We start from the raw sequence: 112956 nt of genomic DNA, 5'->3' as shown, positions 1-112956 counted from the left end.
ACCCCGCAAAAGTGTCCGGCCTCGGGCCGCCATAACCCGGCCTTAGCCATGGGGATGATGCACCGGGGCGTGATGCGCCACATGGTGGACGTGGTGATGGTGGTGATGGTGGTGGCGGTGATGCACCACGCGGTGATGGACCACCTCGGCCTGGGCGCTGCCGGCCGTCATGAACGGCGCCAACGCCAGGCCGAAGGCCAGGGCCAGGGCGGCGACCCCGCGACGGCGCCAAGACTGGACAACGGAAGCCTGGCTGGCAGACGCTTGGCCGACGGACGGAGAGGCGCCGGTGGTGGGGCGGGTCAGGACGGGCATGGTCTCGATCCTTTCGACATGAACAGGTCCCGGCCTTGCCGGGCACTTTCATGACACCGCCCAAAGGTGGCGAAAAAACGCCGCCCCCCGGGATTTAATGAGACCTTCCCGGGGCGGCTCACTCCCAGCCGACGCAATGGGGCTCCGGCGCCATGTCCTCGGGCGCCGCCGGCCGGGCGGCGGGGTGCGGGTGCTTCTGCTTGAAGGTGAAGGCGTGGGGCGTGGCCCCGTGCCGCTCCAGATGGGCCAGACGCTCCAGCCCCTCCTGCGGGGTGGGGCGATGGCCGGCGGGAACCCACCACAGCACCTGGTACAGATCCACCGGCCGCTCGAACCACTCCCGCCGCCGGGCCATGACGGCGCGATGGGCGGATTTGTAGACGTAATCGAACAGCGCCTCGGCCGAGGCCCACACCGACATGTTCACCAGGAAACGCGGGTTGTCGCTGACCAGGATGTCGGTGGCGTTGCCGCTGTCGGACTGCAGGCGCCAGACGAAGCCGGGGCTGCCTTCGGCCAGGGCGTTGATCTCGTCCAGCTGGTTCACGAAATCGGCGATGCGCGGGTCGTCCATGGCGTAAAGCGCCGTGCCGACGTTCATCTGCGCCAACTGCCATCCGCCCGGCGCGGCACCCGTCTCTCCCCCGGCCTCCATGGCCACCCCCGCAAATTTGGTTCATGAATGCCTGAATTTATGCATCGGCCGTTGCGGCTTCCAGCCCACAGGCGACCGTTTGTTACAAAAGCCCCTCATAATTTTCACTGACGGCGGTCGGCGGCGGGCTGTACTGTCGGGCCCGTCCGTGATCCGAAGGAGTGGCCATGTCCGGCGCCGAGCACCCTGCCCCCGCCATTCATCCCGAACTGAAACGCCTGCGCGACAGCATCGACAACATTGATGCCGCCCTGATCTACATGCTGGCGGAACGGTTCAAGTGCACCCAGCAGGTTGGGGCGCTGAAGGCGCGCATCGACCTGCCCAGCAGCGACCCCGGCCGGGAGGCGGCGCAGATCGAGCGCCTGCGCCGCCTGGCCGAGGGCGCCCACCTGGATCCGGATTTCGCGGCCAAGTTCCTGAACTTCATCATCAAGGAAGTGATCCGCCACCACGACGGCTTCCGCGCGGCCGAACAGGCCTGAACCCCACCGCCGGCATCTGTGATGGGCGCCGTCAGTCGCGGTGGGGCTGACCGGGGTCGTTAGGATGGCCCGACCCCTGCTGATGCTGCTGCGGTTGTGGATGCTGCGGGGGCTGTGAATGCGGCGCTTCCGGCCGCGCCTGGGGCGGCGGCATGCGCTGCGGTTCGGGCCGGGGGGGCAGGTCCATATGGGGCCGGGGCTCTGGCGGTGACTGCGGCCGCATCTGCGGCTCCTGCGGCCTCGGCGGTTGATGGAACTCGTGCTGCGGCTGGGGGTGGTCGGCCTGACGCGGCGGCTGCGGCGCCTGCGGCTGGCGCCGTTCCTCGAAGTTCGGCGCGTCCGGCCGATGGCCCTCCCCATGCGGGACCGTGGCCGCCCCGTGCGGACGGTCAGGACCGGCCTGGGCGGGGCCGGATTGTTGGGCAGGGCCGGGCTGCCCCTGCGGCGGATGGCCCGCCGGATGGGGCGTTCCGCCCGCGCCCCCTTCCTGGTGGCTGGGTTGCTGGGGCGGGCCGCCGGGCTGCGGCATCCCGGATTGGGGCGCCTGAGCGGGGCCGGGGCGTTCCTGCGCCGCCTGGTGCACCGGTGGCGGGCCGGGCGGCTGATTATGATCGCGCAGGGTGGGCAGTCCGCCAGGCCCCCGGTTGGCCCAGGCGGCGCCCTCGGGCCGGTCGGGCCCTGCCTGGCCCGGATGGAACCCGGGCTCGTCCGGCCGGCGGTCCGTCGGACGGAATCCGCCAGGGTGGTCCGCTGCGGGCCCGTTGCCGTTGGGCCTGTTGCCGTTGGGCCTGTTGCCGTTGGGATGCAGGTCCCCGGGCCGGAACGCGCCGGCCTGCGGTCCCCTGGCAGGGGCGCCATCAGGCCCGCGCAGGTCCAGGTGCCGGGGACCGGCACCCTCGGCCCGTGGGTCGAACCGGGGGCCGGGGTTGGCGGGACGCGGGGCGGGAGTTCCACCCGGCGGGTCGGGCAGGTGCAGGCGCTGCGCCACCTGCGGCGTCACGCCGGCGGTGGCGACGGTGGGCTGCACCGGCGGCCGCCCCACGACGGCGCGGGCGTTGGCGAACTGGTGCTCATCCCACGGCCGGGCGCCGCCGTTATAGCGGCCGTAGCGGCCGGCGACCATGGCGTCCGCCGGCATCATCGAGGCGCCGCGCCGGTTGGCGTAGTTGTTGATGGTAATATTGGTGACGTTGTTCACGACCGTCAGGTTGCGGACCACGGGCCGGTTCACATATTCCACATAGCGCGGGCTGGCCCGGTACCAGGGATGGTACGGCTCCTGCCAGCTCAGCGGGCACCAGCCCACAGGCGGATGCCCCCTGTCGTCATAATGGGGGCCGCCGACGCTGACGCCAATGGCGACGCCGGCCCCGAAAAAGGCGACCAGTGCAGGGGCGTAGACCGGCGGCGGCGGCGGCCCGCCGACCACGACGGCGCCACCCGGCGCCCAGGCCCAGCGGCCATGGATATCCACCCACCGCCCGTAGTGGAAGGGGGCGAACCCCCAGGGCGCGTCATCGATCCAGGTCCATCCCCATGGGGCCACATAGGCCCAGTGGCCGTCGCGATAGGGCGCCCAGTCGGACTCGACCTGCGGATACCAGACCTGGCCATAGTCGGGCGTGGCCTGCCAGCTGCCATATTCGCCCAGATCGTCGGCGCCGGGCATGGCCATGACGTCCGGCGGGGGCGTGGAGGACCCGACGCGGTCGGTGCGCAGCATGGCCGTCAGGAAGGGGTCGTGCTCGGCCGGCCGCACATTGACGTTGGGCGGATTGTCGCCCGTGATCTCCCCCGTCTGCCCGCCATTGATCCGCAGGGACAGGCCCTGGCCGCTGAGTTGCGCCGACCCTTCCAGCACGGTGACGCGGGTGGGGGTGTCGGTATCGCCGGCCGAAACCTCGTACCTGCCGGGCCCCTCCAGCGTGACCAGGCCACGCGGCGTGCGCAGGCTGTAGCGTTCGCCGGGCAACAGGCCCCGTATGCGCACATAGACCTGGCCCTGCGCCAGGTCGGCGGTGAGATCGCGGTCGTCCAGGCTGTCGATATCCAGCTCGGTGGTGCCGTCCATGACCAGCCGGGTGGTGGAGACATCCACCGTGGCGCTGGCCCCCGGCTCGGTCCACAGCGCGTTGCCGCTGGTCAGGGGGTAATTGGGGGTGGCGGGGTCCCACTGGGTGCCGTCGGCGGTATGGAAGGAAACCGTGCCCTGCACCCGCGCCAGCCGCCCCACCCGCGCCGGCGGATCGCCGGCGTACTGGTCGCCGCCGTCGTCGTAGGCCGGCGCGCCCTCCTGGGCACGGGCCAGGTCACCCATGAACGGGGATATGGTCATCAGCAGCGCCAGGGCCGTCATGGCGCCGTGGCGTAGGCCGAGGCGCCGGGCCACAGGGCGTTCAGGTACCGCATAACTGGGCATGATGGCAGGTTCCACCCTGGTTCTCATCGATCGATGCCAGGCTGCGCGCGCAAGGTGGCATAACTGCGACGAATGATGGCCCCTATTTGGACGGGGGGCGAATCCTATTGCCCGGCGCCAAACGCCGCGCGCAGAGTGCGCCGGCCCGGGCAAGGAAACCGGGTTGCGGAAGGGTTTTGAGATCATGCAGAAGTCCCTGGATACCGTACGCGGCGCCTTCGAGGCCGACAACGCCCCCTTGGTCCCCCGGGTCCGGAGCTTCTTGGCCGACGTGTTGCGCACGCCCGCGTCCCACGCCCGCTTCATGAACGAGCTGTCGTTGATGGAACATATGGGCAGCAACAAGATCATGGCGACCCAGCATGGCGCCGGCATGGATCTGCCCACCCTGAAGCACCTGGCGGAAGAGGCGCGCCACGCCTTCTTTTTCAAGCGCCATGCCGAGGGCGCGGCCCGCCGCGCCATGGATTATGTGCAGGCCGACCTTTTGTCGCCGGCCGCCGGCCGCCTGTATTTCCAAAAGCTGGACATCGCCGTGGAACAAGCCCTGGCGGGCGAACCGCCCCGTTCCAAGGTGCTGTACCTGCACATGTCGCTGATCGTGGAATTCCGCGCCGTGTGGTTCTATCACCTGTATGAGACGGCGCTGCGCCAGGCGGGGTCCAAGATCTCGTTGAAAAGCCTGCTGGCGGAAGAGCAGGGCCACCTGTCCGACATGGCGGAGCGGCTGGGACTTCTGAACGCCTGGGACCCCGCCCGCCTAGCCCTGATGTGCCAGGCGGAGACCGTCCTGTTCGGCACCCTGCTGGGCCGGCTGGAACGGGCGGTCGCAGCACCCGTTGCCGTGGCGGCCTAGGAAATACCGTCCAGCAACAGCGGCCACGCCCGGGCATTGCGCTCGGCGAACAGGCGCAGATGGCCAATGGCCTTGCCCCCCGCCTCCGCCGGGGTGATGACCCGGTGACGGATGGTGGCCGCCGGGTAGAAATCCGCCAGGCGCCGCACCCGTTCTGGCGGCATCATCTCATCATCCGCGATGCCCACCAGGGTAACGGCGCCGGTCATGCGATCGGGCACCGGGTGGGGCATGGACCGCCCCCAATCCACCCGGTAGAAGCCGCGTGAGGTGCACCAGCGCCGCCATTGCCAGAACACGCCCTTGGGCAAGTCCGCCCCCAGGCCCAGCAGCCGCCCCGGCAGATAACCGCACAACAAGGTGGCCAGCGGCCCCAGCAGGAACCAGAAGGCGAGAACCGAGGGCATGTAGCTCAGCGGGTGCTTGCTCCAATGGGCGGGACCGGAGGCCACGGCGATCAGCCGCGCCACCCGCCCGGCATTGGCGTGGAAGGGCAGGCACATGCCGCCCAGGGAATGGCCGACCACCCAAATCTCGGTCCCCGGATAGCGGTCGCACAGCCAGTCCAGGGCCGCCGCCTGGTCGACCACACCCCAGGCCGCCATGGTGGCGCCGGATCGGGTGACCGGCCCGGCGGCCGACGCGCCGAAGTCGCGGTAGTCATAGGTCAGCACCGCCGCGCCACGCGCAGCCGCCAGCCAGGCGGCGAAACGCGCGTAGTAGTCTCGCGGCACGCCGGTGGCGCCATGCAGCACCACGGCCAGCCCGGGCTCGCGCCCATCCGGCGGCAGGGCCAGCCGGCCGGCCAACTGGGCCCCGTCCGCGGTGGTGATGCGCACCGCCTGGTCGCCCGTATCTTCGGTCATCCACCCCTCCCCCCGTCGGCCACGATCCGTTTTATGGTGATCGCCATAGAACGGGATATCACTAGACCGACCGACATACAATTGGCATTAAGGGGCATGCCGCGCCCGTCCGATGCCAAGAAGCATTTCGTCGATACCGCCGTGACCCTGTTCCGGCGCAAGGGCTACAATGGCGTGGGCCTGAACGAGATCATCGCCGTCAGCGGCGCGCCCAAGGGGTCGTTCTACCATCACTTTCCCGGCGGCAAGGAAGAGCTGGCGGAAGAGGCGGCCCGCCTGGCCGGGCACCGCATCGCCCGCCTGATCGACCAGGCCTTCACCGACGCGCCCACCTTCGCCGACGGCGTGCACGCCCTGGCCGACACCATCGCCGACTGGTTCGAGGCGTCGGACTGGCGCGACGGCTGCCCCGTCACCGCCCTGGTCATCGGCGCCATTCCCGACAGTACCCGCCTGTCCGCCGTGGTGGCGGAGGTGCTGGAGGACTGGGCCGTGCGCACGGCGGGCCACGCCGAGCGCCTGGGCGTCAGCGACCCACGTGAGCGGGCGGCGCGTTTTTTCATCGCGCTGGAGGGTGCCTGGCTGCTGGCCCGGGTGCAACGCACCCGTGCGCCGTTCAAGCTGGCGGCCGCCATGGTGCTGTGAGAGCGTTTCTCCCGCGCTGAGCAAAGGGGGCATCCACCATGCGTATGCTAGGCCTGATCGGGGGGATGAGCTGGGAAAGCACCACGCTCTATTACCGCCATCTCAACACCATCGCCCGTGACCGGCTGGGCGGGCTGCATTCCGCCCGTGTGCTGCTGTGGTCGGTGGATTTCGCCGAGGTGGCGGCCAAACAGCAGGCGGGCGACTGGACCGGCGCCGGGGCCCTGATGGCCGATGCCGCCCGCCGCCTGCAGGACGCGGGCGCCGAGGCGCTGATGATCGGCGCCAACACCATGCACAAGACGGCGGACGCCGTGCGCGCCGCGACCAGCATCCCCCTGCTGCACATCGCCGACGCCACCGGCGGCGCCCTGAAGGCGGCCGGCAGCACCCGCCCGGCCCTGCTGGCCACGCGCTATACCATGGAGCAGGACTTCTACCGCGGCCACCTGGCCCAGCACTACGGCGTGGATGCGCTGGTGCCGGATGCCGCCGGGCGGGACACCGTCCACCGCATCATCTACGAGGAACTGTGCCGGGGCATCGTGCTGCCCGGCTCCAAGGCCGCCATCCTGGCGGAGGTGGAACGCCTGCGCGCGGCGGGTGCCGATGGCGTCATTCTGGGCTGCACCGAAATCGGCATGATCATGGGTCAGGGCGACAGTGATCTGCCGGTATTCGACACGACGCGGCTGCATGCCGAGATGGCTATGGACTTCGCGTTAACAGATTAATATTTAAATGTTTTACGCCTATGGATTGCAATCCTCCATAGGAACGCTAGCATGGCGCCAGCGCGTCGGTTGGCGGGGTATGGGTGTTGACCAAATGGGTGAAGGGGGCCTTGGGCCTGGCCGTCGTGGCCATTGTCGTTGCCGGATGGAATCTGGTCAGCGTCACCCTGCCCGTGGCCCGTGCGCTGGACCAGGACCCGCGCAACACCCCCGTCCATGTCGTGGCCTATCACCGGGGCCTGGTGCTGCCGGGCACCCTGGTGGTGGACGTCTGGGGCGCGGCGCCCACGGCCACGCCGCTGGATGTGCTGCGCGTCCTGCTGCAAGCCGCCGCCACCCTGGATGAGCGCAGCTATGACACCGTGGTCCTGGCCTATCGCGGCCGGCCCCGCTTCACACTGCCCGGCTTTTACTTCCAGCAGTTGGGCCATGATTATGGCCGGGGCGAGAACGCCACGGCCCTGATTCGCACCTTGCCGCAGAACGTGCGCACCTTGGACGGCAACGCAGCGTTCGAAACGTGGACCGGCGGCATGCTGGGCGTCCTGGACCGGCAGATGGACGACGTGCTGACCTTCAGCCGGCGCTGGTGGATGGAACCCCACGCCTCTTGAGGCGTGCTATCGCTCGCGCACGAGGTGCGCGCCGCCAACGGTACGTTCCAGATTGGCCAGCACGTCCGCCGGCGGGGGCCCCGCCGGTGCCTCCAGTCCCGTCACGCCATAGCGGCCGGCCAACAGCCCCGGCGCCAGGCACCACCACACCTGATCGCGCGCCACGCCGGGATGATCGGCCAGATAGGCGTCGGCGGCCTGGTCGATGTCATCCAGCAGGGCCGGGGCGACGCCCCATTCCCGGTAGAGCGCCGCGATGGCCTGGCGCAGCCCGGCGGCGTTCTGGCGGCGAGCGGCCAGGATGGCCTCCACCGTGGCGCCCCCCAGGTCGGGCGGCGTCACGGTCACGCCGTCCTGGGCCAAGTTGGGGATCTGGCCGCGGATAGCCTCCATTTGCGCCGTCAGGCGGGCGCGGGCATCGGCCGTGTCGCGCGGGTCCAGGCTGTTGGTCGAATGGAATTCCACCACCCCGCCGGGCGCCACCGTCTTACGCCGGCCCGCCAGGAAGGGCAGCAGGGCGCAGGCCGAGGCGCAGCGCCCCTCGACCACCACGTCCAACTGCCGCCCATGGATCAGGCGGGCCATTTCCAGCGCCACCGCCACGTCGCCGCCCCCGGACTCCAGCACCAGGGTCCGCGTCTCCGGCGTCAGGTTGCGGGCCAGCAGGTCAGCGTCCCCGACCGGATGTTCGCCCGGCAGGAAGCGGCGGGGCAGGATTTCACCATGGAAGGCCAGGGTGGCGGCGTCCACCCGCTGCCACGCCTTGTCCTGGTAAGCCTGGGCGCAGACCGTCATCGGGTGCAGCAGGACCGCCGTCAGCAGGCCGGCCCACAGGAGCCGGCGGCTCACGGGGCGGCCGGCGGGGGAAAATATAGGCGGCGCGAAAGGTGATGCATGGACGGCCTGGAATGGTTGCGATCAGCGCATCACGGGGGTCGCCGCATGGAACTGACACGATAGCTTGCTACTCTACCCCCAGCGCCCAGGCCGTCGATAGAGCGGCCAAGGGTGTATTCCATTGCATCGAGGAGGATCGTCATGGCCCAGTTGAAGCGCACCGCGAACGCCGTCTGGCACGGGACCGGCAAGGATGGCGACGGCACCTTGACGACGCAGAGCGCCACGCTGTCCAGCGTGCCCTATTCTTACATCGCCCGCTTCGGCGATGGCAAAGGCACCAACCCCGAAGAACTGATCGCCGCCGCCCATGCCGGCTGCTTCAGCATGGCGCTGGCCTTCATGCTGTCCGGCGCCGGCTTCACCCCGGAGGAAATCAAGTCCGACGCGGTGCTGACGATGGAGGGTGAAGGGGGCGGCTGGCGCATCTCCGCCGTGAAGCTGACGGTGCGCGCCAAGATCCCGGGCATCGAGCCCGGCAAGTTCCAGGACTTGGCCGCCGAGGCCAAGGCCAACTGCCCGGTGTCGCGCGTGCTGAACGCCGAGATCACCCTGGACGCGGCCTTGGCTTGATGCGCCCTCAAGCGGCGGGCGCCGGCATCCGCCGGCTTGCCTTGTCCTCGATTTCCAGTTCGCTCCGCTCCCCGGAAATCTGCGGCGCCCGCGGTCGCGGGCTATCCCTGGGCGCGGTCGCCCATGCGCAGGGCCATTAGGTGTAGCAAATAAAACGGGCGGGGCCGTGAGGCCCCGCCCGTTTTCATTCCGGTATCGAAACAGCCCTTACTCGGCAGCCTCGGTCCGCCGCGGCTGGCCGGAGCGGGAGGCCTTGAGCCCCTCCGCCACCAGGAAGGCCAGTTCCAGCGCCTGGTTGGCGTTCAGGCGCGGGTCGCAGGCGGTGTGGTAGCGCTGGGCCAGCGCGTGCTCGGTGATGGCCTGGGCGCCACCAGTGCACTCCGTCACGTCCTGGCCGGTCATCTCGAAATGCACGCCGCCGGCATGCACGCCTTCAGCCCGGCAGGCCTCGAAGAAGCCCCGCACCTCGGCCAAAATGCGCTCGAAGGGCCTTGTCTTGTAGCCCGTCGCCGACTTGATGGTGTTGCCGTGCATGGGGTCGCAGCTCCACACCACGGTGCGGCCTTCGTCGCGCACGCGGCGCAGCAGCGGCGCCAGCTTATCGCCCACCTTGTCATGGCCCATGCGGGCGATCAGGGTCAGGCGGCCAGCCTCGTCCGTCGGGTTCAGGATGTCGATCAGGCGGATCAGCTCATCCGGGTCCGTGGTCGGGCCGCACTTCAGGCCGATGGGGTTTTTCACGCCGCGCAGGAATTCCACATGCGCGCCATCGGGCTGGCGGGTGCGGTCGCCGATCCACAGCATGTGGGCGGAAACGTCGTACCAATCGCCCGTGGTGCTGTCGACGCGGGTCAGCGCCTGCTCATAGGGCAGCAGCAGGGCCTCATGGCTGGTGAAGAACTCCGTCTCGCGGATCTGGGCGGTGGTCTCCGCCGTGATGCCGCAGGCGGCCATGAAGGCCAGCGCCTCATCCAGGCGGTTGGCCAGGTCGCGGTAGCGCTCGCCCTGCGGGCTGCGGTCGACGAAGCCCAGGTTCCACTGGTGCACCTTGTGCAGGTCGGCATAGCCGCCCTGGGCGAAGGCGCGCAGCAGGTTCAACGTGCTGGCGGCCTGGTTGTAGGCCTGCACCATGCGCTCCGGATCCGGCACCCGCGCGTCGGCCGTGAAGTCGAAGCCGTTGATGATGTCGCCACGGTAGGAAGGCAGTGAGACGCCGCCGATATCCTCCAGGTCGGCGGAGCGCGGCTTGGCAAACTGGCCGGCCATGCGGCCCACCTTCACCACCGGGGTGGCGCCGCCGAAGGTCAGCACCACCGCCATCTGCAGCATCACGCGGAAGGTGTCGCGGATGTTGTTGGGATGGAACTCGGCGAAGCTTTCGGCGCAGTCGCCACCCTGCAGCAGAAAGCCCTGACCCTTGGCCACCCGCGCCAGGTGATCCTTCAGGCGCCTGGCCTCGCCGGCGAAGACCAGCGGCGGATAGTTGGCGAGGCGAGCCTCCACAGCTTCCAGGCGCCGGGTGTCGGGATAGGCCGGCATCTGCCGCACTTCCCGAGACCGCCAGCTATCGGGCGCCCAGCGCCCCGCCTTTTCCAGTGCCATGACCCACCTCGTGAAACCCGAAAAACCGGCCGGAATTCCAAGACTTTAAGAGTAGCGACGGAGGTATCCGACGGTCGCGGGCGCGAACGCCCCTTCAAGTCTGGCAGCAAGCCGGTCTCGTTATGTACTGCCCCGTTTTATACTTTTCCAGTCTTCTTGAGGGCCTTTCGCGCATTACTGTTACCCGGCAAACGCGGTTGCCCGTCCCCGCACGTCTTGAACAAGTGGCCACCCTATCCAGATGGCCGAGTCACAGCCTAGCCGGAATGGCGTAGGCTGACCGCCATCGCGCGCCCAGAACGGGCCGTTCATCAGGCCCCAAAGGCGGCCGGGAGAGCATAACATGACGGCCCAGAACAGGCGCCCCCGCGCCCCCCTGATCCGCCTGGCCCGGCTGGGGCTGCTGATGGGCGCCGGCCTGATGGGTGCCGGCCTGCCCGGCGTCGCCGCGGCGCAGACCTACGCCACCGGCTACTCCGCCGGCTGGTGGTCGCAACTGGGCCTGACCAACGCCATCGAGGTGGCGGCCACCGGCGGCAGCGGCGTCACCATCGGCTTGGTCGATACCGGCGTGGTGGCGACCCAGGCGGACGTCACTGGCCGCGTGTCCACCGCCTCCGCCTGCGCCGCCCGCTCCTTCACCTGCCCCAAGGGCTACACCGACGATAACGGGCACGGCACCGCCACGGCCGCCATCGCCGCCGGCGCCGTCACCAGCACGGGGGCCGGCATGGCCGGCGTGGCGCCCAAGGCCACCATCCTGTCGGAAAAGGCGCTGAACGTCAGCGGCAGCGGGACGGATGCGGATGTCGCCAACGGCATCACCAAGGCCGCCGACGCCGGCGCCAAGGTCATCAACCTGTCGCTGACCTACCTGCCCACCAGCGGCATCGTCACCGCCATCAACTACGCCGCGGCCAAGGGCGCCGTGCTGGTGTTCGCCGGCGGCAATTCCGCCACCATCCTGAACGGCGGCGCCAATTCCACCGGCCTGTCGGCGGCCGCCCTGAGCCACCTGGCCTTCGCCGGGTCGGTCAGCGGCGCCAACAAGCTGTCCAGCTTTTCCAACACGCCCGGTGCCGGTTATGCCGTCGCGGGGACGACGCGGGTCAGCTACGCCTCCCTCTGGCTGATGGCGCCGGGGGAAAGCATCGTCGCCCCCGGCATCCAATACGGCAGCAACGCCCTGGCCTATTGGAGCGGCACGTCCATGGCCGCCCCCATGGTGTCCGGCGCCGTCGCCTTGCTGGAGGCCACCTGGCCCGTGCTGTACCGCAACGGCACCGCCACCGCCGTGCTGTTCGCCTCGGCCACCGACATGGGCGTGAAGGGTGTGGACAACACCTACGGCAACGGTCTTATGAACCTGACGGCGGCGTTCAAGCCGTTGGGCACCCTGTCGGTGGTGGAGGCCAATGGCAAGTCGTTGCCCGTCACCAGCCTGACGGGCAGCCTGATCACCGGCGGCGCCCTGGGCGCGCTGGGCAGCATCAGCGCCCAACTGGCCAGCTACACCGCCTTCGATGGATATCAGCGCAACTTCACCGTCAATCTCAGCGGCCTGATCGCCAAGCAGCCGGTCTCCGCCTCCTCCATCACCGCGGCGCTGCCCGCCCCCACCGTCACCACCAGCAGCACCAAGTTCGCCGATGGCGGCAGCCTGATGCTGGCCTACACCGGCAGCCCCGGCCTGGACGTCGTCGGTCGTCTGCAACCGCTGGCCCAACCCCTGGCACCACGCGATGGCTACGCCGGGCATGACGGCTGGGCCCTGGCCTACAGCCAGGGCGGCCTGACGCTCGCGGCCGGCCAGGGCTTCCCCGCCGCCGCCTCCTTCGCGCAGGCGTTGTGGGGCGACGGCACGCCGGTGGCGGACGCCGCCGGCACCCTGGGCGTGTCAACCGCGCTGACCGGGCTGGCCCAGGGCGGCGGCTTTGCGGCGCTGGGCGCCGACCTGGACGGCTGGGTGGGACGCGCCCTGGGCGGCGCCCATCTGGCGCTCAGCTGGTCCGGCGCGCCGGGCGCCGACGGCCTGTCCCGGCGCGACTTGGCGGGCGGCGACTGGAACCCCTGGCGCGGGCCCGTGCTGACCGGCGGCGGGCTGGATCGGCAGGCCGATGCCGTGGCCGCCGGCCTGAACTGGACCCTGGGGCCGGGCTGGACCACCAGCCTGTCGGCCAGCCTGCTGGATGAACGCGACGGCCTTCTGGGCAGCCGCTATCGCGGCGGCGGGGTGCTGGGCCTGGGCGACCATAACGACACCGTTTCCCTGGGGCTGGCCACCGCCGTCACCGTGTGGCGGGGGGCAGCCTGATGCTGGACGCCAGTCTGGCCCGCACCGGCGCGGCGGACAGCGCCCACGGCGTCATCAGTGGCATCGGGCCGCTGCTGGCCCGATCCTATGGCCTGGCGCTGGCCCAGCGCGACGCGGTGACGGGGGGCGACAGCCTGACGGCCGTGTGGCGCCGCCCCCTGCGCGTGGTCGCCGGCACCGCCACCCTGCTGATGACCAGCGTGGACGACCAGGGCTATGCCACCACAACGCCCACGCGGGTGTCGCTGCGGCCGGACGGGGCGGAAACCGACATGGCGCTGAGCTACGCCGCCCCCGTGGCCACCGGCAGCTGGGGCCAGACGCTGAGCGTGAACGGCAGCCTGGAGCTGCGCCAGGACGCCGGCAACATCCGGGGCCTGACCGACCGGGTGGCGCGCGTCGGCCTCAACCTCCGCTTTTAAAGGGCGTTCGCCACACCGGTCATGTAAAATTCAAGCGCAAGGGTGATCGGGCGCACATCCGTCCCATCGGGCGCCCGTATCTTGGCCGCCATTCCAACCCTATCGGAGTGCACCCGATGTCGCTTTCCATGTACCAGGCGTCCGTGCCGGTGTTCCTGCGCCTTCTGGGCAACCTGTCCGCCATCCTGGACAAGGCCGTGGCCCATGCCGAGGCCAAGAAGATCGACCCGGCGGTGCTCGTGAACGCCCGCCTGGCCCCCGACATGCACCCGCTGGCCCGCCAGATCCAGATCGCCAGCGACGCCGCCAAGGGCGCCGCCGCCCGCCTGGCCGGCGTCGACGTCCCCAGCTTCCCCGATACCGAGACCACCTTCGCCGACCTGCAGGCCCGCATCGCCAAGACGGTCGATTTCCTGAAGAGCGTGACCCCGGCCCAAATCGACGGCAGTGAGGAACGCACCATCACTCTGAAGATCCGGGGCGAGGACGTGCACTTCCCCGGCCAGGCCTTCCTGCTGTTCTTCGCCATCCCCAACTTCTTTTTCCACGTCACCACCGCCTACGACATCCTGCGTCACAACGGCGTGGAACTGGGCAAGATGGACTTCCTGGGCCGCCCGTAAGCGACACCCGGCTTTACCAGTGACGAAAGGCGGCGTCCTCGGGGGCGCCGCCTTTTTTCGTCCCCGCACCCATGCGGCAGACTATTTGTAAGGGACGCGCCTGCTACTGCCATATCCTGTCAGTAGCAGGCGATAAAGTCACTCCCGACACCAAACCCGGGAGGCACGAATGCTCACCTTCTTCCATTGCCCACATACCCGCTCGTCCAGCATCCACTACCTGCTGGAGGAACTGGGCGTGCCCTATGAAAGCGAGATCATCGACATACGCGCCGAGGGCGGCGCGCCGGAAAGCTATCGCGCCATCCAGCCGCACAAGAAGGTGCCCGCCATCCGGCACACCACATCCCATGGGGAGGTGGTGGTGACGGAGCGCGCGGCCATCACCCTCTACCTGGCGGACGCCTTCCCCCAAGCCGGGCTCGCCCCCGCCTTGGACGACCCGCGCCGCGGCCCCTACCTGACCAGCGTCATCTACGTCGATTCCGTGGTGGACCCCTGCCTGGTGGCGCACATGAACCAGTGGCCCTACGACGGCAAGGGCGCGGCCTACGGCAAGTTCGAGGACATGGTGGCCAATCTGGAGCGCACGCTGGGCGCCCATGACTACGCCGTGGGCGACCGCTTCACCGCCGCCGACACCCAGTGGGGCGTCATGATGTACTGGGCCCTGGACGTCATGGGCCTGTTCAAGGACAAGCCCATCTTCCGCGCCTATCTCAACCGCCTGGCCGAACGCCCGGCCTTCCAACGCTTCGCCAAGGCGATGGCGGTGGCGGCCTGACCCCACGGCGACCCAAAAGCCGACTTGGGGGCGCCGGGCCGTATCGGCGCCCCCTAAACACCCCAACCTTTTACGGTGAGAACCGCATCGGCAAATTTTTGGGGGGCTTCCCAGGGCAGGTTGTGCCCGCACTCGACGATCCGGTGCTCATGCCTGGCCTTGAACATCTTGGAATGGCCGGCGGTACCGCCCGGCTTGAGCGGATCTTGCGTTCCGTCGAGGGTGATGGCGGGCACGTTGATCGGCGGCTTGTCACGAAGCCGCCCCTCAAGACCGGCGAAGGCAGGGTCACCCTCGGCCAACCCGAAGCCGAAGCGGTAGGAGTGGATCACGACATCGACAAAATCCGGATTGTCGAACGAAGCCGCCGTCCGCTCAAATGTGGCATCATCGAACGCCCATCCGGGCGACCACTGCGCCCAAAGGATACGACATAGCTCACGTCGGTGGAGGTCCAGACATTCGCGGCCTCGCTCGTGCTGGAAAAGGTGTTGATACCAGACGGCTTGCTCCTGGGCGGGCGGATAGGCGTGACCGAGCCTTTCCACATCGATGATGTCGTATCCGGCGTACGAAACCAGACCCGTCACCCGTTCCGGCCAGAGCGCGGTCGCGACGCAGGAGGCCAGTCCCCCCAGTCATAACCAGCCAGGATGGCCCGCTCAATTCCAAGAGCGTCCAGCATCTGAACGGCGTCGTGGCCCAACGCCGATTGCTGACCGCTTCGCATCGTCGCGTCCGACAGGAATCGCGTCGGCCCGAAACCTCGGAGATAGGGCACGATGACCCTTGCGCCAGCACCCGCCAAGACGGGAGCGACCTCGTCGTAAGCGTGGACGTCATAGGGAAAGCCATGCGACAGCACGACCGGCCAACCATCGCTCTCGCCATATTCAAGATAAGATATCCGCAAGACATCGGTATCGATGAAATTCATGGGATTCCTTTCAGCATCTGGGCGCACCCCACGGGTCTAGGCGGAGGCGCACCGCAGAGGTGAAGCTTCGCCCACGTCGACCAGTTCCAGACCCGACACACCAGCGAATGGAAATCCCACACGGGAACGAAGCGCGCCTGTCGGCAAACGGTCGCGTCAACAGACGAACGGCAACACCGGATATGCCGGCGATGGATTGCAGCCCGGATGGTCCCGCTTCGCCTGGGCGGCGGCGAAGGCTTGAGACAGGCTGGACCAGAATACCTTAAAGCTCGACCTCTCGGCCCCGGTCGGAATCGCGATCAGGGTCGTGGCGCCCGCCACCGGCAAGCGCCTCAAGACGCGGTACCAACGGGTCGCGTGCCTGCGCGAGACGGCATCGAATGAAAGCGATGCGGTTTCTAATGGAGCGGTCGGAATCCTGTTCCAGCAAGGCCAGCAATGGCCCCCACATTTCCCAGGCAGCCGCATCCTCGCGCCCCAATGCTTGGGCCAGGGTTGCCGCCGCCAGACGGCGAACGACCACGGAGCGGTCGCGGGCTGCCTGTTCCAGGTAGTGGCTCTTGGAGGCTGGGCGGGCGACGGGTCTGGTCGCATACTGCCGAATTGGGCGGTAGATATTGAACGGCTTGTTGATCATCTCCCGATCCCACCCCTCCGGCCACGCGGCCTGCGCTTCGATCAGGGTGTGCAGGGCCACCATGCGCACGATGGGTTGAACCGCGTTCGTGGCGAGGGCGGGCAGATGGCTATCCATGTAGGGCTGACGCAAGGCCTGGCGCAGCACGCTGCCCACAGGCCCATGGGTGGCGCCGCCTATGCGGCGGGCCAGGGCATCGGCCATTTCCGGCCTCATGAGGAACAGGTTTTCCGGATCGCTTTGGGGTTCAAGCCGCCACCGCCCCCAGGTTGGCACGCGGGCCAACAGGAAAAAGGCGGTATCGGCCATACCTTCGGGCCCCACGTGGGCCGCCACTCTCGCGACACAACGGCGGGCGGCGGCCCGTACCGCCGCAACCCAGTCGTTCTGCCGGTAGGCGATCGCGGCGATCCAGAATACCCCTGGCGGCGCCTCGTCTATCTTGTGTAGTGCGGCTTCCCGTAAGTGCCCATCACGATGAAATAGAAACAGGTACTCAAGGCCCGGCGTTGTGCGAAGCAGGTCTCTTTCCCCTTGGACACCGCCCAGCCATCGCTGCAAGAACTTCAACGGCGCCGGTGGCACGGGCACGAGGGCGTCGCGAATAAATTGCCCCGCCGCCGCCAGCTTCTGGGGCGGTAGGTCGGCCAGCAGGGACACGGCCCGCCGCACGCGATCCTCACGCGCTCGGCCTTGCGTCAGGTCGCTCTCCAGACGCCATAGCGCCTCATCGATCGCTTCAGGCAGGCTCCACAGTTGCATGCCCCTTCCCCTCACGGCTTGCGATACACGACACCACCCTTCATGACGAAGACGACGTGGCCCACGGCGTCGATGTCCTGGGTGGGGTCGCCGTTCACCGCCACCAGGTCGGCCAGCAGGCCGGCGTGGATGCGGCCCAGGTGGTCGGCCTGGCCCAGGATGCGGGCATTGGTGGCCGTGGCCGCCGTCAGGGCCTGGGCCGGGGTCATGCCGTAGCGCACCATCCACGCCAGCTCGCGCGCGTTCTCGCCATGGGCGAAGACGCCCACGTCGCTGCCGCAGCCGATGGTGACCCCCGCCTTCAAGGCACGGCGGAAGGCGGCCTCCGCCGCCTGCATGGCCGGCGTCGGAGGGGACTGGCCGGGGATGTAGCCCTTGAAATAGCGGCTGGTGGCCTCCGGCGCCGTCAGGGTGGGCAGGTAGGCGACGCCCCGCCTGGCCATTTCCTTGAAGGTGGCGTCGGTGCCGCCATAGCCATGCTCGATGGTGTCCACGCCGGCCAGCACGGCCCGGCGCATGCCCTCATCCGACGCCGCGTGCGCGGCCACCGGGCGGCCGGTGTCGTGGGCGGCGGCGATCAGGGCCGCCATCTCCGCCTGGCTGAAGGTGGGACGGGTGCCACCGTCCGGCCCGGTGCGGTAGTCGGCGTAGAACTTGATCCAATCCGCGCCGCGCGCCGCCTGGCCGCGGGCGGCGGCGGCCACCGCCGCCTCACCGCTCGCCTCCTCCGCGCCTTGGGGCAGGTCCATGTCCTCACGGAACTTGGCAACGGAGGGGCCGTAGGCGCCGCTGGCGACGATGGCCCGGGTGGCGACAAACAGGCGCGGACCGGGGACGAGCCCATCCTCGATGGCTTTCTTCAGGCCGACGTCGGCATAGCCCGCCCCCTCCGTGCCCAAATCACGCAGGGTGGTGAAGCCCGCCATCAGGGTGGCGGTGGCCTGCCGCCCCGCCCGCAGGGTGCGGTAGGACAGGCTTTCGCGCAGCACCTGGTCGTCCCACGGCGCCTCGTTATAGGGGTGCAGGAAGAGGTGGGAATGCAGGTCGATCAGGCCGGGCAGCAGCGTGGCGCCCGGCAAGTCCAGCACCGTGACGCCGGCCGGCGCGCCCAGCGACGCCTCCGGCCCCACGGCCTGGATATGGTCGCCCTGCACCAGCACGGCCCAGCCGGCGTGGGGTGCCGCCTCCTCCGCCGTCCAGACCTGGGCCGGGCGGATCAGCAGCAGGGCATCGTCCGCCCGCGCGGCCAGCGGCAGCAGGGACAGGACAGCGGCCACACAGGCCGCGAGCAGCCGGCGCATCGGCTCAAGGTTCATCGGCTCAGGGTTCATTCTGGGGGTGGGCCTTGGCGGCGCCCTCGTCCTTGAAGATGCCGAATTCGGCCGTGCCGCCCTGCTTCACCCGGATGCGGTACATGCCGGTGGTGTTGAAGCCCCAAGCCAGCGTGCCGTCGGGGGCGGCGGCGATGACGCCGCCGTCGCCGCCCAGGGCCGTCAACCGGTGCTGGATGACCTCATCCACCGCCGCCTGCAGCTTCATATGCTGGTACTGCACCAGCGCGCAGATCTCGCGCGCAACGGTCAAGCGGATGAAATACTCGCCCGACCCGGTGGCCGACACGGCGCAGGACTGGTTGGAGGCATAGGTTCCGGCGCCGATGATGGGGCTGTCGCCGATGCGGCCCGGCCGCTTGGCCGTCATGCCGCCGGTGGAGGTGGCGGCGGCCACGTTGCCCTTGGCGTCCACGGCGACAGCGCCCACGGTGCCGAAGCGATGGGCGTCCGCCGGTTCGAAGTTCCTGAGGTCCAGCAGGGTGTGCTTGTCCGGTTCCGCCGGGGCGCCCTGCGGACGCGGCGGCACGGGTAGGCCCTTCTCCGTCAGTTCCTTCACCAGCGCCTGCCAGCGCCGCTCGGTGAAGAACCAGGCGGGGTCGGCCTGTTCCAGGCCCGCCTCCTTGGAAAAGGCGTCCGCGCCCTCGCCCGCCAGCATGACATGTGGCGTCTTTTCCATGACGGCCCGGGCCAGGCTGATGGGGTGGCGGGTGTGGGTGACGGTGGCGACGGAGCCCGCTTTCAGGGTGGCGCCGTCCATGATGGCGGCATCCATCTCATTGCGGCCGGCGGCAGTGAAGACCGCACCCCGGCCGGCGTTGAACAGGGGGTCATCCTCCAGCACCTTCAGCGCCGCCTCCACCGCGTCCAGCGCCGTGCCGCCGGACTTCAGCACGGCGGTGCCGGCCTCCAGCGCCGCGGTCATGCCCGCCTGGTAGGCGGCCGCCGCCTCCGGCGTCAGCCTGGCGGGGTCGACCGTGCCAGCGCCGCCGTGCAGCTCCAGCGCCCACGGGTGCGCCTTTTCGGCCGCCGGCGCCGCGCCGGCCAGCAGCGCCCAGCCCAACGTCACGCCCGCCAACAGCCGTAGCCGGTTCGTCCCCATATGCCCCTCCGTCCAACGCGATATCCCAAGCCCCCCGGAAGGGGGCCGCCGATAGTCCCGCAAAACGGACAGGGGATAAAGGCCCCAGTCGGCACGCGCTCAGCCGGCGGCCAGGCGGTCGCGCGCGCTCATGAACGGGCCGGTGGGGGTGCGGGCGGCGGCGAAGGTGCCGAAGCCGATGGGATCGGGCATGTTGACGTACACCGCCTCCATCCCGCCTTGGCGGCGGTAGGTCTCATGCCAGAAGCCCGCGCCGGCGTCCTTGGCCAAGAAATCCCGCCACCAGGTCTTGTGCGGTTCGCTGCGGGTGAAGCGCTCCAAGCTGTCCAGGTCCCGCCAATACTGCCGCATGCCGAGATGGCGCAGGCCGTAGAACAGCTGCTCATGTGCCAGCAAGCCATCGGGAAAATCCCGGGCGACGCGGTTCAGGCCACGCCCCAGCCGGGCCAGGCCCAGCAGCCCGCGCAGGCTGTTCACATGAAAGCCCAGGTAGATCACCACCAGGTCCGGATAGGCGGACAGGTCGACCGAAGCGCGGCGCTGTTGCATGACAGCCTCCCCTTGAAGTTTACTTCGTAAACATGCCAGCATTTAAAGTGAGGATGTTTACAGTGTCAACAGAGAAGGCGGGCTATCATCATGGCAACCTGCGCGACGCCCTGGTGCGCACGGCCCTGGCCCTGCTGGAGGAAAGCGGGGTGGAGGCCCTGACCCTGCGGGCGGCGGCGCGGGGGGCCGGGGTGTCGGCCATGGCGCCCTACCGCCATTTCGCCGACAAGGCCGATTTGCTGGCGGCGGTGGCGGAGCAAGGCTACGCCGACCTGCGCGACCGGCTGGCCCGGGCCGACATGGCGGCGGACCCACGCCAGGCGCTGGTGGAGCAAGGCGTGGCCTATGTATTGTTCGCGCTGGAGCGCCCAGCCCTGTTCCGCATCATGTTCGGGGCGCCGCTCGGCGACCTGCCGCCAAAGCCGCCCCCCGCCGGAAGCGCTTACGCCATCCTGGCCGCCCGGGTGGCCGGCCTGGTGCCGGAGGAGAAGCGCGAGGCCGCGGTAATGGCCGCCTGGGCCCTGGTCCACGGCCTGGCCTGCCTGATGGTCGATGGCCGCCTTAATCGCCAGACCGGCGCGCCTCCACCCGACGCCCTGGCGCGGCAGGTGACGGGGCTGTTCGCGGCCGGGCTGCCGGTGTGATGGCGTGAAGCCTGGACGGGGGCGTGCCGCGCAGGCGATGATGCCCCCTTTCAACATGTCATTATGGGATAGCGCCGCCTCCATGACCGCACCGTCGATTCCGCCATCCGCCGCACCCGCCGCCGGATGGACCCTCTGGCTGGACCGCCGGGTGCTGACGGTGCTGTTCCTGGGCTTCGCCAGCGGGCTGCCTTATTTCCTGCTGTTCTCCACCCTGTCGGCCTGGCTGACCGAGGTGCACGTCAGCCGCACCGCCATCGGCCTGTTCGCCATGGTGCGTAGCCCATTCATATTCAAACCGCTGTGGGCGCCATTGATCGACCGGCTGCCCCTACCGTGGCTAACGCAGTGCTTGGGTCAACGACGCGGCTGGGCCCTGGTGACCCAGGCGGCCCTGATGCTGGCCTTGCTGGCCATGGCGTCCAGCGACCCCGCCACGAATCTTTACTGGCTGGCTGTGGCCACGATCGCTACCGCCTTCGCTTCCGCTAGCCAGGACATCGTGCTGGATGCGATGCGTGTAGAATTGCTGCCCGACACGCTCATGGGGCCCGGAACCAGCGCCTATATGATCGGCTATCGCCTGGGCATGATCGTGGCCGGGGCTGGCGCCCTGTATCTAGCAACAGTGGTGTCCTGGCCCACTGTGTATGCGATCATGGCAGCGCTGGTCGCTGTAGGCATGGTGACGGTGCTGATCGCTGCGGAACCCACCCACCCACCGATTATGCAGCATCATGACTTTAAGGCTTGGGTCCGCGACGCGGTAATAGCGCCTTTCACCCGCTTCGCCACCCGGCGCGGCTGGCTGGCTATCGTGGTATTCGTCGCGGTCTATAAGATCGGTGACGTGTTTGTGAACGTCATGGCCACCAACTTTTATCTATCTGACGGCTATTCCAAGCTGGAGATCGCCACAGTCTCAAAGCTCTTAGGTCTAGCCTGCGCCATCGGTGGCGCCATCTGCGGCGGGCAGCTAGCAAGTCGGCTGGGTCACATGCGGTCGCTGCTGCTGTGCGGCTGTCTTATGGTTGGCACCAATCTGATGTATGTTGTGCTGGCTACCCAGCCGCATAACATCATTTTGCTAGCTGTGGTGGTCGGACTGGAATTCTTCGCCGGCGGCATGAGTTCGGCAGCCTTCACAAGCTTTCTTTCCCGCCTGTGCGACGCAGGCTTCACGGCCACACAATATGCTCTGCTGTCCAGCCTGGCCACCCTGCCCCTGGACATGCTGGCAGGAAGCAGCGGGATATTGGCCGACCGCCTGGACTCCTGGCCACTGTATTTCACCATTTGTGCGGCCATGGGCATACCTGGTCTACTGATGCTGGGGCTCATGTGCCGTCTGGCGGACATTCGCCATCGTCCAGCGGCAGAAGAAGCCGATCAGGAAGGCCCCCGCCCGATGCCGGCGTAAGGGGCGCCGACGTGATCGGCACGCGGCGCCGCCTCCATCGTCACGGCACCCAGGTCGATGCCGGCGTCCGCCCCCTTGCCTGACAGCCTGACGCTGCCGCCCACCAGGCTGACGGTGTTGGCCACGCCGGCGCCACCGAGGGTGCGGTCCACGCCCGCCAGCAGGCCGCGCAGATTGATGGGACGGTCGGCATAGATCACCGGGTCCAGCACGCGGGTGCGCAGGACCAGCCGGCCGCTGGCGAGGGAGGCCAGCGGGTCCACCTCCACCACCGCGCGGGCGGCGGTGATCGAGGGCCGGTCCGGCGTCAGCGGATTGGCCAGGCTGAGGTCATGCAGCACCAGGCGGGCGATGACGCCGCGCTGCACCTCCGGCTCCGCCCGCACCACCACGCCGCTGGCGGGGTCGTCGCTCACGCGCGCCATGACCGTCTGAGCCCAGCCGGGCAGATCCACGGCGTAAGGGAACACCACCACCAGCACGACCGCCATGAGGATGAGGAACCCCACCAGGCGGAACAGCACGCGGAAGGGGGCCGTGATCAGGGACAGCATGCGGGGTCTGGCGGCGTCCAGGCGGATAGGATGCGGCCGTGACTGTACCGGTGGTATTCTTCCCCGCCACCTGTTCCTCACCGCCCCGATCGACCGGCGCGGTGAGGATCGGGGGCCCGACAAGGGCCCGGTTGGGCGGCGCATCGGACCCATGCCGAAAAATGCGCCGTGGCTTGGGCGAGGGCCTTGACAGCGCCCGGTCAGGTGTCCTACATGACGGCCCTCACCAACGCCGGCCCGTCCGGCGGCGGTCTATGGCAGCGTAGCTCAGTGGTAGAGCAGGGGAATCATAATCCCTTGGTCGGGGGTTCAAATCCCTCCGCTGCTACCAATTCGGTGGTGTCTAACCCGCACCGGCCGCTTACACGAACCCCTGGGGTGACCTGCACGGACCCCAGGGGTTTGTTGTTTCGGGGTCAAATGCCCGAGGCGGCTATTGCGCCGGCACGCCGCCCACGGTGTTACCCACCGAGCCGGGCTCCGGCGCCTCCCCACCCAGGACACGCACGAACAGCAGTTCGTCGCCCTCGCTGCTGGCCAGGGTCAGCGTGTCCAGGTCGCGGCCGGGATCACGGTCGCGGGTCAGGGTGGTGGCGTTGGTCAGAACGTTCAGGTAGTCCTGCTCCAACTTGGCGCGTTCCGGCGACAGGCAGGCCATGCGGGTGGTGGCGGCCGGCAGCACCTGCAGGTACCCTCCGCCCAGGGTGTAGCCGCCGCGATAGCGGTTGCAGCCCGCGCTGCCCGACAGGATGTTGGCCGCCCCATCGCGGCTGAAGCGAATGCTGATCGGCCCGCCGTTGCCGCCGGGCATGAGGGGATAGGCGCCGCCGTTGCGCTGCTGCCAGTGCTGCAGTTCCCATCCCGTGCCGGCCAGATCCTCCGCCGAGACGTTGGACACGGGCGTGGGCATGGAACACCCCATCAGGGCCAGGGCCGCCAGGCACGTGATCGCGACGGTACGCAGCATCCTCTATCCTCCCCAGGAATACCGGCAAGCCCTTGTTCCGCATGCCGAATGTGGAACCGCCAGACTACGCGCGGGCAAAACCGCTGGCGATACCCCCCTTATGCGTGCACCGTCCGGCTAGGGGCCCTTGCCCTCCGGCCTAAGCGGGTCCGTCTTCCAGAACCAGGCGAAGGCGCGGGCGTATTCCGCCCCCGTCTCCGCCGTGCTGCCAGGCGTGACCGCCAGGCTGTGGTCGGCGCCAGGGATGCGCCGCAGGGTAATGTCGCGCCCATCGGCCAACAGGGTGGCCGCCGTCAGCTCCAGTGACAGCAGGGGCGTGGCCTGGTCCTCCGTCCCACCGGCCAGGTAGACGCGCGCCTTGGACCGCCGCAATTCCTCCGTGGCCGAGACGCGCAGGAAGGAACTCCACCGCCGGTAGGGATGGCCCCAGACGAAGGTGGTGGCGTTGTCGGGGTCGGCGTTGATGGCCCGCACCTGGTCCGCCAAGCCATCCAGCCCGTCGCGCCCGACATGGGCCCAGCCGCCGCCCAGGTAGGCGAAGGCGATGATGTCGAACAGCGGGGTGGGCCCGCCGGCGCCGAAGGCCGCGACGTCGGTGATGGTGGGGTCGCGCCCCGCCAGCAGGGCCGCCATGACCGCCCCCTCGGAATGGCCGAAGGCCAGGGTGCGGGCCGCGTCCACCCCCGACTGTGCCCGCGCGTCGGCCAGCGCCGCCTGCAGGGCGGTCAGCCAGCGCTCCGCGGTGAAGTCCTGGTTGAACCGGGCGTCGCAGCCTTCCGCCCCCGCGCCCTTCGCCCCCGCACCCTTCGCCCCCTCGGCCAGGCCGGCATGGGGCTTGTCCACCGCCAGCACGGTGAAACGGCCGTCCTTGAGGGCGGCGCCCAGGGCGAAGAAGCGGGTGCTCTTGCGCCCGTCCGTGTCGTGGAACAGCGCGGCGCAGCCGGACCCTTGGACGATGATGGCCAATGGACGGGGCGGCCCCTGGGGTATGGACAGGTAGTAGGTGATGTCGCGGCCCAGGGTATCGGTGACGTGGTGTTCCAACACCGGCCAGCCCGGCACCGCCGTTCCGGCCGAGGGGGCCGCCACCGCCGCCTCACATGCCATGCATGCCCAGCCCATCAGGGCCAGGCGAACCATCCATCCCCGCATCGTCCACCCCCATGCCACCTGCTTACCGGGGAGTGTATGGAATGCCGGCGTTACAATCCATGGGATGTTGGTGACGGCTCGGTAACGGCCGCATGCACCAGGCGGCTGACCCCGCCCAGGACCAGGCCATCGGCGCGGCCCGCGAAGTAGCGGGGGTTCAGCTCCGCCGGGCCCACGTCCTCCACCGCGCCGTAGCCCAGGCGGCGCAGGTCGGCCGCCAGCGCGTCGGGGGTGAAGAAGCTCCGCCACGGCTCGCCCTCCGCCGCCGCGCGGTCGGCCATGGCCTGGAAGGTGGCCCGGTGGACCTCGGTCAGGCGGTCGGGCGGCAGGCTGTAATCGAAAACGATCGCGCTGCCGGCGGGCAGGGTCGCCACACGACGCAGCGTATCCAGGATGGCGTCCCGTGTCAGATACATGGTGACCCCCAGCCAGGCGACGAAAGCCCGCCGGCCCCAGTCGAACCCCGCGCGGGTCAAGCCGTCCGCCAGGGTGTCGCGCTCGAAATCGATGGCGGCATAGGCCACGTCGGCGGGCGGCACGATGCCCGCCGCCTTCAGCGTTGAACGCTTCCACGCCTGGGTCGCCGGGTGATCGACCTCGAACACCCGCAAGTCGGGATAGGGATTGCGATAGGCGAAGGTATCGAGGCCGGCGCCCAGCACCACGTACTGGTCCACGCCAGCGGCCACGGCCACCGCCAGCCCATCCTCGGCGAAACGGCTGCGCGCCACCAGAGACGCACGCAGGAAACGGGCAGGCGGCGCGCGCAGCCGCGCCTCGTCATTCCGGATGCGTGCCTCGGCGTCCGGCCCCAGGATAGGCAGGGCCACGGGGTCGGCGAAGAGGGCGGGCGCATCCACCAGCTGGTGCGCCGCCCGCAACGCGGCGACCGCCAGGGCGGTACGGCTGGGACGGCCGGTTTCCATGGGAACTCCGGTCCAGAAGGAAGGGCGGCCAGACTACCATAAAGGGAAAGGGCTAGGCCGCACCCACGATCCAGCCACCGCCCAGCACGCGGTCGTCCTGGTAGAAAACGGCGGCCTGGCCGGGGGCGACGCCGAACTGGGGCTGGTCCAGTTCCACGATGGCACCGCCCGGGGCGCCATCCTGGGAATCCCCACCTTGGGAATCCAGGAACAAGCGCGCCGTCAAGGCCGGCTGGGCGGAGCGGAGCTTGACCGCCACCGGGATGCCCTCGGCCGGGGCGGCGCCGCCCAGCCAGTTGACCTCGCGCACGGTCACGCGGGTCCGGGCCAGGGCCGCGCGCGGTCCCACCACCACCTGGGCGCTGGCGGCATCCACGTGCACGACGTACAGCGGGTCGGTGTCGCCGCCCGGTTCCGCCGCCAGGGTGGCGTTGCCGCCCAGGCCCAGGCCCTTGCGCTGGCCCACGGTATAGTTGATGACGCCCTCATGCCGGCCCAGCACGCGGCCGTCGACATGGACGATGTCGCCCGGCGTGACGGCGCCGGGGCGCAGGCGGTTCACCACGGCGGCGTAGGAGCCGTTGGGGACGAAACAGATGTCCTGGCTGTCGGGTTTATCCGCCACCGGCAGGTTGTAGCGGTCGGCCAGCGCCCGGGTTTCCGTCTTGGGCATGCCGCCCAGGGGAAAGCGCAGGAAATCCAGCTGCGCCTGGGTGGTGGCGAACAGGAAGTAGCTCTGATCCTTGGACGGGTCGGCCGCACGGTGCAGTTCCGCCCCGTTGGCGCCCTGCACCCGGCGCACGTAGTGCCCGGTGGCCAGCGCCTCCGCCCCCAGATCCCGTGCCTGGTCCAACAAATCGCGGAACTTGACCCGCTGATTGCAGCGCACGCAGGGGATGGGCGTCTCGCCGCGTAGGTAGCTGTCGGCGAAATCCTGCATCACCGCGTCGGAGAAACGGGATTCGTAGTCCAGGACGTAGTGGGGGATGCCGATGGTCTCGGCCACGCGTGACGCGTCGTAGATGTCCTGGCCGGCGCAGCAGGCCCCCTTGCGCCCCACGGCCATGCCGTGGTCGTACAGCTGCAGGGTGACGCCCACCACGTCGTACCCCTCCTCTTTCAGGAGGGCCGCGGTGACCGAGCTGTCCACCCCGCCGGACATGGCGACCACCACGCGGGTGTCGGCCGGCGCCTTATCGAAGCCTAGGGAATTCATGGGCCCGCATATGGGCCAAGACGCGCCAAAGCGCAAGCGCGGCCTGGGGGTCATTCCCGCAAGGCCGGCCTGTGCGTTTGGAAAATCAATGGGACAAGCGGCGCGGGCGCCGGCTTACTTGGCGCCCGGCAGCTGCACGACCAAGCCGTCCAGCTCTTCGGAGATGCGGATTTGGCAGCCCAGGCGCGAGGTCTTGGTCAGGCCGAACGCCAAGTCCAGCATGTCCTCCTCATCTTCCTTGGCGTCGGGAAGCAGGTCATACCATTCCGGGGCCACCACGACGTGGCAGGTGGAGCAAGCCAGCGAGCCCTCGCAGGCGCCTTCCAGATCGATGTTGTGCCGACGGGCGACCTCCAGGATCGACAGGCCCAGCGGGGCGTCCACCTCGCGGCGGGTTCCATCGGTCTCAACGAACGTCATCTTGGGCATGGCACTGCATCGCTCTAACTAGGGGTTGGCCAACAATCGGGATGTAACCCTGGGGCGCTACGGACGCCCTGCGGATCAGCCTGCTTTGGTAGAGGGCGGCGGGGCGCTTGTAAAGATGGCGTCGCGCATGCCGGCCGCTAAAGGAGGGCGCCCTGCGGCGGTGCGCGTCATGGAATCGAAACGGCCGACGGCTGTTCCTGACCCCGTCCCAATCACCGCTTCCGCCAAGATCCGTAATGGCTTAGCTTGACGGCCAAACGGTTCGGGCGCCAGGCGCCGGACCTCCCGCAACGGGACTTGGCTGGACGGGGAATGGCATGACGATGGGCAAGGGCGCGGTGGGCAAGGGCGCGCGGCGCGCCGTGGTGGCGTTGGGCTTGGCGTTGACGCTGACGGGATCGATGGCGGCGCCGGTGGCGCTGGCCCAGGGGGCGGCCCAGGGGGCGCAACAGGGGCAGGACAAGCCCTACAGCGTGCCGGAGCACTACACCAAGTACGAATACCGCGTTCCCATGCGCGACGGCGTGGAGCTGTTCACCGTCGTCTACGTGCCCAAGGACCAGTCCAAGACCTATCCCTTCCTGATGGTGCGCACGCCCTATGGTGTCGGCGCCCGGGTGGGCAAGGAGCTGTGGTACGGCAGCGAGGCCTACCCCAAGCAGCTGGGCCCGTCGCCGGACTTCGACAAGTCCGGCTACATCTTCGTCTTCCAGGATGTGCGCGGCCGTTTCATGTCCGGCGCCAACTGGGTGGAAATGCGCCCGCACATCGACGTGAAGAAGTCCAAGACGGACACCGACGACAGCAGCGACATGCACGACAGCGTGGACTGGCTGCTGAAGAACGTGCCGGGCAACAATGGCAAGGTCGGCATCTGGGGTATCAGCTACCCGGGCTTTTTCACCTCGGCCAGCATCATCGACAGCCACCCGGCCATCAAGGCCGCCTCCCCCCAGGCGCCGGTGACCGACCTGTACATGGGCGACGACGCCTATCATGGCGGCGCCTACATGCTGGCGGCCAACTTCAGCTTCTATGCCGCGTTCAAGCCGCAGAAGAACCCGACGACCGAGCCGCGCGGCTGGTCGGATTATGATTTCGGCACCACCGACGGCTATGACTTCTACCTGAAGAAGGGCAGCCTGGCGCAGATCAGCGACCTGTTCAGCAAGGAGGACGGGATCAACTGGCGCGAAATGGTCGACCACCCCACCTACGACGAGTACTGGAAGCCGCGCGCCATCGCCCCGCACCTGAAGAACATCAAGGCCGCCGTGCTGACCGTGGGCGGCTGGTTCGACGCGGAGGACCTGCACGGCCCCTTCACCACCTACAACGCCATCGAGGCGCAGAACCCCGGCACGCCCAACAACCTGGTGATCGGCCCCTGGGTGCACGGCGGCTGGGCCCGGTCCTACGGCCGCAAGCTGGGGGCGGTGGACTTCGCGTCGGACACCGGCGACTACTACCGCAAGAATATCCTCTTCCCCTTCTTCGAACAGCATCTGAAGGGCGCGCCCGATGCCAAGCTGGCCAAGGCCACGGTGTTCGAGACGGGCACCAACGTTTGGCGTCAGTACGCGTCGTGGCCGCCCAAGCAGGCGCAGACCCGCACGCTGTACCTGCAGCCCGGCGGCGGCCTGGCCTGGACGGCGCCGGCCGCGGCCAAGAATGGCGCCAAGTTCGACGAATACGTCAGCGACCCGGCCCACCCGGTGCCCTACGTCGGTTATGTCACCACCGACGTGCCCAAGGAGTACATGGTGGCCGACCAGCGCTTCGCCACCACCCGGCCCGATGTGCTGGTCTACCAGACCGCGCCGCTGGAGAACGACGTCACCATCGTCGGGCCGGTGTCGCCGAAGCTGTTCGTCTCCACCTCCGGCACCGACAGCGACTGGGTGGTGAAGCTGATCGACGTCTATCCGCAGGACCTGCCGCCCGGCCAGGCCGGCGGGGCGGACGGCTCCAGCGACCCCAAGGCCGACGTGCCGCCGCCGTCGGTGGACCTGGGCGGCTACCAGCAGCTGGTGCGCGGCGACCCGCTGCGGGGCAAGTTCCGCAACAGCTTCGAAAAGCCGGAACCCATGGTGCCGGACCAGGTGACGCCCATCCGCTACGCCCTGGCCGACGTCAACCACACCTTCCGCCGCGGCCACCGCATCATGGTGCAGATCCAAAGCAGCTGGTTCCCCCTGACGGACCGCAACCCGCAAACCTTCGTCGACATCCCCAACGCCAAGCCGGAGGACTTCAAGGCCGCGCGCGAGCGGGTCTATCGCAGCCCCGACTACCCGTCGGCGCTGGAAGTGCGGGTGATGCCGGGGGTTGGCGCGCCCTGAGCCTCAACGCCGGGCGGGGGCGCGCCGCAGGTCGTCGATCAGCGGCACGACGGCCAGCAGCAACAGCAGCAGGGCCAGCGGCACCGTGACGGAAAAGCCGATGACCTTGAAGCCCAGGGCGCCCAGGACCCCGCCGACGAAGAACGACCCGACCAGGCTGGCCAGCAGGCGCAGCTTGGGCAGATCGGCCTGGACGCGGGTGGCGTCCTGCCCGACGGCCCTGACGGCGTCCGGCGCCCGCCGGTTCCAATAGAGCATCTTGCCCAGCTCGATCCCGATATCCGTCACCATCCCCGTCAGGTGGGTGGTGCGGATGCGGGCACGGGATATCTTGGTGATGATGGCGTTCTGCAGCCCCATGATGAAGCACAGCAGGGGCACGGCCACGTCCAGGAAATAAGGAAGGGCCGGGCGTAGGACGCCCAACGCGCCGAACAACAACAGCAGGGCCGCCTCCAGCGACAGGGGCAGGGCGTATTGGCTGGTGTTGGCCCGGCGGCGGCCCCAATTGATCAGGATGGCGGAACAGGCGGCGCCGGCCAGGAAGGCGCCCAGGGCGCGCAGCCCCATCAAAACCGTGTCCGTGGCGCCCAGCACCAGGTTGTCGGCCAGACCCGACACCACCCCCGACATATGCGAGGTGTACTGGCCCACCGCCAGGAAGCCGCCGGCATTGGTCATGCCCGCGACGAAGCACAAGGCCACGGCCAGTTGCACATCCTCCCGGTCGCCCCGTTCCGGCGCGATCAGGCGTCGCAGGTGATCGAGCGGCCCGGCGGGGCCCGGCCGTCGGGCGGCGCCGTCAAAGGAGGGAACGCCGGTGTAAGTCTTGTCCATGCCCCGCACCCGGTGGCTGCCGGGCGGCCCAGGCGCCGCCCATCCCCAACCATAGCGCCGGAGGGCGGGGGATGATCAAGGACGCGGATAAACGGCCTTTGATCAGTCGGCGTCGGGCGGGGTGACGGCGCCCAGCGCCTCCCCCAGCTGCTGGCACAGGGCCAGGCGCTCGGCCAACGCCGGCACGGCGGCCAGGTTGTCATTGTGGAAGGCGGCGGACAGGTCGACGAGGGTGCCGGCGATGGCGCCGATGACGCCCAGGGTCGCCTGCTCCAGCTGATCCTCATCCACCGGGTTGGCGGCGTGCAGCTCCGCCACCTGGGCCGCCAGGTCGGCCATGTCGGCATCCTCCGGCCCCTTGCCCGGCGTGCCCGGCAGGTCCCCGTCCGGCCGCACCAGGTCCAAAAGATAGCGGGCACGGGCCGCGGGGTCGCGCAAGGTGGCGTAGGCCTGTTCCACCGCCTGGCGGTGCCGGTCGGCCAAGGCGCGTTCCTGGGGGCCGCGCGACTTCAGCCGGTCGGGGTCCAGGATGCGGGTGAAGCCGGCGCGCTGGCGGTCCAGCACCGCGCGCTCCACATCGAAGCGGCGCTCCAGGTTCAGGCGCGCGAAGGCGTCCAGGTCGGCCGGCGGCTGGATCGAGCCGCAGTTGTGGCAGAACAGCGCCCGGCCGGAGACCGGCTTGCCGCAGGCCCAGCAATCGCCCATGCCGCCCGGCACCACGCCGGAGACACCCTGCCCGGCCCCATTCTGCGGGGCTTTGTTCCCACCACTACCCTCGGCCATGCGCCCGCCTACCCCTGCTTCACCCCGCCCCCGGGGAGTCATACCTTAGCCCGGCCGTCTCAAACCAGCCGGGGCGCAACCCTACTGCTGCCGCGCCGTCTGGGAAATGACAGACTGCCTATCCTGTGGCGATAGGTGCGGCTGCTGCGCCGCCGGCGGCGGCGCGCGGCGGCCATGCAGGGCCATCCAGGCTTCGGCGAAACGCCGCACCTCATCCTCGGTGGTCGACCAGCCCAGGCTGACACGGATGGCGCAACCGGCCAGATCCGGCCCCATCCCCATCGCCGCCAGCACGTGGGAGGCCGCGACCTTGCCGCTGGAGCAGGCGGAGCCGCTGCTGACGGCGAAGCCCGCCAGGTCCAGCGCCATCACCTGCGTCTCCCCCCGCCAGCCGGGGGTCACCAGGCAACTGGTGTTGGCCACGCGTTCCACCCCCGCGCCGGCGACCACCAGCTCCGGCGCCGCCGCCCGCAGGCGCGCCTCCAACCCATCGCGCAACGGCGCCAGGCGGTTGAAGGCGGCCGTGTCGCAGGCCGCCGCCGCCGCGCCGAAGCCGACGATGCCGGCCACGTTCTCCGTCCCCGCCCGGCGCCGCCGCTCCTGCCCGCCGCCGCGCAGCAGGGGGGCCAAGGGGGCGCCGTCGCGCACGGCCAGGGCGCCCACCCCCTGGGGCCCGCCGATCTTGTGGGCGGAAACGGTCAGGTAATCGGGGGCGAGGACGGCCCAATCCCAGGCCAGGCGGCCCACCGCCTGGCTGGCGTCGCAGTGGAACAGGGCGCCGTGGCGCCGCGCCAAGGCCGCCACCTCGGCCACCGGCTGGATGACGCCGGTCTCGTTGTTCACGGCCATGAGCGACAGGAAGGCCGGGCGCCCGGCGCCAGCCAGCATCGTGTCCAGCGCGCCCAGGTCGACCACGCCATCCGGAGTGACCGGACAGCGGGTGGCGCCGAGGGTGGCCTCCAGCACGCTGGCGTGCTCGAAGGCGCCGGTGATGACGGGGCGGTGTCCGGCGCTGGCCAGCGCCAGGGCGTTGGCTTCCGTCCCGCTGCCGGTGAAGATCAGGGTGGCGGACGGCAGGTTCAGCAATGCTGCCACCTGGCGGCGCGCCACCTCCACCCGCCGCCGCGCCTCACGCCCCTGCGCATGGACGGAGGACGGGTTGCCCGGCAGGGACAGTACCGCCACCATGGCCGCGACAGCCTCGGGCCGGGGCGGGCAGGTGCCGTTATGGTCGAGATAGATCGACGGCATCAGGATGAACCGGTTGGAAGGGCGGGCCGCTCAGCAGGGGGGCGGCCGGGCTGGCCGCAGTCCTCATCCCCGACACCGGCCCGGATCATCTGCGGGGCGAGCATATCGGGGGCGACCAGGGGGACGAGGGGGGCCGCCTGCTCCAGCTCCTCGATGCGGCGGCTGAGGGTGCTGACCTGGTCGGTCAGCGCCTGCAGGGCGCGGGCGACGGGGTCGGGCAGGTTGTTGCAGGGCGTGCCGTAGGCCAGGAACTGGTCCTTTTCCGTCTTGGCCTTGGCCGTGACGGCGCGGGCGGGAATGCCCACCATGGTGGCGCCCGCCGCCACGTCGGCCACCACGACGGCGTTGGCGCCGATGCGCGCCCCCGACCCGATGGTGACGGCGCCCAGGATCTTGGCGCCCGCGCCGATGATGACGTTGTCGCCCACGGTGGGATGGCGCTTGCCCTTGCTGAGCGAGGTGCCGCCCAAGGTGACCGCGTGATAGAGGTGGACGTTGCGGCCGATCTCCGCCGTTTCCCCGATCACCACGCCCATGCCATGGTCGATGAAGAATCCCTCGCCTATGGTGGCGCCGGGGTGGATTTCGATGCCGGTGCCCATGCGGGCCAAGTGAGAAATGAATTGGCCCAGCGTCGGCCAGCCGTTACGCCAGCAATGGTTGGCCAGACGGTACAAAAGCACAGCATGTAGGCCCGGATAGCACAGCAGCACCTCCAAGGTGGAGCGCGCCGCCGGGTCGCGGGCTTTAATACCCTCGATCTCTTCTTGAAGACGCTTGAACACCGATGCGCTCGCTGTGGTATAAATCGCGCCCGGAATGGTCGTCTGCCATCATCGCAGCCTGGCCGTCCCGAGAAACGGGGGGTCAGATTGTCCGATGCGTCCGCACATGGCTCCAGGAGGCCCAGCCTTGCGATATAAGATCGCGTGCAGGCGGGGTCAAGCGATGCCAGCGCCACGGGCCTTGACGCAGCTGTTTTCCCCCCATGCGGGTTCCAACGGTACGGGTACCAAGCCCCATACAGCAGCGGAAACGGAGCACGATGCCTGAAGTCATCATCAATGGACCGGCCGGCCGGATCGAGGGGCGCTACCTCCACGGCAAGTCGACCAACGCCCCCATCGCCCTGCTGCTGCATCCGCACCCGCAGTATGGCGGGACCATGAACAACAAGGTGGTCTACACCCTGTTCCACGCCTTCGCGCAGCGCGGCTTCTCCTGCCTGCGCTTCAACTTCCGGGGGGTCGGCCGCAGCCAGGGCACCTATGACCGGGGTGAGGGGGAACTGTCGGACGCCGCGTCGGCGCTGGACTGGCTGCAGACCTACAACCCCAACGCCACGGCCTGCTGGATCGGCGGCTTCTCCTTCGGCGCCTGGATCGGCATGCAGCTGCTGATGCGGCGGCCGGAGATCGACGGCTTCGTGTCGGTGGCCCCGCCCGCCAACATGTTCGACTTCAGCTTCCTGGCGCCCTGCCCCTCCTCCGGCCTGATCGTCCACGGCGACAAGGACGAGCTGGTGCCGGACGCGGCGGTGACCAAGCTGGTCAACAAGCTGTCCAACCAGCGGGACATCAAGATCGACTTCAAGAAGGTCGAGGGCGCCAACCATTTCTTCAACGATCGCTCCGACGCGTTGAATGAGGTGGTGGGCACCTACCTGGACAGCAACCTGGGCAAGACGCTTGCCGCCGAGTAAGGACGGCCCGGACTTTTCCCGCATACGTACCCGGCCCGGACAACGCGCCCTGACGGCGGTTTTCCGGGCCGTGGTCCTTCTATCATGCGGCGCCGCGCTGGGTTATGCGCCGGCGGCGTGGGCGGTCATCGATGACGCGCCGCCCCCCAACCCGACGCTGGTGATGGTTTTCGCGGAGCAGCCGCCCGTGTTGAACTGGAACCGCGAGACGCAGCAGCCCTATGGCCCCCTGGTCGACACCATGACCCGCGTGGCCGCCCGCGCCGGCCTGACCCTGGTGTGGCAGGAGCCGTGGACGCGGCGGCGCCTGTTGACCGACCTGGACGCCGGCCGCCAGCCGCTGTGCACCCTGAACTGGGCGTTGACGCCCGACCGGGCCCGTCGTTTCAAATTCACCGATCCCTTGGGGCCGGCGCCGGACTGGGTGCTGGTGGTCCGGGCCAGCGACCCGCGCATCGGCGCCAACCCGACGCCGGCGGACTTGCTGGCCCGCCCGGACCTGGTCTTCGGCTTTTCCGACGGGTCCTGGGCGGACGAACGCTACGTCCAGGCAGGGGGCCAGGCAGGTGGCCAGCCGGGGGGACAGGCCGGAACCCCTGACCGGCCAGGGGCGGCACCCGCGCCCGACGCCCCCAACCGCGAGCGGGTGCGCGGCGGCCAGAGCACCCTGGTGGCCATGGTGGCCAAGGGCCGCATCGACTTCGCCCTTATCAACCGCCTGGCGCTGGACCGCATGCTGGCGGAACGGCACATTTCCCCGGCGGACCTCCGGACCATCCCCGCGCCCGACGCCGGCCCCAGCCAGCCCGGCCGCGTCATGTGCACCCAGTCGACCGCCAGCGCCCTGATCGACCGCCTGAACCAGGCCATCGCCGAAGAGGCGCGCGTGCCCCTGGCCGGCGACTGAGGCCTGGGGCCTTGCGCCAACGGCATTTGACCATGACCGTTCAAATGCCATCCCTCAGTCGCCGGGCGGCCACATCCGTGGCCTGGGCTTCCTCGCGTTTCAGTCCGCTCACGCTCCCCAAAACGCTCCGGCGGACGCAGTCGCGTCCTACAGCGGCATGAGTCGAAATCTCATGCCGCTGGCATTACAGCACCATGCCGCCAGACACCTCGATGCGCTGGCCGTTGACCCAGCGGTTGGCCTCGGTCAGCAGGCCGGCGATCATGGGGCCGATGTCCTCGGGCACGCCGGGGCGGCCCAGGGCGGTCATGTCCGACACCCGCTTGTTGACCTCGGGATTGTCGCGGACGATGCCGCCGCTGAAATCGGTCATGACGGCGCCGGGGGCGACCGTGTTGGCGGCGATGCGGCGCTCGCCCAATTCCTTGGCCAGGTAGCGCGTCAACACCTCGACCGCCCCCTTCATGGCGGCGTAGGCGGCGCTGCCGGGAATGCTGACGCGGGTCAGTCCGGTGGACACGTTCACGATGCGGCCGCCGTCGTTCATGAGGGGAAGCAAGGCCTGGGTCAGGAGGAACACGCCCTTGAAATGCACGTTGTAGAGGGCGTCCAGCTCCGCCTCCGTCGTCGTGGCGATGGCGTTGTGGTGCGAGGTGCCGGCGTTGTTCACCAAGAAGTCGAAGCGCTCCACGCCCCAATCCGCCAGCACGGCCCGGACCTGCTCCGCGAAGCCGCCGAAGGTGGCGGCGGCACCGGTGTCCAGCCGCAGGGCCGCCGCCTTAGCGCCCAGCCCTTGGACCGCCGCCGCCACCTTGTCGGCCTCCGCCCCGTTGGCGTGGTAGGTGAAGATCACGTCCATGCCGTCGCGGGCCAGGGCCAGGACGGTGCTGCGACCCAGGCCGCGGCTGCCGCCCGTCACGATCGCCACCTTGCCCTTTGACATCACTGGATTTTCCGAAGTCATCGCTCATCTCCTTGAGACTGGGTGTTGACCTGGAAGATAGGCGCCGGCCCGTTTCGCTTGAATGCCGGAACCCTGCTCGTTCTTGCCTGATCCTGCTCGGCTTCCCACTTCCTTGGGCAACGGCCCTTTAGCGAGAGTATGGGACATGTTGGACGCCCTGGTTGAGGCGGTGACCCGCTACACGGACGCGCAAAGCGGCACCAGCCCCTATCCCACCGCCATCGACGGCTTCATCGTCATGCGCACCAACCAGCAGAAGCCGCCGTCGCACATCATCCACAAGCCGGCCCTGTGCCTGGTGGTCCAGGGCGCCAAATGGACGGCCTTCGGCGACCGGCGTTATCACTACCGCGCCGGACAGGCCCTGATGGTCAACGTGGAGATGCCGGCCTCCGGCCAGGTCAGCGAGGCCAGCCCCGACAAGCCCTATCTGGGCATCATCATCCAGCTGGACTTGGGCATCCTGCGCGAGGTGTGGGAGGGGCTGGACACCCCATTGCCCGTCAGCGACGCCACTAGGCCCGGCGTCTTCGTCACCGACTTCGACGGGCCGCTGGCCGACTGCGCGTTGCGCGCCGTGCGGCTGCTGGACCGCCCCCAGGCCATCCCGGTGCTGTATCCCGCCATCATGCGGGAGATCTGCTATTGGCTGCTGAGCGGCCCGCATGGCGCGGAGGTGGCGCGCATGACCCTGGCCCAGAACCATACCCAGCGGGTCATCAACGCCATCCACATGCTGCGGGCGCGCTTCACCGACGCCATCCGGGTGGACGAGCTGGCGGCCGTCGCCCAGTTGAGCCCCTCGGCCTTCCATCGGCATTTCAAGGCCCTGACCTCGATGACGCCGCTGCAGTACCAGAAGCGGCTGCGCCTGCTGGAGGCGCGGCGCCTGATGGTTTCGGGTGCGGCCAACGTCGAGGACGCGGCCTTCCAAGTTGGGTATGAAAGCCCGTCGCAGTTCAGCCGCGAATACGCCCGCATGTTCGGCGCCCCGCCCCGGCGCGACACGCAGGCGCTGCGCCGGCTGGAAGGCAGCCGCGCGGCTTGATATCGCCCCGCCATTTTCCGACGAAGAAGCCCGCTGGTTTTGCGGGCCGGCGTTTTATAGGAATGGGGGATGTGGTAACAGACGTCTTCCTTTTCGACAGACGTTTCCAGCTGGCAGAGTTCATCCATGAGCAGCGCGTCCACCCACGCCCCCAAGTCCGAGTTCCTGCGCGTCATGACGGAGCGCGGGTTCTTCCACCAGTGCACCGATATGGAGGCGCTGGACGCCGCCTTCCTGGCGGGACCGGTCACGGGCTATATCGGCTTCGACGCGACGGCGGACAGCCTGCATGTGGGCAGCCTGGTGCAGATCATGATCCTGCGCTGGCTGCAGCGGACGGGGAACCGGCCCATCGCCCTGATGGGCGGCGGCACCACCAAGATCGGCGACCCGTCGGGCAAGGACGAATCCCGCCAGCTGCTGACCAACGACGCCATCGCCCAGAACATCCTGGGCATCCGCAAGCCCATGGACCGGCTGCTGGATTTCAACGACGGCCCCAACGGCGCCATCCTGGCCAACAACGCCGACTGGCTGGATGAGCTGGCCTACATCCCCTTCCTGCGCGACGTGGGCCGCCACTTCACCATCAACCGCATGCTGACCTTCGATTCCGTGAAGACGCGGCTGGACCGGGAACAGCCGCTGACCTTCCTGGAATTCAACTACATGATCCTGCAGGCCTACGACTTCGTGGAGCTGAACCGCCGCTATGGCTGCCAGCTGCAGTGCGGCGGGTCGGACCAGTGGGGCAACATCGTCAACGGCGTGGAACTGGGCCGGCGCGTGTCGCAGGCGGCCCTGTTCGGCCTGACCGCCCCGCTGCTGACCACCGCGTCCGGCGCCAAGATGGGCAAGACCGCCAACGGCGCCGTCTGGCTGAATCCCGAGCGCTTGAGCGACTGGGACTTCTGGCAGTACTGGCGCAACACCGAGGACGCGGACGTGGGCCGCTTCCTGCGGCTGTTCACCGAGCTGCCGCTGGATGAGATCGCGCGGTTGGAGGCCCTGCAGGGGGCCGAGATCAACGAGGCCAAGAAGATCCTGGCCAACGCCGTCACCGCCCTGATGCGCGGTGAGGAGGCGGGCGCCGCCGCCGCCGAGACCGCCCGCCAGACGTTCGAGCAGGGGGCGATGTCCGAAGGCCTGCCCAGCATCGATGTCGGCCTGGCGGAACTGGAGGAAGGCATCCCCGCCTACGCCCTGCTGCTGCGGTCCGGCCTGGCGGGCAGCAATGGCGAGGCCCGGCGCCTGATCAAGGGCGGTGGCGCCAAGGTCAACGACATCCGCATCGCCGATGAGCAGGCCAAGATCACCGCCGCCGACATCACCGACGGCGACATCATCAAGCTGTCGTCCGGCAAGAAGAACCACGCCCTGGTGAAGGTCGTCCGCTGATGCCTCTTCACGTGAACGGGGGCCGGGGCATGATCCTGCGCCTGGTGTTGGTGGGCATGGCGGCCCTGGTCGCCCTGTTCGGCACGCTGGGCGTCGTCGTGGGGTTGCGGGTGTCGGCGGTCCTGCTGGGTATCGGCTTCCTGGCCGCCCTGCTGCGGGTGTGGACCAAGGTGAAGCCGGAGCGGCGCCTGCGCGCCACCCTGCGGCTGGTGCTGTTCTCCGCCCTGATCCTGGTGGTGATCGAGCGGCTGGCGGTGCTGGGCGGCTATGGCGTGCAACTGCATGAGGGCCTGCGCCTGGCCTTCGGCCTGGCGTTCTGATCACCGCCTGTCCATAGGACTCACGGGGCGGCGCGCGCGGCGGCGCCGCCCGTCCGAACGGTATAGGTGCGCCACCTTGCGGGCTGCCACGAACGTGCCAGACTGTGCCGGTGGGTGGTCACCGGGGGCGGCGCCATCCCATGGATAGGCAGGGGCGCCATGTCGGGGGACGGCAGCGATCAGGGGACGGCGACCGCGCGGACGGTCGATACGGCCACAACCGGGGCGGCCATAACCGGGGCGCCCGTAACTGGGGCGTCGGTTTCGGCACCGCCGCCGGCCGGCCCCGTGGCCCGTTCCGTTTACCGTGTCCGCGCCAGCCTGGGCCGGCGCGGAACCATCGCCTGGACCCTGGCGCTGATGTGGCTGGGCACCCTCCGGCACCGGGCGGACGCCGCCGTGGTCGGACGCATCCGCGCCTGGGGACATCGCCTGTCCCTGTTCCTGACCCTGACCGGCCCGCAGGCCGCCGCCGGCACCCTGCGCCACTGGCGCGACCGCATGCTGGACAACGCCGCGCGCCACATGAAGCACCCGCATGGCGCCGGGGCGCGGGCCCACCTGCGCCGCGCGTGGATCGCCCTGGCCGTCCGCGCGGGCTATGCCCTGGACCATCAGGCGAACCGCCTGACCTGGCGCCTGGCGCATACCCTGCGGGTGCTGGAGCGGCAAGCCGCCACCCCGGCCCGCTTGGGTCCACCGCCCCGCAGGGGCCAGGGCGCCCCGTCGCGCCTGGCCGCCCATCTCGCCGCCGGGGCCTGGGGTGTGCTGGAAAGGATGGCCAAGGGCCTGGACGGGGCGGGGCGACTGATTTGGCGGGTCAGCGCGGCCGGCAGGGCGGGAACCGGCCGGTCCGGGCGCGCCATCCTGCGCCTGGGTCGACCCTGGGGCACGGCCGGCCTCGCGCTGCTGCGCCGGTTCCACGCCCGACTGCGGCCGGCGATCGCGTCGGCCCGGTATTGGCTGGCGCACCGTCCGCGCGCCGGAGCTCGCATGGCAGGCGGCAGCCTGCGGATCGCCGCCCGCACCGTTTTGGCCCGCGTCCGCACGTATCCGTGGCGCCGCTTGGGTGCCCGCCTGCTGGTGCCCGCGCAGTGCGCCGCCGGTATCCTGTTCGGCCTTAGTCTGCTGCGCCGGGGCGACACCGTGCACATGCTGGCCGGCGGCCTGCTGGCCACCGCCTTTGTGTTGATGGCCGTCATTTACACGTGGATGCAGGCCCACCAGCCCAAGGCGGAGACGCTGGGGACGGCCACGGCCGAAGAAACGGCCACGCCGACGCCGGTGGCGGAGACGCCCGCCCATACTGCGGACGACCCGCCGCCCCTCGCGGCGCTGGAGGCGGTGGCGCCGCCTGAGATGTCGCCGCCCGAGGCACCCCCGGCCAAGCCCCGGCGCAAGCGGACACGGCGGAAGGCCACGGCGTCGCCGACGCCCGCGCCCGCACTGGTCGGCGACCTCGCGACGGGGGCCTGAGCCGGGGCGAGGCACAAGCATCGGCTGAAATTGGCCCCCCGCCATCGACCCATAATGGCGTTGATTTGCGTCGCCCCTGCAATACCATGAACGCTAACACCCTGATTCACAGGGATGCCCAACCTATGGGAACGAACGCGGGGGATACTGAAACCATGCTGCAGATCGACGGTCTGACGCACACCTATGCCAACGGCGTGCAGGCTCTGCGCGGCCTGACCCTGGACATTCCCCGGGGGATGTTCGGCCTGCTGGGCCCCAATGGCGCCGGCAAATCCACGCTGATGCGCATCGTCGCCACCCTGCAGCAGCCGACGAGCGGCCGCGTCACCTTCGACGGTGTCGACGTGCTGGCAAACCCCCAGCGCCTGCGCCAGGCCCTGGGCTATCTGCCCCAGGAATTCGGCGTCTATCCCCGCGTCTCGGCGGAGGACATGCTGGACCACCTGGCCGTGCTGAAGGGCCTGGCGGACAAGGGGGAACGGCGGGAGCAGGTCACCGCCCTGCTGCAGCAGACCAACCTTTATGATGTGCGCAAGAAGGCCCTGTCCGGCTTTTCCGGCGGCATGCGGCAACGCTTCGGCATCGCCCAGGCCCTGCTGGGCGACCCGCGCCTGATCATCGTGGATGAGCCCACCGCCGGCCTGGACCCGGAGGAGCGCAACCGCTTCCACGGCCTGTTGTCGGAAATCGGGGAGAATGTGGTGGTCATCCTGTCCACCCACATCGTCGACGACGTGGCCGACCTGTGCCCGCGCATGGCCATCATCGAGGGCGGGCAGATCGTGGCCCAGGGCGACCCCGCCGCCCTGATCGAGGGGATGCGCGGCCGCGTCTGGCGCAAGGTGGTCGCCAAGACGGAGGTGGAGGCCCACCGCCAGGCACACCAAGTCATCGCCACCCGCCTGGTGGGCGGGCGCAGTGTCCTGCATGTGCTGGCCGATGCCCATCCGGGCGACGGGTTCGAGCCGGTGCCGGGCGATTTGGAGGATGTCTACTTCGCGGCATTGTACGAGCGGCGCCACCCCGCCGTGCAGGCCGCCTGACCCCCCTTCCCGCCCTTTTGCAAACGGACAGGTCCCGCCCATGGCCGCGCTGTGCCTCATCGCCCGTATCGCCTGGTTCGAGCTGCGCTATCAGCTGCGCCAACCGGCGTTGATCATCAACTTCATCATCTTTTTCCTGATCACCTTCCTGGCCACCACCATCGACCAAGTCCAAATCGGGGGCCGCAGCAACGGCGTCCACATGGACAGCCCGGTCGTGGTCCTGCAGATCGCGGCCATCCTCAGCCTGTTCGGCATGACCATCGGCCTGCGCGGCCTGACCGACCCGGTGCTGCGGGACGCCGACACCGGCATGGCCGGCATCGTGGGGGCCACACCGGTGCGACGCCCGCTGATGCTGACGGGGCGGTTGATCGGCGCGTTCGCGGCCTGCGCCGTCGCGGTTTCGTCCTGCCAATGGGGCATCCTGCTGGGACGCCTGGCCTGGTGGGTGGATCCTGAGCATTTCGGCGCCTTCCGCCCGCTGGACTATCTGTTCGCGCTGGGCGTGTTCAGTCTGCCCAACCTGTTGGTGACGGGCGCCCTGTTCTTCCTGGTGGCGGCGTTCACCCGCCGCCAGATGGCCACCTATGTCGTCATGATCATCCTGATCAGCGGCTACGCCTTGATCAGCAGCGCGATGGCGGAGCCTGCCCGCCGCACCCTTGCCGCCTATATCGACCCGTTCGGCTTGGCGCCGCTGGCCAACGCCACCCGCTACTGGACGGTGGTGGAGCGCAACACGCAATTGCCCGCCCTGGCGGGGGAGTTGTTGGGCAACCGCCTGATCTGGATAAGCGCCGCGCTGGTCCTGTTCGGCCTGGGACTGGCGGCCGATGGCTGGGCGTTGCGCCGCGCCCCCCGCCAGGCCGCCCCAGGCCGGACCACGGATGCCCCCGCATCCCCGGTCCCCCTGCGACCCGTCGCCCCCCGCCTGGGTGCTGGGCGACTTGGGGCTAGGGCCGCCTGGCAAATGCTGCGCCGGCGCCTGGCGTTCGAGGTGGGCGCGACCTTGCGCAGCCCCAGCCTCTGGATCCTGCTGGCGCTCAGCGTCATCAACATGATGGCGACACTGCTGCTGCAGAAAACCTTCTACGGCACCGCCGCCTATCCTGTGACCCGGCTGATGGTGCTGGCGATCCTGGGCACCTTCACCATAGCCCCCTTGACCATCGCCGGTTACTACACCGGCGAATTCGTGTGGCGGGAACGGCAGGCGGGGGTGGCCGAGATCCTGGGTGCCACACCGGCCCCGGGCTGGGTCTTCACCCTGTCCAAGTTCCTGGCGGTGGCCATGGTGCTGGCCGGCCTGTGGCTGGTGGCCATGGTGCCCACGATAGGGATGCAAATCGCCCGGGGACCGGTGCCCATCGAACCCGGCCTGTACCTGAAGCCCCTGCTGGGCATGGCCTTTCCGGACATGCTGATCGTGGCGGCATTGACCCTGTTCGTGCAGGTGCTGTCCCCCAACAAGTTCGTCGGCTATGCCATCATGGTTGTCTATGTCGTCCTGACCCTGGTGGCGCAGCGCCTGGGACTGGAGGACAACCTGCTGCTCTACGGCGGCGCGCCGGACCTGCGGTTGTCGGACATGAACGGCTATGGCCGGTTCCTGCTGGCCCATTCCTGGTTCAACGTCTACTGGGGCATGGCGGCGCTGCTGCTGCTGTTGCTGAGCCATATGCTGTGGCCCCGCAGCCGCACCCTGACCTGGCGCGACCGGGGCCGGGCGCTGGTGACCGGCTGGACCGCCCCCACCCGCGCCCTGGCGGGCGTGCTGCTGCTGGCCTTCATCGGCAGCGGCGTCTGGATCCACCACAACACCCACGTCCTGAACGAATACCGAGACCGGCGGATGACCGAGGACCAGGAGGTGGCGTTCGAACGGACCTACCGCCGGTATGAGACCCTGCCCCAGCCCCGCATCACCAAGGTGTCGGTGGACGTGGACATCTATCCCGAACTTCAGGGTTTTGACGCCCGCGGGCATTACACGCTGGAGAACCGCACCCAGGCGCCCATTGGCCAGGTGCATATGGTGTTGCCCGTGCGCATCACGCTGGAAAAGGCAGCACTGGACGGGGCCAAGCTGACCACCGAAGACCACGCCCTGAATTATTACATCTTCACCCTGGACCAGCCGTTGGCGCCGGGGGAGACGCGCCGGTTGGACTTCGCCATCAGCCAGCGCAACCCCGGATTCACCAACGACGCCGTGGCCCCCCCTGTCGTGGATAACGGCAGCTTCATCGGCTATCGCCGCGCCCTGCCCATCATCGGTTTCGACCGCGCACGCCTGCTGGAGGACAAGTTCAAGCGCCGCCGCCATGGCCTGGATCCCATCGACCGCATGCCCAAGCTGGAGGACCAGAGCCAATGGACGGTGTCGGACCTGGGGCCCGACGCCGACTTCGTGGATTTCGAGACCACCATCTCCACCGTGCCGGACCAGATCGCCATCGCGCCGGGCTACCTGGAAAAGGAATGGACGGCCAAGGACGCGATGGGCTGCGAGCGCCGCTATTTCCACTATCGCACCGACAGCCCCATCGCCCATTTCGAATCCTGGCTGTCCGCCCGCTATACCGTGGCGCGGGACACCTGGGGCGAGGGCGACCACGCCGTGGACCTGGCGGTCTATTACCACCAGCCGCATGCCTGGAACGTGGACCGCATGATGCTGGGCATGAAGCGGGCGCTGACTTACGCCAGCCGGAACTTCGGGCCCTATCAGCACCGGCAGCTGCGGGTGCTGGAGTTCCCGGACTACGCCAGCTTCGCCCAAAGCTTCCCCAACACCGTGCCCTATTCCGAGGGCATCGGCTTCATCACCGACCTGCGGGACAAGACCAAGATCGACCCCGTGTTCTATGTGACGGCGCATGAGGTGGCCCACCAGTGGTGGGGCCATCAGCTGATCGCCGCCAACGTCCAGGGCGGCACCCTGCTGGTGGAAAGCCTGGCGCAGTACACCGCGTTGATGGTGATGGAGCACGAGTACGGGCCCAACCAGATCCGCAAGTTCCTGAAATTCGAACTGGATCGCTACCTGGCCGCCCGCGGGCACGAGGATCTGGAGGAACTGCCGCTGGTGCGGGTGGAGGGTCAGCCCTACATCCACTACCAGAAGGGCTCGCTGGCCCTGTACGCGCTCAAGGACTACCTGGGCGAGGATACGGTGAACCGGGCGCTGGCCCGCCTGCTGAGGGAAAGCAAGGCCCGTACCGATCGCTACGCCCTGTCCACCGACCTGGTGGCGGCCTTGAAGGCGGAGGCGCCGGACCAGACCGACCTGATCAGCGACATGCTGGAAAAGATCGTGCTGTACGACCTGAAGGTCACGGCCTCGCATGCCGAGGCCCTGCCTGACGGGCGGTACAAGGTCAGCGTGACCGTCAGCGCCGCCAAGTTCGAGGCGGACGGCCAAGGCAAGGAGGCGCCCATCCCCTTCATCGCCATGCCCATCGACATCGGCCTGTTCAGCGCCGAACCGGGGAAGGGAGCCTTCGGCGACCAGGACGTCATCCATCTGGCCAAGCACCCGCTCCATTTCGGTGACCAGACCATCGAGCTGGTGGTGGACAGGAAGCCGGCGTTCGTCGGCATCGATCCCTACAACAAGCTGATCGACCGCAATTCCGACGACAACGTGGCGCGCCTGGGCCAATGACGATGTGAACAACGGCGGTGACGTGGGGTCCTGGTGCCCCCCGTCACTGCCGTTTCCATTCCAGTCCGTAAAATGCCGACGCCATGCGGATTCCGCCCGCTGCGGGGTGGGATGGGGCGGCACGGCCTGCTAGGGTGCCCCCGCGAAACCGGGGCGTCCGCCCCCAAAACCATATCCGGAGGCCACCCCCCACCCATGATGCATGAGACCCCCCTGATCGCCATCATCGTCGGCGGCCTCGGCTGCGCCTTCGTCCTGGGCGCCATCGCCACCCGCCTGCGCATCTCGCCCCTGGTGGGGTATTTGCTGGCGGGGGTCATCCTGGGCCCGTTCACGCCGGGCTTCGTCGCCGATCAGCACCTGGCGTCGCAGCTGGCGGAGATCGGCGTCATCCTGCTGATGTTCGGGGTGGGCCTGCATTTCTCCCTGTCCGACCTCATGTCGGTGAAACTGATCGCCATTCCCGGCGCGCTGGCGCAGATCGGCGTCGCCACCCTGATGGGCATGGGCCTTGCCCACCTGATGGGCTGGGGCCTGGGGGCGGGGTTGGTTTTCGGCCTGGCCCTGTCGGTCGCCAGTACGGTGGTGTTGCTGCGCACGCTGCAGGAACGCCGGCTGATGGAGACGCAGGGCGGCAAGATCGCTATCGGCTGGCTGGTGGTGGAGGACATGGCCATGGTGCTGGCGCTGGTGCTGCTGCCGGCGCTGGGTGACCTGCTGGGCGGCATGGGCACGCCGTCCTGGTCACAACTGAGCCTGACCCTGGCGCTGACCCTGGGCAAGGTCGCCCTGTTCGTGGCCCTGATGCTGGTGGGCGGGCGCCGGTTGATCCCCTGGATCCTGCACCGCGTCGCCCAGACCGGCTCCCGCGAGCTGTTCCGCCTGGCGGTGCTGGCCGTGGCGCTGGGCGTGGCCTTTGGGGCCGCCGAGCTGTTCGGCGTGTCCTTCGCCCTGGGCGCCTTCTTCGCCGGCATGACCCTGGCCGAATCCCCCCTGGCGCACGAGGCGGCGGAGGAATTGCTGCCGCTGCGCGACGCCTTCGCCGTGCTGTTCTTCGTGTCGGTGGGCATGCTGTTCGACTGGCACATCCTGATCGACCATCCGCTGCCCCTGCTGGGCACGCTGGCCATCATCCTGGTGGGCAAGGTGGCGGCAGCCTATGTGCTGGTGCGCGCCTTCCGCCACAGCGTCCCCACGGCGCTGACCATCGCCGGCGGCCTGGCGCAGATCGGTGAGTTCTCCTTCATCCTGGCGGCGTTCGGCGTGGACCTGGGACTGCTGCCGCCCACGGGGCAAAGCCTGATCCTGGCGGGGGCCATCCTGTCCATCCTGTTGAACCCCCTGGTGTTCATCGGCCTGCAGCGCCTGGCCGCCCAGCGCCAGCGCAAGGCGGCGGTGACCACCGGCGAGGCGGAGGCGGCGGAGGCGGCGGCCAAGGCCAAGACGTTCACGGCGCCGGAACCCACCGCCCTGACCGACCACGCCATCATCATCGGTTACGGCCGCGTCGGCCGCCTGGTGGGCGAGGCCCTGCGCAACGACGGCACGCCCGTGCTGGTGGTGGAAGAGGACACCGGCATCCTGGAACAGCTGCGCGGCGCCGGGCAGGAGGTCATCGCCGGCAACGCGGCCCAGCCGGATGTGCTGGCCGCCGCCAACCTGGACGGCGCGCGGTGGCTGTTCGTGGCCGTGCCCAACAGCTTCGAGGCCGGGCAGGTGGTGGCCCAGGCGCGCAAGCGCAACCCCCAGCTGGACATCATCGCCCGCGCCCACACCGACGCCGCCGTGGACCATCTGCGCCAGCACGGCGCCAGCCTGGTCATCATGGGTGAGCGGGAAATCGCCCAGGCCATGCTGGCCCACACCCACGGCCTGCGCATCCCCGACCCCGCCCCGGCCCGGGACACGCCGCCGGACGGGGCGGTGGCGGAGGCTGTATAAAGGGACTTCGCGGAGAAAAGGGCGCGGATGATGGCCCGCGCCCGTCGCCACCACCTTACCGCCCCCCCTCCGGCAGCACCGGCTTGCGGTCCGGATAGGCAGGCCGCGTGAAGGTCTGGGGCGGGTTCTTGGCCAGCTGGTCCAGCGCCACGGCCACCGCCTTTTCCAGCTGCGGGTCGTGGCCCTGGCGCACCAGGGCGGGATCCTGCTCCACCTCCACATCCGGCGGGATGCCGATGTTCTCCACCTCCCACTCGCCATGGGTGCCGTAGAGCGCCCAGCGCGGCGCGGTGATGGAACCGCCGTCCATCAGCGGGGGATAGCCGCCGATGCCCACCAGGCCGCCCCAGGTGCGCACCCCCACCAGGGTGCCCAGCTTGGCCTTGCGGAACAGCCAGGGCAGAGCGTCGCCGCCGGAGCCCGACATCTGGTTGATGATCATGACCTTGGGGCCGTAGATGGCCTGCGCCGGCTCCACCATCTCTTCCCCCTCGCGGGTGGCGTCGATCATCTGCGGCGTCTTCTTCATCTGCTCGACGATGAAGTCCGCGATCTGGCCGCCGTGGTTGAAGCGCTCGTCCACGATGGCGCCCTGCTTGCCCACTTGCGAGTAGTAGTAGCGGTTGAAGTTGGCGAAGCCGCCCGCCGCCGTGTCCGGCAGGTAGACATAGGCCAGCCGCCCGCCCGACAGCTGGTCCACCTTGCGCCGGTTCTCCTCCATCCAGGTGTGCAGGCGCAGCTTGGTTTCCGAGGGCAAGGGCACCACCGTCACCTGGCGCGACCCGCTGCCGTCCGCCTTGGGGCCCACGGTCAGCACCGTCTGCTTGCCGGCCGTGCCCAGGAAATAGCGATACACCTCCTGGTCCGTCTTCACCTCGTTGCCGTTGACCGCCAGCAGCAGGTCGCCCACGGCGACGTTGACGCCCGGCTGGGTCAGCGGCGCCCGGGCGCCGGGCGTCCAGTTCTCGCCTTCCAGAATGCGGGCGAATTGGTAACGGCCGGCCACGACGCGGTAGTCGGCGCCCAGCAGGCCGACGCTGACCTTGTCCTGCTTGGGGAAGGCGCCGCCGCCCACGAAGGTATGGCCCAGGCCGATGTGGCCGGTCATCTCCGCGAACAGGGCGTTCAGATCCACGCGGCCGGCCAGCGCCTCCAGGAAGGGGGCATAGACCTGTTCGGCCTTGGCCAGATCCAGGCCCTGGGCCTTGGGATCGTAGAGGAAGTCGCGCTCGATGCGCCAAGCCTCATGGTACATCTGCCGCCACTCGGCCCGGGGGTCGACCCACACCTGCATCTCGTCCAGCTTCAGGGCGCCGGCCCCGGCGTCGGGCGCCTTGTCGGCCCCGTTCACGAACCAGCGGCCATGCTGGGCGTACAGCACCTTGCGCCCATCGGCGGAGACGAGGAAGCTGCCGGCGTCCACGCCGTCCACGAACTTGTCGGTCTTGCGCGTCTTCAGGTCGAAGCGCGCGACCTCCAGGCTGGGCGGGCCGTTCTCGTCGCCCTCCAGGTAATCCTCGTCCGTCAGGGCCACGGGCTGGGCGGCGGCGAAGACGATGCCCTCCGTCCCGACCTCGATGCCCGCCAGGTTCACGCGGGGGATGGGCAGGGCCAGGGTGCGCTGGTCCAGGCCGGCGAAGTCGATGAGGACCTCCGCAGCCTTCTTGCCGTCACCCTTTTTGTCATCCCCCTTCTTGTCGCCGTCCTCCTGGCCGGCCTTCTTGCCATCGGCGGCCGCTTCCTCGTCGCTCTCCGGTGCCAGGGGTGAGGGCAGGTCGCGGCGCAGCACCATGACGTAGACCCGCCCGTCGGTGGCGCGGCCCATGCTGGACATGTCCAGCCAGCCCTGGTCCAGACCGTTGTTGGTGAAGGCCACGAAGTACAGGTACTTGCCGCTCTTGTCGAAGCGGGGGGAGGTGGCGTTGCTGCGCCCGTCCGTCACCATCTGCGCCTTCTTGTCGGCCAGGCCGTAGACGAAGACGCCGTGCAGGTGGTTGGGCAGCTGCTTGGCATAGGCGATCCAGCGGCTGTCCGGCGACCAGGCGGGGTTCAGCTGGCTGGCCGGGCTGTCATAGCGGTCGGTATCCACCTTCACCGGCGTGCCATGCTCCACGTCGACCATCCACAGGTTCAGCCGCTTGTCGGTGTAGGCGATCTTCTTGCTGTCGGGCGACCAGAGCGGCCCGTAGAAATAGCTGGGCGGCTGGCCCAGGGCGATCACCTTCACCGGGCCCAGCCCATCGGCGGGGCGCAGGTGCAGGGCGTATTCCCCACCCTGGTCGGAGAACCAGGCCACGGTCTTGCCGTCCGGCGACCAGGCGGGGTCGCGGTCGGCCACGCCGGGGCTTTGCGTCAGGTTGCGCACGTCGCCCTTTTCCGCCGGCACGGACAGAATCTCGCCATGGGTTTCGAACAGCACCCGCTTGCCGGTGGGCGACAGGGCGGCGTGCAGGATCTGCCCCGGATCCAGGGTTTCCAGGTGGGCGCGGGTCTGCGGCAGCTCACCGGAGATCGTCACCGGCACGGCGTGCGCCTGGTGGGTCGTGGTGTCGTACAGGTTCAGGGTGCCGAACTGGTCATAGACGATGCCGCCCGGGCCGGACGCCGCCGACTGGATGTCGAAGCCCTGGGCGTTGCGGACCACGGGCGTGACCTTGGCCGTCTTGACGTCGTAGGCGTAGAGGGCCACCGGCCCCTCGCGGTCCGACAGGAAATAGACGGTGTCGCCCACCCACAGCGGGTTGCGATCGTTGGAATTGTCGCGCGGGATCTTGACCACGCTGCTGTCACTCAACGCCGCGATCCACACCCGCGAGGTCTGGCCGCCGCGATAGTGCTTCCACGCCGGCTGCCATTGCGAGAAGGGCACGTAGGCCAGGCGGCCGCCGTCCGGCGAGTAGCTGGCCTGGAAGCCGGAGGGCAGCGGCAGCTGGGTGGCCGCACCGCCCGTGACGGGGATGGTGTAGAGCTGGTCCAGGTCGCGCGGTGTGGTGCGCGGCGTGCGGAACAGCACGTTCTTTCCGTCCGGCGTCCAGCCCACCGCCACGTCGCGGCCGGGGTGCCAGGTCAGGCGCTGCGGCTGGCCGCCGCCCGCCGGCACGAGGTAGACGTCGGTGTTGCCGTCATAGGTGCCGGTGTAGGCGACCAGGCTGCCGTCGGGGGAGAACACCGGGCCGCTGTTCTGCCCCTGGCCCGCCACCAGCAGGGTGGCCTGGCCGCCCGCGCGCGGCACGGTCCAAATCTGGCCGCCGTAATCGAAGGCGATCAGGCTGGCCGACAGGCTGGGGTGCTGCAGCATCAGGGGTGGCGGGGCGGAAGCGGGCTTTGCCCCGGGCGGCGGCGCTTCGGGCGGCTTCGTCTGGGCCTGGGCGAAAGAACCGGCCACGGAAACAGGAACCAACAGGTACGCGAGCACCACGCCAAGCCAACGCATCAGACACCGCCGGGTTGTGAAAGGGCAGGCGGTAATTGTTCCATAACGTGTCGGTTGGCGCCACGGCGCTGAACCGGCCCGCGACGAATTCCGGCATCGGCGTCCGGGAACGATTTCATTTGTCAAAATACGCGCCGCAAATGGTGACGCATAAGGCAAGATCAGGGGCCACGCCGTCGCCGGGGGGATGCGGCACGGCCTGCGGGGGACGGTTCGATGGGGTGGACGCGGGTGGCCACGGCACTGTTGTGCACGGCCTTGGTGACGACGAACGCGCGGGGTGCCGGCACCGCCGCGCCGCCGGCGGATGAGGCGCACCCGGCGCCGGCGCGCGCGCAGAATGACGAGGTCTTCACCATCATCTATCCCCGCGCCACGGAAAGCGCCACCGATCCGCGGGACGAATACCCCCTGGGCCTGCTGCGCCTGGCCCTGGACAAGGTGGGTGCCCGCTACACCATCCGGCCCAGCGCCACGGTCATGGAACAGGCCCGCGCCGCCGTGGCCCTGCAGCAGGGCACGGAGGTGACCTTGCTGTGGAACGGCATGTCGGCCAAGCTGGAGCGGGAGCTGCGGCCCATCCGCATCCCCCTGTTCCGGGGGGTGCTGGGCTATCGCCTGTTCATCATCAACAAGGCGGCGCAGGCCAAGTTCTCCACCGTGCGCGGCCTGGACGACCTGAGGCGCCTGACCGCCGGCCAGGCCCTGGGCTGGCCCGACGTGGACATCCTGCAGGCGGCGGGCCTGCCGGTGGAGGCCTTCCGCTATGACCTGCTGTTCCGCCTGGTGGGCCTGAACCGCATCGACTATTTCCCCCGCGGCGCCAACGAGATCTTCGCCGAGGTGGCCCAGCGCACGCCCGACGTGCCCGACCTGGCGGTGGAAAGCGACCTGGTCCTGGTCTACCCCTTCGACAGTTTCTTCTATACCAGCAAGGCCAACGAGGCCCTGGCATCAGTGATCGAACAAGGCCTGCTGAAGGCCTATGAGGACGGCAGCTTCCTGAAGTACTTCAACGACAGCCCCTACATCCGCCAGATGCTGACCGAGGCCCACCTGGAAGGCCGCCGCCGCATCGAGATCCCCAACCCGCTGCTGTCGCCGGAAACGGCGGCCCTGCCGGACCGCTTCTGGTATGGGCGGGACGGGCACTGACCAAGCTGATCGTCAGCGCCCCTTGCCCATCGTGGCCACGGCCTTGGTGATGGCGGCGTGCCCCAGCATCCTCGCATGCCAAGCGCCCCTCACAACACCGGCACAGGCCCCAGCGGAAACCGCTGCTTGATGCGGGCCAGCAGGCTGTCGCGCACCTGGCGGTAGGCGGCCAGGCGGGTCTCGCGGTTGCCTTCGATGAAGCTGGGATCGAAGGTGTGCCAGAATTCCACGTCGCAGGCGGTGGTGCGGGTCATTTCCACGGCGCGGTGCTGCGCCTCCGGCGACAGCGACACCACCAGGTCGAAGCTGGTGTCCTCCAGCTGGTCGAAGGTCTTGGCGCGGTGGCGGCTGATGTCGATGCCCATTTCCTCCATCACTGCGGCGGCGAAGGGGTCGGGGTCGCCCTCGCGCACGCCGGCGCTGTCGACATAAAGGCGATGGCCGTGCAGGTGGCGCAGCAGGGCCGCCGCCATGGGCGAGCGGATGGAGTTGTGCGTGCAGGCGAACAGCACGCTGGTGATCTGGGCCGGATGCACGGCAGGGGCGAAGGCGGCGAAAGGATCCGGGCGCTCCGCCATCTTTCCCCTCAGCCCCGGATATGCAGGACGCAGATGAGGGTGAACAGGCGGCGGGCGGTGCCATGGTCCATGGTCACCTTGGCGGCCAGACGCTCGCGCAGCAGGTCGGAGCCCTCGTTGTGCAGGCCCCGCCGTCCCATGTCGATGGCCTCGATCTGCGACGGGCTGGCGGTCTTGATGGCCTTGTAATAGCCCTCGCAGATCAGGAAATAGTCGCGGATGACCGTGCGCAGCGGCGTCAGCGGCAGGGTGATGCGGTCTACCTCCGCATCCCCCTCGTCCCGCAGGTCGAAGACCATGCGGTTGTCCTCGATGGACAGGAACAGGCGGTAGGGCCCGGCGTCCGGATGGTCGACCAGCTGGAACTGCTGGTTCTCCTCCACCAGGTCGAACAGCGCCACCGCCCGCTCATGCTCCACCTCCGGCCGGCGGCGGATGGCCGACTGCTCCACCAGCTGGACATGGACGATGCGCTGGCGGCTGGCGTCCGACATCCGGGCGTCCCCTCAGCGGGCCAGCCGGACGCGGACCGACAGCGCGTGCGCGCCCAGGCCCTCCGCATCCGCCAGGATGGCGGCCTGCGGCCCCAGCCGGCCCAGGCTGTCGGCGTCGCAGCCCACCAGGGTGGTGCGCTTCATGAAGTCAAGCACGTTGAGGCCGGAGGAGAAGCGCGCGCTGCGGGCCGTGGGCAGCACGTGGTTGGGTCCGGCGATGTAGTCGCCGATGGCCTCGGGCGTGTAGCGGCCGAGGAAGATGGCGCCGGCGTGGCTGACCTTGGCCGCCAGCGCGTCCGGATCGGCCACCGCCAGTTCCAGATGCTCCGGCGCCAGACGGTCGACCAGGGCCACCGCCTCGTCCAGGTCGCGCACCAGGACCGTGGCGCCGTTGTTGCGCCAGCTGGCCCCGGCGATGACGGCGCGCGGCAGGGTCTTCAGGTGGGTGTCCACCGCCGCCCGCACCGCCTGGATGAAGGCGGCGTCATCGCTGATCAGGATGGACTGGGCGCTGCTGTCATGCTCGGCCTGGGACAGCAAATCGGCCGCGATCCAACTGGGGTCGTTGGCGCCGTCGGCCACCACCAGGATTTCCGAGGGGCCGGCGATCATGTCGATGCCCACGGTGCCGAACACCTGGCGCTTGGCGGCGGCGACATAGGCGTTGCCCGGCCCCACGATCTTGTCCACCGGCCGGATGGTCGCGGTGCCGTAGGCCAGCGCCGCCACCGCCTGGGCGCCGCCCACGCGGTAGATCTCATCCACCCCGGCGATGCGGGCGGCCGCCAGCACCAGAGGGGACAGCGCCCCCTCCGGCGTCGGCACCACCATGGCCAGGCGTTTCACCCCCGCCACCTTGGCCGGGATGGCGTTCATCAGGACGGAGCTGGGATAGGAGGCGAGGCCGCCGGGCACGTACAGGCCCACGGCCGACAGCGGCGTCCAGCGGGCACCCAGACGCACGCCCGCCTCGTCCACGTAATCGTAGGTGTCGGGGGTCTGGCGGCGGTGGAAGGCCTCGATGCGGCCGGCGGCCACCTTCAGCGCCTCGATCACCTCAGGATCGCAGGCGGCCACGGCGGCCTCGATCTCGCATTCCGCGATGCGCAGCCGGTCGGGCGTCAGGTCCAGCTGGTCCCAGCGGCTGGTATATTTGATCAGCGCCTCATCCCCGTGCAGGCGCACATCGCGCAGCACCTCGGCCACGGCGTCGGCGACATCGCTCTGGGATTCCCGCTTGGCATGCAGCAGCCGGTCGAAGTCCGCCTCGAAGCCGGCATCGGTGGTGCGCAGTTCACGCGGCATGGGTGACAACCTCCGTGAAACGGTTGATCCAGTCCTGGATCTCCGGATGGCGGGTCTTGAAGGCGGCGCGATTAACGATAAGGCGCGAGGTCACGTCGGCAATATGCTCGATTTCCACCAGGCCGTTGGCCTTCAGGGTGGCGCCGCTGGACACCAGGTCGACGATGCGCTGGCACAGGCCCAGGCTGGGCGCCAGTTCCATGGCGCCGTTCAGCTTGATGCATTCCGCCTGCACCCCGCGGCGGGCGAAGTGGCGGCGGGTGACCTCCGGATACTTGGTGGCCACGCGCACGTGGCTCCAGCGCGAGGGGTCGTCGCCCTGCGCCTCGGCCACCGGCTCGGCCACCGCCAGGCGGCAATGGCCGATGCCAAGGTCCAGGGGCGCGTAGATTTCGGGATAGTCGAATTCCATCAGCACGTCGTTGCCGCACACACCCATCTGGGCGGCGCCGAAGGCGACGAAGGTGGCGACGTCGAAGCTGCGCACGCGGATGATCTCCACATGCGGCAGGTTGGTGGCGAAGCGCAGCGCCCGGCTCTTGGGATCGTCGAACGCGGCCTCGGGCCTCAGGCCCACGGCCTCCAGCAGGGGCCGCACCTCATCCAGGATGCGGCCCTTGGGCAGGGCCAGGGTCAGCCGCTCCGGCGCGCCGGACGCGGCGGCGCTATGCGCGTGCCCGGATGTCGAAACCGGGGCGGTGGCGACCGGGGACAGCGGGGCGGATGGTGGCGGCGCGGCGGCAGGCATGGAAACGCGGGCTCCGAAGGACGAACCCCATTCCGGGTCCGGAGGGCCGCAGAATAGCAGATCGTCCGCCCCCGCCAACGCCTTGGGTTGGAGGGCAGCCCTGTCTGTTTGCACAGGGCGGGGCCGCCCGTGGACCCCCTTCCTACGGGCCCGTCCTTGTCGGCCCGGCCTTATTGGTTCTGGGGCGCCTGACCCTTGGCCGGCAGGGTGGCCAGCGCGGCCTTGCAGTCGGCCGACAGCTTGTCCTCATGCGCCTTCAGGCAGGCCAGGACGCGGCCACCGCCGGGTTGTTCATCCTTGCACAGTGCCTGGCGGTCGGGCTGGCAGGCCTTCATGGCGGCGCGGGCCGCCGGGTGGGCCGGCTGGCCATCCTGTGACTGGGCCTGGGCCTGTGACTGGGCCAGGGCGGCCATGGGCGCCAGGGCCAAAGACAGGGCGAGGGACATGCCGACAAGCGTCTTGGTCATCATGGGAGGTATCCTTGCTGACAGGGGACAGGGACGGCCAATTCGGCCGCCTGCGCCTGATACGCCGCCGCCCCGGCCAACTATTCGAACCTGTTTTTCCAAAATCCGGCCGACCCGCCCGAATACCCGGGGGGCCGGCCGCCGTATCAGCGCCGAATCCCCCGTTTCCCCGCGAGGTTCGGCCATGGCCATCCTGGGTGGCGCCAGCGTCCTTCCCCTGAAGTTCTACCCCTTCGTCGCGGCCGCCGTGGCGGCGGAAGTGGCCTGGTACGCCGCGCGGCGACAGCCCTACCCCTGGGCGGAAACGGCAACCTCCGTCGCCGTCTTCCTGATGCGCATACCCACGAAACTGGCGCTGGCCGGCGTCGTGGCGCCGGTGGCCTGGTACGCCTGGACCCACCGCGTCGCCACCGTGCCGCTGGACCGCGGATGGGGGCTGGCCCTGCTGTTCGCGGGAGAGGAGTTCTGTTACTACTGGGCCCATCGCTTGGGCCATGAGGTGCGCTGGGTCTGGGCGTCGCACAGCGTCCACCATTCCCCCACCGCCTTGCACCTGGCCAGCGCCTTCCGGCTGGGGGTGACGGACGTGCTGTCCGGCGGCTGGCTGGTCTACGTTCCCCTGTATTTCCTGGGCTTCAACCCGGTGGCGGTGGCGGCGATGCTGGCGCTGAACCTGTTCTATCAGTTCTGGCTGCATACCGAGGCGGTGGGCACCCTGGGCCCGCTGGAATGGGTGCTGAACACCCCCGCCCACCACCGGGTGCACCATGCCAGCAACCCGGAATACCTGGATCGCAACTATGGCGGCGTGGTCATCGTCTGGGACCGGTTGTTCCGCACCTTCGCCCAGGCATCGTCCGACGTGCCGCTGACCTACGGCCTGGCCCATGGCGCGCCCAGCGGCAACCCGCTGGTGGTGTGCCTGCGCGAATGGAAGGCCATGGCCCATGACGCGGCCCGTGCGCGGGGGGTAAACGCCCGCCTGCGCCAACTGTTCGGCCGCCCCGGCGACAGCCTGAGCGCACACACCGCGCGCCCGCGACAGGACATCCCGTGACGGGCCAGCAGCCCTGGAGCCGCCTGCCCGCCGCCGATGGGGACGACGAGGCGGACGACGACACCCTGATGGCCCGTGTCGCCCAAGGGGATGAGCGGGCGCTGCGCCAGGTGGGCCAGCGCCACTACGCGGCCACCTGGCGGCTGGCCAAGCGCCTGCTCACCTCGGAGGCGGAGGCCGACGACGTGGCGCAGGAGGTGCTGGTGCGGGTGTGGAACCACGCGGCGCGCTGGACGCCCGGCCGCGCCCAGCTGTCCACCTGGCTTTACACCGTGACCTACCGGCTGTGCCTCGACCGCCTGCGCGGCCGCCGCCATGCCCCGCTGGAGGCGGCGATGGACGTGGCCGATCCCAGCGAGGGGGCCGCCGAGACGATGGAACGCCGGTCGGAACAGCGGCGCGTGCGCGACGCCCTGGCCTGCCTGCCGGAAAAGCAGCGCGCGGCCCTGGTGCTGTTCTATTACCAGGAAATGCCGGGACCCCAGGCGTCGGCCGTGCTGGGCCTGAACCTGCGCGCCTATTGGTCGCTGCTGTATCGTGCCCGGGGCGCGCTGGAACGGGCGCTGATCAAGGACGGCAATGAGCTTGCTGGAAGGAAGGGTGAGCCATGACCATTGAGGAATTCGCCCAGTTGCTGGCGGCCCACGGGCCGGACATCGATCACTGGCCGCCGGGAACCCAACGTGCCGCCCGGCGCCTGCGTGCCCGGGACGCGGACACGCGCGTCCTATGGGAGGCCGCCTTGCGTCGCTGGACCCCCATTGCCGGTGATGGCTTGGGAGATGACGCGCCGGGCGCGGCCCGCGTCCAGGCCGGCATCGACGCCAGCCTGCGCCGCATCCGCCGGCGCCAGGCTCCCGCCCCTTCAACCCCTTGGCTGTCCTGGCGGCCGGCCGGCGCCATCTTCGCCACCATGGCGGTGGCCGGCTGGCTAGCCGGCACCTGGCTGACGCCCACGCCCGAGGAGACGGCCACGGCCTCTCTGGCCGCCCTGTTCACCCTGGCCGGCGTGGGCGGCGACTGGCTGGTGCAGTAACGCCCCCTTCCCCGTCCGCCCGATTCTTCATAAAAGGTTCGCCCCCATGCGGTCACCGGTTCTGCGCTTCCTCTTCCTCCTGTCCCTGGCCCTGAACCTGTTCCTGCTGGCCTTCGTGGGCGCTCAGCAATGGCGCCAGCGGGCGGCCCTGGGCGCCCTACCCCCCTTGCTGGCCCGCTCCGCCGCCGGCAACGCGCTGGCCACCGTGGTGGGACAGTTGGCGGAACAGCTGCCGGCCGGGGATCGCAGCCTGCTGCGCGGGGCCATCGCCAGCCACATGGCGCAGCTGGAGGCGGCGCAGGGCCGCTTCACCGCCGCCATGGACCAGGTGCGGGCGGAGATCGACCGCACGCCCCTGGACCCCGACGCGCTGCGCGCCGCCATGGCCAACGCCCGCGAACAGCGCCAACCCATCGGCCCGGTACTGGAGGACATCATGATGGAGGTGCTGCCCAAGATGTCTCCCGAGGGCCGGCATGTCCTGGCCCGATACCGCGGACGCTGACCCCACGGCCTCCATGCCTCACGACGCGACCGCCCGGTGCAGCTCCACCGCCGCGAAGGCCAGGAAAGCCAGGCCGGCGGTGACGTCCAGCGCCCGGGCCACGCGCGGCGCCATCATGCCGCGCAACGCCACCACGCCGGCCACCAGCACCACCCACCACAGCAGCGAGCCCACCGCCACGCCCGCCACCGTGGTGGCGATCCGCAGCCGCGCCACCTCCGCACCGGAAAGGGCCGCCCCCGAAAGGGCCGAAAGGGGGACGAAGGCCGTCAGCATGGCGGCGAAGACGATGATGGTGGGCGGATTGGTCAGGGTCAGCAGGAAGGAGGAAGCCCAGGCGCGCGGCAGGGACAGGGTTGAGATGGCGGACGGACGGCCATCGTCCTTGGGCGTTTCGGGGCCGGCCGGCTTGGGCCGCAGGGCGGCATAGGCCAGCCAGCCCAGGAACAGCCCGGCCAGCAGGTGCAGCGGCCGGCCATGGTCGGTGACGAAGGCCGAGACCTCCGTCAAGCCCAGGGCGGCGACACCGGCGTAGACGCCGTCGCCCGTGGCGATGCCGGCCCCGGTGGCCAGGCCCAGGCGCCAGCCCCCCGCCAGCGTGCGCCGCATGCACAGGAAGGCCATGGGGCCCACCGGCGCCGCCACGCCCAGGCCCAGCAGCATGGCCTTCAGGAAGATGCCGGCGAACGCGGCGGGCAAGAACAGGTTGGGCGCGATGGTGATCAGCGTATCCAAGTCCATGAGAACCATCCCAATTTTAAAAGGTCGTTCCCGCGCCACGCTGGGTCTGCCGGGTGGTGACGCCATCGCCCGGCACGGGGCGGGACGGCGGCATCGGCGGGATTGGGGCACAACAAAAAGCCCCGCGGGCAGCTGCTCGCGGGGCCTGTTATCGGGTGCGTCGGGGACGGCGCTTAGCCGTGATCCTCCCAAACCCCTGTCATAAACAGACAAAGCCCCGCCCCAACCGGCACAGCGGTTTGCTGGCTGAATTGGGTGACGAGGCGCATCGGAATATGACCCTTTGTTGTGATGGGCTGGAGGCTAAGCCGTCGGGCCGCCCGGCCACAACCTGAAAGTGCGCGATTGTTAAAGAAAAATGTGACCGGGTGGCTTTTTGAGCACACCCGGTCACCAGGTTCCCTGGTGCCAAGGCCGTTTCCCGATGGGGGATCACGGGGAAGGGCCGGTTTGGGGGACGGGCGCCAGGGTGGGATGGGTCAGGGAGGAGGTGTTGATCAGGGGATGGCCGTCTCCGGCCGGCCGGCGCCCTCGCCCTGGGCCAGGGCCCGGCGCACACCCGCCGCGTAGTCGGCGTGGACCAGGGCGAAGTGGCCCAGCTGGCGCTCCACGATGGCCTGCGGCACGCCTTGCATGGCGGCGGCGATGTTGGCGAACAGCCGGCCCCTCTGGCCCTGGTCCATCAGGGTGAACAGGGCGCGGGGCTGGCTGTAGTCGTCATTGCCGGCGCGGTGGTCATGGCGGTCGACCTCGCCCGACAGGCGCAGCGGCGGTTCGGCCACGCTGGGGTCCTGCGCCGGGCCGCCCAGGCTGTTGGGCTCGTAATAGGCGTCCGGGTTGCCGGTGTCGTTGCGGAAGAAGCGCATGGCCCCGTCCTTGTGATAGTGGTGCACCGGGCACTTGGGCTGGTTCACGGGCAGCGCCTCGTAATGCGTGCCCAGGCGGTAGCGGTGGGCGTCGGCGTAGGAGAAGATGCGGGCCTGCAGCATCTTGTCCGGGCTGTGGCCGATGCCGGGGACGACGTTGGACGGGCTGAACGCCGCCTGCTCGATCTCCGCGAAGTAGTTGTCCGGGTTGCGGTTCAGCTCCACCACGCCCACGTCGATCAGCGGATAGTCGGCGTGCGGCCACACCTTGGTCAGGTCGAACGGGTTGTAGGGCGTCTTGTCGGCATCGGCCTCGGGCATCACCTGGACCTGCAGGGTCCAGCGGGGAAAGTCGCCCGCCTCGATGCTGCCGAACAGGTCCTCCTGGTAGCTTTCGCGCGACCGGCCCACAACCTGGGCGGCTTCGTCATTGGTCAGGTGCTTGTGGCCCTGCTGGGTCTTGAAATGGAACTTCACCCAGAAGCGTTGGCCCTGGTCGTTCCAGAAGCTGTAGGTGTGGCTGCCGTAGCCGTTCATGAAGCGCGGGCTGGGCGGCAGGCCGCGATCCGACATCAGGATGGTGACCTGGTGCAGGCTTTCCGGCGACAGGGACCAGAAGTCCCACATGGCCGTGGGGCTGCGCAGGTTGGTGCGGGGGTGGCGCTTCTGCGTGTGGATGAAGTCCGGGAATTTCAGCGGATCGCGGATGAAGAAGACGGGGGTGTTGTTGCCCACCACGTCCCAATTGCCTTCCTCGGTATAGAACTTGACGGCGAAACCGCGCACGTCGCGCTCGGCATCCGCAGCACCCAGTTCACCGGCGACGGTGGAGAAGCGGATCAGCAGGTCGGTCTTCTTGCCCACCGCCCCGAACACCTTCGCGCGGGTGTAGCGGGTGATGTCGTGGGTGACGGTCAGGGTGCCGAAGGCGCCCCATCCCTTGGCATGCACCACCCGCTCCGGAATGCGCTCCCGGTTCTGGTGGGCCAGCTTTTCCATCAGCTGATAGTCCTGCATCAGGACGGGGCCGCGCGGGCCGGCGGTCAGGCTGTTCTGGTTGTCGGCGATGGGGGCGCCCCCGGTGGTGGTCATGCGGGGCGGCTGGCTGGTCATGACTATCGTCCCTCGTCGTCTTTGATTGGGTCTTCGATTGGCTGGGGCGTCCGTGCGCCCGACAAGGGAAAGGTAGGCCGGCCAGGCTTCATGCGTAAAATCGATTGTTCGTATTGTGACGATAGATCATGTATATGGACGTCCCATCATTCGGACGGCCAACCCCATGAACCTGCGTGACCTGCGATACCTGCTGGCGGTGGCCCAGCACCGCCACTTCGGCCGGGCCGCCGCCGCCTGCAACGTCAGCCAGCCCACCCTCAGCAGCCAGGTGGCCAAGCTGGAGGCGCGACTGGGCGCCCCCCTGTTCGAACGCACCAACAAATGGGTGGCGCCCACGCCGTTGGGGGAGGAGGTGCTGGTCCACGCCGCCCGGGCGGTGGCGGAGGCCGACGCCATCGTGGCCCTGGCGGACGCGCGCGACCCGCTGGCCGGCCCCCTGACCCTGGGCGTCATCCCCACGCTGGGGCCCTATCTCATGCCCCGGGTGTTCGCGCCCCTGCGCCGGCGCTGCCCGGCCCTGACGCTGGAGTTGTGGGAGGACACGACCGACGCCGTGGTGGAACGGCTGCGCCGGCGCCAGCTGGACGCCGCCCTGATCGCCACCCCGGTCGCGGGTGACGACCTGATGGAGCGGCCCTTGTTCCAGGAGGGCTTCCTGGCCGCCATGCCCCCCGACCACGCGCTGGCGCGAACAGTCGACGCCGTGGACGAGGCGGCGCTGGCGCCCGACCTGCTGGTCCTGGCCGATGGACACTGCCTGCGCGACCAGGCCCTGGCCGCCTGCGCCCGGCCCGACCCCGGCGGCTGGTCCCTGCGGGCCACCAGCCTGGAAACCTTGCTGAACATGGTGGCGGCCGGCTATGGCACCACCCTGGTGCCGGCCCTGGCGGCGGCGATCCATGCGGGCCGTCAGGACGTGGTCTTCCGTCCCCTGGCCGGGACGGCGACGGGACGGCTCATCCGCCTGGTCAGCCGTCCCACCTTCACCCGCCAGCCAGCGCTGGACGCGCTGGCGGATCAGGTGAAGGCGGTCACGGTCTAGCCGCCCTTACCGGCGCGGGGCCTTGGCCCGGCGGGGTGCCGGCGCGCGCTTGGGCACGGTCACCGGGGCCGTGGCCACGGGGCCGGGCTTGGGCTCCGCCGCCACATCCACGGGTGGGGAGGCCGGCGTATCGGTGATGATGGAGGTTTCCGCCGGCGGCGGTTCCTTGGGCGTGGGGGCCGCCTTGGCGCGGCGCACCTTGGCCGTGGCTGGTTTGGCCGGTGCCCTGGGTACCGCCAGGGGCTCTTCAGCCGGCTCCTCGGGCGCGGGCGGGGCGACGGCCGGCGGCGCGTCCAGCACCGGGTTGGACAGTTCGGTACCGGGCGCCGGGGCGGTGGCGGCGGCCGAAGCCTTGCCCGTAGCTTTGGGCGCCTTGGCGGCCAAGTCCCGGAACAGGGCCACCAGGCTGTCCAGCCGTTCCTGGCCCTTGGTGTCCAGCGGGCCGGCGGCCCCGGCCACCGTCACCAGCCCTTCCGAAACGCGGGTGATTTCTTCCGCCGTGGCGCCGGCCAGCAGCTCGGGCAGGGTTTCCAGGGCCGCCGCCGGGTCCAGCAGCAGCATCAGGAACTGGTCGCGCACGAGGTGCTTGAACTCCTCCAGTTCCATGCCGCGGCCATGGGTGTCGCGCAGGCCGCGCAGGGCGTTGAAGCCACGGGCGTCGGCCATGCGCTCCGCCAGGGCCACGTGCAGCAGGGCCCGCATGCCGGCCTCGCGCAGGCCGCCCACGTGCAGCCGCCGGCGCAGCTCCGCCCCCTGTTCCGCCAGGAAGCGGCGGTGTTCGGGGGTTTCACCGGGATGACTGCGGGGCGGGGCGTCGTCGGCGTTCAGGCCGAACAGCGCCTGGGTCAGCGGGTGCCCGTAGATGCCCATGAACAGCGCCTCCGCCGTCGCGTCGCGGCGGTCGCGGTAGACGTCCAGCGCCGTTTCCATCTGGCGGGCCAGCCGCTGTTCCAGGTTGCGCCACATGTTCTCCGACCCCACCGGGCGGCGGTCGCGCCGGGCGGCGGCGGCCAGCTCCGGCACGCCGTTCAGCCAGGGGTTGGTGTCGGAGAACAGTTCGTAGCTGAGGCGCAGGGGGTGCAGGCCGCGCAGGATTTCCGCCGTCGTCTCCCCCACCAGCTGGCGCACCCAGGGCTGCATGAAGTCGCGGTAGAGGCCCAGCGTCACGCGGGAGAGACGGGACACGGTGGCGAAGCGGCGCTCGTCATCCGGCAGCGGCTCCACATGGGCGGCCACGTCGGCTATGCTGCGCGCGGCGAAGCGCAAGACGTTGGGGTCGCCCTCCTGCCCCGATTGGCCCGAGGGCGCGGCCTCGGCCGGTAGGATCTGCGCCTCGTACAGGCCAGGGGGCAGCACGTCGATGAAATCGATGTTGGACGCGAACTCGCGATGCTCCTTCCGCGCCACGGCGGCGGAAACGAAAATGCCCAGGTGGCCCACGCTTTCATGCACGGCGTAGACGATGGTCTGGCCGTGGCAACGGATGTCGTCCACGCTTTCATACAGGTCGCAAATCCAGCCCAGCGCCTGTGGCGGGGGGAGATGTTGTCGCCCTTGGAGCAGAAGACGATGATGGGGGAGCGGATGGCCCGCAGGTCCACGCGCACCCCGTCCTTGGTGACGATGTCGGCGGTGGCCAGGCGGTTGCCCACGAACAGCTTGTCGACGATGTACTGGATTTCCTCGCCGTTCAGCAGGACATGGCCGTTCCACCACTTCTCGAAACCCAGGTAGCGCGGCGCCTCGGTGTCGACCTTGTCCCACAGGGCGTACTGCTTGCCCACCAGGGTGTTGGCGGGGTTCAGGTTCTCGAAGTTCTGCACCAGCCAGGCGCCGTCGAACAGGCCGGCGCCCATGTCGCTGGCGAAGGCCGTCAGCCAGCTGCCGCCCAGCAGGCCGCCGCTGTAACGCATGGGGTCCTGCCCGCGATGGCCGGCCCAGAAGGACAGGGGCGTGCCGGCGATGATGATGGGGCCGAACAGGTCGGGGCGGATGGCCGCCGTCATCATCAGCTGCCAGCCGGCCTGGCAGTTGCCGATGACCACCGGCTTGCCCTCGGCCTCCGGATGCAGCTCGATGACCTTTTCCAGGCAGGCGGCCTCGGCCGCGATCACGTCCTCCACCGTCTGGCCCGGCACCGGGCGCGGCAGGAAGCCGATGAAATAGCAGGGATGGCCGGCGGCCAGGGCCACGCCGATCTCGCTGTCGGACTTGAAGCCGCCGATGCCGGGGCCGTGGCCGGCGCGGGGGTCGACGATGACGAAGGGGCGCTTCTTCAGGTCCAGCTCGATGCCCGCCGGCGGGATGATGCGTTGCAGCGAATAGTTCACCGGCCGCGGCAAGGTGGCGCCATCCAGCACCGTCTCGCTTTCGAAGCTGAGCACCGTGGGCGCCGTCTGGGCCATGTGCTCATGGTACTGGGCGCCGCGCTGGCGCAGCACGTCCATCACCAGGGCTGTGCGCTGGAAGGCGTCGACCGTGTAGGCCAGCCCGTCCTGCCACAGGCGGAAAGGCCAATGATTGCTGGGGTCAAGAAAGCCCTCGGGCATCTCGAATGGCCCCTTGGGGCCGGTCGCGTCGGTAAAGGCCATCAGCTTTCCCTCTCCAGTCGGTCCCGCGCCGCTTGCCACCGGCGCCGGGATAACCCCGCGAGGCCGCAGTATAACCAACCGCTCTCGCAGGCGCGAAGAAGGTTTTGCGTCGCACAAAGGGAATAGGCCGCCGGGGGTCTGAACCGGCGGCCTACCCAGGGCGGGGTCCGCCTTCAGGCCACGCCGGCCAAAGCGGTACCCCACCCGCAAGACGCGCATGGGGAAGGTCAGAAGCTGAGGCAGCGGCTGCCCTCTTCGCCGGCGGCCCGTTCCAGCACCAGGGCCAATTCCGCCGCCACGGTGCGGGCCTGCCGCCAAGAGGCGCAGGGGATGCGGTAGCGCCAGGGCACCGGCTCCCCCGCCCACAGGACCACCTGGGCCAGCGCTTCCGGCCGGGCGATGTCGGCTGATCGGATGGGCTGCACCGCGACCTCCGCCAGGGGGAAGTCGCCCGCCCGACGGGGATCGCTGATCCAAACCCGGCCGGCGGCAACGTCGACGCGCACGGAGCCGCCGGCCGGCAGGTGGGCGGGCGTGGCGAAGGACCAGTCGGCCACGCGCGGCGGCTGGTTCGCCTTGGCGATGTCGGGAGCGGCGTCGGGGGTATGGGTGATGAGGTCGATCAGGGTGGTGAAGCCCAACATGGCGGTGTGTCCGGGCAGGGGTCGTTCAGGCGAGGTCGTCCAGGCCCCCATTGAGCCGCCATCAGCCCATTAAAATTCCATAGCAGAAGGGCACGCCGTCCATTAAAGCCCGGGAAAAGACCAGAAAGACCGGAAAGGGACTGGCGAAAAGAAACGGCCCGGACTCTGGGTTTCCGGGCCGCTGGGAAACGCGTCAAGGCTGGATCAGGCGGTCTTCACACCGGTGATGAAGCGCGACACCTCGGCGTTCAGATCCTCCGCCTGGTGCGACACGTCGCGGGCGGAGTCCTGCAACTGGCCGGCGGCGGCGCCGGTGGCCACCGCCGCCTGATGCACGCCGGTGATATTGCGCGACACGTCCTCGGTGCCCTTGGCCGCCTCGTTCACACTGCGGGCGATTTCCGAGGTGGTGGCCGACTGCTCCTCGATGGCGGAGGCGATGGCCATGGCGATGTCGGACATCTCGTTGATGGTGCGGCTGACGCTCTCGATGGCGGCCACCGCCTGCGACGTCAGGCCCTGGATCTCACCGATCTGGCTTTCGATGTCACCCGTCGCCTTGGCCGTCTGGTTGGCCAGGCTTTTCACCTCGCTGGCCACGACGGCGAAGCCCTTGCCCGCCTCCCCCGCCCGCGCCGCCTCGATGGTGGCGTTCAGCGCCAGCAGGTTGGTCTGCCCGGCGATGTCGCTGATCAGCTGCACGATCTCCCCGATGCGTTGGGCGCTGTCGGCCAGGCGCCGCGCGGTGCCGCTGGTGTCGTTCGCCTCCTGGATGGCCTTGGTGGCGATGGTGCGCGACTTTTCCACCTGGCTGCTGATCTCCTGCACCGTGGCCACCATCTCGTCCGTGGCGGAGGCCACGGTCTGGACGTTGGCGGAGGCCTGCTGGGCGGCGGCGGCCACGGCGCTGGACTGGGTGTTGGTCTGCTCGGCCGTGCTGGCCATGCTCTCGGCCGTGGCCTGCATCTCCGTCGCGGCGCCCGCCAGGGCGTCGACCAGCTGGGCCACCTTGGCCTCGAAGCCCTGGACCAGGCCTTCCAGCGCCACGGCGCGGCGTTCCTTGGCCTGACGCTCCAGCTCCTGGGCCTGCGCCAGGTCGCGGGCCTTCACCATGCCATCGCGGAACACCTCCAGCGCGCGGGCCAGCGTGCCCACCTCATCCCCCCGGTCGGTGTCGGTGACGATGACCGCCAGGTCGCCGGCCGCCATGGTCTCGACCACGCCGGTGGTGCGGGTGATGGGACGGACGACGCCCGAGACGATGACCACCGTGGCGCCGCCGCACAGCAGGGCGGTGATCGCGATGGCCACCCAGGTCATCCACACGGCGCTGTCGGACAGGGCCTGGCCCGCGTTGGCGGCCTTCTTGCCCTCTTTCCCGTTGAAGTCGTTGTCGGCAATGACGGCATCGCGCGCCGCCTGGTAGTGCTTCAGACCGTCGCCCAGATAGAGCGGCAGCGCCTGCGCCACCTCACCCTTGGCCACCATATCCTGGACCCGCGCGGCGATGGCCTTGTACTGCGCCCAACTGGCGTCGAACTCCTTCATCAACCGCTCGTCATCCGTGCCGGCGGTCACCAGCGGCTGGTAATCGGCGCGCGCCTTCTCCACGGCAGCGACCGCGCTGACGTACTGCTTGCCCGTGGCTTGTATCAGCGCCGCGTCGTTGGCGCCGGCGGCGATGACCACCCGCCCCTCGACCACGCGGGCGTCGGCCACCGCCACGCCCAGGCGGCCCAGCAGCGCCGTCGACGGCAGCCAATTGTCGCGCATGTCGGCGGCGGTGTTGCTCACGGCCTCTGTTCGGCTGAGACCGAACAGCCCCAGGCCCAGCGTCGCCAAGAAGACCACCAGGAAAGCCGTTAGGACCTTGAGGCGGATGGAGAGGTTGCGCCAGGCTGTCATGATGAGGGCCCTTTCCTGGATGCGGCTTGCTGTGGACGGCCAATGGCAGCCCGTTGAGACGACGCCCCTTGATCCCCCGCCCCCAATTAAAGAGGGATTAACAGACACTTGCCGAATCCCGCTGGGTCGGCGTTATTAATTATTTGATTATTATAGATAATTTTCGAATTTGCTTTATCTGTACTGTGGGATAGTCAGGGGGCGCGTGCGTAAATGTCGCACCCTCGCAAGACAGGCGCCGCCGATTACGCCGAATCCCGCCGGGCGGCCTAATGCTCAAGCCTTAACGACTGGCTAATCCTATTGCCGTAATCTTACCCACTTGAGGCAACCCTGGTCCCCAGGGATCTAGGGTCGCCCCGGGAGAAGGCCGCCGATAAGGTCGGCCGCACCAAGGCCCAGAAGGGCCCGCCACCACCACGCGACAACGGCCCCTTGGCAGAAGGGGCCGAAGGGATGTGTTCACACCATGGTCATGCCCGCGTCGCGGTTCGCTTTTCAGCCACTCTTTTTGCGGCGGGCCGCCCTGTGCCTGGCCCTCGCCCTCCTGACATCCCGGGCCGTGCCAGCCCTGGCCGCCAGCGACGATCCAGTCGACGCGGGCGGCCTGGCCATGCCCGGCGCATCAGTCCCAGCCCCGGCGCCGCTGGTGGTGCACGCCCTGAACCAGGGCACGGCCCCCGCCTATGTGCTGAAAGTGCTGAAGCTGGCCCTGGACAAAAGCGGCCGGCCCTATGTGCTGAAGATCGACACCCACACCCTCCCCACCGCGCAGGTGCTGCGCCTGTTGGAACAGCCGGACAACGGCACGGTGGATGTCTATTGGCTGCCCACCGCGCCGGCGCTGGAGGCGCACTTCCAGCCGGTGCGGGTGCCGCTGGACCGGGGGTTGATGGGCTATCGCCTGCTGGCGGTGAATGAGGCGGCGCAGGCCAAGATCAGCGCCGGCACGCCCCTGTCGCTGGCGCAGGGGCCGGGCTGGCCCGAAGCCCGTCTGCTGCGCGCCGCCGGCCAGACGGTGCATGAGACGGCCGGCAACCTGTACAACGAGGTCGCCACCGGCGGCGCCGACGCCGTGCCGCGCAGCAGCCTGGACATCGACCAGGAGGTGGAACGGGCGCGCGAGGCCGGCGTGCCGGTGACGGTGGCCCGCGATGTCGCGCTGCTCTACCGCGACTTCTACCTCTACTTCTTCGTGGCCAAGCATAACGACCGCCTGGCCGACATGCTGCAGGACGGGCTGTACCAGGCCTATGCCGACGGGTCCTTCATGGCGCTGTTCCGCAACGACCCTGAGATCCGCGCCGCGCTGGCCTACACCCATCAGGGCCGCCGGGTGCTGGCCCTGCCCAATCCCGACGCCACCACACCCACCCGCGCCATCGCCGCCAGCCTGACCGAAAGCCTGGACTAGGCGCGGGCTACTCCACCAGCCCCATGGAGACGATGAAGACCAGGTAGAAGGTCAGCGCCAGCAGGGCCACCCACAGCAGCACCATGGTGCGCCACAGGGCGCCGAAGGTGCCGAGGCGGTAGGCGCCCTTCAGGTGGGCGTACATGTGGACGGGCGGGACGAAGCACATGAGGCCGCCAATGGCGGCCGCCCCCAGGCCCGCGCGTGAGCCCAGGGCCGCCACCGCCGTCAGCACGGCCATGAAGGACAGGGAGTGGAGCGCGAAGACCACATGGTCATAGAGGTAGATGCCGCGCTTGAACAGGAACATCAGCCAGATGAAGGGCACCGACAGCGGCACCAGCAGGAAGGACAGCTTGGACGCCGATTCCTTCATCTTGTAGAGCGTCAGCTCCGGATTGCGCAGGGCATGGCGGATGTGTTCCTCCAGCTTGGGCATGCCAAGGTCGACATCGAACATCTCCTTGGAATCGGCCAGCCGCTTGGCCGCCCGCGCCCAGGACGGCTCATCCCCCGTGGCCGGTTCCTCGTCCGTACTTCCAAACAGCTTGGCCATCTGCTGCTGGCGATGCTCTTCCTTGGTGGGCTTATGGGATTGGGCCTCGGGCCCGGCGGAAGACGCCGCCGCGTCGGGGGCGGTCGCGGGCGCCGGAGGCGCCGCACCCTCCGCCGGAACCGAGGCGGGAGCCTGGGCGCCGGCCGAGGCCGGTACTGACGCGCCGGACACCGCCTGTCCGGCCTTCTCCGTCGCCTTCAGGCCGGCCGCGGCAGCCGTGTCGAAAGCCTTCAGCACGGCCTCCGCCACCTTCAGTTCCTGTTGGCGCTTGTCGCGGCGGGTGGTGGCCTTGTCGACGTTGCCCCCATCCTGCCGCGCCTCGGCCAGATCGTCTTCCGCCTCCTGCAGTTCCGCCTTGGCGTCGTTCACCGCCGATTCCAGTTCCACCCGGCCGTCGGCCATGGACTTGTGGTCCAGGTTCTTCAACGCGTCGCCGTTGATCACCTTGTTGGGCGTATCGATGAAGGACAGGGAGAAGAACATGAGGAAGACGCAAAATAGGAACAGCGCCAGGGGTGAGACATAGCGCACGCGGTGCCCGTGGACATAGTTGCGCGTCAGCTTGCCCGGCCGGAACGCCAGCATGGGGAAGGTGCGCCAGACCTTGCTGTCGAAATGCAGGATGCCGTGGAAGAACTCTTCCGCGATGTGCAGCATGGACCGGTGGACGTGCCCCGGCTGTCCGCAGGCGTGACAATAGGCGCCAGCCAGATGCGCGCCGCAATTGGCGCAACGGTGGTGCCCGTCCTCATGGCTGACGGCCGTGTGGTGCCGCTCGCCCTCGATGGCCCTGGCCACCAGGCCGGCTTCCACCAGGCCGCCGGCCGCGTCGATCTCCCCGCTCATCCCCGCCCCCCAAGGCATACGCTCCGCCGCCCCGCGCGGCGCTGGCCCCCGCCGTCGCGCGGGGTCGGGGCCGAGGATGCGGGCGGCCCGCTTTAATTGCAAGATTGACGGGCCGGCTTAAGGATTTAGGGGATGAAGTAGAAGGGATTGGCCAGCTTGAAGGTGCGTTCGGCGTGGCCGCCGGCCAGGTCGCTGTCCTGGTCGCCCATGTTGGCGATGATGGTGTAGCCCTGCGCCTCGATCTTGGCCCGCTCCGCCGCCTTGTAATCCGCCGCCGAGCCGTGGGCGCCGGGGGCGCGCAGCACCAGGCCGGCCCAGCCCTCATATCCGGCGGCCGCCAGGTTGCGGGCGGTGGCCTCGCGCTCCCCTTCCGGCCGGCCGGTGATGAAGAAGACCGCGACGCCGGCCGCGCGCGCCTGGCGGTAAAGCTCCAGCGTCGGGGCGATCACGGTGGCGCGGCCCATCATCTCCCACGCCGGGGCGGCGCAGGGCCCCCGGTCCAGATCGCAGCCGCCGGCCTTGATGTAGCCGAAGTCGTTGATCTTCAGCTGCGGCCAGTTGCTGAGCGAGGTCTCGTCGATGTCCAGCACCAGGGCGGGGCGGGAACCGACCGGCAGGGTGGCAACACGCGCCTTGATCCGGGCCCCGGCCTGCCCCGCCACGCGCGCCAGGTCGCGGTCATAGGCGCCGCTGTCGTGATAGGCCACAAGCTGGGTCTTCACCACGCCCAGGTTGGGCAAATCCGCCACCGGTGCCGCCTGGTTGGCGCAGCCGGCCAGGGTCGTCAGGAACAGGGCCAGAAACAGGACAAGGACGGGGGCGCGGACGAACATCGTTGCTCCTTCAAGGGGCCGGGCAGGCGCAGCGGGTGTAGGCATCGACCAAGGTGTTATCCAGCGCGCAGAGATACAGGGCCTGGTTATCCGGGATCATGGCCGAGGCCTGGGGCCGGGCGACGCTGTAGATGCTGCGGTACAGCGCCCGGGCGGGGCCGCTGTCACGGATATGGGCGATGACGGCGCGCAGGGTGTCGGGCGTCAGCGACTTGGCGCCCCAGGCCTGGGCGGTGTCATACTCAGGCACCCAACGCGCCGTCTTCACGCTGGGATGATCGCTCAGGTTGTTCAGATAGTAGGTCGTCAGGTGGGAAATCGAGCCATCGGTGGCCGCCTGGCCCAGCTTGAACGAGGGGCTCTGCTGATAGACCGGGCTGACGGCGGGCGTGACCAGCACGGGCACGCCGGCCCCCGGCGGCCCCACCAGGCGCAGATCGTCCATGTGGATGTGACCGGCGAACAGCACCTTGATGATGTCGTAATACTGCGCCAGTTCCGCCTCGAACCGCGCCTCCATGCCGGGGGCGAACAGTTCCACGGGCGCGGTGCAGGCGGGTATCGGTTGGCCGGCCGCGGCGGCCGCCTTGGCCGCCTTGGACCAGTTGTTGGCGGTGGCGAAGCCATCGACGCCCGGCACCACGTGGGTGATCAGCCAGACGCTGTCACCGGCGGCCTTGGCGTCCGCCAGGGCCTGGTGCAGCCAGGTCAGCGTGGTGTCCTGCGGCGTGTCGTCTGGCCGGCCGCAGCTGTTCTTGTACTTGCGGGTCAGCATCACCGTGTCGAAGGACAGGATGCGCACGCCCTTCAGGGTCGGGTGCGGAACGACGTAGTTGCCGGCCTGACGCCAGTCGCGCCCGATGCCGTCCTGATCGGCCCGGCCGATCAGGGGGCGACCGAAACCCCGGGTCAGCAGCGGCAGGGTGTCGCCCAGGAACAGGCCGTTGGGCTCCACGGCGTAGTCGCCGCAATAGCTGTCGTTGTTGCCCAGCGCCGTCAGCACCGGGACACCGGGAAAGGTGCGGCGCAGGGCTTCCAGCAGGGTGGTGACCGTCTTCAGGGTGAAGGCGCGGTAGGCGACCTCATCCCCCTTGTGCGCCGGCAGCGCCGCCTCGAACGTGTCGCGGAAGTCATGGGCCAGCATGTCGCCGGTGTGCAGGATGTAGGCCGGGTGCGGCTGTGCCTGGCGCATGGCGTTGAGGGCGGAGCGCAGCACGAACCAGTTGCTGTCCCGGCCGAAGGGCGACAGGCGGCGGCCCGCCACGCCGTCCAGGATGGCCGGCCAGTCCTTGGCCGGTGCGGCGTCCAGCCGGGCGGCCAGGCTGGCGTCGTCCAGCGGGTTGAAATGCATGTCGCTGACGATCAGGAAGGGCGCCGATTCCCCCGCCGCTCCCACCGGCTTGGTCGTGCCGGCCTGGATCGTGCCGGCCTGGGCCGCGCGGGCACCGGCGGCCCCCAGCAGCGACAGCCCCATCGCCACCACCACGGCCATGACCGGCCAGGTCCTTGCCTTCACCACCAACCGCCCCCTTGGTTTCGCAACCGCAGCACCCGCGCCCCGTTGATGGCGGTCCGCCCCCGCCCTGTCAATGGTCGCCGGCGGCATCGCCGAAAAAACATGACCAATTGGACAGGATTTAACCGCAGCACCTAATATTTATTTCGCGGAAGCCCTTGGCATTCCTGGTTGTATTCAGCCGGAAGGGTCGATACCGTTTCGTATTAACGCCGCGTTTCAGCACGGCGACCTTCCGGGGGGATGGGAACATGAGAGGGACGGGGCGGAGTCTGACGGTCGCGATGCTAGCCATGCTGGCGCTGGCGGGATGTGACAACGAGATGTCCAACAGCGTGCCGGCACCGCCACCCCCGCCCGTCATTGCCGCGCGGGCGCCTATGGCGGACAAGGCCGGCACCGAAGAGATCGTCGTGACGGGCGCCCGACGAGGAGAGGCCGAGCAGGGTAGATATCTGGCCATCACCCAATCCTACAGCCTCAGCCTGCCGGCCAGCGCGGTTGAGGCGGTGCAGAATCGCCATCTGGAAACCTGCGCCAAGCTGGGCTGCCTCGTTTTGGACAGCAGCCTGGACCATAGCTATGCCAACCGCATTACGGCCCGGACCTCCCTCCGCATTCCGCCGCAGCAGGTGGCGGCGCTGGTGGCCGACCTGACGGCAGCGCCGGTCCGCGTTACTGCGCATAGCACCGCCACCGAAGACATGACGACTACGGTGCTGGATACCGACAAGCGCCTGGAAAGCAAGATCGCCCTCCGCGACCGCCTGACGGCTCTGATGCATGGTCCTACCCATATGGCGGTCACCGACCTGGTGGCGGCGGAACGAGAGCTGGCCAACGCCCAGGGGGAAATCGAAAGCCTGACCGCGCAGCGCGACTATCTGCGCCGACAGACGGAGATGGTGAGGGTCGATATCGACTATAGCGGCGAGGCGGCGGTAGCCGGGAATACCGATCTCACACCCATCAGCAACGCGTTCAAGGGCTTCGGCCGGACCATGGTCCACGCCGCCGCCACGCTTATCGCTACCATCGCTGGCCTTCTACCCTGGCTGCCGCTGATCCTGCTGGCCGGTTGGGTCCTTCGTCATCCGCTAAGGCGCCTGCTGCGACGCCAAGATTAGCGTTCGGCTCATATAACACAGGCTCTCGCCCTGTCCGCCGTATCACCCCCGCCATGATCCGCCCGATCGCCTGCCTCCTCGCCGCCCTGCTGTTCAGCCTGCCCGCAAGGGCGGCGCCGCGCACCTTCCTCTACATGCCGGCGGATGGCCTGGCGCGAAACGACGCCGTCATCCGCCGGCCGGAGGTGGAGGGGGTGCAGGTGGTCTATTCCTGGAAAAGCCTGGAGCCGGCGCAAGGCCGGTACGACTTCGGCGCCATCGACGCGGCGCTGGCGCGGCTGGAACCCCTGGGCAAGGCGCTGGTCATCCAGGTGCAGGACCGTTTCTTCAGCCCCACGGCGCGCAACCTGCCGGACTATCTGCTGACCAACCCCGTCTATGGCGGCGGGCTGGTGGCGCAGGTGGACCGGCCGGGCCAGGGCAAGCCCCTGGCCCAGGGCTGGGTGGCCGCGCAGTGGAACCCGGCGCTTCGCGCCCGTTTCCAGGCCCTGCTGGCGGCGCTGGCCGCGCGCTTCGACGGCCGGGTTCTGGCCGTCACCCTGCCGGAAACCTCAGCCGACCTGGACCCACGCCAGCCCAACTCCGGCTTCAGCTGCGACGCCTATGTCGACGCCACGCTGGATAATCTGGCGGCCGCCCGCCGCGCCTTCACCCGATCCCAGGTGGTGCAGTATGTGAACTTCTGGCCCTGCGAGTGGGGGGACGACCACCATTACATGTCCCGCCTGTTCGCCTTCGCCGCCGCCAACGGCGTCGGCCTGGGCGGGCCGGACATCGTGCCCGGCCGCAAGGCCCAGCTGGCCAACGCCTACCCCTTCTTCAACCGTTACAAGGGCCGGCTGCCCCTGGTGGCCATGGCGGTGCAGGAACCCACCCTGACCTATACCGACCCCAAGACGGGCAAGCCCTTCACCAGGCAAGCGCTGGTGGATTACGCCGAGCGTTATCTGGGCGTGGACATCATCTTCTGGACCCCCGCCGCGCCCTGGTTGCGGCGATAGACGGATCGTGGCGATAACGCCACGTTTCCTCCGCACATCCGCCACCCTTGGTTTTTAGTCTGCGCCCATCACACAATTTGCCGATGGGGATCGCAAATGATGGGCTGTGTCCGTGGGCCTCGCCTGCCACTGGTCCTGACCGCCTGCCTGGCCGTCACCGCCTGTGGCAAGGCGCCGGAGAAGAGAGCGGAGGTCGTCACGGGCAGCGCGGCGATTGTCGCGACACCGCCGGCGGTGGGACCCGTCCACATGTCCTTCGCGGCGCCTGGCACCCCGTCGCAGGTGCCGAGCCAGCGCAAATATGTCGCCGTCAGCCATAGCTATACCCTGAGCCTGCCTGTCGATGCGGTGGAGGCGGCCCAGCGCCATCATCTGGAACTGTGTGCCTCCCTCGGTTGCGAGATTCTGGAATCGCGCCTGAACCGGGGTGGCCCACGGTGGGTGAACGCCCATACCACCCTGCGCCTGCCACCGTCGGCGTTCGCCACCTTCGCCGCCGGCCTGGCCGCACCGCCGGCGGAAATCACCAGCCATTCCGAAGTCAGCGAGGACAAGACGACGGTCGTCCTGGACCTGGATAAACGGCTGGAAACCAAGGCGGCGCTGCGCGACCGCCTGACCACCTTGCTGCGCGAGACGCCGTCCAAGAACGTGGGCGACCTGCTGAACCTGGAGCGGGAAATCGCCCAGATACAGGGCGACATCGAAAGCACCACGGCCCAGCGCGAGTATCTCCGCAGTCAGACGGACATGGTGAAGGTGGACATCCAGTATGAAGGCGTCGGCGCGGACGCGGCCCAGCCTGCCGGTGTGAACTGGCAACCCCTGAAAGCCGCCGCCAAGGAATTCATCGACATCCTGGTGGAGTCGCTGGCGAACGTCATGACCTTCACCGCCCGCGTCCTGCCCTGGACCCCCGTGGTGGTGTTGGCCGGCTGGCTGCTACGGCTGGTGTGGCGCCGCTGGCGGCGCAAGGCCGCCTAAGCCAGCTTGGCCACCAGTGACAGGGGCAGCAGTCTCAGGACCGGCGCCATGTAGGCCCAGGGCCAAGCGGGGACATAGGCCTTGGCCGGTTCCCGCTCGATGGCCTTCACCAGCAGGCGGCTGCCCACGTCACCCGAGACGGCGAAGGGCAGGCGCTTGGCGCCCTCGTTCAGTTCGGTGCGGATATAGCCGGGCAGGATGCTGCTGACCCGGATGGGGCTGCGCAGCAGGTCCGCCTGGATACCTTCGGTCAGGGCGGCCAGACCGGCCTTGGTGGCGGCGTAGGTGGTCAGGTGCCGGGGCAGGCCGCGCAGTGCGCTCATGGAAGAGATGACCACCAGGTGCCCCTTGTTCCGGGACCGGAACAATTCCAGCGCCGCCTCGCATTGCGCCAGTGCCGCCACGAAGTTGGTCTGGGCGGTGGCCAGGTTGTCAGCGAAGTGGCCGGTGCCGACGCGCCGGCCGGCACCGATGCCGGCATTGACGATGATGCGGTCCAGCCCGCCCATTTCGGTATCGAAAGCATGAAAGGTTTCAAACACCGCCGCGTGGTCGGTGACATCCAGCGGGCGGATGGCGACACGGATACCGGGCTGGGCCTTCAGCAGTTCGTCGCGCAGGGCCTCCAGCCGCCCGGTCCGGCGGGCGCACAAGGCCAGGTCCCGCCCGAGGGCGGCGAATTCCCGGGCCATGCCCTGGCCCAAGCCGGAGCTGGCACCGGTGATGAGGATGGTCTTGGCCGGCATCTTGGTTCCTCAGCGATAGGTCAGCAGGCCGTTGGGCCCGTCCAGGCCCGCCTGCTCGTTCAGGCTGGACAGCGACCAGCCCGCCCCCACCCTGCCCACGGCCCTGGATGGGGCCAGCAGCTTGGTGACGCCGCCGTTGACCAGGGCCCAGTGCACCTGGCGGGCGCCGGCGTCATCCAGGCCCAGCACGGCCTGCACCGCCACCATGATGGGCCCGCCGGAGGTGAAGACCAGGACGGTGTTGCCCCGCTGGGCCGCCCGGGCCAAACCGGCCAGCACCCGGTTGCGGAACACCGGCCAGCATTCTGCGTAGTCCCCGTCGTGTTCCCCGCCCATCCAGCGGGCCACCGCCTCGGCGAACAGGGCCTGGTAGGCGCGGCGGGGATCGGGCGCGGTGGCCAGTTCCGCCCTGAGCGCCGCGGCGTCGGCCAAATCGGGGCGATGGCAGGCGACCACGTCGGTGGGGTCGTATTCGTTCAGGTCGGGATCGATGGACAGGGCCACGCCGCCCCGGCCCATGGCCTCAAGGCAGGCGGCGGCGGTGTCGCGGTGGCGATTCAGACTGCCGCTGACGACGGCGATGTCCGCCGCCCCCAGCCGGGCGCCCAGCTGTTGCCCCACCACCCGGCCCTGGGCGACGCCCAGCGCCGACAGCCGGTCGTAATCATCCGCCCCGAAGGAAGCCTGGCCATGGCGGACGAGATGCAGCGCCACCATGGGATCACCGCCCCGCCCGGCGCAGGATGCGGCGGCACCGCCAATCCAGGTAGGTCACCAGCAGCCAGAAGCGCTTGAACGCCGGGTTGCGGGTCTGCCGGTGATGGTAGCGGTAATAGATCTGCTGGGCGATCACGGCCAGGCGGAACAGGCCGAACACCTCATAAAAGGTCCAATCCACCGCCTTGGCGTCCAGCCGGTCGCCCATGGCCGCCAAATAGTGCGCCACCACCTGGTCTCGCGTCAGCATGCCCGGCAGGTGGGTGGGCTGGCGGCGGATGGAGCGCATGAAGAAGTCGTCATCCGCCTGCACCCAATAGGCCAGGGCCCCGCCCAGGTCCATCAGCGGATCGCCGATGGTGGCCATTTCCCAGTCCAGCACGCCGATGACGCGGGTGGGGTCGGCCGCGTCCAGCACCAGGTTGTCGAAGCGCCAATCGTTGTGGATGACGCAGGCGGCGCTGTCGGCCGGGGTGTTGGCCGCCAGCCAGGCCCGCACCTTGGCGAAAGAGGGCACGTTCCAGGTGCGCGCCTTCTGATACCGGCCCGACCAGCCTTCCACCTGGCGGCGGCAATAGCCGTCGCCCTTGCCCAGCGCGGACAGGCCGGCCGCCTCCGGATCCACCCGGTGCAGGGCCACCAGCTTGTCCACCATGGCCAGGCACAGGCGGCGCACCGCATCGGGGCCCATGTCCAGGCCGCGCGGCAGGTTGGCCCGGGGGATGACGCCCGCGATGCGTTCCATGACGTAGAAGTCGGCACCGATGACCCGCTCGTCCTGGCAGAGCCCCACCATGGTGGGCACCCAAGGGAAGACCGGCTTGAGCGCCTGTTGCACGCGGAATTCACGGGCCATGTCGTGGGCGGACTTGGCCTTGGTGCCGGCCGGCGGCCGGCGCAGGATGAAGTCGCCCTCCGCCCCGTCCTGGCCATAGGCCAGGCGATAGGTCCAGTTGCTGGCCCCGCCGGAATACTGCGTCACGACGGGCAGGCCCCGCAGGTCCGGCCGCCGTTCCTTCAGCCAGCGGTCGATCACGGCCGCGTCCAGATCCTCACCCGGCCGGACCGGGCCCGCCCGGTCGGTCACGGGACGGGGCGGGGCGCCCCCCGCCACGGACGCCGCCGTCACCCGCGCGACCCGGGCGTGGTCGCGCCCGCCGGGGCTGGCGCGACGCCGCTGCGCGACGGCGTGGCCATGCTGCGCGCCCGCTTGTCGATCATGGCGACGTACCAGGCCCGCGGCATCAGCCGCTTCAGCAGCCAGAACCGGCGGCCTTCCTTGTGCGGCAGCAGGTGGCACCGGCCCGCGGCCACGCCCTGGAACACGTACTCGGCCACATCCTCCGCCGTGATGCCGGGGCGGTTCAGCAGCTTGTCCACCCGGGCGCGCAGGCGCGGGTCGGTGGTCCGCAGGCTGCTGGCCAGGTTCGTCTTGAAGAAGGAGGGGCAGATGACGCTGACGCCGATGCCGCTGGGCGCCAGTTCGTGCTGCAGCGTCTCGGAAAGGGAGACCACCGCCGCCTTGGTGGCGTTGTAGGCGCTCATCGTCGGCATATCGAGCAGGCCTGCCATGGAGGCGGTGTTCACGAAATAGCCGTGGCCCTGCGCCTTGAACATCGGCGTGAAGGCCTTGCAGCCCCGCACCACGCCCATCAGGTTGATGTCGATGATCCAGCGCCAGTCGTCCAGCGGCGTGTCGTCGATGTTGCCGGCCTGGGCCACGCCGGCGTTGTTGACGACGATGTCGACCCCGCCCCAGCGCTGGGTCAGCGCCTGGGCGGCCGCGTCCAGCGCCGCGTCGCCGCGCACGTCGCAGGGGATGGCGAAGGCGTCGGGCGCGATGGCCGACAGCTCCGCCACCGCCGCCGCCATGGCGTCGGGGTTGATGTCGCCCACGGCCACGCGCCAGCCCGCCCGGGCGTAACGCTTGCCCAGCGCCAGGCCCAGGCCGCTGGCCCCACCGGTGATGAAGATCCGCCCGCCCTGGGGCCCCGTCTTCGGTGTGATGCCCATGCCCTCAACCCTCCCCTTATTCTTCATCAGCCTTTGATCCAGGGATCAAAGCCCCCTCAGCCCGCGATCGCGGCCTCTACCGGCGACTGCCGATGGCTCATGCCGGTGTTTTCTTGTAGCCGCGCTTGGCCAACTCGATGCGGGCGATCATGGCCTTGTGCACCTCATCCGGCCCATCGGCCAGGCGCAGGGACCGCGCCTGGGCGTAGAAGCCGGCCAGCGGCGTGTCGCCCGACACGCCGGCGCCGCCATGCATCTGGATGGCGTCGTCCACCACCCGTTCCAGTACGCTGGGCGCCACCACCTTGATGGCGGAGATCTCGGTCAGGGCCGCTTGGGTCCCGACCTTGTCCATCTTCCAGGCGGCATAGAGGGTCAGCAGGCGGGCCTGGTCGATGGCCACGCGGGCCTCCGCCACCCGTTCGCGATTACCGCCCAGATCGATCAGCGGCCGGCCGAAGGCGGTGCGGCTGGTACCCCGGCGGATCATGAGGTCCAGCGCCGCTTCGGCGGCACCCAGGCAGCGCATGCAGTGATGGATACGGCCGGGGCCCAGGCGCCCCTGCGCGATCTCGAACCCCATGCCGGGGCCGGCGATCAGGTTGCCGGCCGGCACCCGCACCCGGTCGAACACCACCTCGCCATGGCCGTGGGGGGCATCCCAAGCGCCGAACACGGGCAGCATGCGCTCTATGCGCACGCCGGGAGTGTCCAGGGGCACCAGCACCATGGAATGCTGGTGATGGCGGTCGCGGTTCTCATCCGGGGTGCGGGCCATGACGATGGCGATGCGGGCGCGGGGATCGCCGATGCCGCTGGACCACCATTTGCGGCCGGTCACCACCACCTCGTCTCCCTCGACCACCGCCGTGGCCGCCATGTTGGTGGCGTCGGAGGAGGCCACCTCGGGCTCGGTCATGCTGAAGACGCTGCGGATTTCGCCGGCCAGCAGGGGCTTCAGCCACCGTTCCTGCTGCTCCTTGCTGCCGTACCGCCACAGCACCTCCATATTGCCGGTGTCGGGGGCGTTGCAGTTGAACACCTCCGGCGCCATCAGGCTGTGGCCCGTGGCTTCGGCGATGGGGGCGTATTCCAGGGTGCTGAGGCCGGCGCCCAATTCCGCGTCGGGCAGGAACATGTTCCACAGGCCCTCGGCCTTGGCCCGGGCCTTCAGCTCCTCCATCTTGGGGGGCACCCGCCAGGCGGTCCAGTCGGGGCCGTCATGGGCGGCGACGTCGCGCCAGTACTGCGCCTCCACCGGGGCGATGTGGTCGGCGATGAAGCGGCGGACACGGTCCAGATAGTCCTGGCCGCGGGCGCTGGGCTGGAAGTCCATCGGCGTTCTCTCCCTTTGTTAGGGCGGAGTGTAGCGCCGGATTGACATGAACGGATGGGAAGTTTATGCGCGATAAACCATGAATGATGTTCATGATATTCGCCTGCTTTCCCGGTTGGACCTGAACCTGTTGCGGGTGTTCGACGCCGTCTACCGGGCACGCAGCCTGACGCGGGCGGCGGATGAGCTGGCGCTGTCGCAATCGGCCGTCAGCCATGCCCTGGCCCGCCTGCGCGACCAGCTGGGCCCGCACCTGGGGACGGGGCCCACGGGTGCCGGAAACGAACCGCTGTTCCCCCGCGACGGCCGGGGCGTGGCGCCCTCCGCCCTGGCGCGCCGCCTGGCCCCCCGGGTGCGCGAGGCGCTGGCGGCCCTGGGCCGGGCCCTGGCCGACGCGCAGGATTTCCAGCCGGACCGCGATTTGCGCCAAGCCGTCATCGCCATGCCCGAGGCGGTGGAGCCCGCCCTGCTGCCGGCCATGATGGCCCGCCTGCGCCGGCATCTGGCGGAGGGTGCCAGCCCCCGGCTGGACAGCGTGCGGCTGGACCGGGCCACCATGAAGGCCGACCTGGCGCGGGGCCGCATGGACCTGGCGGTGGACGTGACGCTGGCGCCCGACCCCGACCTGCGCCATCTGCCGCTGTTGAGCGACGACTATTGCCTGGTCGCGGCCGCGGGCCGTGCCCCCGTTGATCTGGAGGGGTATAGGACGGCGGCGCACATCGCCGTCTCCTCCCGCCGCAGCGGTCCGGCGGTGGAGGACTACGCCCTGTTGCGCCTGGGCATACAGCGGAAAATTTCGCTACGCTGCCAACGGTATGAGACCGCCTGCCGCGTGGTAGCGGAGGCGGGCCTGAAAGGTGGTGGCCTGCTGCTGACCATGGGCCGGCACCACAGCCAGCCGCTGGTGGACGGCAGCCGGGGGGCCCTGGTCACCCTGCCCCTGCCTCTGGACATGCCGCCATTGGCGTTTAATCTCTACTGGCATCGCGCCAGTGACGAGGACCCCGCCAACCGCTGGCTGCGCGACGTTCTGCGCCCGACCTGACGGGCCTTCATTTTCGGCCAAGGACCATACCCCATGCCGCGATCCCCGCACCAAACCGCCCGCCCCCTGTCGAAGCTGGCCATGTCCCTGGCCGTCGTCGCCCTGCTGGCGTTCGGCGGAGGCACCGGGCCGGCCTGGGCCGACAACGCGTCCGACCTGGCCATGGCGCGGCTGGCCATGGCCAGGCACGACTACGCCGGGGCGCTGCCCACGCTGACCCAGCTGGCGGGCCAGGGCGACGCCGGCGCCATGGTGGAGCTGTCCAAGATTTATGGGCAGGGCCTGGGCGTGGCCGTGGACCAGGACAAGGCGCTGGCCTATCTGCGCCAGGCGGTGGAGAAGGGCAACGCCCAGGCCCAGGTGGGGCTGGCGGTGCTGTACGACCAGGGCAGCAACGGCCTGCCCAAGGATCCGGCGGAGGCCGCGCGCCTGTACAAGCTGGCGGCCGACCAGGGCAACGCCCGCGGCCAGGTCAGCCTGGGTTGGCATTACGAGAACGGCAGCGGCGTGCCCAAGAACGTGGCGGAGGCGGTGCGCCTGTACACCCTGGGCGCCCGCCAGGGCGACCCCGCCGGCCAGACCAACCTGGGCTGGATGTACCAGAACGGCGCCGGCGTGCCGCCCAACCCGACGGAGGCGGCACGCCTGTACAAGCAGGCGGCCAGCCAGGGCTTCGTCCGCGCCCAGGGCCAGATGGGAGCCATCTACCTGGCCGGCGTGGGCGTCCCCAAGGACCCGGTGGAGGCCGCGCGCTGGAACATGATGGCCGCTGAACGCGGCTGGGTTCCCGCCCAGTTCGCCCTGGGCTTCCAATACCGCCAGGGCGAGGGTGTCGCCCGCGACGACGCCCAGGCGCTGCACTGGCTGCGCAAGGCGGCGGACGGCGGCGAGCAGGGCGCCATAGCCCTGCTGGCGCAGATGTACGAGAACGGCGACGGCGCGCCCAAGGACCCGGCGGAGGCGCGGCGCCTGTGGGCCAAGCTGCCCCCGACCAGCGGCCGGGCCCCAAGGCGCGGTAGCGTCCTTCTGCTGCCAAATGCTTTTTAAGGGGGCGATTGCCGGGAATTGGCCAGCAGGTCGACACGGGACATGCGCACGATGTGTTCCGGCGTTTCCGTCCAACCGCCGATCAGGTCGCCGGCGATGAAGTCGGCACCCACGCGATCCGCCAGCCCCTCGGTCTCCGCCGAGTCCACGCCCTCGACATAGAGTTTCAGGCGATGGCGCCGGGCCTCGGCCGCCACCAGGCCCAGGTCGGTCGCCACCCGTTCCGGGCTGGGCCGTTCCGCCCCCGGGTGATCGACGGCCATCCTGTCGCCGGCGCCGGGCAGGATGACGCCCACGCCCTTCACCCCCGCCGCGGCCAGCGTGGCCATGTCCTGGCGCCCCAGGGCCACGCCCACCATCAGGTTGCGGCCGAAGGGGCGCAGGGCGGTTACGAAATCCGCCAGCCGGCCGGTGGGCGTGCCCTCGGGCAGGCCCACCAGATGATAGGTCAGGAAAGGGATGAGGTGGGCCGGGATACGGCTGGCCAGCGCCACGTAAGACCGGCGACGCTGCACCCCGGCCAGCGTCTCGTAATGCACGGGCAGCGACAGGAAGAAGCGGAAGCGGTTGTCATAGAGTTCCAGATAGGCGGCGATGGCCTGGCGCATCGCTTCCTCATCCAGGTCCAGGATGGCGTTCAGGGTTTCGGCCGACAGGGTCCCGCCGCCCGCCGCCTGGGCGCCCGCCGCCTGGGGGATGGTGTCGTAGCCATAGACGGCCTGGCCGCCCCGGCGCATGCGCCGCCCCCGGGTGATATACAGGCACAGGGCTTGGTGGTTGGCGTCCCAGACCGGGCGATAGACGACTTCCAACGGCCCAAGCTGGCCATGCGCGGCCCAGGCGGCCGTCACCTCACCCTGGCGGAAGCCCGCCGCGCCCGCCCGGCCACCCTGGCTGGGCAAGGGCATCCAGCCGGGATCGCCGGAACCGCCGGCCGCGTCCTGGATGAGGGTGCCGCCCCCGCCCCGGCCCGGCGCGCCGTGCAAGTCGGTCCAGCCGGGCGCGGCCTTTGCCAACGCCGCCTCCTCCCGCCCCTTGGCCACGGCCTCGACGCGGGCGGTGCCGGCCAGCAGGTCGGCCAGGCGGTGGGGCTTCAGCACCAGGTCGCCCGTGACCTGGCGCACGGCGGTGCGCACCACGATGGTGGCGGTGTCGGCATCGCCCAGCAGCAGGCGCTGCAGGTCCTGCAGCACGCGGGCGCACAGCAGGCCGGCCGCGCGTTCGTCCATCTGGGCGAAGACCACCAGATAGGTGTCGGGGCCATAGGGGAAGACAACATCGCCAGGGCCCAGCGACTGGTTCAGCAGTCGTTCGGTCAGCTGGTGCACGCGGTCGCGCACCGACGGCCAGCGGGACCCCAGCTTTTCCTTCAAGCTTTCCAGGCCCAGAAGCTGGACCGTGCCGGCGCTGACCCGCGCCTGATGCTCCAGGATGGCGCCCAGCCTGTCCTGGATATCATCCGGGCCGGCGTCCGGGCCGGCCTCGGGCGTGATGGGCTCGACGGCGCGCGAGCGGGCGGGACGGGACGACGTCGCCGGCTGCTCGTCCTCGCCCAGCCACCAGGTCGCGATTTTGTTGATCAGGTTGGGCATGCCGTCGCCAACACTCCGTTCGCTCAGCGCCAAATGGCTATGGTGCCGTTATGGCGGGCTGCGGAGAATTCAGACGGTCGGGGTAGCCCGCCGGAACAGGTCGCCTCACGCCCCGCCGGATTCCGCCGCCGCGGCCGTCGGCGGGGGTTCCGCATCCCGCCGGCCGACCCTTGTTTCCGATCCAAAATAGATGACCAGCAGAAGCGAGGCCGCCATCAGGCCGCAGATGGCCAGCGCCAGGGTCCCCAGGCTCGGCACCAGCGCGGCGATGGCCAGGCACTGGGTCACCAGGCCGCCGGCCTTGCTGCATCCGGCGACCCATCCGGTGGCGCGGCCGCGCAGACCCACGGCGTAGTTCTCGGCCGTGTAGGGCAGCAGCACGGCCAGGATGCCGTTGCTGCCGACGATCAGCAGCGCCACCGGCGCCACCACGTCCAGCAGGCCGGCCCCCTCGCCCAGGCGCATGACCCCGCCCAGGCCTGCGATGGCGACGACGATCATCAGCGCCAGCGTCCACTTCGTGCTCCAGCGGAAATAGAGCAGCGCCGCCACCGCGATGGTCGGGCAGGCGATGAGGGCGGACGCCGCCAACAGGCGGCTGGACACGACCACATCCATGCCCCGCGCCGTCAATTCGGCCGGCAGCCACAGCAGCAGCCCGAAATTGGTGAAGCTCCACGCCAGGGCGGTGACCGTCAGGGCCAGGGTGCGGCCGCTGAGGAAGTGGGTCTCGCCCCCCTTGGACGCGGGCGCGCCCTCCGCCTCGCGCGTCAGGGCGGCGCCAAAGCGGGCCAGCGTGCGCTGCGCCTCGCGCAGGCGGCCGCGCAGCAGCAGGAAATGGGGCGATTCCGGGATCTGGCCGTTGAGAAAGACCAGGATCAGGCCGGTGGGCAGGTTCAGCAGCCACATGATGCGCCAGCCGTACAGGGGCTGCAGCAAGGCTGACAGGCCACTGGCCGCCAGGTAGCCGCCGATGCCCCCCAGGCCGCCCACCAGCACCAGGTTCCAGCCGCGATGACGCAGCGGCATGGTTTCCGCCAGCAGGGCGTAGGCCACGGGCAACATGCCGCCCGCCGCCGCCCCCATGAGGAAGCACATGGCCACGTTCCACCAGAAATCGGGCATGGCCCCGCAGATGGAGGTGCCGACGAACATGACGGAAGACAGCAGGATGGAGGCGCGGCGGCCATAGACGTCGGCCAGCGCCCCCCAGATCAGGGATCCCACGACCGTGCCGGCCAGCGCCGCCATGGGCAGCCAGGCCACGGTCATCTTGTCCACGCCATACTCATCGCGCATGCCGGGCAGGACGAAGCCCAGACTGGCCGGCTTCATGACGTCGATGACCAGGGCCACGACGATGACCGCCATCAGCCGCCAGTGCGCCGCGCGCAGCGGACCGTCGTCATGCACCACGGCCAGGTCGACGGCCGCCACCGCCGTCTTGCGCGGCAGCAGGCCGTAGGCGGCGATGAGGACGCCCACGACGATCAGGCCCATGCCGATGGTCATGCCCATGTCCATGGGCATATCGGCCAGGCGATAGCCGACGTCCTTGGCCATCAGGAACATGGGCAGGTGCAGGACCACGCCCACGGTCACCACGGCGCACCCGACCCAGAAGGCCAGCACCGCCCGCCGGTCGGCCAGCACTCTGTCTCCATCCCCGGGGTCCCCATCCCCGGGACCAGTCTCGAAAAACGACGCCACCCGAACCACCTCGCCGGACAAAAGGAAGCGGCGCGCCCCCTTACCCAGGCGCGCCGCCCAACCTATAGCTGTGAGCGCTATCAACCGCCAGAAGGAATGGTCAGCGCCGGGCGCGGCCGAGGGCCGCCACACTGGACGGCGGAGCGGTCGATTCCCGCACCACCACCTCGAACTCCAGCAGCCGGCGCGGCATGGGGTGGGTCCAGGGCTGGCGCCGCACCGCCCGGTCGATCAGCAGGTCGGCCGCCGCCGCCGCCATGCGGCTGATGGGCTGGCGGATGGTGGTCAGCTGCGGCCAGATGATGCGCGCCACCGGCGTGTCGTCGAAGCCCGCGACCGACAGGTCGGCCGGCACCGACAGGCCCAGGCGCTGCGCCACCGCGACGGACGCCGCCGCCATGTCGTCGTTGCTGGCGAAGATGGCGGTGGGACGGTCGGCCAGGGTCAGCAGCTGCTCCGCACAGGCCATGCCGGTGCGGTAGGAGAAGTGGCCGTGACGCACCAGATCCGGATCCAGGGGGATGCGGTGTTCCGCCAGTTCATCCCGGAAGCCGCGGTAGCGCTGTTCGGTGGCGCCGTGGTCGGGATGGCCGAGCAGAAAGCCGATGCGGCGATGGCCCAGGCTGATGAGGTAGGCCGTCATCTGGCGGGAGGCCGCGTAGTCGTCCATGTAGACGAAGGGCGCCGTCTCGCGATCCGTGTCCGGCGCTATGCGCACCAGTGGAATGCGCGAGGCGCGCAAGGCTTCCAACACGCCGGCATGGTCGACCAGCGGCGGCGTCAGGATGACACCCTCCAGCCGCAGCTGGGAAATGAGGTTCAGGACCTGGTCACCCACATTGGGATCGGTGCTGTCCCAGGGCTCCACCAGCAGGTGGAAGCCGCCCTCGCGGCAGCGGGCCACGGCACCGGCCTGCACGTCGCTCATATAGTGGGCGCTGGGGTTGTCGTAGAACAGGCCGATGAGGAAGGAGCGGTCGCCGGCCAGGCCCCGGGCGTTCAGGTTGGGGCGGTAATCCAGGCGGGCGATGGCGTCCATGACCCGGGCGTGCGTCTCGTGGGAAACGCCGGCCTCGCGGTTGATGACCCGCGACACGGTCTTGATGGACACCTTGGCCAGGTCCGCGACCTCCCGAATGGTGATCGACCGCTTCTCTGGCTGGGCCAATGGGGTCTCCCAAATCAGGGGCGGAATCAGGCGACGTGACGCGTTGTCATCGTGGCGCCGAACAGCGATGGCGACAGGGGGATAAAGGGATGGGCGGTGCGGGGGCACCGCCCATCAAGGCGCAGGATTCGGGGAGAGTGTATCCTGCCAAGAAGGGAAAACACCGGGGCGCGGAAGGGGAGAGCCCCCCGCGCCCCGGGGGTCGAACAACGCGAACGAACCGGATCAGAAGCTGGCGTGGGCCCGCACACCCCAGGTCTGGGGCGGCTGGTACACGGCCGTCCACACCGGGGTCGCCGGGCCGCCGAAGGCACCGGCGTTGGTCTTGATGTTGGCGTTTTCCAGGTTCTGGACGAAGCCTTCCAAGGACCACTTGCCGCTGGGCGCGTCGTAGCGGACGGCCAGGTCGGTGCGGGTGTAGGCCTTCTGCTCGTCGTACGTGCCGGCGTTGAAGAAGGACAGGTAGCTGCGGGTCTCGAAATGGGTGGAGACACGCGGGGTCAGGGTGGCGCCGTTGGGCAGGTCGAACACGTGCTCGTACCCGACGGTGCCCGACAGGGCCGGGGCGTGGGGCAGCTCGTTGCCCTTCAGCTCGACCAGATGGGAAACGTCGCCGCCGCTGTACAGGCGGGCGTCGATGCTCTGCAGCTCTTCCATCTCGGTGTGCTGCGCGGACAGCGACAGGTTGATCGTGTCCCGCGGCGTGACCTTGGCCGCCAGTTCGGCTTCCAGGCCGTAGGCCTTGGCGCCCTGGGCGTTCTGGGTCACGATCTGCGAGCCGATGACATGGCCGGCGGCGTCACGGGTGGTGACCGCCTGGTTCACCTGGTAGCCCGTGAAGTCTTCATAGTAGGCCGCCACGTTGAAGGTGGCGCGGCCGCCGAACAGCGTCGTCTTGGCGCCGACTTCATAGTTGGTCAGCGTCTCGGGGCCGGCCAGCTTGCCGCCGTCCTCGATGTTGCCCGACTTGAAGCCCGTGCCGACGCTGGCATAGGTCATCAGCACGTCCTTGATGATGTCGGCGTCGGCGCGAACCAGCCAGGTGGCCTTGCTCCATTGGCCATAAACGTCGTTGGGCGACGCCGTGTAGCCGGGGATGGAGTAGGGGTCGCGGCCGAAGATGCCCTGGGTGCAGCCGTTGCAGGTGACGTTGCGGCCACCCACGTCTTCCTTGTCGTCACGGGTGTAACGCAGGCCGCCGGTCAGGCGGATGTCGTCGGTGACGTGCCAGGTGGCTTGGCCGAAGCCGGCGGCCGACTCGATCTCACGATCGGACTGGATGAAGCTGCCGGCCCAGCTGAAGGTGCCCAGGCGATAGCCGTTGGCCTGGTCGATGTCGAAGCGGATCTTGTTGGTTTCGTGCGAGTAGTACGCACCCAGGATCCAGTCGATGGTGTGCACGCCCGATGACTTCAGCTGCAGTTCGTGGCTGAAGAAGTCGTAGCTGGACCAGACGGTGCTGTTCTGCTCGAACGCGCCCGAGGGGGTGTTGGCGCCGGTAGGGGCCAGCACGCCGCTGTCGGCGTCGACCTGGTTGCCGCCGCCCAGCCAAGAGGCGCCGGCGACATAGGTCAGCTGCAGGTAGTCGTTGATGTCGTAGTCCATCTTGCTGTGGACGGACTTCGCGGTGCGGTCCTGGAAGGGCGCGGTGTCGGCCTGCACCGACCACAGGTTGGTGCCCGGACGCGGGGTCTGCATCAGCGGTTCGACCGGGGTGCCGGTGTCTTCATACCACTCGAAGTTCAGGTCCCAGCTGAAGCTGTCCGTCGGGCGCCAGGCGCCGCTGACGCGGAAGGACTTCTGGTCGCCGGCGTAGTACTTCGGGCCGCTGGTCACGTAGGCGGCCGGGTTCACGCCCGGCACGTTCGGGGCCGGCTGGTAGTCGACATAGCCGTCGTGCTTGTCCGTCACGAAGGCGACGCGGAAGGCCAGCTTGTCGGAGACGGGCAGGTTGAACATGCCGCGGGTGCCGAAACGGCCGTAGGAGCCGGCGACGACCTCGGCGTTGCCGTATTCCTTGTCGAAGGTCGGCTTGGCGGAGACCAGGTTCACAGCGCCGACGGTGGCGTTGCGGCCGAACAGGGTGCCCTGCGGGCCGCGCAGCACTTCCACGCGCTCCATGTCGTACATCAACACCGAGGCGCCCTGGGCGCGCGGCGAGTAGATGCCGTCGACATACATGGCGACCTCGGGGTCGGCCACTTCGGTGTAGGCGCTGTCGTTGCCGATGCCACGCAGGGTCAGGGTGATGGCGTTCTGGTCGCCCTGCTGGCCGAACTGCAGGCTGGGCACGAACTTGGACAGGTCGGTGATGTCTTTGACCTGCTGCTTGTCCAGGCTGTCCTGGCTGAACGCCGACACGGCGATCGGGGTTTCCTGCAGCTTGGTCTCACGCTTGGTCGCGGTAACGACGATTTCGGCAATGGTGTCGGAGGGACCGGCCGGGCCCGTCGCGGTCTGCGCATACGCGCCACCGGACAGGGCAATCACAGCCGCTGCTTGCAGATAGAGTCCGAGTCTCGCCTTCATCTCGCTTCCTCCCTTTTATTCTAGCCTGGTTGCTCTAGGCGGATATTCGACGGTCACCGCCACATCGAATAGGTGCGGCGCCGTTGTGGGTCGCATGTTTAGCGGGGCTGACAATGCTGTCAACAAAATTATGACAACGTTGTCGCACAGCGCTGTCATATGGCGGTAACCGTGGTATTCTGGCCTCATGCGCGGGTCGATGCCTGCGGCAGTGCGACAAACCGGCCGGCAACCCCTGGGTGAGGGGCGGGCGGGCACTGCCCCGGAATGGCACGGCCCGCCCTAACGGTTTGAGAAACATAAGAACCGCCGCCGTTCCGCCAAGGGGAACAGGTGGCCATGAGGGAGGAAGTGATGACCGCAGCGGAAGGCGTCCGGCGCCGTATCCTGATCGTGGGCGGGGGCACCGCCGGCTGGCTGACCGCCGCCTACCTGGCCAAGACACTGGGCGCCAATCTGTCCGGCGGGACAGAAATCACCCTGATCGAATCGAGCGACATCGGCATCATCGGCGTGGGCGAGGGCACCTTCCCCACCATCCGTTCCACCCTGGCCGCCATCGGCATCGATGAGGCGCGCTTCCTGCGGGAAAGCACCGCCACCTTCAAGCAGGGCGTTCATTTCGTGGACTGGGCGGAAACGCCGACGCCCGGCGCGTCGCCGACCCAGGCCCTGGGCGCCGTGCCCGGCCATACCCACTATTTCCACCCCTTCAACTTTCCTCATCAGGGCAACGGGCCGGAACTGCTGCCCTATTGGCTGCTGGGCGGGGCCGGGGACCTGCCCTTCGCCGAGGCCGTGACCCTGCAGAAGGCGGTGGCGGACGCCTCGCGCGGGCCCAAGCGGCCCGTCGACCCGCCCTATGCGGCGCCCTTGAACTACGCCTATCACTTCGACGCCAACCGCCTGGCCGCGCTGCTGCGCACCGTGGCCATCGAGCTGGGCGTCCGCCACCGGGTGGGCACCGTCACCGACGTGGTGCTGGACGGGAGCGGCGCCGTGGCGCGGGTGGAAACGGGCGAGCACGGCGGCCTGAGCGCCGACCTGTACATCGACTGCAGCGGCTTTCGGGCGGAGATCATCGGCCGGGCGCTGAAGGTGCCCTTCAAGTCCTATCAGGATGTGCTGTTCAACGACCGGGCGGTGGCGCTTCAGGTGCCCTATGACCGGCCGGACGCGCCCATCCCCTCCTACACCGTGGCCACGGCGCATGAGGCGGGCTGGACCTGGGACATCGGCCTGAACGACCGCCGGGGCACCGGCTATGTCTATTCCAGCCGCCACACCGACGACGCCCGGGCGGAAGAGGTGCTGCGCCGTTACCTGGGCCCGGTGGCCGAGGGCCGGCAGGCGCGCCTGCTGAAGTTCGACTCGGGCTGCCGCACGGCCCAGTGGGTGGGCAACTGCGTGGCCGTGGGCCTGTCGGGCGGCTTTTTCGAGCCGCTGGAATCGACCGGCATCATGCTGATCGAGGTGGCGGCCCACATGATCGCCCAGTACTTCCCCTGGGGCGAGATGGGACTGGACAGCGCGCGGACGGCCGCGTCCATGGCCGCCACCGCCCGCGCCTACAACGCGCTGATGGGCAAGCGGTATGAGCGCATCGTCGATTTCCTGAAGCTGCACTACTGCGTCACGCGGCGTACCGACAGCGCCTATTGGCGGGACAACGCCGACCCGGCCACCATACCGGAAAGCCTGCGCGACCGTCTCGCCGTCTGGGCCCACCGGCCGCCCGGGCGCTTCGACTTCGTGGCCGACCACGAGACCTTCCTGCCGGCCAGCTACCAGTACGTCCTGTACGGCATGGGCTTCAAAACCGACCTGGAGCCGGCGCGTGCCCTGTACCGCCGCATGGATGAGGCGCGGCACGAGTTTCGGGGCCTGCGCACCGTGGCCCCCCAGGCGGTGTCCAGCCTGCCCACCCACCGCGACCTGGTGGAGGAGGTCTATCGCAGCGGCTTCCGCCCACCCCAGGCCGCGACAGGACGGAGGTGAAGCCTGCGGCCGTCGTAGGACGCGACCGCGTCCGCCGCAGCGGGCACCGCAGGGCGCAGCGAGGAAGCCTAGCCGCCGGATGGCGGCGCCCGGCGATTGAGGAACGGCATTTTGAGCGGCGCGCTCAAATGCCGTTGGAAACAATTCACGCCTTGCCGGGCGGGCGGGCCGTGGATTGACGCAGCAGGATGGTGTGGGCCAGCACCTGGTGCGGCACGGGCTTGGGCCAGTCGACCTTGCCGCGCTGGGACAGCAGGCCGATCAGGATGTCGGCCGCCGTTTCCGCCATTTCCCGCACCGGCTGGCGCACCGTGGTCAGCGGCGGCCACATCATCTCGGCCAGCGGGGTGTCGTCGAAACCCACCACCGACAGGTTGGCCGGCAGGCTGAAGCCGCGGTTGTGCGCCTCCGCCACCACGGCGGCGGCCATTTCGTCGTTGCTGGCGAAGATGGCGGTGGGGCGGTGCGGCTGGTCCAGCAGGCGGCGGGCGCAGGCCACGGCGGAGGCGTAGGTGAACTCCCCCTGCTCCACCAGCACCGGGTCCACCGTCACGCCGGCGTCGGTCAGCGCCTCGCAATAGCCGGTGTAGCGCAGGATGGTGGCGGTGTGGTTGGCCTTGCCCTTGATGAAGCCGATGCGCCGGTGGCCCAGGGCCAACAGGTGCTGGGTCAGGGTGTAGGCCGCCTGCCGTTCATCGATGCGGACGGAGGGGGAGGTTTCCGATTCCTGCTGCGGCGTCACGCGGACGTAAGGCACGCCCGCCTCCTCCAAAATCCGCAGCACGATGGGGTTGTCGGTCACGGGGGCCGTCAGCACCACACCGTCCAGCCGCATCTGGTTGACGATGGCGCTGGCCCGCTGCTCCACGTTGGGGCTGCGATAATCGATTTCCTCGATCATCAGGTGATAGCCGTGAGCCCGGCAGCGGTTCAGCAGGCCCACCTGGATTTCCAGGGTGTAGGGGCCGCCGGCGTCGCCGTAGAGATGGCCGATGAGGTTGGAGCGCTCGCTGGCCAGGCTGCGGGCCATCATGTTGGGCTGATAGCCCAGCTCGGCCACAGCTTTCTCGATGCGCTCCTGCATGTCGGGGCTGACATAGCGTTCCTTGTTGATGACCCGCGACACCGTCTTGATGGACGCCCCCGCCAGGCGCGCCACATCGATGATCGTCGGCTTGCGGTCAGGCCCCGCCATATGTCCACTCCCATCCCTATATCGGTGCCGCTTCCCCATCCCTGGGGCCGGCGCGGGCTCACAATTGCCCAAAGCGCCAGGTTGCGGCAATCCTGCATCGATGGCGCAAAAAAGCGCGCCCGTCCATCATTTGACCGCCACCGTCCGAAAGGCATGCTGGCGTGACCGCCACCGGATGTTGTTTCCTGGGGGCGGCCTGGGGCGGAAGCGGGATGACGGCACCGCTGTCATTTCCGCCGGCGCCACCCTGGCCCCAAGAGAAGAATTCCCTGGGGGGAAGATGGCATACGGACAGGCGCCCGTCGCCTTGAAGACCAAGCTGGGCTACGCCATCGGTGATTTGGGCCTGAACCTGCACTGGCAGGCGATGACCCTGTTCCTGGCCTATTTCCAGACGGATGTGCAGGGCGTGCCCCCGGTGTGGGTGGGCGTGGGTTTCCTGGTGGCCGCCATCGCCGACGGCCTGGCCAATCCCCTGATGGGCGTGTGGGCCGACCGCACCAGCACGCGATTGGGCCGGTACCGCCCCTTCATCCTGTGGGGCGGCGTGCCGCTGGGCGCCGTCATGGCCGCCTGTTTCACCGCCCCCGGCCTGGGCGAGGGCGGGCTGATCGCCTACGCCATCCTGAGCCACATGGCTTGGCGCGGCGTCTACACCATCGTCTCCATCCCCTACGCCTCGCTGTCCGCGCGCATCACCCAGGACGCGGAGGAGCGGTCAAGCCTCACCGGTTATCGCATGACCTGCGCCTTCATCGGCGGCATCACCGTGTCGTTCCTGCTGCCGGCCCTGGCCGCCCGCATCGACCATATGGCGGCCGGCGGTCATGGTGGCTCACCGGGCGGCGGCCTGGGCTACAGCATCAGCGGCCTGGTGGTGGGCACGCTGTCCGTCGCCCTGTTCTGGCTGTGCGCCAGCGTGGTGAAGGAAAAGCCGTACCCGGCCCTGACGCCCGCCTCGCGCGCCACGCTTGACAGCGATGTCGCCGGCTTCCTGCGCACGCTGGGCCGTTCCGGCCCGCTGATGCGCTTGCTGGTGTCCATCGGACTCATCCAGGTGGCGGGCGCCTTGCAGTTCCGCAACCTGGTCTATTTCTTCAAGTACGACGTGGGTGACATGGACCTGGCCGCTTACGCCATGCCCGCCTTTTCCGCCGCCAGCGCCGTCAGCGTGCCCTTCTGGGTGTGGCTGTCCCGCCGCACCAGCAAGAAGGTGTCGTGGCAGATGGGAACCGGCCTGGCGGCGCTATCCTCCCTGGCCTTCCTGATGGCGCCCAGTGACCAGCCCGCCCTGGCGGTGGCGGCCATCGCCGCCCTGTTCGTGGGCTGCACCGTCCACGCCGTGGGCTTCTGGGCCATGCTGCCCGACCTGGTTGATTACAACGAATGGCGCTTCGGCCGCCGGGACGAGGCCAAGATTTTCGGCGTGGCCTCGCTGGCGCAGAAGGTGGCGCTGGGCCTGGCCGGCGCCCTGCTGGGCTGGCTGCTGTCCGCCATCGGCTTCGTGCCCAACGCCACCCAGTCGGCGGAAACCTTGAACGGCCTGCGCCTGCTGATGTCCCTGCTGCCCTGCGGCCTGTTCGCCGCCACCCTGGCGCTGATGGCGGGCTACCCGCTTGATGGCGCCCTGCACCGGCGGGTTGTGGAGGAACTGGACCAGCGGGCGGCGGGCGACGTTCCGGCCCAGCCCGCCCCGCCGGTCGCCCCCCTGCCTACCTCACCCTTGCCAGCCAACCATCCAGGTGCCGGCGGCTCAGCCCTTGGGCGGCCGGGGGTCGAACACCAGGCACGTGGTGGTGCCGTGGGCTAGCAGCCGGCCGTCGGCGTCTACCAGGCGGCCTTCGGACGTGGCGGTGCGGCCGCCGGCATGGATGATGCGCCCCTCGGCCCGCACCGGGCCGGTGGCCGAGGTCACCGCGCGGATGTAATTGATCTTCAGTTCCAGCGTGGTGTAAGCGCGACCGCCGGTCAGCGTGGTCTGAACGGCGCAGGCCATGCAGCTGTCCAGCAGGGTGGCGATCCACCCGCCATGGACCGAGCCGATGGGGTTGTAATAGGCGTGGACCGGCGTGCCGGTGAAGACGGCGTAGCCCACCTCGGCATGGGTCAACGTGAAGCCCAGGGTCTGGTTGATGGGCGGCGGCGGCAGATCGCCCGCCATCATGGCGCGCAGGAAATCCAGCCCGTCCATGCGGGCCAGCGCCGCCATGCGTTCCGCCTCGCCCATCTGCTTGTCGGTCTCACCCGGGGCAACCATCGTTGATCCTCTTGATCGTATCCGTGTCACCGCCATCTTGACCTCGTGACTTTCATTATGCAATCCGCATAACCGAAGGGCGCATTGACATGGCGCAAGGATGGGGTGCCCCATTCAGGGACAAGGTGCTTGGCAAGGAACCGCAACGGTTCACCAGCGCATATGAGTGGCGCGCACATCACGGGGAGGCCTGAGACGCCATGGCCGGCAAGTCCAAGAAGCATGCGAATCAGAACGCGCAGCACACGAATGGCGCCGCCCAGGGCGGCGAGGTGGGCGAGCCCACACCGGAAGAGATGGCGGACATCAGCCCGGCCCCGCCGCTGGACGGCGAGATCCTGCGCAACGCCAGGGAACATAAGCGCATCGAGGACCGCTGGAACATCCTGGGCCCGGGCAAGCCGGGCCGGCCGCCCAAGCACTACAAGTACATCGATGAGCTGGCGCGCCTGCAGTTCGAGCTGCTGAAGCTGCAAGAGTGGGTGCGCATTCAGGGCCTGAAGGTGGTGGTGCTGTTCGAGGGCCGCGACGCCGCCGGCAAGGGCGGGGTCATCAAGCGCATCACCGAAAGCCTGAACCCCCGCATCTGCCGCGTGGTGGCCCTGGGCACGCCCACGGAGCGGGAGAAGGGCCAGTGGTACTTCCAGCGCTATGTCCAGCATCTGCCGGGCCCCGGCGAGATGATCCTGTTCGACCGCAGTTGGTACAACCGCGCCGGCGTCGAGAAGGTCATGGGCTTCTGCACCGAGGATGAGTACCAGGAGTTCCTGCGCGCCTGCCCCCTGTTCGAGGAGATGCTGGTGAAATCCGGCGTCATCCTGATCAAGTACTGGTTCTCCGTCAGCGATGAGGAGCAGGAGAAGCGCTTCGTGGAGCGCATGCACAACCCCATGAAGCGCTGGAAACTGTCGCCCATGGACCTGGAGTCGCGCGGCCGCTGGGTGGAATATTCGAAGGCCAAGGACGTGATGCTGGCCCACACCGACCATGCCCACGCGCCCTGGTACATCGTCGACGCCGACAACAAGAAGAAGGCGCGCCTGAACTGCATCGCCCACCTGCTGCACCAGATCCCCTACAAGGACCTGAGCCCGGTGGAATTGCCCCTGCCCCCGCGCCAGCCGGACAACGGCTACAAGCGTCCGAAGAAGTCCACCCAGCATTGGGTGGATGAGGGCTATTGATGGGGGGATCTGGCCTGGCGAAGGCCTACCCTGCGGCTTGTTCGCGCAAGGCCGATTGATGTTCCGCCGCTTTTCTATAAAATGGATTGGTCGATTCGACTGGTCGAAAGCGAAGGTCATGCGCGAGGTTCAATCGTCGGAAGCGAAAACCCACCTGCCCCAAATCCTGGATGAGGTGGAGCGGGGGGAGACCATTATCATCACCCGGCACGGCCGCCCCATCGCGCGGCTCATTCCTGAAGCGGAAAGCCGGCAGGAGGAGATCGACCGGGCCATTGAGGGCATCCGCGGCCTTCAACAGAAGACCGGCCCGATTTCGCTGGACGATTTGCTGTCGGCCCGTCACGAAGGGCACAAATATTAATGCCCTTCGTGATCGACGCGTCGGTCGCCGCCTGTTGGGCCTTCAAGGATGAAGACCATCCTATCGCCACGCGCGCGCTTGAGCGAATTCGCACGGACCGCGCGCACGCCCCCAGCCTTTGGTGGTTTGAAGTCCGCAATACCTTAATCATCAGCGAGCGCCGGCGGCGGCTTACTCCGGAGGATACGGCGGCCTTCCTGTATCGGCTCGCCAAACTGGGCGTGATGGTGGACCGTTCCCCGGATGAAACCGCCGTGCTGACCCTGGCGCGCCAGCACCGGCTGACCGTCTATGACGCGGCCTACCTGGAACTGGCGCAACGACAGGCTCTGCCTTTGGCCACCCTTGACCACGCCCTTACCGAGGCCGCCCGCGCCATTGGCCTGGACCTGATTTCCTGAGCCGTAGCCATTGCCTAGCATTGTCCAGGATCAGTCCGCATACCCCGGCATCTGCCGCGCCAGGCGGCGCAGCAGGGCCGGCCAGACCAGCAGGTTGGCCGCCTGGGACACACCCATGCGGCTGATCTGGATGTTGCGCTCGATGGCCTCATGCGGGGCGGGATAGAGCGGCCGGCCCATGGTCAGGGTGCGCACCTGCATGGTGCAGGACCGTTCCAGGAAATACATGCGGGTGAAGGCCTCGGCCACCGTGCGCCCCACGGTCAAGGTGCCGTGGTTGCGCAGCAGCATGGTGTTCTTGGCGCCCAGGTCGCGCTGCAGGCGCGGGCGCTCGTCATGCTCGAACGCCACGCCCTCGTAATCGTGGTAGGCGAGGTCGTCGATCACCAGCTGCGCCGTCTGGTTCAGGGGCAGCAGGCCTTCCTCCAAGGTCGAGACCGCCGTGCCGTCGGCGGTGTGCAGGTGAAGCACACAGCCCGCGTCTTCGCGCACCTGATGCACGGCGGAGTGGATGGTGAAGCCCGCCGGGTTCACGGGGAAACCGGTGTCCAGCACCACCTTGCCGTCCATGTCCACCTTCACCAGGCTGCTGGCGGTGATCTCCTCGAACAGCATGCCGTAGGGGTTGATGAGGAAGTGGTGCTCCGGCCCCGGCACCCGGGCCGAGATGTGGGTGAACACCAAATCGTCCCAGCCGAACAGGGCCACCAGGCGGTAGGCCGCCGCCAGATCAACACGCAGCCGCCATTCCTCGGCCGAGACGCGGTCGCGTAACGGCGGCTGGTCGGCGGGGGCCAGCGTGGGCGCGGTTTCGAACATGGAATCCTCCCGGTGTTTTTATGATGAAGGCAGCCTACGCCCGGATGGCTTTTAAGAATGTCGCGGATTTGACAATCTAAGCCGAACCGTTTGAGGGGGGGCGAAGGTGGACAAGCATGCGGCGGCCCAGGTTCTGGAAACGCGGGGTTGGCTGGCGGAGCAGCCGGCGGACCTGCGCGCCGAGATCCTGGCGCGGGGGCGGCTGCGGGCCTATGCCGACGGCCAGGCGGTGTATCGCGGCGGCGACGCGCCGGATGGGCTGTATGCCCTGGTCGCGGGCCGCATGCGCCTGGCCACGGTGCAGGAGGATGGGCGGGAGGTGGTGATCCTGCACGCGGGGCCGGGCCACTGGTTCGGCGAGGTTTCCATGGTCGACGGCCTGCCCCGGGGGCAGACGGCGGTGGCGCGGGGGAAAAGCGTGGTGCTGCACCTGGCGGCCCAGGCCTTCGCGCGGATCGTGGATGCCGACCCCCGTCGCTGGGCCAACTTCGCCGGCATCCTCAGCCGTCATCTGCGCCAGGCCACGCACTACTTGGGCGAGGTGCTGGCCCTGCCCACGCCCCAGCGCACCGCCCGCCTGCTGGCCCTGCTGTGCCGGCTGGAGGAGGCGCCGCCAGGGGATACGGGAAGCGCGCCCGTGCTTCTGCCGTTGTCGCAGGAGGATCTGGCCGGCATGCTGGGACTCAGCCGCCAGACGGCAAACCGCGCCCTGGGCCGGCTGGAACGGGCCGGCCTGGTGCGCCGGGGATATGGCGGCATCGAGGTGCGCGATGCCGGCGCGCTGGAGCGCTTTGTCGATTAGGGATGGGCCGACTGGGGGCGGGAACCGGATATGGAAGTGGCGTGGCTGGAGGATTTCCTTGCGGTGGTGGCGCACGGCGGCTTCTCCCGCGCGGCGGAGAACCGCAACATCACCCAGCCGGCGCTGAGCCGCCGCATCCGCGCGCTGGAGGACTGGGTGGGCACGCCCCTGTTCCACCGCACCACCCACACGGTGGAGTTGACCGCCGCCGGCGAGTCCTTCCAGGTGACGGCGGAGGAGATCCTGCGCCGCCTGGCCAGCGGGCGGGATGAGGCGCGGGAGGTGGCGCAGGGCCATACCGAACTGCTGCGCTTCGCCGCCACCAACGCCCTGTCGCTGACCTTCTTTCCCGCCTGGCTGCGCCGGGTGGAGACGACGCTGCCCTTCAACATCAATGTCCAGATGGTGGCCAACCATATGGAGATCTGCGAACGCATGATGATCCAGGGCCAGTCGCAGTTCCTGCTGTGCCACCATTATCCGGCGGCCAGCACCCTGCTGGCGCCCGCGCAGTTCCGCTCCGTCCATATCGGCGACGACGTGATGGTGCCGGTCAGCGCGCCGGACGCGGACGGTCGCCCCCTGCACAGCCTGCCCGGCAGGGCCGACGCGCCCGTGGCCTACGTCGCCTATCGCCCGGAGTCCGGCATGGGGCGCATTGTGGCGGCGGCGCTGGAGACGGCCCTGCCCGCCACGCATCTGAAGCCCACCTTCACCTCACACCTGGCCAAGCTGCTGGTGACCATGGCGCTGGACGGGCGCGGCCTGGGCTGGTCCCCCCTGAGCCTGGTGGCGGAACATCTGGAGCGGGGCGAGCTGGTGCGCGCCGGTGACGCCAGCTGGGACATCCCCATGGAAATCCACCTCTACCGCTCCCGCGCGCGCCAGTCCCCGGTGGCGGAAAAGTTCTGGGCGCACGTGGCCGGGGGTGCCCCAACGGCATGAGACACAGGCTCATGCCGTTGTAGGCCCCGACCGGGGCCGCCGCAGGTTTCTGGGGAGCGAAGCGGACTGGAAACCACGCTTGAGGGGACTTGCATAAGCTTATAACCACACGGCATTGGGCGGGTGGCGAGCCGGCTTTCATAGTGCGGTCATAGGGAGAAGCCCATGCCGCGCACGCTGTACGACAAGATCATCGACGCCCATACCGTCTGCCGCCTGGATGACGGCGGCCCCACCCCCGACACTAGCGCCGACAGGGGGCGGGCGGGTGAACAGCTGCTGCTGTACGTCGACCGCACCATCCTGAACGAGTACACCAGCCCCCAGGCCTTCAGCGGCCTACGCGAGGCGGGACGGCCGGTATGGAACCCGGCGGCCGCCCTGATGGTGGTGGACCATGTCAACCCCACCGCCAGCCATCGAACCCTGGAGGTGGCGGATAAAGAGGCGGCGGCGCAGATCGCCTATTTCCGCGAAAACGCCCGCGATTTCGGCATCGAGCTGTTCGACATCCTGGACCCGCGCCAGGGCATCGAGCATGTGGTGGCGCCGGAGCAGGGCCTGGTCATGCCGGGCATGGTGGTGGCGGCCGGCGACAGCCACACCACGGCCTATGGCGCCCTGGGCGCGCTGGGTTTCGGCATCGGCACCTCGGACATCGAGCATTACCTGGCGACCCAGACGCTGGTGTACCGGCGGCTGAAAACCCTGCGCATCGTGGTGGGCGGGGCGCTGGCCCCCGGGGTGACGCCCAAGGACCTGGTGATGGAGGTCATCCGCCGCGTCGGCGCCGATGGCGCCACCGGCTATGCCGTGGAGTTCGCCGGGCCCGCCATCGACGCCATGGGCGTGGAGGGGCGCATGACCGTCTGCACCATGATCGTGGAGGCGGGCGCCCGCGGCGCCGTCATCGCGGCGGATGAAAAGGTGCTGGCCTATATCCACGGCCGGCCGCGCGCGCCCAAAGGCGCGCTGTGGGACCGGGCGGCACAGGCCTGGCTGGCGCTCAAGACCGACGAGGGCGCCACCTTCGACCGCGAGGTGCATCTGGCGGCGGAGGACGTGGCGCCCATGGTCAGCTGGGGCACCAGCCCCGACCAGGCGGCGATCATCACCGCGACCGTACCGGCGCCGGAGGCGGAGGCAGAGCCTGGCCGCCGCGCCGCCCTGGCCCGCGCCCTGGACTACATGGGCCTGGCGCCGGGGACGGCGCTGGACGGCATCGCCATCAGCCACGCCTTCATCGGGTCCTGCACCAACGCCCGCATCGAGGATCTGCGCGACGCCGCCCGCATCCTGCGCGGCCGGCGGGTGGCGGCGGGCGTGCGCGCCATCATCGTGCCGGGGTCGACCCAGGTGCGGGCGCAGGCGGAGCGCGAGGGGCTGGACCGCGTCTTCATCGACGCCGGCTTCGAATGGCGGCAGTCCGGCTGTTCCATGTGCCTGGCCATGAACGACGACGTGCTGCAACCCGGGGACCGCTGCGCCTCCAGCACCAACCGTAATTTCGAGGGGCGCCAGGGCAAGGGGGCCCGCACCCACCTGATGAGCCCCGCCATGGTGGCCGCCGCCGCCGTGGCCGGCCACCTGGCCGACGTTCGCCAGTTTACCAGCCAAGAGGAGGTCGCCTGATGCAGCCCTTCACCAGCGTCACCGGCCCCGCCGCCCCCCTGCCCCAGCCCAATGTCGACACCGACGTCATCATGCCCAAGCAATTCCTGAAGGGCGTGGACCGCACGGGGCTGGACCGGGGCGTGTTCCATGACCTGCGTTTCGCCGCCGATGGCCAGCCGCGCGCCGACTTCATCCTGAACCGCCCCGGCTGGCGGGGCGCCCGGTTCCTGGTGGTGGGGCCGAACTTCGGCTGCGGCTCCTCCCGCGAGCACGCTGTCTGGGGCTTGGCCCAGCTGGGCGTCCGTGCCCTGATCGGCACCAGCTTCGCCGGCATCTTCAACGACAACTGCCAGCGCAACGGCATCCTGACCGTGACGCTGCCGGCCGATGTCCTCAAGGATTTGATGGCCCAGGTCAGCCAGCCGGACGCCAATGGCCTGACCGTCGACCTTCCCGGACAGACCATCACCGTGGAGGCCGACGGCCGCACCATCCCCTTCGCCGTCGAGGCCCTGCGCCGTGACGCCCTGATCCAGGGTCTGGACGGGGTCAGCGCCACGCTGGCCCGCCATGCCGAGGCCATCCGCGCGTTCGAAGCCGGCCACCGCCAGGCCAACCCCTGGTTCTACTGACCTATCGACCACCGCCCGTCCTGCCGCCCGCGTCCCACCGCCGGGGCGCGGCGTCGCCCCCGCTTTGCCAGAACAAAACAATATTGGGAGGATACGCCCGTGACCGAGATCCCCGCCATGCCCGGCACACCGTCAATGCCGGGGCGCCTGGCCGCCCTGCGCATCGGGCCGCTGCCCCTGCCGGTATATGTCGCGCTGTGCGCCGTCACCGTCCTGGCCGCCGTGTCCGGACGCCTGCCCAACGACGTCATCGGCGGCCTGTCCGTGCTGATGCTGACCGGCTTCCTGCTGGGGGAACTGGGCACCCGGCTGCCCGTGCTGCGCCACATCGGCGGCACCGCCATCCTCTGCCTGTTCGTGCCGGCGGCCTTGGTGGGCACCGGCGTCGCCGACCCGGCCATGGTCAAGGCGGTGACCACCACCTTCAAGACAGCCAATTTCCAATACTTCTACATCGCCTGCCTGGTGGCGGGCAGCATCCTGGGCATGCCGCACCGTGTGCTGGTGCAGGGGTTCCTGCGCATGTTCGTGCCCCTGCTGGGCGGCACGCTGGCGGCGCTGGGCGTTGGCATCTGTGTCGGCCTGGCCTTCGGCTACGGCCCCGCCCACACCTTTTTCTTCATCCTGGTGCCCATCCTGGGCGGTGGCCTGGGCGAGGGCGTGCTGCCCCTGTCGGCGGGCTATGCCGAGATCCTGGGCCGGCCCCAGGCCGACCTCATGGGCATGATGGTGCCGGCGGCCCTGCTGGGCAACGTGGCGGCCATCATCGGCTGCGGCCTGCTGAACCGCTTCGGCCTGCGCCACCCCCGTTACAACGGCAACGGCCTGCTGGTGCGTTCCGGCGCCGACAGGGATCTGCTGGCCGAGCGGGGCCCCGACCGGCCCATCGAGCTGCGCCTGATGGGGGCCGGCCTGCTGCTGGCCTGCGGCCTGTTCATCCTGGGCACGCAGCTGGCGCCCGTGACCGGCATTCCCGCCCCCATCCTGATGATCGTGGGGTCCGCCCTGCTGAAGCTCACCCGCATCCTGCCGGCGGAGATGGAGCTGGGCGCCTACCAGATCAACCGCTTCATGTCGACCAACCTGACCTTCGCCATCCTGGTGGCCATGGGCGCCCTGCTGGTGTCGTGGCCACAGCTGGTGGGGGCCTTCACCCTGGGCTATGTCGCCATCTGTACCGCCACCGTGGCCGCCATGATCACCGCCGGCTTCTTCATCGGCCATAGGATGCGCATGTACGCGGTGGAGGCCGCCATCGTCACCGCCTGCCACAGCGGGCTGGGCGGCACCGGCGACGTGGCCATCCTGTCGGCGTCGGACCGCATGGGCCTGATGCCCTTCGCCCAGATTTCCACCCGCATCGGCGGCGCCGCCATGGTGGTCATCGCCACCGTGCTGCTGCGGGCCCTGGGCGGGGTGTCCTGAGGCGCGGGGGAATGGGCCGCGTAAGCGTCATCCTGACCGTGTAAGATCGTCGGCGCCGGCCAGCGGACACCTGGCCGGCCACGACACCGAACCGGGAGGACACCAGCCATGACCGAGCCCAATCCCCGCCATCCCCTGCCCCATCTGACGGTCGACAACGCCGCCGCGGCCATCGACTTCTACACCCGCGCCTTCGGCGCCACCGAAGCCAGCCGCCATCTGACGCCGGACGGCAGGGTGCTGCACGCCAGCCTGGTCTTCCCCGACGGTGGCGTGCTGATGCTGAACGACGACTTCCCGGAATTCTCCGGCGGCCGCAGCCGCGCGCCCAAGGCGGTGGGCATCTGTTCCATCACCCTGCACATCACCGTGGCCGACGTCGACGCCGCCTGGGAAAAGGCCGTGGCCGCCGGCGCCACCATCACCATGCCGCTGGCCGATCAGTTCTGGGGCGACCGCTACGGCAAGCTGACCGACCCCTTCGGCCAGGACTGGTCGCTGTCCAGCCCCCGCCGCAAGCCGTCGGCGGAAGAGATGGCCGACGTCACGGCCAAGATGTTCGCGGCCAAGGGCTGACCCCGCCCCGCGACTCCCTGGCGCGCCGGGGCCGTGCCGTACTATCCTGGCGCCAAAGAACGGCGCCGGGGGTGCGCCGGCCCCGGTGGACGGGGATGGGGGGCGTTTATGGTTCTGACTGTGAGGGGTGCGGGTCCGGCCGGGGCGGCGGGACCGGCGATGGCGTGGCGTCGGCTCGCCCTGCTGGTGACGGCCGGGGGCCTGGTGTGCCTGGGTTTGGCGGCGTCACCCGCCGCGGCGGAAAAGTCGAAATGCCAGCTGCAACCGGTGAGCAACCTCACCCTCACCATGGACCGGAACATGCCCCTGGTGGACGTTGGCATCAACGGCCAGCCGGTGCACATGCTGCTGGACACCGGCGCCGACACCAACTTCATCACCAAGCCGGCCGCCGAACGGCTGAAGCTGCGCCACGGGTGGGAGCCCGGCATGCATGCCGAGGGTGTGGGCGGCCACGTCGCCCTGTATTCCACCCAGATCGACGACATGACGCTGGGCAACTGGCTGGTCCACCGGGTGGAGATGCCGGTCTTGAGCAACCACGACGTTGGCGACGGGCCGGACGTCGTCGGCGTGTTGGGTGAACGCTTCCTGTCGAACTTCGACCTGGACATCGACATCGCCCACAACCGCCTGGTCCTCTTCCACGCCGAGGAGTGCGAGCACACAGCCCTGGCCTCCTACTGGGGCGTGCCTTACGACTACACGAAGATCGAGCGCATGCGGGAGGACGGGTCGCCCATCTGGCTGACCGTCCTGGTGAACGGGCAGCCGGTGCGCGCCATCCTGGACACAGGCGCCGAGACCTCGGTCATGACCTTGCAAACGGCGGCGCGGGTGGGCATGACGCCGCAAACCCCAGGCGTCACGCACGCCGGCAAGTCCAGCGGCATCGGCAATGACGCGGTCGACGACTACGTCGGCCTGTTCGACAGCTTCAAGCTGGGGGATGAGGAAATCCGCCGCGTCCACCTGCGCTTCGGCGAAATGTTCGGCACCGGCGGATGGGACGTGCCCGAAATGCTGCTGGGCCTGGACTTCCTGCGGGCCCACCGCGTGTTCATCTCACACAGCCAGCACCGGCTCTATTTCGCCTATGTCGGCAGCGGCCCCATCTTCCAGGTCATGGGCCCCCGCCTGCCCCGCGCCGACCAGGCGGCCGACACGGCGGCGGAGACTCAGGGGCGCTGAGGTCCACAGGCCGGAACTTTACGAATCAGAAGAGCGGAGGCGTTACCTCCTGCGGCGCGCGGCGGTCGCACGTCATCCTTCCCTGGCAAGGAACGATGGTGATCGGCTTCCCGCCCACGATTCGGTAGGTTCCATCTTCCACAACCACCGAGCGTCATGGCATTGTTTGCGCAATGGCCGCGCGTGGGGTGACGGCCCTGGGGATGTCTGACGGTGATGATGGGAAGACCGGCCCCGGTTGGGGATCGGCATGGTTCCGGTGCCGGGGGGCGCCGGGCCGAACGCTTGACGGCGGTGCCGGCGCGAACCCGCCCGGTGATGAAGACCATCGACGCGATGGCCAGCCCCGGGTGCTCAGCCACCCGATCAGACCGCCCGCAGCCTTCGATGCAGAAAGAAGCATGACCATGACGACGCAACGCCGTCGCACCCTTCGCCGCCTCATGGCGGCTACCCTGGGCCTGACCCTGACCTGCGCCACGTTCGGCACCCACGGCGATGCCTGGGCGGGGGAAGACAAGCGCAAGTGCCAGCTGCTGCGCGTCGGCACCCTGGCCTTGACCATGGACGCCAACATGCCCTTGCTGGACGTGGGCGTGAACGGCCACGACGGTTACCTGATCATGGACACCGGCGCCACCTTCGGCACGATCACCAAGCCGGCGGCGCAAAGGCTGCAGTTGTCCGGCCACTGGGTGCCCGGCATCTATATGGAAGGCGTCGGGGGACGGGTCACCGTCGAGGAAGCCAGGATCGAGGAATTGCGGTTGGGGGACTGGAAAGCCCACCATATCGACTATCCAGTATTCACCAACCACGACCTGTCGGACAACCAGCAAATCTTCGGCTTGATGGGGGAGAACTTCCTGTCGAAATTCGATCTGGACATTGATATCGCGCATAATAAGGTCAGCTTGTTCCAGCCGAAGGATTGCGAGGATGTCGCCCTCGCCTACTGGACGGACACTTTCAATGAGGCGGAGTTCAGTCGCTTCTCGAAAGAGAATCCGAAGATTTGGCTCAACGTCTTGATCAACGGTGAGGAAATACGCGCCATCCTGGATACCGGTGCCTCCACATCGGTATTAACCGAACGGGCGGCGGCACGGGCCGGATTGACACCGGAAAGCCCCGGCGTGACGCGCAGCGGCAAAGCCATGGGCGTCGGTGACGATCAGGTGCAGGACTACATCGGCGTCTTCGACAGTTTTCGCCTGGGGGACGAGGAGATCAAGCACGTCCGTCTGCGCTTTGGCGAACTGTTCAGCCATGGCGGGCGCGAGGTGCCCGAAATGCTGCTGGGCCTGGACTTTTTGCGGGCTCACCACATGTTCGTCTCCCACAGCCAACGCAAGATTTATTTCTCGTATGTCGGCGGTCCGGTTTTCCAGGTGATGGGTCCGCGCCTGCGCCGTGTGATGCCGGAGGCCGAACCTGCGGCGGACGGCGCCACCGGCGGCCAGCCGGACGATAAAAAGCAACCCTGAGTCCTATACCGGTCATTACGCCAGGGGCGTGCCCGCCCCAGGCGATTACAGCGAGCTGCCCGCGGCATGCCTCAATGATTGAAATGTGCCGACCCGACGCCCCCTGGCGTTGCGCGAGTTGTCACAACTCGTCACAAGTCCACACACAGTCAACAAATCGTCACGCTCACCCCCTTGCCCTATTGGGAAGAGGGTGATAAGAGTCGCCACACAATAATCACAGCGCCATTTACTTGGGATGAACGGCCAATTAACTCGGCACATCATCCTGATTTAGCGTAAACGGCGTTTTAATGGCGATAATATTTCAGGCACTGCCGCCGCCTTCACCGGCCCCGTCTCATTCAAGACGGTGACACTTGGTGTGGCGGCATTGTCCTCATGCTCCGATGGGCCTACCCTCATGGACCCGCCCCTCAACCAAAGGACAGAGGGTTCATGAGCGTCGAGACGACCGCCCCCGCCCTTCCCTCACAAAACAGCGCCATCCCCGTCGGCTGGACGTACGGCGGCTTTTGGCGCCGCGCCCTCGCGGCCCTCATCGACATGTTGATCTTGTTCGTGGCCTCGCTGGCCGCATCCTTGACCTTCGGCTATCCCCTGAGGACCCAGGCGACCGCCGCCGGCGAGGCATACCAGGGCGCGTTGGGCCTGCCCACGGCAACCGTGGTGAATATCGCGTTGTACCTCACATACCATACGCTGTTCGTCGCCGGCGGCATGCGCGCGACGCCGGGCAAACGCTTCATGACATTGGTGGTGGGGCGGCCCGACGGCGGGCGGGTGGGCCCGGGCATCGCCTTCGCCCGCATCGGCGTGCAGGAGCTGTTGCCCTTGCCGCTGCTGCTGATGCAATCCCAGGCCAAGACGGCACCCCTGTTGTACCTGGCGGTGGCGGTGGTCGTCGGCGTGGCCCTGTTCGTCAACTACCTCATGGTGGCCTTCACCGATCAGAAAACCGCCGGCCACGACCACATCTGCGGCACCCGGGTGTTCAAGACCCCGGACGAGGGGATATGACACCCCACCTTCCCGCTGGTTTTCCCCGCCCCCGCCGCTAAGGTTAATGGCTGTGGGGAGAGACCCGCGTGGAGGAAACGTGAATGGCAATCAATAAGATGGAAAGCGCCGGGGCGGGCGACGAGGGGATGCTGGCGCGCGGTGCCATCGCCTTCACCCGCTGGGCGGAGACATGGTTCCCCGACGCCTTCGTGTTCGTGGTCCTGGGTGTCATCATAGTCGCCGCCGGCAACCTGGCCACGGGCGCGCCGGTGGGTGCCGTCGCCGCCGGCGTGGGCGACGGGTTCTGGTCCCTGATCCCCTTCACCATCCAGATGTCCATGGTGGTGATCACCGGTTATGTCGTGGCCAGCTCGCCGCCCGTGCTGCGGCTGATCGAGTGGCTGGCGCGGGTGCCGGCCACCGGCCGGGGGGCGGTCGCCTTCACCGCCTTCGTCAGCATGGCGGCCTCCTACCTCAACTATGCCCTCAGCCTGGTGCTGGGTGCCCTGCTGGTGCGGGCCCTGGCCCGGCGCCAGGACATCCGCGTGGATTACCGGGCGGCGGGGGCGGCGGCATACCTGGGCCTGGGCGCCACCTGGGCCCTGGGCCTGAGCTCATCCGCCGCCATGCTGCAGGCCAACCCGGCCAGCCTGCCCAAGGCGGTGGCCGACATCACCGGCATCATTCCCCTGAGCCAGACCATCTTCCTGTGGCAGTCCATGGTGATGGGCCTGGTGATCCTGCTGGCGTCCGTCGCCATCGCCTATTACTCCGCCCCCGGCGACGCGCGGGCCCGCACCGCCGCCGACCTGGGCGTGGACGTGACGGAGGCCGCCGCCGAGAAAGCGGACGCCACCCGGCCGGGCGACTGGCTGGAGCTGACGCCCATCCTGCCGCTGGTCATCGTGGCGCTGGGCGCCGGTTTTCTGGTGCATGAGTTCCAGAACAAGCCGGCCCTCAGCGTCATCTCCAACCTCAACACCTACAATTTCTTCTTCATCATGCTGGGCCTGCTGCTGCATGGGCGGCTGCGCAGCTTCCTGGCCGCCGTGTCCAAGGCGGTGCCCAGCACCGCGGGCGTCCTGATCCAGTTCCCCTTCTACGGCGCCATCGCCCAGTTGCTGACCCAGGTGCCGGGATCGGACGGGCAGTCCATTTCCCACCATCTGGCACACCTGTTCGTCAGCCTGGCCAGCGGCGGCACCTTCCCCGTCGTCATCGGCGTCTATTCCGCCATCCTGGGCTTCCTGGTGCCGTCGGGCGGCGGAAAGTGGATCATCGAGGCGCCTTACGTCATGCAGGCCGCCATCGACGTGAACGCCCACAAGGGCTGGGCGGTGCAGGTCTACAACGCGGCCGAGGCCCTGCCCAACCTGATCAACCCCTTCTGGATGCTGCCGTTGCTGGGCGTGCTGGGCCTGAAGGCCAAGGATATCGTCGGCTTCAGCTTTACCCAGCTGCTGTTCCACCTACCTTTGGTGCTGTTCCTGCTATGGCTGCTGGCGCCGGCGGCCTGAAACGCCCTCGGCCCAGTTGCAAGAACGTCGCAGGGTCGCCATGAAATTGAAGGAGGGCGCCGGCCTGGGCTATCCTGCCGGCGCGCCTCATCTTGCCAGGGACATCGCCCATGAAGACCGCCGCGCTGCTGCTTCTCGGTTCCACGCTTCTCGCCGCCGGCTGCGCCACCCAGCCGTTGACCACCGAGGACGCCATCCACTACGCCGCCGCCGTGGCGCCGGACGTCTATTCCGACACCTACGTCCTGGACGTGGTCGCGACCGGCCGGCAGAACGGCCGCATCTTCCTGAATTCGCAGGAGGACTACCGCGACCCGCACACCCTGACGATCGAGATCCTGCCGGGCGCCGTGCCGGCCTTCAAGCAAGCCTACGGCGAGGATGCCGACGCCCATTTCAAGGGCCACCGCATCACCGTGCTGGGTGAGGCGCGGCGCGTCACCATCTGGTACCTGAACCAGAGTGGCGAACGCACCGGCCAGTCCTATTACCAGACCCACATCGTGGTATCCGACCCGGACCAGATCAAGATCGAGTCCTGACGGCCCCATATCGCACTCGCAGTCCGCCTTACGCCTTGCCAGGCCCGCGTCCCTTCGGGAAGGTGGACGCGGGGACCTGGTGATGGAAGGATGCCTGCATGGTGGATGCGGATGCGATACCCGCCCCGATGATCGTGCCCACCCTGGACGACGGCGTCGTCATCCTGCGGCCCTTGCGCCTGGACGACGTCGCCGCGCGCCTGGCCCTGGGCCGTGATCCGGAAATCCACCGCCTGATGGGCTGGGACGGCAGCGGCGCGCCCCCGGGCTATACCCAGGCGGATGCCGACCAGTGGATGGCCGACCAACTGAAGTTCCCCTACAGCTGGGCCATCGCCCTGCCGGAGCGGGGGGTGGAGGGGCCGGACGGCCCCCTGCCCGACCGCATGATCGGCAGCGTGCGCCTGGGCGGGGTGAACGACGCGCTGGCGCCCGGCCTGCGCACCGCCAGCTTAGGCATAGGGCTGCTGGATCCGGGCGTGCTGGACCGGGGCCTGGGCATGCGGGCCATGCGCCTGTTGTTGCGCCATGCCTTCGGCCCCTTGGGCCTGCACCGCATCGGCCTGCGGGTGCTGGCCATCAACACCCGCGCCGTCCATTGCTATGAAAAGCTGGGCTTTCGCATCGAGGGGCGGGAGCGGCAGACCTATTCCCTAATGGGCCAGTGGCACGACAGCCTGGTCATGGGCCTGCTGGCCGGGGAGTACCGGGGCTAGGCCGAGTGGGAAAACCCCGCGAATGCGGGTGCCGAGCGCCCGGGGGCGTTAAGCGGCAAGCGCCGCCTGGATGGCCTTTTCCAGCTGTTCCGGCTTGGCCAGGGGGGCGTAGCGCTTCACCTTGCCGTCCTTGCCCACCAGGAACTTGGTGAAGTTCCACTTGATGGACTTGCTGCCCAGGAAGCCGCGGGCGCGGCCCTTGAGATGCTCGTACAGCGGCTCGGCCTTGTCGCCGTTGACCTCGACCTTGGCCAGGACCGGGAAGGTGACGTCATAGGTGAGGGAGCAGAAGTTCTGGATTTCCTGCGCGTCGCCCGGCTCTTGCTGGCCGAACTGGTTGCAGGGAAAGCCCAGGATGACCAGGCCCTGGTCCTTGTACTTGCGGTACAGGGCTTCCAGTCCCTTGTACTGCGGGGTGAAGCCGCACTTGCTGGCCACGTTGACCACCAGCAGGACCTTGCCCTTGTAGGCCGCCATGTCCACCGGGCCGCCGGCCGCGTCCCGCACCGTGTAGTCGTAAACCGTCGCCATGGCCTTCCCCCCGTTTCTCCGCTGGCGGGACGGCCCATGGCGGCGCCGTGGGGTCCCCGATCATGCCCCGAAGCTACAGGATGAATTATATTGCGCGCAAGGTAATTTGATTACACCAGCATGTTGACCGAGCTGATCTGCCCGCCCTGGCTGCTGCTGGTGCTGGCATCGCCATCGCCGCCTTGCCCCAATCCGCCCTTGCCTGATGCGCCGTTGGCGCTGGCCGACTGGGTGGCCGGCGTGGTGGTCGTGGTGGTGGACCCGTCGGAATAGGTGACGGTGGTGGTGGTCGACCCGTCCGGTGCGGTGGTGGTGACCGTGCTGGTCACGGCCTTGGTCGAGGTGCTGCCGCTGGCGCCACTGGTCGAGCCGCCGCTGTCGGACGAGGAGGCGCCGGTGGATGACGCGGTGCCGGATGCCGCACCGCCACCCTGCAGCAGGGTGGTGAGCGAAACGGTCATGTTGGTGCCGGACGTAATGCTGGTCATGACTAAACCCCCGTTCAGGACTGGGATGGGCGCAGGATCGATCCCGCGCCCGCAGGACGCCAGGGTGGTGCGGCCCCCCGCCCGCCGCCAGCGGCAAGAGGGCATGCGGTCCGCCCGCAAATCGCGCGACAGCCTTGGGCCTGTGCGCCGTTGCGGACGGCCATGGTTCGCAGGATTGCAACGATATGGGATCGGTGACGGCGAAGGTTGCGCGTGGCGCCAGCTTCGCGCGCACGCTATATTCATCGAGATATAGCGTCAACCTGACGGCAAAGGGCGAAACATGCGTGGGATGTGGAACCGGCGGATGCTGGGCCGGCTGGCGGCGGCCGGCGCGATGGCGGCGGTGATGGCCCTGGGTGCCACCCCCGCCCTGGCGCAAGGCGGGGGCCCCCTGGTGTTCGCGGCCGCCAGCCTGAAGAACGCGCTGGATACCGCCAACGCGGCCTTCGTGGCGGGCGGCGGGGCCAAGGCCACCGTCACCTATGCCGCCAGTTCCGCGCTGGCCAAGCAGATCGAGGCCGGCGCCCCCGCCGACCTGTTCATCTCGGCCGATGAGGATTGGATGGACTATCTGGCGGGCAAGGGCCTGATCCAGCCGTCCACCCGGCGGGACCTGCTGGGCAACGAGCTGGTGCTGGTGGCCGCCGCCGATACCAAGACCACCGTCGAGATCAAGCCGGGCTTCGCCCTGGACCAGGCGCTGGATGCCGCGCAGACGGGGGGCCGCCTGGCGGTGGGCGACCCGGCCGCCGTGCCCGCCGGCAAGTATGCCAAGGCCGCCCTGCAGACGCTGGGCGCGTGGGACAAGGTGCGGGACCACCTGGCCCCGGCGGAGAACGTGCGCGCCGCCCTGGCCCTGGTGGCCCGGGGGGAGGCGCCCTTCGGCATCGTTTATAAGACCGACGCGATGGCGGAGCCGGGGGTGCGCATCGTCGCCACCTTCCCGGCCGACAGCCACGCGCCCATCCTTTACCCCATCGCCCTGGCCAAGGAGGCCACCAGCGCCCAGGCGCGGGCCTTTCTGGATTTCCTGGCCAGCCCCAAGGCGCGCCCCCTGTTCGAGGCGCAGGGTTTCACCGTACTGTCGGCGCCGTGATTCCTTCCTGACCGCTCGGCCCTCATGAACGACTTCGGTTTTGGCCCGGACGAGGTGGCGGCCATCCATCTCAGCCTTAAGGTGGCCATTTGGGCCACCCTGGCGTCGCTGCCCCCCGGTATCGCCGTGGCCCTGGCGCTGGCCCGCGGCCGGTTTTGGGGGCGCGACCTGCTGAACGGCGTCGTCCACCTGCCCCTGATCCTGCCCCCGGTGGTGACGGGCTATACCCTGTTGCTGTTGATGGGACGGCAGGGCTGGTTGGGCAAGCCGCTGTCCAGCATCGGCATCGTCTTCGCCTTCAATTGGACGGGGGCCGCGCTGGCGGCCGGCGTCATGGGCTTCCCCCTGATGGTGCGGGCCATCCGCCTGTCCATCGAGGCGGTGGACACCCGGCTGGAGCAGGCGGCGGGCACCCTGGGCGCCCCGCCCCTGTGGGTGTTCGCCACCGTCACCCTGCCCCTGATGCTGCCCGGCGTGCTGGCCGGCGCGGTGCTGGCCTTCGCCAAGGCGCTGGGCGAATTCGGCGCCACCATCACCTTCGTCTCCAACATCCCCGGCCGTACCCAGACCCTGTCGGGCGCCATCTACGCCTACACCCAGTCGCCCGGCGGCGACGCCGGCGCCCTGCGCCTGGTGGCGGTGTCGGTGGTGCTGTCGCTGATGGCGTTGCTGCTGTCGGAAGCGTTAGCGCGCAGCGTCAGCCGGCGCATCGGCGGGATGTCATGATGAGCGCGCCGCCGGCCCTTGAGCTTGATGTCACCTTGCGCCAGGGCGCCTTCGACCTGCGGGCGGAGGTGACGGCCGGCCGGGGCCTGACCGTGCTGTTCGGCCAGTCAGGCTCAGGCAAGAGCACCCTCATCGACCTGGTGGCGGGGTTGAAACGCCCGGACCGGGGGCGTATCGCCGTGGATGGCGTGCCGCTGGTGGACACTGCGGCCGGCCTGTGGCTGCCACCCCACCGCCGCCGCGTCGGCTATGTCTTCCAGGAGGCGCGGCTGCTGCCCCACCTGACGGTGCGGCAGAACCTGCTGTACGGCCGTTGGTTCGCCCGCCGCCATTTGACGGCGGAGGCGCCCACGCTGAACTCGGTGACCGATCTGCTGGGCATCGCCCCCCTGCTGGCCCGCCGCCCAGCCGGCCTGTCGGGGGGTGAGAAGGCGCGCGTGGCCCTGGGCCGCGCCCTGCTG

General features: G+C 69.1%; 103 protein-coding genes, 1 tRNA gene and 2 pseudogenes (1 of these 106 cut by a window edge). 55 read left to right on the top strand and 51 right to left on the bottom strand.

Annotation, left to right across the window (positions count from 1 at the left end):
* Window positions 1–42: 42 nt before the first annotated feature.
* Both UAJ10_RS22535 and UAJ10_RS22530 read right to left on the bottom strand, forming a co-directional pair.
* Window positions 43–315 carry a hypothetical protein gene (locus tag UAJ10_RS22535; RefSeq protein WP_322917509.1) on the bottom strand — a complete coding sequence of 91 codons (273 nt, stop codon included), beginning with the start codon at window positions 313–315 and terminating at the stop codon, window positions 43–45.
* A gap of 118 nt (window positions 316–433) precedes the next feature.
* On the bottom strand, window positions 434–970 hold the full coding sequence (locus UAJ10_RS22530) for a DUF3291 domain-containing protein (protein WP_322917508.1): 537 nt from the start codon (window positions 968–970) through the stop codon (window positions 434–436).
* Between the two features lie 167 nt (window positions 971–1137).
* Between UAJ10_RS22530 and UAJ10_RS22525 the strand changes: the two genes are divergently transcribed.
* Window positions 1138–1455 carry a chorismate mutase gene (locus tag UAJ10_RS22525; RefSeq protein ID WP_088873795.1) on the top strand — a complete coding sequence of 106 codons (318 nt, stop codon included), beginning with the start codon at window positions 1138–1140 and terminating at the stop codon, window positions 1453–1455.
* Between the two features lie 31 nt (window positions 1456–1486).
* Here the strand turns inward: UAJ10_RS22525 and UAJ10_RS22520 are convergent, their stop codons facing one another.
* The gene (locus UAJ10_RS22520; protein WP_322917507.1) at window positions 1487–3874 is read right to left on the bottom strand and encodes a DUF6600 domain-containing protein; all 2388 of its coding nucleotides are present in this window, start codon (window positions 3872–3874) and stop codon (window positions 1487–1489) included.
* Between the two features lie 184 nt (window positions 3875–4058).
* Here UAJ10_RS22520 and UAJ10_RS22515 point away from each other — a divergent pair, with 184 nt between their 5' ends.
* Complete coding sequence (locus UAJ10_RS22515) at window positions 4059–4730, top strand: hypothetical protein (RefSeq protein WP_322917506.1); 672 nt, start codon at window positions 4059–4061, stop codon at window positions 4728–4730.
* Here the strand turns inward: UAJ10_RS22515 and UAJ10_RS22510 are convergent.
* Complete coding sequence (locus tag UAJ10_RS22510) at window positions 4727–5596, bottom strand: alpha/beta hydrolase family protein (protein ID WP_322917505.1); 870 nt, start codon at window positions 5594–5596, stop codon at window positions 4727–4729. The two genes, UAJ10_RS22515 and UAJ10_RS22510, sit on opposite strands and share 4 nt — an antisense overlap.
* A 96-nt stretch (window positions 5597–5692) precedes the next feature.
* Here UAJ10_RS22510 and UAJ10_RS22505 point away from each other — a divergent pair, with 96 nt between their 5' ends.
* The 3 genes from UAJ10_RS22505 (at window position 5693) to UAJ10_RS22495 (ending at window position 7589) form a co-directional block, all read left to right on the top strand.
* Window positions 5693–6241 (top strand): TetR/AcrR family transcriptional regulator, encoded by a 549-nt coding sequence (locus UAJ10_RS22505; protein WP_322917504.1) that lies wholly within the window; start codon window positions 5693–5695, stop codon window positions 6239–6241.
* 38 nt (window positions 6242–6279) lie between these two features.
* On the top strand, window positions 6280–6975 hold the full coding sequence (locus UAJ10_RS22500; RefSeq protein WP_322917503.1) for an aspartate/glutamate racemase family protein: 696 nt from the start codon (window positions 6280–6282) through the stop codon (window positions 6973–6975).
* Window positions 6976–7061: 86 nt separating this feature from the next.
* Window positions 7062–7589, top strand: coding sequence for a hypothetical protein (locus tag UAJ10_RS22495; RefSeq protein ID WP_322917502.1), 528 nt, complete (start codon window positions 7062–7064; stop codon window positions 7587–7589).
* 6 nt (window positions 7590–7595) lie between these two features.
* Here the strand turns inward: UAJ10_RS22495 and UAJ10_RS22490 are convergent, their stop codons facing one another.
* On the bottom strand, window positions 7596–8438 hold the full coding sequence (locus tag UAJ10_RS22490; protein ID WP_322917501.1) for a hypothetical protein: 843 nt from the start codon (window positions 8436–8438) through the stop codon (window positions 7596–7598).
* A 189-nt stretch (window positions 8439–8627) separates the two neighbouring features.
* On the opposite strand from UAJ10_RS22490, the gene UAJ10_RS22485 reads away from it, so the two are divergent.
* On the top strand, window positions 8628–9059 hold the full coding sequence (locus UAJ10_RS22485; RefSeq protein WP_004272298.1) for an OsmC family protein: 432 nt from the start codon (window positions 8628–8630) through the stop codon (window positions 9057–9059).
* 207 nt (window positions 9060–9266) lie between these two features.
* Here the strand turns inward: UAJ10_RS22485 and UAJ10_RS22480 are convergent, their stop codons facing one another.
* Entirely contained in the window at window positions 9267–10661 is a 1395-nt protein-coding gene (locus UAJ10_RS22480; RefSeq protein WP_322917500.1) for a class II 3-deoxy-7-phosphoheptulonate synthase, read from the bottom strand.
* A 343-nt stretch (window positions 10662–11004) separates the two neighbouring features.
* Here UAJ10_RS22480 and UAJ10_RS22475 point away from each other — a divergent pair, with 343 nt between their 5' ends.
* The 4 genes from UAJ10_RS22475 to UAJ10_RS22460 all read left to right on the top strand — a co-directional run bounded on the left by UAJ10_RS22475 (window position 11005) and on the right by UAJ10_RS22460 (window position 14804).
* Complete coding sequence (locus UAJ10_RS22475) at window positions 11005–12975, top strand: S8 family serine peptidase (RefSeq protein WP_322917499.1); 1971 nt, start codon at window positions 11005–11007, stop codon at window positions 12973–12975.
* On the top strand, window positions 12975–13397 hold the full coding sequence (locus UAJ10_RS22470) for a hypothetical protein (RefSeq protein ID WP_322917498.1): 423 nt from the start codon (window positions 12975–12977) through the stop codon (window positions 13395–13397). The genes UAJ10_RS22475 and UAJ10_RS22470 overlap by 1 nt, the downstream gene beginning before the upstream one ends.
* A 116-nt stretch (window positions 13398–13513) precedes the next feature.
* Window positions 13514–14020: a DUF1993 domain-containing protein gene (locus tag UAJ10_RS22465; protein ID WP_322917497.1), complete on the top strand. Its 507-nt coding sequence runs from the start codon at window positions 13514–13516 to the stop codon at window positions 14018–14020.
* Window positions 14021–14189: 169 nt separating this feature from the next.
* Entirely contained in the window at window positions 14190–14804 is a 615-nt protein-coding gene (locus tag UAJ10_RS22460; protein WP_322917496.1) for a glutathione S-transferase family protein, read from the top strand.
* A 53-nt stretch (window positions 14805–14857) separates the two neighbouring features.
* On the opposite strand, the gene UAJ10_RS22455 is transcribed toward UAJ10_RS22460, so the two are convergent.
* The 6 genes from UAJ10_RS22455 to UAJ10_RS22430 all read right to left on the bottom strand — a co-directional run bounded on the left by UAJ10_RS22455 (window position 14858) and on the right by UAJ10_RS22430 (window position 20125).
* Window positions 14858–15394, bottom strand: a complete 537-nt coding sequence (locus tag UAJ10_RS22455; RefSeq protein ID WP_322917495.1) for an alpha/beta fold hydrolase — start codon at window positions 15392–15394, stop codon at window positions 14858–14860.
* Window positions 15391–15741 (bottom strand): alpha/beta fold hydrolase, encoded by a 351-nt coding sequence (locus tag UAJ10_RS22450; protein ID WP_322917494.1) that lies wholly within the window; start codon window positions 15739–15741, stop codon window positions 15391–15393. The genes UAJ10_RS22455 and UAJ10_RS22450 overlap by 4 nt, the downstream gene beginning before the upstream one ends.
* A gap of 265 nt (window positions 15742–16006) precedes the next feature.
* Window positions 16007–17143: a hypothetical protein gene (locus UAJ10_RS22445; protein ID WP_322917492.1), complete on the bottom strand. Its 1137-nt coding sequence runs from the start codon at window positions 17141–17143 to the stop codon at window positions 16007–16009.
* An 11-nt stretch (window positions 17144–17154) separates the two neighbouring features.
* Window positions 17155–18459, bottom strand: a complete 1305-nt coding sequence (locus UAJ10_RS22440; RefSeq protein WP_322917491.1) for a metal-dependent hydrolase family protein — start codon at window positions 18457–18459, stop codon at window positions 17155–17157.
* A gap of 4 nt (window positions 18460–18463) precedes the next feature.
* Window positions 18464–19576 carry an isoaspartyl peptidase/L-asparaginase family protein gene (locus UAJ10_RS22435; RefSeq protein ID WP_322917490.1) on the bottom strand — a complete coding sequence of 371 codons (1113 nt, stop codon included), beginning with the start codon at window positions 19574–19576 and terminating at the stop codon, window positions 18464–18466.
* A 99-nt stretch (window positions 19577–19675) separates the two neighbouring features.
* Entirely contained in the window at window positions 19676–20125 is a 450-nt protein-coding gene (locus tag UAJ10_RS22430; RefSeq protein ID WP_322917489.1) for a phenylacetaldoxime dehydratase family protein, read from the bottom strand.
* A 62-nt stretch (window positions 20126–20187) separates the two neighbouring features.
* Between UAJ10_RS22430 and UAJ10_RS22425 the strand changes: the two genes are divergently transcribed.
* Window positions 20188–20769 (top strand): TetR/AcrR family transcriptional regulator, encoded by a 582-nt coding sequence (locus UAJ10_RS22425; protein ID WP_322917488.1) that lies wholly within the window; start codon window positions 20188–20190, stop codon window positions 20767–20769.
* A gap of 82 nt (window positions 20770–20851) precedes the next feature.
* Window positions 20852–22189, top strand: a complete 1338-nt coding sequence (locus tag UAJ10_RS22420) for an AmpG family muropeptide MFS transporter (RefSeq protein WP_322917487.1) — start codon at window positions 20852–20854, stop codon at window positions 22187–22189.
* Here the strand turns inward: UAJ10_RS22420 and UAJ10_RS22415 are convergent.
* Window positions 22159–22743 carry a hypothetical protein gene (locus UAJ10_RS22415; RefSeq protein ID WP_322917486.1) on the bottom strand — a complete coding sequence of 195 codons (585 nt, stop codon included), beginning with the start codon at window positions 22741–22743 and terminating at the stop codon, window positions 22159–22161. The two genes, UAJ10_RS22420 and UAJ10_RS22415, sit on opposite strands and share 31 nt — an antisense overlap.
* A 256-nt stretch (window positions 22744–22999) precedes the next feature.
* Here UAJ10_RS22415 and UAJ10_RS22410 point away from each other — a divergent pair.
* A tRNA-Met gene (locus UAJ10_RS22410) sits at window positions 23000–23074 on the top strand.
* 102 nt (window positions 23075–23176) lie between these two features.
* Here the strand turns inward: UAJ10_RS22410 and UAJ10_RS22405 are convergent.
* The 5 genes from UAJ10_RS22405 to UAJ10_RS22385 all read right to left on the bottom strand — a co-directional run bounded on the left by UAJ10_RS22405 (window position 23177) and on the right by UAJ10_RS22385 (window position 27433).
* Window positions 23177–23710, bottom strand: coding sequence for an META domain-containing protein (locus UAJ10_RS22405; RefSeq protein ID WP_322917485.1), 534 nt, complete (start codon window positions 23708–23710; stop codon window positions 23177–23179).
* Between the two features lie 117 nt (window positions 23711–23827).
* On the bottom strand, window positions 23828–24862 hold the full coding sequence (locus UAJ10_RS22400) for an alpha/beta hydrolase family protein (RefSeq protein WP_322917484.1): 1035 nt from the start codon (window positions 24860–24862) through the stop codon (window positions 23828–23830).
* A 50-nt stretch (window positions 24863–24912) separates the two neighbouring features.
* Window positions 24913–25788 carry a class I SAM-dependent methyltransferase gene (locus UAJ10_RS22395; protein WP_322917483.1) on the bottom strand — a complete coding sequence of 292 codons (876 nt, stop codon included), beginning with the start codon at window positions 25786–25788 and terminating at the stop codon, window positions 24913–24915.
* A 52-nt stretch (window positions 25789–25840) separates the two neighbouring features.
* Entirely contained in the window at window positions 25841–27004 is a 1164-nt protein-coding gene (gene mnmA / locus UAJ10_RS22390; RefSeq protein ID WP_322917482.1) for a tRNA 2-thiouridine(34) synthase MnmA, read from the bottom strand.
* 114 nt (window positions 27005–27118) lie between these two features.
* Complete coding sequence (locus tag UAJ10_RS22385; protein ID WP_040848268.1) at window positions 27119–27433, bottom strand: ferredoxin family 2Fe-2S iron-sulfur cluster binding protein; 315 nt, start codon at window positions 27431–27433, stop codon at window positions 27119–27121.
* 317 nt (window positions 27434–27750) lie between these two features.
* On the opposite strand from UAJ10_RS22385, the gene UAJ10_RS22380 reads away from it, so the two are divergent.
* On the top strand, window positions 27751–29775 hold the full coding sequence (locus tag UAJ10_RS22380; protein WP_322917481.1) for a CocE/NonD family hydrolase: 2025 nt from the start codon (window positions 27751–27753) through the stop codon (window positions 29773–29775).
* A 24-nt stretch (window positions 29776–29799) separates the two neighbouring features.
* Here UAJ10_RS22380 and UAJ10_RS22375 read toward each other — a convergent pair.
* The 4 genes and pseudogenes from UAJ10_RS22375 to cysE form a co-directional block, all read right to left on the bottom strand.
* Window positions 29800–30534, bottom strand: a pseudogene (locus UAJ10_RS22375) (YoaK family protein); the annotation flags it as partial.
* Window positions 30535–30714: 180 nt separating this feature from the next.
* On the bottom strand, window positions 30715–31395 hold the full coding sequence (locus tag UAJ10_RS22370) for a hypothetical protein (RefSeq protein ID WP_322917480.1): 681 nt from the start codon (window positions 31393–31395) through the stop codon (window positions 30715–30717).
* An 81-nt stretch (window positions 31396–31476) separates the two neighbouring features.
* Window positions 31477–32646 carry a cysteine desulfurase family protein gene (locus UAJ10_RS22365; protein ID WP_322917479.1) on the bottom strand — a complete coding sequence of 390 codons (1170 nt, stop codon included), beginning with the start codon at window positions 32644–32646 and terminating at the stop codon, window positions 31477–31479.
* Window positions 32646–33431, bottom strand: coding sequence for a serine O-acetyltransferase (gene cysE / locus UAJ10_RS22360; protein ID WP_322917478.1), 786 nt, complete (start codon window positions 33429–33431; stop codon window positions 32646–32648). Before cysE ends, UAJ10_RS22365 begins: the two co-directional genes overlap by 1 nt.
* Before the next feature lie 260 nt (window positions 33432–33691).
* Here cysE and UAJ10_RS22355 point away from each other — a divergent pair, with 260 nt between their 5' ends.
* Entirely contained in the window at window positions 33692–34348 is a 657-nt protein-coding gene (locus tag UAJ10_RS22355; RefSeq protein WP_004271979.1) for an alpha/beta hydrolase, read from the top strand.
* A 70-nt stretch (window positions 34349–34418) separates the two neighbouring features.
* Entirely contained in the window at window positions 34419–35255 is an 837-nt protein-coding gene (locus UAJ10_RS22350; protein WP_322917477.1) for a substrate-binding periplasmic protein, read from the top strand.
* 184 nt (window positions 35256–35439) lie between these two features.
* Here the strand turns inward: UAJ10_RS22350 and UAJ10_RS22345 are convergent, their stop codons facing one another.
* Window positions 35440–36198 (bottom strand): SDR family NAD(P)-dependent oxidoreductase, encoded by a 759-nt coding sequence (locus tag UAJ10_RS22345; protein ID WP_416235398.1) that lies wholly within the window; start codon window positions 36196–36198, stop codon window positions 35440–35442.
* A gap of 166 nt (window positions 36199–36364) precedes the next feature.
* On the opposite strand from UAJ10_RS22345, the gene UAJ10_RS22340 reads away from it, so the two are divergent.
* From UAJ10_RS22340 to ybaL, 7 genes are all read left to right on the top strand, one after another.
* Window positions 36365–37267: an AraC family transcriptional regulator gene (locus tag UAJ10_RS22340; RefSeq protein WP_322917475.1), complete on the top strand. Its 903-nt coding sequence runs from the start codon at window positions 36365–36367 to the stop codon at window positions 37265–37267.
* Window positions 37268–37393: 126 nt separating this feature from the next.
* Window positions 37394–38665 (top strand): tyrosine--tRNA ligase, encoded by a 1272-nt coding sequence (gene tyrS / locus UAJ10_RS22335; RefSeq protein ID WP_322917474.1) that lies wholly within the window; start codon window positions 37394–37396, stop codon window positions 38663–38665.
* Complete coding sequence (locus UAJ10_RS22330; RefSeq protein WP_322917473.1) at window positions 38665–38985, top strand: hypothetical protein; 321 nt, start codon at window positions 38665–38667, stop codon at window positions 38983–38985. The genes tyrS and UAJ10_RS22330 overlap by 1 nt, the downstream gene beginning before the upstream one ends.
* Window positions 38986–39273: 288 nt before the next feature.
* Window positions 39274–40461 carry a hypothetical protein gene (locus tag UAJ10_RS22325; protein WP_322917472.1) on the top strand — a complete coding sequence of 396 codons (1188 nt, stop codon included), beginning with the start codon at window positions 39274–39276 and terminating at the stop codon, window positions 40459–40461.
* Between the two features lie 155 nt (window positions 40462–40616).
* A complete protein-coding gene (locus UAJ10_RS22320; RefSeq protein ID WP_322917471.1) occupies window positions 40617–41507 on the top strand; it encodes an ABC transporter ATP-binding protein in 891 nt (296 codons plus the stop codon).
* Window positions 41508–41547: 40 nt separating this feature from the next.
* Window positions 41548–45177: a M1 family aminopeptidase gene (locus tag UAJ10_RS22315; protein ID WP_322917470.1), complete on the top strand. Its 3630-nt coding sequence runs from the start codon at window positions 41548–41550 to the stop codon at window positions 45175–45177.
* A 195-nt stretch (window positions 45178–45372) separates the two neighbouring features.
* Complete coding sequence (gene ybaL, locus UAJ10_RS22310) at window positions 45373–47118, top strand: YbaL family putative K(+) efflux transporter (protein WP_322917469.1); 1746 nt, start codon at window positions 45373–45375, stop codon at window positions 47116–47118.
* A 55-nt stretch (window positions 47119–47173) separates the two neighbouring features.
* Here ybaL and UAJ10_RS22305 read toward each other — a convergent pair whose 3' ends face one another.
* Window positions 47174–50551, bottom strand: a complete 3378-nt coding sequence (locus UAJ10_RS22305; protein WP_322917468.1) for a S41 family peptidase — start codon at window positions 50549–50551, stop codon at window positions 47174–47176.
* A gap of 216 nt (window positions 50552–50767) precedes the next feature.
* Between UAJ10_RS22305 and UAJ10_RS22300 the strand changes: the two genes are divergently transcribed.
* Window positions 50768–51706 carry a hypothetical protein gene (locus tag UAJ10_RS22300; protein WP_322917467.1) on the top strand — a complete coding sequence of 313 codons (939 nt, stop codon included), beginning with the start codon at window positions 50768–50770 and terminating at the stop codon, window positions 51704–51706.
* A gap of 89 nt (window positions 51707–51795) precedes the next feature.
* Here the strand turns inward: UAJ10_RS22300 and UAJ10_RS22295 are convergent, their stop codons facing one another.
* The 5 genes from UAJ10_RS22295 to UAJ10_RS22275 all read right to left on the bottom strand — a co-directional run bounded on the left by UAJ10_RS22295 (window position 51796) and on the right by UAJ10_RS22275 (window position 55301).
* A complete protein-coding gene (locus tag UAJ10_RS22295; RefSeq protein WP_004272607.1) occupies window positions 51796–52284 on the bottom strand; it encodes an arsenate-mycothiol transferase ArsC in 489 nt (162 codons plus the stop codon).
* Between the two features lie 8 nt (window positions 52285–52292).
* A complete protein-coding gene (locus UAJ10_RS22290; RefSeq protein ID WP_322917466.1) occupies window positions 52293–52778 on the bottom strand; it encodes a UPF0262 family protein in 486 nt (161 codons plus the stop codon).
* 12 nt (window positions 52779–52790) lie between these two features.
* Window positions 52791–54083 carry a histidinol dehydrogenase gene (gene hisD / locus UAJ10_RS22285; RefSeq protein WP_322917465.1) on the bottom strand — a complete coding sequence of 431 codons (1293 nt, stop codon included), beginning with the start codon at window positions 54081–54083 and terminating at the stop codon, window positions 52791–52793.
* Window positions 54073–54831, bottom strand: a complete 759-nt coding sequence (hisG, locus tag UAJ10_RS22280) for an ATP phosphoribosyltransferase (protein ID WP_145608718.1) — start codon at window positions 54829–54831, stop codon at window positions 54073–54075. Before hisG ends, hisD begins: the two co-directional genes overlap by 11 nt.
* Before the next feature lie 170 nt (window positions 54832–55001).
* Window positions 55002–55301, bottom strand: coding sequence for a cysteine rich repeat-containing protein (locus UAJ10_RS22275; RefSeq protein WP_322917464.1), 300 nt, complete (start codon window positions 55299–55301; stop codon window positions 55002–55004).
* Window positions 55302–55482: 181 nt separating this feature from the next.
* On the opposite strand from UAJ10_RS22275, the gene UAJ10_RS22270 reads away from it, so the two are divergent.
* From UAJ10_RS22270 to UAJ10_RS22255, 4 genes are read left to right on the top strand one after another with little or no spacing between them, the layout of a single operon-like run.
* Complete coding sequence (locus tag UAJ10_RS22270) at window positions 55483–56355, top strand: sterol desaturase family protein (RefSeq protein WP_322917463.1); 873 nt, start codon at window positions 55483–55485, stop codon at window positions 56353–56355.
* The gene (locus tag UAJ10_RS22265; RefSeq protein ID WP_322917462.1) at window positions 56352–56966 is read left to right on the top strand and encodes a sigma-70 family RNA polymerase sigma factor; all 615 of its coding nucleotides are present in this window, start codon (window positions 56352–56354) and stop codon (window positions 56964–56966) included. The genes UAJ10_RS22270 and UAJ10_RS22265 overlap by 4 nt, the downstream gene beginning before the upstream one ends.
* Window positions 56963–57391, top strand: coding sequence for a hypothetical protein (locus UAJ10_RS22260; RefSeq protein WP_322917461.1), 429 nt, complete (start codon window positions 56963–56965; stop codon window positions 57389–57391). The genes UAJ10_RS22265 and UAJ10_RS22260 overlap by 4 nt, the downstream gene beginning before the upstream one ends.
* Window positions 57392–57437: 46 nt before the next feature.
* Window positions 57438–57896, top strand: coding sequence for a periplasmic heavy metal sensor (locus UAJ10_RS22255; protein ID WP_322917460.1), 459 nt, complete (start codon window positions 57438–57440; stop codon window positions 57894–57896).
* A gap of 18 nt (window positions 57897–57914) precedes the next feature.
* Here UAJ10_RS22255 and UAJ10_RS22250 read toward each other — a convergent pair whose 3' ends face one another.
* Both UAJ10_RS22250 and UAJ10_RS22245 read right to left on the bottom strand, forming a co-directional pair.
* Window positions 57915–58637 carry a LysE family translocator gene (locus UAJ10_RS22250; protein ID WP_322917459.1) on the bottom strand — a complete coding sequence of 241 codons (723 nt, stop codon included), beginning with the start codon at window positions 58635–58637 and terminating at the stop codon, window positions 57915–57917.
* A 497-nt stretch (window positions 58638–59134) separates the two neighbouring features.
* Entirely contained in the window at window positions 59135–60616 is a 1482-nt protein-coding gene (locus UAJ10_RS22245; protein ID WP_322917458.1) for a catalase, read from the bottom strand.
* Between the two features lie 166 nt (window positions 60617–60782).
* On the opposite strand from UAJ10_RS22245, the gene UAJ10_RS22240 reads away from it, so the two are divergent.
* On the top strand, window positions 60783–61661 hold the full coding sequence (locus UAJ10_RS22240) for a hydrogen peroxide-inducible genes activator (RefSeq protein ID WP_322917457.1): 879 nt from the start codon (window positions 60783–60785) through the stop codon (window positions 61659–61661).
* Window positions 61662–61667: 6 nt separating this feature from the next.
* Here the strand turns inward: UAJ10_RS22240 and UAJ10_RS22235 are convergent.
* From UAJ10_RS22235 to UAJ10_RS22225, 3 genes and pseudogenes are all read right to left on the bottom strand, one after another.
* A pseudogene (locus UAJ10_RS22235) lies at window positions 61668–64108 on the bottom strand (DUF3141 domain-containing protein).
* Between the two features lie 371 nt (window positions 64109–64479).
* Window positions 64480–64896, bottom strand: a complete 417-nt coding sequence (locus UAJ10_RS22230) for a hypothetical protein (RefSeq protein ID WP_322917456.1) — start codon at window positions 64894–64896, stop codon at window positions 64480–64482.
* Window positions 64897–65100: 204 nt separating this feature from the next.
* On the bottom strand, window positions 65101–66801 hold the full coding sequence (locus tag UAJ10_RS22225; protein ID WP_322917455.1) for a methyl-accepting chemotaxis protein: 1701 nt from the start codon (window positions 66799–66801) through the stop codon (window positions 65101–65103).
* A 562-nt stretch (window positions 66802–67363) separates the two neighbouring features.
* Between UAJ10_RS22225 and UAJ10_RS22220 the strand changes: the two genes are divergently transcribed.
* Entirely contained in the window at window positions 67364–68215 is an 852-nt protein-coding gene (locus UAJ10_RS22220) for a hypothetical protein (RefSeq protein ID WP_322917454.1), read from the top strand.
* A gap of 7 nt (window positions 68216–68222) precedes the next feature.
* Here UAJ10_RS22220 and UAJ10_RS22215 read toward each other — a convergent pair whose 3' ends face one another.
* The 3 genes from UAJ10_RS22215 to UAJ10_RS22205 form a co-directional block, all read right to left on the bottom strand.
* Window positions 68223–69617: a DUF3667 domain-containing protein gene (locus UAJ10_RS22215; RefSeq protein ID WP_322917453.1), complete on the bottom strand. Its 1395-nt coding sequence runs from the start codon at window positions 69615–69617 to the stop codon at window positions 68223–68225.
* 125 nt (window positions 69618–69742) lie between these two features.
* On the bottom strand, window positions 69743–70450 hold the full coding sequence (locus UAJ10_RS22210) for an HAD family acid phosphatase (RefSeq protein ID WP_322917452.1): 708 nt from the start codon (window positions 70448–70450) through the stop codon (window positions 69743–69745).
* Between the two features lie 10 nt (window positions 70451–70460).
* Entirely contained in the window at window positions 70461–71969 is a 1509-nt protein-coding gene (locus UAJ10_RS22205; RefSeq protein WP_322917451.1) for a metallophosphoesterase, read from the bottom strand.
* Window positions 71970–72250: 281 nt separating this feature from the next.
* Here UAJ10_RS22205 and UAJ10_RS22200 point away from each other — a divergent pair, with 281 nt between their 5' ends.
* From UAJ10_RS22200 to UAJ10_RS22190, 3 genes are all read left to right on the top strand, one after another.
* Window positions 72251–73093 (top strand): DUF4349 domain-containing protein, encoded by an 843-nt coding sequence (locus UAJ10_RS22200; protein ID WP_322917450.1) that lies wholly within the window; start codon window positions 72251–72253, stop codon window positions 73091–73093.
* A 53-nt stretch (window positions 73094–73146) separates the two neighbouring features.
* The gene (locus UAJ10_RS22195) at window positions 73147–74094 is read left to right on the top strand and encodes a beta-galactosidase (RefSeq protein ID WP_322917449.1); all 948 of its coding nucleotides are present in this window, start codon (window positions 73147–73149) and stop codon (window positions 74092–74094) included.
* A gap of 96 nt (window positions 74095–74190) precedes the next feature.
* Window positions 74191–75078, top strand: coding sequence for a DUF4349 domain-containing protein (locus tag UAJ10_RS22190; protein ID WP_322917448.1), 888 nt, complete (start codon window positions 74191–74193; stop codon window positions 75076–75078).
* Here UAJ10_RS22190 and UAJ10_RS22185 read toward each other — a convergent pair.
* The 5 genes from UAJ10_RS22185 to UAJ10_RS22165 form a co-directional block, all read right to left on the bottom strand.
* Window positions 75075–75824 carry an SDR family oxidoreductase gene (locus UAJ10_RS22185; protein ID WP_322917447.1) on the bottom strand — a complete coding sequence of 250 codons (750 nt, stop codon included), beginning with the start codon at window positions 75822–75824 and terminating at the stop codon, window positions 75075–75077. The two genes, UAJ10_RS22190 and UAJ10_RS22185, sit on opposite strands and share 4 nt — an antisense overlap.
* 9 nt (window positions 75825–75833) lie before the next feature.
* Window positions 75834–76541, bottom strand: coding sequence for a histidine phosphatase family protein (locus UAJ10_RS22180; protein ID WP_322917446.1), 708 nt, complete (start codon window positions 76539–76541; stop codon window positions 75834–75836).
* Between the two features lie 4 nt (window positions 76542–76545).
* Window positions 76546–77670, bottom strand: a complete 1125-nt coding sequence (locus tag UAJ10_RS22175; protein WP_322917445.1) for a phosphotransferase family protein — start codon at window positions 77668–77670, stop codon at window positions 76546–76548.
* Window positions 77667–78554 (bottom strand): SDR family oxidoreductase, encoded by an 888-nt coding sequence (locus tag UAJ10_RS22170; RefSeq protein ID WP_322917444.1) that lies wholly within the window; start codon window positions 78552–78554, stop codon window positions 77667–77669. Before UAJ10_RS22170 ends, UAJ10_RS22175 begins: the two co-directional genes overlap by 4 nt.
* Window positions 78555–78651: 97 nt before the next feature.
* Window positions 78652–79890, bottom strand: a complete 1239-nt coding sequence (locus UAJ10_RS22165; protein WP_322917443.1) for an acyl-CoA dehydrogenase family protein — start codon at window positions 79888–79890, stop codon at window positions 78652–78654.
* Window positions 79891–79969: 79 nt separating this feature from the next.
* Between UAJ10_RS22165 and UAJ10_RS22160 the strand changes: the two genes are divergently transcribed.
* Together UAJ10_RS22160 and UAJ10_RS22155 are read left to right on the top strand one after the other, a co-directional pair.
* Window positions 79970–80938, top strand: coding sequence for a LysR family transcriptional regulator (locus UAJ10_RS22160; RefSeq protein ID WP_322917442.1), 969 nt, complete (start codon window positions 79970–79972; stop codon window positions 80936–80938).
* A 33-nt stretch (window positions 80939–80971) separates the two neighbouring features.
* Window positions 80972–81985: a tetratricopeptide repeat protein gene (locus UAJ10_RS22155; protein ID WP_322917441.1), complete on the top strand. Its 1014-nt coding sequence runs from the start codon at window positions 80972–80974 to the stop codon at window positions 81983–81985.
* On the opposite strand, the gene UAJ10_RS22150 is transcribed toward UAJ10_RS22155, so the two are convergent.
* From UAJ10_RS22150 to UAJ10_RS22135, 4 genes are all read right to left on the bottom strand, one after another.
* Window positions 81982–83577, bottom strand: coding sequence for a hypothetical protein (locus UAJ10_RS22150; RefSeq protein WP_322917440.1), 1596 nt, complete (start codon window positions 83575–83577; stop codon window positions 81982–81984). The genes UAJ10_RS22155 and UAJ10_RS22150 overlap by 4 nt on opposite strands.
* Window positions 83578–83682: 105 nt before the next feature.
* Window positions 83683–85230: an MFS transporter gene (locus UAJ10_RS22145; RefSeq protein WP_322917439.1), complete on the bottom strand. Its 1548-nt coding sequence runs from the start codon at window positions 85228–85230 to the stop codon at window positions 83683–83685.
* A 157-nt stretch (window positions 85231–85387) separates the two neighbouring features.
* Complete coding sequence (locus tag UAJ10_RS22140; protein WP_322917438.1) at window positions 85388–86455, bottom strand: LacI family DNA-binding transcriptional regulator; 1068 nt, start codon at window positions 86453–86455, stop codon at window positions 85388–85390.
* 225 nt (window positions 86456–86680) lie between these two features.
* A complete protein-coding gene (locus UAJ10_RS22135; RefSeq protein WP_322917437.1) occupies window positions 86681–88984 on the bottom strand; it encodes a TonB-dependent receptor in 2304 nt (767 codons plus the stop codon).
* Between the two features lie 354 nt (window positions 88985–89338).
* On the opposite strand from UAJ10_RS22135, the gene UAJ10_RS22130 reads away from it, so the two are divergent.
* Complete coding sequence (locus UAJ10_RS22130) at window positions 89339–90982, top strand: tryptophan halogenase family protein (protein ID WP_322917436.1); 1644 nt, start codon at window positions 89339–89341, stop codon at window positions 90980–90982.
* Window positions 90983–91127: 145 nt separating this feature from the next.
* Here UAJ10_RS22130 and UAJ10_RS22125 read toward each other — a convergent pair whose 3' ends face one another.
* Window positions 91128–92177 carry a LacI family DNA-binding transcriptional regulator gene (locus UAJ10_RS22125; protein ID WP_004274201.1) on the bottom strand — a complete coding sequence of 350 codons (1050 nt, stop codon included), beginning with the start codon at window positions 92175–92177 and terminating at the stop codon, window positions 91128–91130.
* A 280-nt stretch (window positions 92178–92457) separates the two neighbouring features.
* On the opposite strand from UAJ10_RS22125, the gene UAJ10_RS22120 reads away from it, so the two are divergent.
* Complete coding sequence (locus UAJ10_RS22120) at window positions 92458–93987, top strand: MFS transporter (RefSeq protein WP_322917435.1); 1530 nt, start codon at window positions 92458–92460, stop codon at window positions 93985–93987.
* On the opposite strand, the gene UAJ10_RS22115 is transcribed toward UAJ10_RS22120, so the two are convergent.
* The gene (locus tag UAJ10_RS22115; RefSeq protein ID WP_322917433.1) at window positions 93931–94434 is read right to left on the bottom strand and encodes a PaaI family thioesterase; all 504 of its coding nucleotides are present in this window, start codon (window positions 94432–94434) and stop codon (window positions 93931–93933) included. The genes UAJ10_RS22120 and UAJ10_RS22115 overlap by 57 nt on opposite strands.
* 200 nt (window positions 94435–94634) lie before the next feature.
* Between UAJ10_RS22115 and ppk2 the strand changes: the two genes are divergently transcribed.
* The 3 genes from ppk2 to UAJ10_RS22100 are packed head-to-tail and all read left to right on the top strand — an operon-like array spanning window position 94635 to window position 96383.
* Window positions 94635–95618 (top strand): polyphosphate kinase 2, encoded by a 984-nt coding sequence (gene ppk2 / locus UAJ10_RS22110; RefSeq protein ID WP_322917431.1) that lies wholly within the window; start codon window positions 94635–94637, stop codon window positions 95616–95618.
* Between the two features lie 58 nt (window positions 95619–95676).
* Window positions 95677–95982 (top strand): type II toxin-antitoxin system Phd/YefM family antitoxin, encoded by a 306-nt coding sequence (locus tag UAJ10_RS22105; RefSeq protein ID WP_322917430.1) that lies wholly within the window; start codon window positions 95677–95679, stop codon window positions 95980–95982.
* The gene (locus UAJ10_RS22100; RefSeq protein WP_322917429.1) at window positions 95982–96383 is read left to right on the top strand and encodes a type II toxin-antitoxin system VapC family toxin; all 402 of its coding nucleotides are present in this window, start codon (window positions 95982–95984) and stop codon (window positions 96381–96383) included. The genes UAJ10_RS22105 and UAJ10_RS22100 overlap by 1 nt, the downstream gene beginning before the upstream one ends.
* A gap of 30 nt (window positions 96384–96413) precedes the next feature.
* Here UAJ10_RS22100 and UAJ10_RS22095 read toward each other — a convergent pair whose 3' ends face one another.
* Window positions 96414–97202, bottom strand: coding sequence for a class II aldolase/adducin family protein (locus tag UAJ10_RS22095; protein WP_322917428.1), 789 nt, complete (start codon window positions 97200–97202; stop codon window positions 96414–96416).
* 106 nt (window positions 97203–97308) lie between these two features.
* Between UAJ10_RS22095 and UAJ10_RS22090 the strand changes: the two genes are divergently transcribed.
* The 12 genes from UAJ10_RS22090 (at window position 97309) to UAJ10_RS22035 (ending at window position 109651) form a co-directional block, all read left to right on the top strand.
* A complete protein-coding gene (locus tag UAJ10_RS22090; protein ID WP_322917427.1) occupies window positions 97309–98004 on the top strand; it encodes a Crp/Fnr family transcriptional regulator in 696 nt (231 codons plus the stop codon).
* 30 nt (window positions 98005–98034) lie between these two features.
* Window positions 98035–98949: a LysR family transcriptional regulator gene (locus UAJ10_RS22085; protein WP_322917426.1), complete on the top strand. Its 915-nt coding sequence runs from the start codon at window positions 98035–98037 to the stop codon at window positions 98947–98949.
* Between the two features lie 165 nt (window positions 98950–99114).
* Complete coding sequence (leuC, locus tag UAJ10_RS22080; protein WP_322917425.1) at window positions 99115–100581, top strand: 3-isopropylmalate dehydratase large subunit; 1467 nt, start codon at window positions 99115–99117, stop codon at window positions 100579–100581.
* Window positions 100581–101195, top strand: coding sequence for a 3-isopropylmalate dehydratase small subunit (leuD, locus tag UAJ10_RS22075; RefSeq protein ID WP_322917424.1), 615 nt, complete (start codon window positions 100581–100583; stop codon window positions 101193–101195). The genes leuC and leuD overlap by 1 nt, the downstream gene beginning before the upstream one ends.
* A gap of 99 nt (window positions 101196–101294) precedes the next feature.
* On the top strand, window positions 101295–102620 hold the full coding sequence (locus UAJ10_RS22070) for a 2-hydroxycarboxylate transporter family protein (RefSeq protein ID WP_322917423.1): 1326 nt from the start codon (window positions 101295–101297) through the stop codon (window positions 102618–102620).
* 108 nt (window positions 102621–102728) lie between these two features.
* Window positions 102729–103196 carry a VOC family protein gene (locus UAJ10_RS22065; RefSeq protein ID WP_322917422.1) on the top strand — a complete coding sequence of 156 codons (468 nt, stop codon included), beginning with the start codon at window positions 102729–102731 and terminating at the stop codon, window positions 103194–103196.
* A 159-nt stretch (window positions 103197–103355) separates the two neighbouring features.
* Window positions 103356–104387: a retroviral-like aspartic protease family protein gene (locus UAJ10_RS22060; RefSeq protein ID WP_322917421.1), complete on the top strand. Its 1032-nt coding sequence runs from the start codon at window positions 103356–103358 to the stop codon at window positions 104385–104387.
* Between the two features lie 203 nt (window positions 104388–104590).
* Window positions 104591–105874, top strand: a complete 1284-nt coding sequence (locus UAJ10_RS22055) for a retroviral-like aspartic protease family protein (protein WP_322917420.1) — start codon at window positions 104591–104593, stop codon at window positions 105872–105874.
* Window positions 105875–106312: 438 nt separating this feature from the next.
* Window positions 106313–106894 carry an RDD family protein gene (locus UAJ10_RS22050; protein ID WP_322917419.1) on the top strand — a complete coding sequence of 194 codons (582 nt, stop codon included), beginning with the start codon at window positions 106313–106315 and terminating at the stop codon, window positions 106892–106894.
* 83 nt (window positions 106895–106977) lie between these two features.
* Complete coding sequence (locus UAJ10_RS22045; protein WP_322917418.1) at window positions 106978–108393, top strand: short-chain fatty acid transporter; 1416 nt, start codon at window positions 106978–106980, stop codon at window positions 108391–108393.
* Between the two features lie 110 nt (window positions 108394–108503).
* A complete protein-coding gene (locus tag UAJ10_RS22040; RefSeq protein ID WP_322917417.1) occupies window positions 108504–108935 on the top strand; it encodes a hypothetical protein in 432 nt (143 codons plus the stop codon).
* A gap of 98 nt (window positions 108936–109033) precedes the next feature.
* Window positions 109034–109651, top strand: coding sequence for a GNAT family N-acetyltransferase (locus UAJ10_RS22035; RefSeq protein WP_322917416.1), 618 nt, complete (start codon window positions 109034–109036; stop codon window positions 109649–109651).
* A gap of 48 nt (window positions 109652–109699) precedes the next feature.
* Here UAJ10_RS22035 and UAJ10_RS22030 read toward each other — a convergent pair whose 3' ends face one another.
* Both UAJ10_RS22030 and UAJ10_RS22025 read right to left on the bottom strand, forming a co-directional pair.
* On the bottom strand, window positions 109700–110182 hold the full coding sequence (locus tag UAJ10_RS22030; RefSeq protein ID WP_322917415.1) for a glutathione peroxidase: 483 nt from the start codon (window positions 110180–110182) through the stop codon (window positions 109700–109702).
* A gap of 110 nt (window positions 110183–110292) precedes the next feature.
* Window positions 110293–110670 carry a hypothetical protein gene (locus tag UAJ10_RS22025; protein WP_322917414.1) on the bottom strand — a complete coding sequence of 126 codons (378 nt, stop codon included), beginning with the start codon at window positions 110668–110670 and terminating at the stop codon, window positions 110293–110295.
* A 307-nt stretch (window positions 110671–110977) separates the two neighbouring features.
* Here UAJ10_RS22025 and modA point away from each other — a divergent pair, with 307 nt between their 5' ends.
* The 3 genes in view from modA to modC are tightly spaced (at most 24 nt apart) and all read left to right on the top strand, a layout consistent with a single transcriptional unit that may run on beyond the window.
* Entirely contained in the window at window positions 110978–111769 is a 792-nt protein-coding gene (gene modA, locus UAJ10_RS22020) for a molybdate ABC transporter substrate-binding protein (RefSeq protein WP_322917413.1), read from the top strand.
* A gap of 24 nt (window positions 111770–111793) precedes the next feature.
* The gene (modB, locus tag UAJ10_RS22015; RefSeq protein ID WP_322917412.1) at window positions 111794–112495 is read left to right on the top strand and encodes a molybdate ABC transporter permease subunit; all 702 of its coding nucleotides are present in this window, start codon (window positions 111794–111796) and stop codon (window positions 112493–112495) included.
* Window positions 112495–112956, top strand: partial view of a molybdenum ABC transporter ATP-binding protein gene (gene modC, locus UAJ10_RS22010; protein ID WP_322917411.1) — the start only. Its footprint extends 639 nt past the window's final position; 462 of the gene's 1101 nt are visible here — the first part of the coding sequence; its start codon is at window positions 112495–112497; the stop codon falls past the right edge of the window. The genes modB and modC overlap by 1 nt, the downstream gene beginning before the upstream one ends.

Origin of the sequence: Nitrospirillum guaranorum, from assembly GCF_034653275.1 — a bacterium.
Lineage (GTDB): Bacteria > Pseudomonadota > Alphaproteobacteria > Azospirillales > Azospirillaceae > Nitrospirillum.
This window is presented reverse-complemented; position numbering and strand designations above follow the sequence as displayed.

Coding starts and splice junctions, on each gene's coding strand:
- UAJ10_RS22095 (WP_322917428.1), bottom strand. CDS start 97,202: ATGTTCGAAACCGCGCCCACGCTGGCCCCCGCCGACCAGCCGCCGTTA.
- hisG (WP_145608718.1), bottom strand. CDS start 54,831: ATGCCTGCCGCCGCGCCGCCACCATCCGCCCCGCTGTCCCCGGTCGCC.
- UAJ10_RS22105 (WP_322917430.1), top strand. CDS start 95,677: ATGTTCCGCCGCTTTTCTATAAAATGGATTGGTCGATTCGACTGGTCG.
- UAJ10_RS22465 (WP_322917497.1), top strand. CDS start 13,514: ATGTCGCTTTCCATGTACCAGGCGTCCGTGCCGGTGTTCCTGCGCCTT.
- UAJ10_RS22035 (WP_322917416.1), top strand. CDS start 109,034: ATGGTGGATGCGGATGCGATACCCGCCCCGATGATCGTGCCCACCCTG.
- UAJ10_RS22515 (WP_322917506.1), top strand. CDS start 4,059: ATGCAGAAGTCCCTGGATACCGTACGCGGCGCCTTCGAGGCCGACAAC.
- UAJ10_RS22305 (WP_322917468.1), bottom strand. CDS start 50,551: ATGCGTTGGCTTGGCGTGGTGCTCGCGTACCTGTTGGTTCCTGTTTCC.
- UAJ10_RS22395 (WP_322917483.1), bottom strand. CDS start 25,788: ATGGAAACCGGCCGTCCCAGCCGTACCGCCCTGGCGGTCGCCGCGTTG.
- UAJ10_RS22040 (WP_322917417.1), top strand. CDS start 108,504: ATGAAGACCGCCGCGCTGCTGCTTCTCGGTTCCACGCTTCTCGCCGCC.
- tyrS (WP_322917474.1), top strand. CDS start 37,394: ATGAGCAGCGCGTCCACCCACGCCCCCAAGTCCGAGTTCCTGCGCGTC.
- UAJ10_RS22060 (WP_322917421.1), top strand. CDS start 103,356: ATGGCGTGGCGTCGGCTCGCCCTGCTGGTGACGGCCGGGGGCCTGGTG.
- UAJ10_RS22030 (WP_322917415.1), bottom strand. CDS start 110,182: ATGGCGACGGTTTACGACTACACGGTGCGGGACGCGGCCGGCGGCCCG.
- UAJ10_RS22320 (WP_322917471.1), top strand. CDS start 40,617: ATGCTGCAGATCGACGGTCTGACGCACACCTATGCCAACGGCGTGCAG.
- UAJ10_RS22530 (WP_322917508.1), bottom strand. CDS start 970: ATGGAGGCCGGGGGAGAGACGGGTGCCGCGCCGGGCGGATGGCAGTTG.
- leuD (WP_322917424.1), top strand. CDS start 100,581: ATGCAGCCCTTCACCAGCGTCACCGGCCCCGCCGCCCCCCTGCCCCAG.
- UAJ10_RS22450 (WP_322917494.1), bottom strand. CDS start 15,741: ATGAATTTCATCGATACCGATGTCTTGCGGATATCTTATCTTGAATAT.
- UAJ10_RS22185 (WP_322917447.1), bottom strand. CDS start 75,824: ATGCCGGCCAAGACCATCCTCATCACCGGTGCCAGCTCCGGCTTGGGC.
- UAJ10_RS22445 (WP_322917492.1), bottom strand. CDS start 17,143: ATGCAACTGTGGAGCCTGCCTGAAGCGATCGATGAGGCGCTATGGCGT.
- UAJ10_RS22125 (WP_004274201.1), bottom strand. CDS start 92,177: ATGGCGGGGCCTGACCGCAAGCCGACGATCATCGATGTGGCGCGCCTG.
- UAJ10_RS22405 (WP_322917485.1), bottom strand. CDS start 23,710: ATGCTGCGTACCGTCGCGATCACGTGCCTGGCGGCCCTGGCCCTGATG.
- modB (WP_322917412.1), top strand. CDS start 111,794: ATGAACGACTTCGGTTTTGGCCCGGACGAGGTGGCGGCCATCCATCTC.
- UAJ10_RS22255 (WP_322917460.1), top strand. CDS start 57,438: ATGCGGTCACCGGTTCTGCGCTTCCTCTTCCTCCTGTCCCTGGCCCTG.
- UAJ10_RS22150 (WP_322917440.1), bottom strand. CDS start 83,577: ATGCCCAACCTGATCAACAAAATCGCGACCTGGTGGCTGGGCGAGGAC.
- ppk2 (WP_322917431.1), top strand. CDS start 94,635: ATGGCCGGCAAGTCCAAGAAGCATGCGAATCAGAACGCGCAGCACACG.
- UAJ10_RS22525 (WP_088873795.1), top strand. CDS start 1,138: ATGTCCGGCGCCGAGCACCCTGCCCCCGCCATTCATCCCGAACTGAAA.
- UAJ10_RS22370 (WP_322917480.1), bottom strand. CDS start 31,395: ATGGCCGAGGGTAGTGGTGGGAACAAAGCCCCGCAGAATGGGGCCGGG.
- UAJ10_RS22155 (WP_322917441.1), top strand. CDS start 80,972: ATGCCGCGATCCCCGCACCAAACCGCCCGCCCCCTGTCGAAGCTGGCC.
- UAJ10_RS22025 (WP_322917414.1), bottom strand. CDS start 110,670: ATGACCAGCATTACGTCCGGCACCAACATGACCGTTTCGCTCACCACC.
- UAJ10_RS22195 (WP_322917449.1), top strand. CDS start 73,147: ATGATCCGCCCGATCGCCTGCCTCCTCGCCGCCCTGCTGTTCAGCCTG.
- UAJ10_RS22230 (WP_322917456.1), bottom strand. CDS start 64,896: ATGTTGGGCTTCACCACCCTGATCGACCTCATCACCCATACCCCCGAC.
- UAJ10_RS22065 (WP_322917422.1), top strand. CDS start 102,729: ATGACCGAGCCCAATCCCCGCCATCCCCTGCCCCATCTGACGGTCGAC.
- UAJ10_RS22385 (WP_040848268.1), bottom strand. CDS start 27,433: ATGCCCAAGATGACGTTCGTTGAGACCGATGGAACCCGCCGCGAGGTG.
- UAJ10_RS22045 (WP_322917418.1), top strand. CDS start 106,978: ATGGCAATCAATAAGATGGAAAGCGCCGGGGCGGGCGACGAGGGGATG.
- UAJ10_RS22440 (WP_322917491.1), bottom strand. CDS start 18,459: ATGAACCTTGAGCCGATGCGCCGGCTGCTCGCGGCCTGTGTGGCCGCT.
- UAJ10_RS22120 (WP_322917435.1), top strand. CDS start 92,458: ATGGCATACGGACAGGCGCCCGTCGCCTTGAAGACCAAGCTGGGCTAC.
- UAJ10_RS22245 (WP_322917458.1), bottom strand. CDS start 60,616: ATGACCAGCCAGCCGCCCCGCATGACCACCACCGGGGGCGCCCCCATC.
- UAJ10_RS22050 (WP_322917419.1), top strand. CDS start 106,313: ATGAGCGTCGAGACGACCGCCCCCGCCCTTCCCTCACAAAACAGCGCC.
- UAJ10_RS22295 (WP_004272607.1), bottom strand. CDS start 52,284: ATGGCGGAGCGCCCGGATCCTTTCGCCGCCTTCGCCCCTGCCGTGCAT.
- UAJ10_RS22190 (WP_322917448.1), top strand. CDS start 74,191: ATGATGGGCTGTGTCCGTGGGCCTCGCCTGCCACTGGTCCTGACCGCC.
- UAJ10_RS22485 (WP_004272298.1), top strand. CDS start 8,628: ATGGCCCAGTTGAAGCGCACCGCGAACGCCGTCTGGCACGGGACCGGC.
- UAJ10_RS22225 (WP_322917455.1), bottom strand. CDS start 66,801: ATGACAGCCTGGCGCAACCTCTCCATCCGCCTCAAGGTCCTAACGGCT.
- UAJ10_RS22215 (WP_322917453.1), bottom strand. CDS start 69,617: ATGAGCGGGGAGATCGACGCGGCCGGCGGCCTGGTGGAAGCCGGCCTG.
- UAJ10_RS22345 (WP_416235398.1), bottom strand. CDS start 36,198: ATGTCAAAGGGCAAGGTGGCGATCGTGACGGGCGGCAGCCGCGGCCTG.
- UAJ10_RS22470 (WP_322917498.1), top strand. CDS start 12,975: ATGCTGGACGCCAGTCTGGCCCGCACCGGCGCGGCGGACAGCGCCCAC.
- UAJ10_RS22290 (WP_322917466.1), bottom strand. CDS start 52,778: ATGTCGGACGCCAGCCGCCAGCGCATCGTCCATGTCCAGCTGGTGGAG.
- UAJ10_RS22130 (WP_322917436.1), top strand. CDS start 89,339: ATGACCGCAGCGGAAGGCGTCCGGCGCCGTATCCTGATCGTGGGCGGG.
- UAJ10_RS22380 (WP_322917481.1), top strand. CDS start 27,751: ATGACGATGGGCAAGGGCGCGGTGGGCAAGGGCGCGCGGCGCGCCGTG.
- UAJ10_RS22250 (WP_322917459.1), bottom strand. CDS start 58,637: ATGGACTTGGATACGCTGATCACCATCGCGCCCAACCTGTTCTTGCCC.
- UAJ10_RS22055 (WP_322917420.1), top strand. CDS start 104,591: ATGTCTGACGGTGATGATGGGAAGACCGGCCCCGGTTGGGGATCGGCA.
- UAJ10_RS22165 (WP_322917443.1), bottom strand. CDS start 79,890: ATGGACTTCCAGCCCAGCGCCCGCGGCCAGGACTATCTGGACCGTGTC.
- UAJ10_RS22430 (WP_322917489.1), bottom strand. CDS start 20,125: ATGCAACAGCGCCGCGCTTCGGTCGACCTGTCCGCCTATCCGGACCTG.
- UAJ10_RS22275 (WP_322917464.1), bottom strand. CDS start 55,301: ATGATGACCAAGACGCTTGTCGGCATGTCCCTCGCCCTGTCTTTGGCC.
- UAJ10_RS22115 (WP_322917433.1), bottom strand. CDS start 94,434: ATGGTTGCCCCGGGTGAGACCGACAAGCAGATGGGCGAGGCGGAACGC.
- UAJ10_RS22210 (WP_322917452.1), bottom strand. CDS start 70,450: ATGTTCGTCCGCGCCCCCGTCCTTGTCCTGTTTCTGGCCCTGTTCCTG.
- UAJ10_RS22435 (WP_322917490.1), bottom strand. CDS start 19,576: ATGGGGACGAACCGGCTACGGCTGTTGGCGGGCGTGACGTTGGGCTGG.
- modA (WP_322917413.1), top strand. CDS start 110,978: ATGCTGGGCCGGCTGGCGGCGGCCGGCGCGATGGCGGCGGTGATGGCC.
- UAJ10_RS22535 (WP_322917509.1), bottom strand. CDS start 315: ATGCCCGTCCTGACCCGCCCCACCACCGGCGCCTCTCCGTCCGTCGGC.
- UAJ10_RS22355 (WP_004271979.1), top strand. CDS start 33,692: ATGCCTGAAGTCATCATCAATGGACCGGCCGGCCGGATCGAGGGGCGC.
- UAJ10_RS22330 (WP_322917473.1), top strand. CDS start 38,665: ATGCCTCTTCACGTGAACGGGGGCCGGGGCATGATCCTGCGCCTGGTG.
- mnmA (WP_322917482.1), bottom strand. CDS start 27,004: ATGAATTCCCTAGGCTTCGATAAGGCGCCGGCCGACACCCGCGTGGTG.
- UAJ10_RS22135 (WP_322917437.1), bottom strand. CDS start 88,984: ATGAAGGCGAGACTCGGACTCTATCTGCAAGCAGCGGCTGTGATTGCC.
- UAJ10_RS22100 (WP_322917429.1), top strand. CDS start 95,982: ATGCCCTTCGTGATCGACGCGTCGGTCGCCGCCTGTTGGGCCTTCAAG.
- UAJ10_RS22505 (WP_322917504.1), top strand. CDS start 5,693: ATGCCGCGCCCGTCCGATGCCAAGAAGCATTTCGTCGATACCGCCGTG.
- UAJ10_RS22260 (WP_322917461.1), top strand. CDS start 56,963: ATGACCATTGAGGAATTCGCCCAGTTGCTGGCGGCCCACGGGCCGGAC.
- UAJ10_RS22270 (WP_322917463.1), top strand. CDS start 55,483: ATGGCCATCCTGGGTGGCGCCAGCGTCCTTCCCCTGAAGTTCTACCCC.
- UAJ10_RS22510 (WP_322917505.1), bottom strand. CDS start 5,596: ATGACCGAAGATACGGGCGACCAGGCGGTGCGCATCACCACCGCGGAC.
- UAJ10_RS22365 (WP_322917479.1), bottom strand. CDS start 32,646: ATGCCGTCGATCTATCTCGACCATAACGGCACCTGCCCGCCCCGGCCC.
- UAJ10_RS22400 (WP_322917484.1), bottom strand. CDS start 24,862: ATGCGGGGATGGATGGTTCGCCTGGCCCTGATGGGCTGGGCATGCATG.
- UAJ10_RS22475 (WP_322917499.1), top strand. CDS start 11,005: ATGACGGCCCAGAACAGGCGCCCCCGCGCCCCCCTGATCCGCCTGGCC.
- leuC (WP_322917425.1), top strand. CDS start 99,115: ATGCCGCGCACGCTGTACGACAAGATCATCGACGCCCATACCGTCTGC.
- UAJ10_RS22200 (WP_322917450.1), top strand. CDS start 72,251: ATGCTAGCCATGCTGGCGCTGGCGGGATGTGACAACGAGATGTCCAAC.
- UAJ10_RS22420 (WP_322917487.1), top strand. CDS start 20,852: ATGACCGCACCGTCGATTCCGCCATCCGCCGCACCCGCCGCCGGATGG.
- UAJ10_RS22180 (WP_322917446.1), bottom strand. CDS start 76,541: ATGGTGGCGCTGCATCTCGTCCGCCATGGCCAGGCTTCCTTCGGGGCG.
- UAJ10_RS22415 (WP_322917486.1), bottom strand. CDS start 22,743: ATGCTGTCCCTGATCACGGCCCCCTTCCGCGTGCTGTTCCGCCTGGTG.
- UAJ10_RS22500 (WP_322917503.1), top strand. CDS start 6,280: ATGCGTATGCTAGGCCTGATCGGGGGGATGAGCTGGGAAAGCACCACG.
- UAJ10_RS22340 (WP_322917475.1), top strand. CDS start 36,365: ATGTTGGACGCCCTGGTTGAGGCGGTGACCCGCTACACGGACGCGCAA.
- UAJ10_RS22160 (WP_322917442.1), top strand. CDS start 79,970: ATGAATGATGTTCATGATATTCGCCTGCTTTCCCGGTTGGACCTGAAC.
- UAJ10_RS22085 (WP_322917426.1), top strand. CDS start 98,035: ATGGAAGTGGCGTGGCTGGAGGATTTCCTTGCGGTGGTGGCGCACGGC.
- UAJ10_RS22460 (WP_322917496.1), top strand. CDS start 14,190: ATGCTCACCTTCTTCCATTGCCCACATACCCGCTCGTCCAGCATCCAC.
- hisD (WP_322917465.1), bottom strand. CDS start 54,083: ATGCCGCGTGAACTGCGCACCACCGATGCCGGCTTCGAGGCGGACTTC.
- UAJ10_RS22300 (WP_322917467.1), top strand. CDS start 50,768: ATGGGGTGGACGCGGGTGGCCACGGCACTGTTGTGCACGGCCTTGGTG.
- UAJ10_RS22315 (WP_322917470.1), top strand. CDS start 41,548: ATGGCCGCGCTGTGCCTCATCGCCCGTATCGCCTGGTTCGAGCTGCGC.
- UAJ10_RS22480 (WP_322917500.1), bottom strand. CDS start 10,661: ATGGCACTGGAAAAGGCGGGGCGCTGGGCGCCCGATAGCTGGCGGTCT.
- UAJ10_RS22520 (WP_322917507.1), bottom strand. CDS start 3,874: ATGCCCAGTTATGCGGTACCTGAACGCCCTGTGGCCCGGCGCCTCGGC.
- UAJ10_RS22170 (WP_322917444.1), bottom strand. CDS start 78,554: ATGGGCATCACACCGAAGACGGGGCCCCAGGGCGGGCGGATCTTCATC.
- ybaL (WP_322917469.1), top strand. CDS start 45,373: ATGATGCATGAGACCCCCCTGATCGCCATCATCGTCGGCGGCCTCGGC.
- UAJ10_RS22240 (WP_322917457.1), top strand. CDS start 60,783: ATGAACCTGCGTGACCTGCGATACCTGCTGGCGGTGGCCCAGCACCGC.